Origin of the sequence: Mammaliicoccus sp. H-M34 (genome assembly GCF_022386495.1) — a bacterium.
In the GTDB taxonomy this organism is placed as follows: Bacteria; Bacillota; Bacilli; order Staphylococcales; family Staphylococcaceae; genus Mammaliicoccus; species Mammaliicoccus fleurettii.
The window spans coordinates 345257-430610 of record NZ_JAJNIK010000001.1 but is presented as its reverse complement, the minus strand read 5'-3'; the positions used below and the strand labels follow the sequence as shown (position 1 = coordinate 430610).

The following is an 85354-nucleotide window of genomic DNA, read 5'->3' as shown; positions in this document are numbered from 1 at the left end:
CGGGGTGGCGGAACTGGCAGACGCACAGGACTTAAAATCCTGCGGTAAGTGATTACCGTACCGGTTCGATTCCGGTCCTCGGCACCATTTTAATATGCGCCCGTAGCTCAATTGGATAGAGCGTTTGACTACGGATCAAGAGGCTAGGGGTTCGACTCCTCTCGGGCGCGTAATGACCATTTTTGGTTACGGGAAGTAGCTCAGCTTGGTAGAGCACTTGGTTTGGGACCAAGGGGTCGCAGGTTCGAATCCTGTCTTCCCGACTCTTTAAAAGTTACATATTAAATGGGGGCTTAGCTCAGATGGGAGAGCGCCTGCTTTGCACGCAGGAGGTCAGCGGTTCGATCCCGCTAGTCTCCACCATTTAAAATAATATTATTACGGCGGCGTAGCTCAGCTGGCTAGAGCGTACGGTTCATACCCGTGAGGTCGGGGGTTCGATCCCCTCTGCCGCCATTAAAATTTTGAATATGAAATACATATTTTAAATTTTGGACCTTTAGCTCAGTTGGTCAGAGCAAACGGCTCATAACCGTTGGGTCGCAGGTTCGAGTCCTGCAAGGTCCATACTTATATAGTGGAGGAATACCCAAGTTCGGCTGAAGGGATCGGTCTTGAAAACCGACAGGGGCTTAACGGCTCGCGGGGGTTCGAATCCCTCTTCCTCCGCCATTATATTTGTAAAATTAAATTATTATTATCGCGGGATGGAGCAGTTCGGTAGCTCGTCGGGCTCATAACCCGAAGGTCGGTGGTTCAAATCCACCTCCCGCAATTATTATTTTAGGTCCCGTGGTGTAGCGGTTAACATGCCTGCCTGTCACGCAGGAGATCGCGGGTTCGATTCCCGTCGGGACCGCCATTTTTAAAATTTTATGTATGGCTCAGTAGCTCAGTCGGTAGAGCAAAGGACTGAAAATCCTTGTGTCGGCGGTTCGATTCCGTCCTGAGCCATCTTTTAACATTATGCCGGCCTAGCTCAATTGGTAGAGCAACTGACTTGTAATCAGTAGGTTGGGGGTTCAAGTCCTCTGGCCGGCACCATCTATCGGAGGGGTAGCGAAGTGGCTAAACGCGGCGGACTGTAAATCCGCTCCTTCGGGTTCGGCAGTTCGAATCTGCCCCCCTCCACCATATTTCTTATAATTTAATAGGGGCATAGTTTAACGGTAGAATAGAGGTCTCCAAAACCTTTGATGTGGGTTCGATTCCTACTGCCCCTGCCATGGCGGTTGTGGCGAAGTGGTTAACGCATCGGATTGTGGTTCCGACACGCGTGGGTTCGATTCCCATCAGCCGCCCTTACTTTTATTAATGGGCTATAGCCAAGCGGTAAGGCAACGGACTTTGACTCCGTCACGCGCTGGTTCGAATCCAGCTAGCCCAGTAGTCTGGCGGCATAGCCAAGTGGTAAGGCAGAGGTCTGCAAAACCTCTATTCACCGGTTCAAATCCGGTTGCCGCCTCCATTAATATTTTGCGGGAGTATTTCAACTCTTAGAATACATTCCTTCCCGGAATGAGATATAGGTGTAAATCCTATCTTCCGCTCCATTATTTTTCAGTACTACTAATTATTAAAATGCGGGAGTATTTCAACTCTTAGAATACATTCCTTCCCGGAATGAGATATAGGTGTAAGTCCTATCTTCCGCTCCATTATTTCTTCCATTGGGAAGATTTTTTTGTAGGAAATATAATTATGCCGGTGTGGTGGAATTGGCAGACACGCGGGACTCAAAATCCCGTGTCCGTTGAGGACGTGTCGGTTCGAACCCGACCACCGGTACTTATAACAAAAAGGCTGAGACAATTAATTTGTCTCAGCCTTTTATAATTTCATCATTAGATTACTGTCTTCTTCTTTTACTAACCTGCAATTTAAAGTTTTATAATATAATCAATTTTTTGATCATTATACAACTTACTTCTTGTCATTACTTTTGGAATTCCGTATTTATCTTTCATATTAATTGCTTTTGTTAAATTATCATCTGCACACGCTACTATGTCAATATTTCTTGTGTGTTGAACTAATTCTACATATATTTCTGAAGTAATGTTACAACCATCAATGCCGACTTTTTGTTTATTCATTTAAATTACCCCCTAAGATATGTGATTAAATAAAGGATAATCTATGAAATGCATTTCATGTCAACAATTAATATTTTTTACAGAATTTCTTTTTATTAATTTAGTTTCAAAAAAGTGATGTGTTATATTATTATCGTATAATTGGTTAAAGAGACTTTTGCCTATATTGATAAGTGGTATTTCTATCGTTGTCAGATTAAGCATCTCTGATATTTTATGATTTTCAAAGCCAATAATAGATAAATGTTCTTTTGCATCATTGTTTATACTTAGTAATAGACCAGCAGCTGTGTTGTCACCTGAAACTATAATTGCTGATGGGGGAGTTGGTGATTTATTTAAATCTTTAGCAAGTATATAACCATCTTCTAGTAATACATAATTTTCATAGATCTTTTTATTATTGAAAGTTAGTGATTTTTCTTTGCAAAAATCTTTATAAGCTGCAATCCTTAATAAAGAACTTGTGCTATTCTTTCTATTAATAGCACATGAGATATTTCGATGTCCATGTTCGTACAAATGGTTTAATGCCGTGTAAAAGGCCTTATAGTGATCAATATAGGTTGTACGAAGCTTAGAATGTGTTATATCTTCAAAAATAGAGATAGGCCCGTATTGAACATACTGTTCGATTATATTTAATGAAATATTTCTTGAACATATAATTAAGGCGTCTAGTTGTTTTAGTTTAAGCATTTCTAAAGCGTCTATTTCTTGGTCGGTATCATAAGAAGTTTGGAAAAGTACAATTTTCTTGTTTAATTTAATTGCTTCTTCTGATATACCTTGTATTAGCTGAGAAAAATAAGGATGATTAGAAAAAGGAATAACAACACCTATTAAGTTTGTTTTACCTTTTTTTAAATGTATGGCATTAATGTTAGGTATATAATTTATTTCTTCAATAACTTGGAGTACTCTATTCCTTTTCTCTTCGTTTACATAAGGGTGGTTATTAATTACTCTTGATACAGTACTGGGAGAAACACCAGCTTTTCTTGCGACTTCTTTTAGATTTGTCATACGGATTCCTCCTCATTTATACTATGTATTATATAAATATTTTAGCATAATAACTTAAAAATTATCTTTAAATTATAAGGTAGGTGAAATTTATTAAACAACAATTTTTTGAACTAGAATGTTCTCATTTAAACGCAAATAATAGATTAGATCATAATATTATACTAGATTTACTTGATGATAATTTCAAAGAGATTGGAAAGTCGGGTAGAGTCATTTATAAAAATGATATTGAAAACAGCACTTTACATACTTTTGAATATCAAATTAGTGATTTTGTAACTGAAAAGATTCAAAAAGGCATTGTATTGGTTACATATAAATTATTCAATGAGACGGATAATGTATTAACGAATAGAAGTACTTTGTGGATCAGAAAAAATAATCAGTGGAAAATGCGATTTCATCAAGGTACAATTATTTAAAATTAAAAATGTGATTGTCTATTAAAATAATCTCATATATGATTAATACATATTTAAATATGGAGGAATTTTATGGATAGACATTTCACTGTAAAGGAATTTTTCTTTAACATATTAAATGGTATAGGCGTAGGTATCGTTATTGCGCTTATACCAAATGCAATATTAGGTGTTTTATTTAGTTACTTATCACAGTTTCACCCTGTACTTGAAATGTTTAACCAAGCTTTATTACTTATGCAATATGCTATGAGTTTTATTATAGGAATAATTGTAGCTAATCAATTTAAATTTCAAGCTACAGATGCCGTGATGATAGGGGCAGCTGGATTAATAGGTTCAGGTGCTGTGAAAGTCCAAAATGGCCAATTTATGTTTGTTAGTATTGGCGATGTGGTCAATTTAATAGTTGTATTAATCATTAGTTGTTATTTAATGATTAAATTAAAAGGTAAATTTGGTTCTTTAGATATGCTAATTATGCCAATATTTATTTCGGTAGTTAGTGGTTTTATTGGAATGCTTACTTTGCCATATGTAAGTAATGTAACAAAAGGCATTGGAAAATTAATAGAACAATTCTCGACTTTAAATCCATTGTTAATGTGTATTTTGATAGCAATTACATATGCTCTCCTTATGGTCACTCCAATTTCAGTGGTAGCAATTGCAACAGCTGTAGGATTAGAAGGTCTAAGTTCAGGTGCAGGTAATATGGGAATCGTTGCGGCATGTGTAACATTCTTAATGGGATCATGGAAAGTAAATGATAAAGGGATTAATATCGTACTTATTATTGGTGCTGCAAAAATGATGATACCTGTCTACTTTAAAAATCCAATAATAGCAATACCGTTGATCATTAATGGGTTAATGAGTGGTTTGCTAACGTATTTTGTAGGAATAAAAGGAACACCTATGTCTACAGGATTCGGTTATACAGGTTTTGTTGGTCCAGCTAATGCAATAAAATATATGGACGGCTCAATAATTGTAAATATAGTTCTTTTAATATTCGCGTACTTTGTTATACCATTTGTATTTGCTTATATTGTACATAGATTATGCTTGAAATTATTACCTAAATATAATCAGGAAATGTTTTTGTTTAAAGAAAATGCATAAGAATTGAATACTAAAAAGCGCCCTCAGTTAGAGGACGCTTTTTTATATTACATTTTATATATAAATTTAACTATAATTATTAGAATATTATGAAAATATATTGTTTGTTTTCATAAAGTGAGGTAGAATAAATCATTATTCATAAATTTGCATATTGATATCATATTGATAAATGTATTAAATCAGTGCTAGTTACTTTGAAAAGTGTTATAACAGCGGTTACAAAAATTTGATTTTAAAATGAGATTATATTTAGTAACGACTAAATGAATAACCATTCAAAAACTTTTATAAAAAGCATTGCATAAAATTACATAAATGTGTATAATAATGAATATTATTAATTCAGGAGGTTACAACTTTGAAAAGAAATTTATTTGTGAAAGTAGTACTTATAACAGTTTGTTTACTACTTACTATCCCATATTTAGTCCCCAAACAGTCACACGCCCAAGAAACTGACCAGTGGGATAAAGCTAAAGAACGTGGCGAGCTAAGAGTAGGTTTATCAGCAGACTATGCACCATATGAATTTGAACATACCAAAGATGGAAAGCGTGAGTATGCAGGTATAGATATTGAACTTGCTAAAAAAATTGCGAAAGACAATGGTATAAAGCTTAAAATAGTGAATATGCAATTTGATAGTTTATTAGGTGCTTTAAAAACTGGAAAAATAGATATGATTATTTCAGGTATGGCACCGACTCCTGAAAGAAAAAAAGAAGTTGATTTTTCAGATCACTATATGGAAGTTAAGCAAAGACTAATTATACAAAAGAAAGATAAAGATAAATTAAAAACTATTGAAGATTTCAAAGGGAAAATGATTGGAGTACAAAAGCAAACAACGCAAGAGGAATTAGCAAAAACTGAAATGCCAGACTCTCAAGTGAGCTCACTTGCAAGGGTACCTGAAGTTATTATGTCACTTAATTCAGGAAAAGTAGATGGAATGATTATTGAAGGTCCTGTAGCAGATGCATATTTAGAGAAAAATCCAAATTTAACTTATTCAGATGTTGATTTTTCTGATGCAGATAAAACAACTGCCATCGCTTTACCTAAAGATTCTCCTCAATTAATGGAGAGAGTCAATAAAAGTGTTAAAGAAGTTCGAGATAATAATTTGATAAAAGATTATCAAGATAAAGCCACAGAAGCAATGTTTGATGATGGATCATTTTTTAGCAAATATGGCTCATATTTCTTACATGGTGTTGGATATACAATTCTATTATCATTCTTAGGAGTTGTAGCTGGTGCACTTATTGGTGTTTTCTTTGCATTGATGAAATTAAGCAACAGTAAAATCTTAAAATCTATTGCATCAGTTTATATAGAATTTATAAGAGGAACGCCTTTATTAGTTCAAGTATTTTTAGTGTATTTTGGTACAACAGCAGTACTTGGTTTAGATTTATCTGCACTTATTTGCGGTATTATCGCGCTTATTATTAACTGTAGTGCTTACATAGCAGAAATTATTAGAGCAGGGATTAATGCAGTTGATAATGGTCAAATGGAAGCCGCAAGATCATTAGGTTTAAATAAATCACAAGCTATGAAAAAAGTTATTATGCCTCAAGCGATTAAAAATATACTACCAGCTTTAGGTAATGAATTCGTAACTGTAATTAAAGAATCATCTATTGTATCAGTAATAGGTGTTAGTGAATTAATGTTTAATGCACAAGTTGTGCAAGGTGCGTCGTTTGACCCATTCACACCATTGTTAGTAGCAGCAGTATTGTACTTCATTTTAACGTTTACGTTATCTAGAGTGATGTATGTTGCTGAAAGGAGGTTCAGTGTCAGTGATTAAAGTTAATGATTTACACAAAACATTTGGTAAAAATGAAGTGTTAAAAGGTATAAATTTAAATATAGAAAAAGGAGAAGTAGTTGCCATAATAGGTCCATCAGGTAGTGGTAAAAGTACGCTATTAAGATGTTTAAACTTATTAGAAGATCCTACTTCAGGTCAAATTATTTTTGAAAACAATGACCTAACGAATACTAAGGGAGCAAAGCTTGATCAATTAAGACAAAAAATGGGAATGGTGTTCCAAAGTTTTAATTTGTTCCCTCACAAAAAAGTTATAGATAATGTTACTTTAACGCCTTTGACTTTGAAAAAAGGAAATAAATCTGAATTAGAAAAACAAGCTCATCAGTTGCTTGAAAAAGTTGGATTAGAAGATAAATCGGATGTTTATCCTTCAAAACTTTCTGGAGGACAAAAGCAGCGTGTCGCTATTGCGAGGGCATTAGCTATGAATCCAGAAGTTATTTTATTCGACGAACCAACTTCAGCACTTGATCCTGAAGTAGTTGGGGAAGTGTTAAGTGTTATGAAAGATTTAGCTAAAGAAGGCATGACAATGGTTGTTGTTACACATGAAATGGGCTTTGCTAAAAATGTAAGTGATCATGTCATTTTTATGGATGAAGGAATTGTACAAGAAGAAGGTACGCCTGAACAAATTTTTGATAATCCGCAAAATAGTAGAACGAAACAATTTTTATCTAAAGTATTGTAATACTAAAAAATAAAAGAGGTGTTTTCGTGTTAGAAATAGGTATAGTCGGCGGAAGTGGATATGGTGCAGTTGAACTAATTAGATTACTCAAACAACATAAAGAAGTGAATATTAAATATGTTTTTTCACATTCTAAGTCTGGGGAAGACATTAAAGAAACATATCCACATTTGCAAGACAATATTAATGTACCATTTTCAAGTTTAGATGTTGATAAAGTAGATTGCGATTTAATATTTTTTGCTACGCCATCAAATGTGAGTAAACATTTTATTCCTAAATTAATTGAACGAGGAATAAAAGTTATTGATTTATCAGGAGATTTCAGACTAAAAGATCCAGCATTATATGAAAAATATTATGGTGAAAAACCAGCTGAACAAAGCATACTTGATAAAGCTAATTATAGCTTAGCTGAGTGGTCCGATATAAACAATGATTCAACTAAAATTATTGCTAATCCAGGATGTTTTCCAACAGCGATTTTACTTTCTCTACATCCACTATTAAAAAACAATTTAATTAATAAGGAATCAATAATTATAGATGCTAAAACAGGTATTTCTGGTGCAGGTAGAAGTTTAAGTCAGAATGTTCATTATGGAGAAGCGAATGAGAATTTCTCTGCTTACAAATTAGGAACACATAAACATACGCCAGAAATTGAGCAATATTTGTCAAAATTATCAGGATCTGATATTAAAGTAATGTTTACACCACATCTTGTTCCTATGACAAGAGGCATACTGGCTACAATTTATGTAGATTTAAATGAAGAAATATCAGAAGAAGCATTACATAAAATGTATATAAAAACCTATCAAAATAAACCGTTTGTCCGTATTAGGAAAATAGGTGAATTTCCAAAAACTAAGGAAGTATTAGGTAGTAATTTTTGCGATATAGGTATTTACGTTGACGAAGAACGAAATAAAGCTGTAATCGTAACTGTAATAGATAATTTAGTAAAAGGTGCAAGTGGTCAAGCAATTCAAAACATGAATATTTTATATGGATTTAATGAAGATGAAGGTTTGAATTTATTACCAGTATATCCTTAGAAATGGAGGAATTTGATGTTAGAAGAAACTGAACAATTAATTGACTTTGAAATGACAATTATAGAAGAAGGTGACGTTGCGACACCTAAGGGCTTTGTAGCAGGTGGAACACACGTGGGCCTTCGTAGAGAAAAGAAAGATTTTGGTTGGCTATTTTCATCAGTTCCAGCTAATTGTGCAGCAGTATATACACAAAATGCTTTCAAAGCTGCACCATTACAAGTTACAGAGGAGAGTATAAGTGTTAATAATAAACTTTCTGCAGTAATCATTAATTCTGCAATAGCAAATGCTTGTACAGGCAAACGAGGTATTGAAGATGCGAAACAAACTCAAAAATGGGCTGCATCAAAATTACAAATACCAGAACATGAAATTGCAGTTGCTTCAACAGGTTTAATAGGCGAATTTTTGCCAATGCAAAAAATAGAGTATGGCGTTAATAATATAGATATACAAAATGATTTTAATTCTGAATATTTTAATGAATCTATTTTAACAACAGATAAAGAAACAAAACACATAGCTGTACAAGTGACTATTGATAATGAAGTGATAACAATTGGTGGAACTTGTAAAGGATCAGGTATGATACATCCGAATATGGCTACTATGTTAGGATTTATGACTACAGACGCAAACGTAGAAGTTGAAGATTTAAATAGTTTATTGAAAGAATCTGTTGATGAAACTTTTAATATGATTACTGTTGATGGAGATACAAGTACTAACGATATGGTTATTCTTTTAGCAAATGGCCAAAGTAATAACCAACCTTTATGTAAGCAACATCCTGAATGGAATAAATTTGCTAAAGCAGTGCAACATGTAAGTCGATATTTAGCACAAAGTATTGCTAGGGATGGCGAAGGTGCAACGAAATTAATAAAAGTTAAAGTTACAGGTGCCGAAACAAAAGAACAAAACAATATTATTGCTAAAACAATCGTCGGTTCTAGTTTAGTCAAGACGGCTATTCATGGAGCAGATCCAAACTTTGGCAGAATCATTTCAGCAATTGGATATGCTGATATTACGATAAATCCAACTGATATAGATGTATGGCTCTGTGATCATTTATTGGTTAGCAAAGGAATGAATGTTTCATTTGATGAGTTAGATTTAAAAGCGAAAATGGAGCAGGAAACTATTGAAATCAATGCTAAGATTGGTGATTCATCCTTTACATCTACAGCATTTGGGTGCGACTTATCTTATGATTACGTGAAAATTAATGCATTATATAGAACCTAATTGGAGGTCTTTAAGTGAAGTATGCAGTAATTAAAATAGGCGGAAGTATATTAAATAATCTTAGCAAATCAATAATTGAAGATATTCTCACTTTAAAAAAGCAAAATTATGTACCAATAATCGTGCATGGTGGAGGTCCATTTATAAATATGCAACTTAGTAAAATAGGAGTTGAAAGTAAATTTGTAGATGGATTACGTGTAACTGATGAGGAAGTGTTGCTACAAACTTCTAGTACATTGATAGGTGAAGTGAATCCTCAAGTAGTATTTCAAATCAATCAATATGAACCATTAGCAATAGGTGTTAATGGAATAGATATGAATTTATTTGATATAGAACCACTTCATCCTAAATACGGTTTTGTTGCAGAATGTTCTTCAGTTAACAAAGCTGCTCTAGAACTTATTTGTTCAAATAGTATCCCGGTTGTAGCTCCTATAGGTATAGATAGTATCAGTGGACAACGATACAATATAAATGCTGATAGTTTAGCTTATAAAATTGCAAGTGAAATGGAAGGCGATTTATTTCTAATAAGTGATATTCCAGGTGTACTCATTAAAGATGAAGTTCAAGCTAACTTAAGTATTAAAGATATTAATAATTATATTGAAACGACTGAAATATATGGTGGAATGATACCTAAAGTTACCGGTGCAATTTCAGCTATAAAAGATGGTTGTAAAAGCGTAAAAATTATTTCTGGATCATCAGAACATGCTTTATTAAAGAGTTCGATATCAAATGAAATAGGTACTACGATTACTTCTTAAAGATATAACAATTCAACATGATTAGTCTGCCAACAAATTCACTATCTTTGTTGGCAGCTTTTTTGTTTATATTCAAGATTTAATTTGTTTTAAATAACTTTAAAATCTAAAACTTTCATATAAATATGTTAAAATATATAAGCATGTTTGATAGTGAGGTGAATCAATTTGAATTTAGATTTATTGAAACAAGAAGTAATAGATTACGCGCATTCTATTGGAATAGATAGCATTGGATTTACAACGGCAGATCCCTTTGATGAATTAAAACAGAAATTAGAAGATTATCACTCAAAAGGCTACGCGTCTGGTTTTGAAGAAAGTGATATTGAATTAAGAACAGTTCCAAAACTCACGTTACCATCTGCAAGATCAATAATTGCTATTGCAGTAGGTTATCCTAATAAATTAAAAGATGCACCTAAAAGTGTAAGAGGTGACAGACGAGGTTTATTTGCACGAGCTTCATGGGGTCAAGATTATCATACGATTATGAGAAATCGACTAGATAAACTCAGTTTATTCCTACAAGAGAAAGTACCAGATGTAGAAGTGAAATCGATGGTTGATACAGGTGTTCTATCTGATCGAGCTGTTGCTGAAAGAGCGGGCTTAGGATTTGCAGGAAAAAATGGCTTTATTATAAATGAAGATTTAGGGACATGGAGCTATTTAGGTGAGATGTTAGTGAGTATCCCATTTAAACCTGACGACCCGGTTATCGATAGTTGTGGTGATTGTAATATATGTGTAGATCGATGTCCTACTGGAGCATTAGTGGGTGATGGACAATTAAATAGTCAAAAATGTATCAGCTTTTTAACGCAAACTAAAGGGTATTTAAAAGATGAATATCGTTATAAAATTGGTAATAGATTATATGGTTGTGATACATGTCAGCAAGTATGTCCAAGAAATAGAGGGATTAACACAGAACAAGATGATATCGTCTTAGAACCTGAAGTCTTGAAGCCTAGATTAGTTCCATTATTAAAAATGTCTAACAAAGAATTTAAGAATACTTATGGACATTTAGCTGGTGCATGGCGTGGAAAGAAACCGATTCAAAGAAATGCAATTGTTGCACTTGCACATTTTAATGAAGAAAGTGCAATACCTGATTTGAAAGATGTTGCATTAACAGATCCTAGACCAATGATAAGAGGTACAGCATTTTGGGCAATTGGACAAATTCAAGGTGAAGAAGCAAGATCATTTATAATGTCGCACTATGAACGTGAAATTGAAGAAGTTCAAGAAGAAATGATAAAAGGATTAGAGATTAGGAGAAAATAAAATATGACAAATCATGTAGTTTTATATCAACCAGAAATACCAGCAAATACAGGGAATATTGCACGTAGTTGTGCAGCAACAGATACAACTTTACATTTAATAAGACCATTAGGTTTTAGTACTGATGATAAAATGTTAAGAAGAGCAGGATTAGATTACTGGAAATTCGTAAATATTGTTTATTATGATAGTGTTGAAGAATTTTTTGAGAAAACAGAAGGTGGTAACTATTATTTATTAACTAAATTTGGTACACAACCACACACTGAATTTGATTATAGTAGTTTAGATGAAGATCATTATTTTGTGTTTGGTAGAGAAACGACTGGTCTTCCAGACTGGATTAAAGAAAAATATAAAGATACGGCTTTAAGAATTCCAATGAATGAAAATGTAAGATCATTAAATTTATCTAACACTGCTGCAATTTTAATTTATGAAGCTTTAAGACAACAAAATTATCCTAATTTATCATAAAAAAAACTGAGGCCAAATGGTCTCAGTTATTAATTATTTGATTTTAAAGATTCAAGCTCTTTATTTAAATCTTCTTCTTTAAGACCATAGTCTTTAGAATCGCGACCAGCAGTTAACATCGCAGTAATAAATGCTACACCAACCATACAAATTAATAACGTGTTCATTTAATTAGCCCCCTCGTAATGTTATGTTATCTTTATTATAAACGAATTAGGGGAATATTTAAATACATTTTTAAGGAGACATACAAATGGATAATTATATTTTAAAAAATGCACAAGTTTATACTGAAAAAACAAAGATTGAAAATGGATATATCGAAGTGCGTGATGGCTTTATTTATGATATTCAAGAAGGTGACTATAAAGGTAATGCTCGTGTTGTAGATTTAAAAGGACAACATTTGATACCAGGTTTTATTGATATACATATACATGGTGGTTATGGTCAAGATGCTATGGATGCTACTCCAGAAACTTTAAACGTATTATCTGAAAAATTATTATCAGAAGGAACAACAAGCTTTTTAGCTACTACTATGACGCAGTCTACAGATGCAGTTAATGCTGCGTTGGAAAATGTTGCGAAGTATAAACCGCTAGATGAAAAGCGTGCAGAAATATTAGGTGTACATTTAGAAGGTCCATTTATCTCTGAACATAAAGTTGGTGCTCAGAATCCAGCATTTGTTGCAAGACCCACAGTGCAAAAATTTAATGAGTTCCAAGATAAATCAAACGGGAATATTAAAATAGTAACAATTGCTCCAGAAGTAGAAGGTGCAAAAGAAACGATAAAACATTTAAGCAATGACGTTATTTTTTCTGCGGGACACACAGTTACCGATTATAACGGGATTGAAGAAGCGGTAAATTATGGACTTAAACATGTAACACATTTATATAATGCACAAACAACTTTTACGCATAGAGAACCTGGAGTATTTGGAGCAGCACTGACTAATGAAAGACTAACAACTGAAGTTATTGTTGATGGTGTACATTCACATCCAGCAGCGGTTAAATTAGCTTATTTGGCAAAAGGGAATGAGAACTTCTGTATTATAACTGATGCAATGAGAGCAAAAGGAATGTCAGACGGAAAATACGATCTTGGTGGTCAAGATGTTTATGTGAAAAATAATGAGGCAAGACTAGAAAATGGTTCATTAGCAGGAAGCATACTTTTAATGAATAAGGGATTAAAGAACTTGATGGACTTTGCAAACGTGTCACTTGAAGAAGCATGGCGCACAACAAGTTTAAATCAAGCTATTCGTTTAAATGTAGATGATAGACTTGGTTCTATTAAAATTGGCAAGCAAGCAGACTTTGTTGTAGTTGATTCAGAATTAAATGTTTTAACTACTATTAAAAAAGGGTATATTATAAATAATGATTAAAGATTAATTTTTTGAAAATAGATAAGTTGAAATGAGGAGTGGACAAAATGGCTTTAAACTTTAAAGTATTTGAAACGAAAGATATCGCTGCACGTTACGCTGCAGACGTAGTTCGCAAACAATTTAATTCAGATAGTACTTCAGTAGTTGGCGTGCACTTAGATGCAGAGAATACAACATTTTTCGATGAATTATTAGATGATGTTAAGAAAAATCCAGTAAACTTTAGTCAAGTACACATTTTAGATTTTGATGGTAAAGAAGATTATTATACTGAACTAGGTGTACCAGCTAAGCAAGTTTTAAAAACAGATGTTGGTAGTGATGTAGAATCATTCATTAAAGAAAAAGTGAACACTGACAAAAAGAAAAATAAATTGATGTTAGATGTTGTGACTTTAACTGAAGATAGCAGAACTGGATTAGATTATAATCAAGCAATTCATCCAGCTAGAGAAGTTATTGTATTAGTTACAGGTAAAGAAAAAGCAAAAGCAGTTAGCAAGTTGTATGAAGAACCAGCTAACGGCTCAGTTGAATCAGCAAAATTAAAACAACATAGAATGGTAACAGTTATATTAGATAATGAAGCGGCACAAGGATTGCCAGAAGATGTTAGATCTTACTTCTCAATTCAATTTTCATAAGAAGGTGAATATATTGAATAAACAGCCAGAAGAAGAAAATGAAATGGTTCAAGACTTAGAAGATGTAAAAGAACTAGGTAAAGAAATGGAACAAATTTCAGAACAAAATGATGAAGCATATGAAGAAAAGAAAGAAGCACAAGATTCATAAAATGCATTATATTTTATAGGGAGTGGGATGACGAAATCTTTTTTTAATAGAATAGATTTCGGTTCCACTCCTTTTTTTATGATAATTTAAATTATCTGACAACTGAGAGTTTAAATCATTGGCTGTATAAGATATAATAAAGATGAATAATGAGTGATGACTACAAGGAATAAAGGGGAGTAATTACAATGAGTTACAGAATTGAACATGATACATTTGGTGAAATTAAAGTCCCAAGCGATAAGTATTGGAAAGCGCAAACACAAAGAAGTAAACAAAATTTCCCAGTAGGAAAAGAACAAATGCCTATTGAAGTTATATATGGATTTGCTCACTTGAAAAGAGCAGCAACAATTTCAAACCATGAACTTGGTAAATTATCAGATGATAAAAAAGATGCAATTGTTTATGCAACAGATGAGATTTTAAAAGGAAACCTAGACGATCAGTTTCCATTAGTTGTATGGCAAACTGGTAGTGGTACTCAAAGTAACATGAATGTTAATGAAGTTGTAAGTTATGTAGCTAACGAATACTTAAAAGAAAAAGGTTCAGATGATAGTGTTCATCCAAATGATCATGTAAATATGTCTCAAAGTTCAAATGATACATATCCAACTGCAATGCACGTTGCTTTATATCATGAAATTGAATCTAAATTATTACCAGCTTTAAGTACGTTAAGAAATACTTTTAAAGATAAAGAAGAATCATTTAAAGATATCATCAAAATTGGTAGAACTCATCTACAAGATGCGACACCATTAACATTAGGACAAGAAGTTAGTGGTTGGAGATATATGTTGGATAAATGTGAATCACTACTAAATGAATCTAAAGGTCAATTATTGAACTTAGCAATCGGTGGTACCGCTGTTGGTACTGGTATAAATGCACATCCTGAATTTGGTGATAAAGTTGCTAAACAAATTGGTAAACAATTAGGTTATCCATTTGTATCTTCTGAAAACAAGTTCCATGCTTTAACTGCACATGATGAAGTAGTTTATGTGCATGGTGCATTGAAAGCATTAGCAAGTGATTTAATGAAAATTGCAAATGATGTTAGATGGTTAGCTTCAGGTCCAAGAGCTGGTTTAGCTGAAATTTCTATTCCTGAAAATGAACCAGGATCATCAATTATGCCAGGTAAAGTAAACCCAACTCAATGTGAAATGTTAACAATGGTTTCAGTACAAGTCCTTGGAAATGATTCAGCAGTAGGTATTGCTGCCTCACAAGGTAACTTTGAATTAAACGTATTTAAGCCAGTTATTTTGTATAATACATTACAATCAATTTATTTATTAACTGATGGTATCGAAACATTTAACAATAATTGTGCTGTTGGTATTGAACCTATCGAAGAAAATATTGATAAATATTTAAATCAATCTTTAATGTTAGTTACTGCTTTAAATCCACATATTGGATATGAAAATGCAGCAGCTATTGCAAAAAATGCTCATAAAAATGGACTAACTTTAAAAGAATCAGCCATTCAATCTGGTCATTTAACAGAAGAACAATTCGATGAATGGATTAAACCTGAAGATATGATAAGCTCTAAAAAATAGTAGCATCTGTAAGACATAAATATTAAGAACACAAAAAGGTGCTATGGCACCTTTTTGTGTATAAATATATAGATTCCTGGAGGAAATTTATGAAAAGAATAGGATTAATAGATATAGGTTCTAATACAATAAGACTTGTTATTTTTGAATATTCAGTAGAAACAGGATTAAATGAACTACAAAATATTAAAACACCTGCTCGTTTAAGTCAATTTTTAGATGAAGATAAAAATATGAACGAAGAAGGCATTAACGTTTTAGTAGAAACTTTAAATAGTTTTAAAAAAGTAGCTAAAAAATTTCATGTTGAAGAACTTGTCCCTGCAGCAACTGCAGCAGTTAGACAATCAAAAAATGTAGATCAAATAATTGAAAGCGTAAAATCCAAAACTAATCTTGATATCGAAATTATTCCAGAACAAGATGAAGCTTTTTATGGATTTTATGCAGCAACACATACACTAAATATTGAAAACGGTATAACTGTAGATATTGGTGGTGGTTCAACAGAGGTTACTTATTTTGAAAATAAGAAATTAAAAGAAGCGATTAGTTTTCCTTTTGGTGTTGTAACGTTAGAAAAAATGTTTTTCGTGGATAAAGATCACAATGATAAAAATGCGATAAAAAAGTGTGAGAAATTCGTTAAAGAACAATTTGAATCTGAAAAATGGATAAAAGATAAAAAAGTTCCAATTATTGGAATTGGTGGTTCAGCACGAAATAATGCACGTATTCATCAGTCTTTAAATAACTATCCTATTGCGGGGGTACATGGTTATGATATGACTAAAAAAGATTTAGAAGAAGTGTTTGATGAATTAAAAAAATCAGATAAAAGTGATTTAAAAGATTTAGATGGATTAAGTAGAGATCGTACAGATATTATTATTCCAAGTTCTATTGTATTTAACACGCTTTATGATATAACAGATGCAACTCGTTTCACTTTTTCTAGAAAAGGGTTACGTGAAGGTTTAGTTATGACAAGGTTGAAAGAAGATTTCCCTAAATCGTTTAATAAAGATAATGTGACTACAGATGCTTTAAAATATTTAGCAAATGAGTATAATATAAATCCTTCTAACGGTAAACAGCGTATGAGATTAGCAGAAGATTTACTTAATAAAGTGATAGAAATAACTGATTTTGAAGTTTCTAATGAAGATAGGAAATTGTTGAAAGAAGCGGCATATTTATACTATTTAGGTGCATTTATTGATGCGGATTCTAGTTCTCAACATACTTATTATATTATCGCAAATTCAAGTATTAATGGGTTCTCACATAGAGATAGAGTGAAATTAGCGCTTCTGGCAAGTTTTAAAAATAAATCATTACTTAAGTTTTATGTAAAAGAAACATCATGGTTTAAAGATAATGAAATTGAGCTCATTCAAAAGCTAGGTGGAATAATAAAATTCGCTAATGCATTAAATGTTTCAAATACTGATTGCATAGAAACTTTGGAGTTAATTGACAAGAAAAATGAATTTGACTTAATAGTGGATTATGTAACAGACCCAATTGCAGAAGAATATCAGTCAGAAAGACAGAAAAAACATATAGAAAAGTTACTACCAAAAAAACTTAATATAATATTTACACAAGGTTAACAATTTTGCGTTTTAATGAAACAGTGTCAGTTTTTAATGATGAATGGAAATAAGTAAAGGGTGAGATAATTATGGAAACGCAAACGAACGGGTTTTATTTAGACAATCCAGAGTACTATAATAATCGAGAGTTAAGTTGGCTTGACTTTAATTATCGTGTTCTTGAGGAAGCGATTGATCCGAACAATCCATTGCTTGAACAACTAAAATTTTTAGCAATTCATAGTTCTAACTTAGATGAATTTTTCATGGTCAGAGTAGCAGGTTTAAAAGACCAAGTGAAAATGAATTTTAATGAACCAGAGAATAAAGCACAATTAACGCCAAAAGAACAACTTACCGGTATAGAAAAGAAAAATAGAGAAAACGTGGAGCTTCAATATAAGAGATTTAATGAATTAAAGGATTTATTAAAAACTTATAATATATTTATTACACAACCAGAAAGACTGCCAGAAGATTTAATTGATCAACTGCACAATCAATTCAATACTGAAATATTACCAACGCTCTCACCATTAGGAATTGATGCTTATAGACCATTTCCTAAATTAAATAATAAAATGCTCAATTTATTTGTTGATATAAAATTAAATGATGGTGAAATAAAGTCAGCAATAGTACCTGTACCAACATTATTAGATAGAATTATTAAGTTGGAATATGATGGTAAAAAGTATATTGTATTTTTAGAAGATGTCATTTCTTTATTTATTGAACAATTATTTAATGGATTTGAAGTAATTAACACGTATACTTTTAGAGTGACGAGAAATGCTGATTTAACAATCCATGAAGATGGTGCGGAAGATTTATTAATAGAAATTGAAAAGTTTTTAAAAGAAAGAAAAAGTGGTGCAGCAGTAAGACTTGAAATAGATAGTAGACATATTGATACAGAAGTAAAAAGTATGTTTTTAATGAATGAGCTAGAGTTAACTAATAAAGATATATACAGAGTTAATGGGCCATTAGATTTAACTGTATTATTCTCTCTTGTAGGACGATTAGAAGAATTATTCCCTGAATTATTGTACAAACCATATAGACCACAATTACCTTCCTCTTTAAACAAAAATAATGTTTATGATTTAGCTTTAGAAAAAGATGTATTTTTCCATCACCCATATGAATCATTTGAACCAATTGTAGAATTTATTAAAGAAGCATCAGAAGACCCAAATACACTCGCTATTAAACAAACACTTTATAGGGTGAGCAGTGATTCAACAATCATTCAAGCATTGAAAAACGCTGCCGAGAACGGGAAACAAGTCACAGTATTAGTTGAATTAAAAGCTAGATTTGACGAAGAAAACAATGTTCAATGGGCAAAAATGTTAGAAGATGCAGGGTGTAATGTTATATATGGCATGACTTTCCTTAAAACACATAGCAAAATAACACTCGTAATCAAAAAAGTGGACGGAAAAGTTATACCATTCGTACACTTAGGTACAGGAAATTATAATGACAAAACAGCAAAAATATATACAGATATGGGTATCATTACTACAAATCCTAAAATAGGTGAAGATGCCATTAATTTCTTTAACTATTTAAGCGGTTACTCTTTGAAACCCGATTATAATGAATTAATAGTGGCACCATTTGAAATTCGTGATTTCTTTGTTGATCATATTGAACAAGAAATAGAATTACACAATGAGCATGGCAATGGACTCATTATAGCTAAGATGAATTCTTTAACTGATAAAAAAGTAATTAAAAAATTATATGAAGCGTCTCAAAGCGGTGTGAAAATCAAACTTATAATTAGGGGTATTTGTTGCTTGAAACCAGGTATTAAAGGGGTAAGTGAAAATATCGAAGTTATAAGTATAGTAGGTAGATTTTTAGAACATTCTAGAATATATTATTTTCACCATAATAGTGAAGAAAAGATGTACCTTTCCTCTGCGGATATGATGACAAGAAATATGATAAAGCGTGTTGAAATATTATTCCCTATACTTGATCCTAAAGTAGTAAATAGATTAAAAGATATTTTAAACTTACAATTAAATGATGGATTAAAAGGACGTATTCAAAATTCCGATGGTAATTATCAATACAATGATGCTGGTAATAAACACATGAACTCTCAAGAAATGTTGATGGATGAAGCATTATTAGCAGCTAAAGAAATGAGACAATCTCATATAAATATTGGACAGCCTGTAAGAAGTAGAAGAAGGAGTTTCATAAATAAATTTAAAGAAAGATTAAAACGATAAAGCTCAAAATATAAAGCCCTCCCAATCCTTGATAACTGAAGGATTGGGAGGGCTGTTTTTATATTAATCGTCTAAAGTAACTGAGATGAATTCATCTTTAAATGGATGTTCGAATTCTATTTTATAACTGTGTAATTTTAATTGTCTAAGTTTACTATTGTTATATAAAGGGTCACCTACGACTGGGTGTCCTATTTCTGCTAAATGTACACGGATTTGGTGTGTTCTACCAGTATCTAATTTCAACTCTACTTCAGCTGTATGTTCATCTAACATATGACTTTCTATAATATGTGTAATTGCTCGCTGACCAGTTGGTGATACACGTCTTTTATTTGGATGGAATTTATCCTTACCTATTGGCATATCTATCGATTGTGGCTTAAGTGGTAACAAACTATCGACTTGAGCTTTATATGTTCGAGTGATTTTTCTATCTTCTAACATATGATCTAATATTTTTTTAGCAATCGGATGCTTTGCTACTAATAATAAGCCGACTGTTTCTTGGTCTAACCTATGAACAGGCTCAGTATAATCTGAATCTAATGTATAAATCACATGATTCATAAGTGTGTTTGCTTCCTTTAAATCGTTTGGATGCGTCTTTACGCCTTTAGGTTTAACAACAATTGCTAGATATTCATCCTCATATTTAACTTCAGCCAATCGATAACTCGATACATACTGACTCGTTTCATTAAGAGTAGGAATGTAAAGTTTATCTCCTTCACTTAATTTATCTCTTAATGTGCTTGCTTGTTCATTTATCGTAATCTCTTTTGACATTCTCAAAAGGTGTAGTTCTTTTTTAGGAAGGTGTAAAGATTTGAACATTTCTTCAATTGTTTGACCTTCATGTTTTGATGGTATTGTTATTTGCATAGTGTCCTCCAGGAATATTTCTCTTAAAATCGGGAAAAATTATATTATAACTAAAAATAAGTTATAATTAGTATAACAAGAAAATTAGATAAGGAGTATCATTCATGTCAAAATCAATCGATAATAATGAATTTAATGTAAGTATTAATACAAGACAAATGACTTTTGAAGATATAGACGAAGTTATTGAACTACAATCTAAATGTTTCCCAGGAATGGAACCGTGGGAAAGAGCACATTTAGAAAGTCATTTAAAAATGTTCCCAAGAGGACAAGTAGTTGTTGAATTTGAAGGTGAAATTATAGGTTCATGTTCATCTCTTATAATAAATTTTGATGAATATGATGATAGACATACATGGGATAGTATTACGAATAACGGCTATATAACAAACCATAATGATCATGGTCATAATCTATATGGAATAGAAGTTATGGTTCATCCTGAGTATAGAGGAATGAAAGTTGGCGCAAGATTATATGAAGCAAGACGCGAAATTGCTTATGAACTAAATTTGAAAAGTATTATAATTGGTGGAAGAATTCCAAACTATCATGAATATAGTGATGAACTAACACCAAGAGAATATGTACAAGGCGTAATTAAACATAGAATTAAAGATCCAGTCTTAACATTTCAATTGATGAATGATTTTACTTTAATGCGAATTAATCCTAATTATTTAAATGATGATGTCAAAAGTATGAAATATGCTACTTTAATGGAATGGAATAATCCTGATTATATCGCACGTAGTAACGTTCATTTTAAAACAAGTGAACCAGTTAGAATATGTACAGTTAACTATATGATGAGAAAAATTAATTCTTTTGAAGAATTTGCTAATCAAATAGAATATTTCATAGACGTTGCTTATGATGCAGACAGCGACTTTATTGTGTTCCCCGAGCTTTTAACTACTCAATTAATGAGTTTCGATGAGCAAAGTAATCCTGCTGAATCTATTAGAAAATTAACGACTTATACATCTCAATATATAGAGATGTTCAATCAATTTGCTATGAAATACAATATAAATATAATTGGTGGTTCCCATTTCGTAGAAGAAGGAGAAGACATATATAATATTTCTTACTTATTCCGTCGTGATGGTTCTATTGAAAAACAATATAAAATTCATGTAACACCAAATGAAAGAAAATGGTGGGGTGTGTCACCTGGTAATGGTGTAGAAGTTTTTGATACGGATTGTGGAAAAATCGCAATACAAATTTGTTATGATAGCGAATTCCCAGAAATGGCACGAATAGCTACAGAAAAAGGAGCAAAAATAATATTTACACCATTTTCAACTGAAGATAGACAAAGTTATTTACGTGTAAAATATTGTTGCATGGCTAGAGCTATTGAGAACCAAATTTATACCGTAACTTCAGGAACTTGTGGTAACTTACCACAAACTGAAAATATGGACATACAATATAGTGCTTCGGCAATATATTCACCGTCTGATTATGGTTTTGCACGTGATGGCATAGTAGGAGAAACAGGTGAAAATCTAGAAATGGTAGCTATAGGTGAAATAGACTTAGAAGTATTAAGAAGAGGCAGAGAAAACGGAACAGTAAGACATCTTAGAGATAGAAGACATGATGTATATAATGTAACGCACAATCAATAATACTAAAGGTGATGTATATGGAGAAACCAACACGTACAAGTCTCTTAAAAGAAATAGCAGAATTTCTAAATGAAGAGACAGAAATGTACAGCATGATGCATGGAGCTCTCAAAAAATTAGTGAGTGGTAGTAATTTTCATACTGGCTGGATATTTTTTATTGATGAAGAGGGTAAACACGAGTTAGTTGCTGAAGAAGCCTTACCACCAGCACTAACACACAATAAATGCCAATATATGACTGAGGGTACGTGTTGGTGTGTTACTGCATATCAAAATAAAAAGTTAACTAAAGCTTCAAATATTATTTCATGTTCGAGAATTGTGAAAGCTACTAAAGAGCATCACGACAAAACTGATGGTATAACGCATCATGCAACGGTTCCTCTTAGGTCAGGTAATGAACAATTCGGATTATTGAATATTGCTACTCCTAATATGAAACGATATTCTGAAGAAGATTTAGAATTACTAGAATCAGTAGCATTTCAAATTGGTTCAGCTATAAAACGTATTTTTCTAACTGATCAAGAAAAAGAAGCAGCACGTATTAACGAAAGAAACAGGCTTGCTAGAGATTTACATGATTCGGTTAATCAGATGTTGTTTTCTTTAAAAATAACGGCTCATGCGGCTAAAGGATTAAACGATCAACAAGCAGCAAAGGAAGCTTTCCAAACTATAGAAGATACGAGTCAAAGTGCTGTTAATGAGATGAGAGCACTTATATGGCAATTAAAACCGATAGGCTTAGAACAAGGATTGATTGCAGCAATTAAGCAATATAGCCAATTTATTCATGTAGAACCAGAATTTGAAGTAGAAGGTTTAATAGACTTACCTAATACGATGGAAGAAAATATTTACCGTATTATTCAAGAATCATTGAATAATATTAATAAACACTCTGGACAAAAACGTGCAAAAATTTATTTAGAACAAAATAAATATGAATTTAAATCGCGTATAATAGATGAAGGAAGAGGCTTCGAAAATAATAAATTAGAAAATAACCTCTCACATGGTCTCAAAAATATGAAACAAAGAGTTCAATTTATGAAAGGACACATAGATATAAACTCTGAATTGAATAAAGGAACGGAAATCATTATATCTATTCCACTATAAATGTTAGGGGTATCACACATGAGTAATAAAATAATCTTAGTAGATGATCATCATATAGTAAGACAAGGTTTAAGGTTTTTATTAGATACTGTTCCAAACTTTGATATTCTAGCAGACTTTTCAAGTGGTGCATTATTATTAGATTACTTAGAGAATAATGAAAGCCCTGAAATAGTTCTATTAGATTTAGTGATGCCTGAAATGAATGGTATTGAAATAACTGAAATAGTGAAAAAGAAGTATCCAAATATCAAGATATTAGTTCTAACAAGTTTTTATGATGAAGAACATGTTATATCTGCACTTGATAAAGGAGCAGATGGATATGAAATTAAAGATGTAGAGCCTGAAGCGCTTATACAAACAATTAGATCTGTACTAAATGGAGAGAAAAAAATTCATCCTAAAGTACAGTCGATTATAACTGAAAGTTCTCAAAAACCACATAGAGAAAATAAATTATCGAAGAGAGAACTTGAAGTATTAGCCGAAATGGTCAAAGGAAAAACAAATAAAGAAATTGCAGAAACACTTTTTGTATCTGAAAAAACAATAAAAACTCATGTGAGTCATATACTAAACAAACTGAAAGTATCAGATAGAACACAAGCAGCAGTATATGCAATGGAACATCAATTGATAAATTAATATTTTTAATTTTATACGAGTAAGTATTGAAAAATTCAATACTTACTCGTATTTTATTATTGAATTAAAAATGATTTAAAAAATAAATTTACAAATTGAAAGCGCTTAAAGTATAATAAGCTACAAGGGAGAAATGATTTTATATTATATAGGGGGTAATTTGTAGATGAAGGTAACAAAAAATTTAACTTTAAAAATCGTAATAGCCTTAATACTCGGTATTGTTGTCGGGTCAATTTTTAATATGTATGCAGGCAGTGGATTTGTTCAAAATACTAATCAATATGTATTTAATGTATTAGGTCAAATATTTCTTAATTTAATCTTTATGCTTGTAGTACCAGTAGTATTTGTATCAATTGTACTTGGAGTAGTTGGCGTAGGTGATCCAAAGTTATTAGGTGGTATTGGCCTTAAGACTTTAATATTTTTCTTAACTACAACTGCATTAGCAATTATAATAGCTATGGCATTAGCCTTAGTATTTAAACCAGGTGATGGACATTCAGATTTATTGAATAGTCAAGAAGTAAAAAAATATGGTGAAGAGCAAAAAGCTAAGACAGGTGATGCGGCTGCACCAGAAAATCAATCATTTGATCAAACATTGATTAATCTGTTCCCTAAAAATCCAATGCAATCAATGGTAGAACAAGATATGCTTCCAATTATTACGTTTGCTATTTTTATTGGTATAGGAATGATTGCACTCGGTACGAAAGTTGAAGGTGTAAGGAAACTGTTTGAGCAAACTAACGATATACTCATGTATATCGTAACAATGATCATGAATTACTTTGCACCAATAGGAACATTTGGACTTGTTGCAACAGCTTTCACTAACGCTGGATTCGGAGCAATTAAGCAACTCGGAATGTACTTCTTTGTAGTGTTATTAGCATTAGCGGTTCACTTCTTTATAGTATATGGTGGCGCTGTTAAAATTCTAGGTGGTAAGAACCCGTTATGGTTCTTTAAAAAATTCTTCCCAGCAATGACTGTAGGATTTAGTTCATCTAGTTCAAATGCAACTTTACCGATATCATTAGAATGTACGAAAGATATGGGTGTAAGAAAAGAAATTAGTTCGTTTGTACAGCCATTAGGCGCAACAATTAATATGGATGGTACAGCAATTATGCAAGGTGTAGCCACTATCTTTATTGCTCAAGTATCTGGCATAGACTTAACTGTTATGCAAATGATCACTGTTGTTCTTATCGCAGTAATTGCTTCTATTGGAACAGCAGGTGTACCAGGAGTAGGTTTAGTAATGTTAGCTATGATATTAACATCAATTGGAATAAACCCAGCAGCAATAGGTATGATCATAGGTATAGATAGACTACTTGATATGACAAGAACAGCTGTAAATATTACAGGTGATGCAGCATGTGCACTAATTTTATCTGAAAGAGAAAAATCAAAGTTAGCTAAAGAATTATAATTTAACGTATTAAAGGGGTAAATTGATATTAAATTCAATTTACCTCTTTTATTTTGTTCTAAAATGTATTATGATGATACTTGTGCTGAAAAAAATCGTGTATTTTTGCAACATATTAAATCAATTAATAATATATATTAAGAAGAAAGGTAGATATAGATGGATAAACAAACATTTACAACGATAATCCAAACAAAATTCAAAATGGTTCGTATTGAGGCAGGCTACACTCAGGATACTATGGCGAATACAGTTGGATTATCTAAAAAGACTTTAGTACAAATTGAAAAAGAGAGAGTTCTACCAAACTGGACAACATGTGTTTCTATATGTGCTTTATTTAGAGATTCAGATGTTTTAAACACAACATTTGGCTGTGATCCATTAGAAGTTATTCAAATTATATCTCGTCATCATTGTGCATACCCTAACCATGACAACACGAGTGATATTTATTGGGTAACACTTGATGCTAAATCAGGATATATTTTACAATCAAACAAAAAAACAGATTTGTATAGAGTATTAAATGAAGAACGTCAACCTATCTTCGGAACTGCTAAGAAACGTGAAGCAGAAACATATTTCTTACGTAAGACACAATCATTATTTGTATAATATTTGTTAAAAGCTACTTCTTAGATTATTCTAAAGAAGTAGCTTTTTTAGAAGGAGAATTCCAATGTCAACAATTTTAACAATTATAAGCATGATGGTAATTGGTGCGATAATAGGTGGATTCACAAATTTTATTGCAATTAAAATGTTATTCCATCCTTACCACGAAAAAAGACTGTTTGGTTATAAATTGCCATTCACTCCAGGTTTAATACCGAAAAGAAGAAACGAATTATCAGAAAAAGTTGGAGAAATGGTTACAAAGCATCTTCTCACTCCAGAAGTATTTAAAGAGAAACTTGTTAATCCTAGTACACAACATGTTCTAGAAGATACCATTAAAGTTCAATTTGATACATTGAAAAAGAAAAAGTATACTATACAACACTTTGTAGATAGAATTGATTATCCGCTAGAAGAAAAAATTAATAATACGCTTAACACTACAATTCAACAAAAAGTTGATAAATATTATGAAACTCATAAAAATGAACAACTTCAAAGTCTGATACCAATTGAAATATTTGAACAACTTAGTCAACAAGTTAATCGTGTGACACCAGAAATTTTAACTAAAATTGATGAATATTTATCTTCTGAAAAAGGGGAGCAAGATATTCATTCGATGGTAGAAGAATTTTTTGAGCAAAAAGGAAAAATGGTCGGTATGATACAAATGTTTATGACGACCGAAGAGATAGTGGATAGAGTAAAGAAAGAACTTAAAAATGTCATCAAACAAGAAAAAATTGAAAAGATGATTGATTTACAAGTCCAAAAACAATATGAGAAGTGGATGTCTAAACCTTTAGAAGATGTGCTAACAAGTGAAAGGAAAGACAAAGCTAAATTATTAATTGCTGAAGAGTTAACTCATTCTATTAATGTTAACCGCTATTTAAATACACCTCTTTACGAGTTAGTACCAAATTTATTCGTTTATATGGAAGGTGAAGGTACTGAGAGATTTATTGAGTATATGATTCGTAAAGTAGGAGACAATATTAGTTTGATACTAGAACGAATGAAATTAGCCGAATTAATAAAAGGTCAAATTGACAGATTTGAATTATCTTACTTAGAAAAATTAGTTATCGAAATTTCTAATAAAGAATTAAAATTAATCACTTTACTTGGTTTTGTATTAGGTGGAATTATTGGATTATTACAAGGAATAATCGCTATTTTTGTATAAGAAGTAGAAGTGTGATACAGTATTATTGGAATTGATATTCTAATACATTTATTTAATATAGGAGCGAATTTATTATGGCAGAAGTAAACATTTACGACAAAGCAAATGAACTAGAACAAACTTTACGTGAAAGTGAAGAATATAACAAAATTAAAGAACAATATGAAAAAGTTAATGCAAATCCTGAAACTAAAAAATTATTCGATGAATTCCGTGAAATTCAATTAGAATTACAAACAAAACAAATGCAAGGCGAAGAAATTTCAGAAGTAGATATCGCTAGAGCTCAAAAATCTGCTCAAGAAATTGAACAAAATGAAACAATCGCTGAATTAATGCAAGCTGAACAAGCTATGAGTCAATTAATTCAAGATTTAAACCGTGTAATCATGAGACCATTAGAAGATATCTATGGTAGCCTTGAAGAAAACCAAGAAGGTTAATATATTATCTTTCTTGTGAACCTTATTAGATACAATCTTGTATCTAATAAGGTTTTTTTATTGTCGTAAGTCTGCTTTCTTGTTCGTCCAATGTATCGTATAGTCTTGGAATATGGTAAAATTAAAGCATTAAAAGTCTTTATAAAATCTGATTATTCTATTGTTTGAGCTTGAATAAAATAATTAAGAATGAGCTAAAATTGAAAGAGGTTAGGTATATGATTAAATTTATACATTGCGCGGATTTACACCTTGATAGTCCATTTAAGTCTAGACATTATTTAAGCCCTTCTATTTTAAACGACGTAAAACAAAGTGCATATAATAGCTTTACAAAAATTGTAGATGAAGCTATTAAAGAACAAGTAGATTTTGTTGTTATTGCAGGAGATTTATTTGATCAAGATAATAGAACGCTTAGAGCAGAAGTGTTTTTGAGAGAGCAGTTTATTAGACTAGAGCAGGAACAAATATTTGTATATATTATACATGGTAACCATGATCCATTATCTGTAGGTGTTCATACTATGTGGCCAGAGAATGTGACGGTGTTTACTGATAAAGTATCTACATATCAACTGATCACTAGAAATGGTCAAGTTGTTTATTTACACGGATTTAGTTATCAAAAAGATCAAAGTTATGAAAATAAAGTTGATGAATATCCTGAATCAACCGGTAATAAAGGTATACATATTGGTGTATTACATGGTACTTATTCGCAAGCTTCAGGCGTAAAGAAAAGATATACTGAATTTAATATTGAAGACTTAAATAGCAAGTTATACCATTATTGGGCATTAGGCCATATACATGAAAGAGCAATGATTAGTGAACTTTCTCAAATACATTATTCAGGTAATATACAAGCTCGTCACTTTAAAGAAAAAGGTGAAAAAGGATATTTGCTTGTTGAAGGTGATGAATCTAAATTACAGGCTACTTTTAAACCAACCCAGTACATACGTTTTGAAAAAGCAATAATAGAAACTAAAGCTCAAGGTAAACATGCTTTATATGAAGCAATTCAAAAATTCAAAGATAGCGTACGCACTGAAGGTAAAGCATTTTACCAATTAGATGTTTATGTTAAACACGATGAAGTACTTAAACAAGATGAAATCAATCAAGTGATACAGCTCATTCAAGAATATGAAGAAAATCAAACAAACTTTATTTTTATAGAACAACTGAATGTCTTTTTTGAACAAGATTCTGAAGTTGCATTAGCAAATGAATTTAACGATGATATTTTACAAGATGAAACAATTCTTGAAAATGCATTAAGTGATTTATATATGAACCCTAAAGCAAATCGTTTCTTAGATCCATACAGTGATGTAGATAAAGAAGCATTAATTGAACGTGGGGAAGCTATTTTAAAAAGAAGAATGAGAGGTTAAAGCGATGAAAATTAAATCCTTAGAAATTTATGGCTATGGCCAACTCATGTCTAGAAAAATTAAATTTGATCAAAGTTTTATGCAAATATATGGTGAGAACGAAGCAGGTAAGTCCACTATTCAAGCATTTATACATTCAATACTATTTGGTTTTCCAACAAAAAAAGAGAATGAGCCAAGATTAGAACCAAGACTTGGTAATCAGTATGGTGGTAAATTAGAACTTGAATTCGATGGACAAAAAGTAGAAGTAGAAAGAGTTAAAGGCCGTGTAACAGGTGACGTCAAAGTGTATCTTGCAAACGGTAAAATAAAAGACGAAGAATGGCTCAAACAAAAGATTAATTTTATAAATAAAAAAACATACCAAGGAATATTCTCATTTAATGTATTAGGGTTGCAAGATATTCATAAAAATTTAACTGAAGATCAACTTCAAATGTATTTATTGCAAGCTGGTGCTTTAGGATCAACTGAATTTACGGGTATGAGTGATTTGATGCAAAGTGAAAAAGAAGCGCTTTACAAAAAGAACGGTAAGAATCCTGTATTAAATGTTCAGTTAGAACAATTAAACGATTTAGAAATTAAAATTAAAAACGAAGAAAAGAAACTATCTGAATATGAAAGACTACAAGATGAAAGAGATAAAATATCTAGAAGACTTAATCAGTTAAAAGATAATCTTGGAAATCTTACAAATAGATTAACAAGTAAAGAAAAGGAAATATCTTTACATAATGAAGTTGTAGAATGGAAGAAACTAGAGAGTAATTTAAATATTGAACCTTATGAATTCCCTGAACAAGGTATTGAAAGATATGAATCTGCAGTTCGTTCTAATGAAAGTATTAAGCGAGACTTAACCTTAAGAAATGAAAAGCTTGCACAAGTAGTACATACATTAGATAACGTAAAAGTCATGTCTGAAAGAGATGAAAAAGCCTTAAATAGTATTAGACAACGTGAATCGGATATTAAAGAAAAACAGCAAGAATTAAAACAACTAAATAAACAAATTGATGATTCTGAAAGAGATAACGAGTTGTTACGCCAAGATATCGGCTGGAATGATGAATATTTAGATGTTGATACATCTGAAGCTATGAAGACACATATTGCAGAAGTGAATCGAATTAAAGAAGAAAATGTAGCAGAACGTGAGCAAATTAAACGTTCTATGAACCAACTTGATATTGAAAGAGAAAGATATAATAACAATATCGATAGACTACATAACGATTTAGTGTCTGATGAGAACTATGAACAAAAGAAAGTTTATAATCAAAAAGCTTTAGAACTAGGTGAGAAGAAGTCACTTTATAAAAAAATGGAAGAAAGTTTCATTAAGCAAAAAGAAGAAAGTGAAAAAAGAAGTAAGCAATATCGACTATTTTCAGTAATAGGCGGTTTATTATTAATCGCAATCGCAATATATGCATTCATTGCTTCTCAAGTTTTATTTAGTGGCATTTTCGCAATTGTAGGGATAATATTAGTCGTTTTATCATTCTTTATTAAATCAAAAGATTTAGACCATGACCAAGCTTTTTCTAAAGAAATTGACGAATTAGAGGAAAAAGTTAAACATCTAAAACAATTTTATGATTTAGATTTTAACTTAGATGAACAAACGAAGATCAGACAAGAATTGGAAGGTTATTATCAGTCACAAGAAATTTTATCTTCAAAGCAGTCTGAATTGAAGAAAGAATTAGAAAAAGTTGAAGCAATTATTGATAATAAAGAAAGTGCATTACAAGAAACTAAAGCTAGTATTCATGTTTCAAATCAACTATCATCTCAGTTGTTAAACGACGCATTAACAACAATTAAGAAAATTAAACAAAATAGATTAGAGATTAATCGATTAACTAAATTAAGAGATGAAAAGAATTCGGATCTTGAAGCGTTCTATCGTGAAGCAGAAAGTATTGTTAGTCATGCACGATTACACTACCAAAAGATTTCATTATTCCACGATGTAAAACAAGCATTAGATGAACATCAAAAAGAATTTAATATTCAATCAAGAAATGTTGAGCAACAAGCACTATTAACTAATGAAATTAATGCATTAAAAGAAAGATTGGACGAAAATAACAACGTCATAAATTCACTATTTAGTTACATTAATGTAGTCGATGAAGAAGCGTATTATCGTCATTATAAAGCATATATTTCTTATAATGAAGACATGGAGAGATTTGATTATTTAACAGCGTTACTAAATAATCAAAATTATGATTATGATAAAAACACTCAACTTAGTTATATGACTAAAACAGATTTAGAAAATGAAAGAAATCAATTAGAACTTCAAGTAGACGAATACAATGATAATTATTTAAATGTACAAGCTGAACTTAGTGATTTAAATGCTAAAATTAATCACATGGAAACTGATGAAACATTATCTGCATTAAGACATGAATATCATTTGCTTAAAGATAAAGTTAATGAAACTGCTAATGATTGGGCAGCGTTAAGTTATTTACAAAACTTAGTAGAAGCGCATATTAAGCAAATCAAAGATAAAAGATTACCTTATGTCGTAAAAGATGCAACAGATATCTTAAATACATTAACTGAAGGCAGATATACTCAAGTTATCTATGAAGAACAAAATGTTCAAGTAAGACATCAAAATGGTCAAGTATTCCATCCAACAGAGTTAAGTCAGTCTACAAAAGAATTGTTATACATTGCGCTTAGATTTAGCCTTATAAAATCATTGCATAAATATTATCCATTCCCAATAATAGTTGATGATGCATTTGTTCACTTTGATAAACACCGTAAAGAAATTATGATTAAATATTTAATGAGTATGTCAGAAGATATTCAAATACTTTACTTTACATGTAATAAAGATCAGAATGTACCTCAAAAGCAAACAATAACTCTGACAAAAATAGAAGGAGCTAAGAGTAAATGAGAACAATAGAAACATTAAAGCCAGGAGATCCAGTTGACCACTATTTCTTAATACATCGTGCAAATCAAGGAGTAACAGCCCAAGGAAAGCCTTATATGACACTTTACTTGAAAGATAAGAGTGGTGATATTGAAGCTAAAGTATGGACTGTAACAGCTGAAGATATTAAACTACTTGTACCGGAGACAATTGTAAGAGTTAAAGGCGACGTTATAGATTATCGTGGTCGTAAACAAATGAAAATAAATCAGTTTAGAGTAGCAGCAGAAGAAGATGGTGTAAAATTAGAAAACTTTTTAGAAGCTGCGCCATTAACAATAGATGAAATGTCAGAAGAAATTATGACATTTTTATTAGATATTGAAAATGCTAAACTACAAAGAATAACTCGTATATTACTTAAAAAATATCAAAAAGAATATTTCACATTCCCAGCAGCAAGTTCACATCATCATGACTTCGTTTCAGGATTAAGTTATCATGTTGTAACAATGTTGAGACAAGCAAAAGCATTGTGTGATATATATCCAATACTAAATAGAAGTTTATTATATAGTGGTATTATTTTACATGATTTAGGAAAAGTAAAAGAACTATCAGGTCCAGTCGCTACTACTTATACAGTAGAAGGTAATTTATTAGGTCATATCTCAATAGTAAGTGATGAAATATCACAAGTAGCTAAAGAGCATAATATAGAAGGCGAAGAAGTATTATTACTAAGACATTTAGTGTTAAGTCATCACGGTAAATTAGAATATGGATCACCAAAATTGCCAATGGTTAAAGAAGCGGAGATATTGCACTTTATCGATAATATTGATGCTAGAATGATGATGTTTGAAAAACACCTTAAAAAAGTAGATAAAGGTCAATTTACAGAACGAATCTTTGCATTAGAAAATAGACAATTTTATAAACCAGAATCTTTGGATTAATAATATTAGAGGCTGGAGCATATTTCCTAGCTCAAAATAAATAAGCATATCACTTAACTGATTTTTTAAAGTTTATAGTGATATGCTTATTTTTTATATCTTACGATTTTGTACGTGCATGCTTGCCAAGGGGTATGGCTCGAGCCAGTAGTCTCTCACACATACGATTCCCTCAGGCGTCCGCACATACAAAATCACTACCAATAAACTAGTTTTATAAAAATCTTACGATTTTGTTCGTGCATGCTTGCCTAGGTATGGTTCGAGCCAGTAGTCTCTCACACATACGATTCCCTCAGGCGTCAGCACTTACAAAATCACTACTAATAACTATTTTTATAAAATCTCACGATTTTGTTTGCGCATGCTTGCCTAGGGGTATGGCTCGAGCCAGTAGTCTCTCACACATACTATTCCCTCAGGCGTCCGCACTACAAAATCGTTGGGAATATCTATTTTTATATAGAAAACAGGTGTTTCTAAGAGTTAGTTAAATGATTCTCATTAAAATACTAGGACATTTATGTCAAAGACAATTAATCTTAAGTGTCTATATTTACATAAGTGGAGAAAAGTGTAAGCAAGGGTATCTGTATTCACACAAGTAGAGAGAAGTGTAAGCAAGGGTATCTATATTCAGACAAATGGAGAGAAGTGTAAGTATGGATATCTGTATTCACACAAATGGAGAGAAGTGTAAGTAAGGATATCTGTATTCACACAAGTCAGTAGAAGTGTAAGTAAGTTTGCCTATGTTAACACAAGTCAGTAGAAGTGTAAGCAAGAGAACCTATATTTATACACAAAAAAACCTCATTTCAATAATGAGGTTTTTTGTGTACTATTAGCTAGCAGACTGTTGTTGTGCTGCTTGCATTTGTTGTTGCTGTAATGCTTTTTCGTTTAAAATGTTATCTTCTATAGATTTCTTAATTTCTTTATCTTTGTAATCTACTTTGTATTCATCTAATAATTTTTTGTATGCATTAATGATAATTTTAGGATCTTTTTGAATTTTCAATTGACGATATTGTTCTTTAAGGCTCTCTTTTTCTTTTTTACTTGCTTCGCCTTTATCGGCTTTTATAATATGATAACCGTATTGAGATTTAACAACGTCTGATATTTCACCGTCTTTAAGTTTAAATAATGCTTTTTCAAATGCTTCGTCCATTTGACCTTTCATTACGAAACCAAGTGAACCGTTTTTAGATTTAGTACCTTCGTCTTGTGTTTCTTTTTTAGCAATTTTTTCGAAGTCATCTGGGTTTTTCTTGATTTGAGCTAGTATGTCATCAGCTTTTTTCTTAGCTGCTTTATCACTCATACCATCTTGTGAATCTTTTGATTTAACTTTTATTAAGATATGAGAACCTTTTTTAGTGTTTTTATCTATTTCTTTATCAGAAACTTTTACTGCATCATTGATGAATTCTTCTTGATATTTAGAAGTTTTTTGAGAATCTTTAAAGTCTTCTAAAGTTGCTCCAGGTTTTTCTTGTTGAAGTGCTTCTTCAAATTTTTTCTTACCACCATATTGCTCGATTTGTTTATCAACTTGTTTATCCAATTTCTTAGTATCAACTTTGTCATCATATTTATCTTTTAAGACTTTGTTAAGTACAATTTGGAATGCATTTTGGGCTACTTCATTATTACCCATTTTGTCTAAAACATCTTGTGAAGTAACATTACCAGCTTTAGATTCTACTAAAGTGTCTCCAGAGTTGTCTGAACCGTTACCACAAGCGCCTAAAGTTAATACTGATGCCGAAAGTGTTATAGGTAACACCATTTTTTTAATTGATTTCATTAATAGAACTCCTTTTGTAAGAATACAATGATAAATATAGCATATTTGGTAATTTAATTACAAAAATTTATCTATAATTGTTGCGTATCCAGTGAACGTTTTGTTAACAATTCAATTCCGTTCTTTCTTTCTTCAATATAAGTTCCTCTTTTTGTAAATAAAATAATTTTCAAATATAGTAAGTCAATGATGGATATACCAATATTTATAGACATTATAAAGAGAATGTAATGACCGTATTGAGGAATAATATTTATTAACACAAGTGATAGGGTAGTTAACGTAATCAAAGGACATACAAGTGCAAAGCAAAATACAATTTTGTTAACTGGTTGATCCACTCTAATATTATATAGTGGTAATGCACGTTTCGCCTTAGTCGTTTTATTCATTTTAAATGACTTACGATAATAAATGAGTACAATCAAATGCAATAATTTATGGATTGGATAAATTAAGCAAAGGACGAATAAGAATAAAATAAACTTATCGTCCTTTAATGGTTGAGTTTGTATATAATTAAATATTTCGTAAGTGACTATAAATGTTAAAAATGATACTAAAGCACTAATTAATACAATTCTCTGTAGTCCGTACCGAGAATGTATATTGATTGATTTAGAACAAACAAACATAAGATATGTCACCTTCTAAGTTATGATTTATCTTGATATTATGCATCATCCTCAGAGCGTTCGTCAAGTAGATATTTTCTTAATTGTTCATGATTTTGTTCTATATGATTTATGAAGTCGCTACCATATATTTGACCAACAATATATTTTACATCAGTAAACTCTGGCATATTATACATAACTTTTTCATAATCAGTTGCAATTTCGTATAATCTATTCGTATCATTTGTATAACTTACATATGTTTTTCTTAAAACTTCAAGCCCTTTGTCGGTTAATTCTAAATATGTCGTACGTTTATCGTGTTGGCTTTTTGGCATAGTTAAATAACCACGTTTTTCTAAATTCTTAGCAAAGTTGAAAACCGTGGAAACGTGCATCACGCCATATTTACTCACTTCAGAAATGGTTGCTTCATCCAAACTTCTTATAATGATAAGAATGTGATGCTCATTAATATTTAAATCAAATGGTTTGATCCACTGTTGCCAATCTTTTTCAATAGTCTTCCATAAAGCTTTAGATAATTGCGAAACTTTATGAGTGAATAACATTTTTTCTATCATGTCCCGTTCGTTCGTCATAGTTAAATCCCCCTTTGATAGTATAATAAAAGCATGATACTGATGTATCATGCTTACATATAACACTTTAATAATATAATAATTTTAACACGTTTTCTATTTTTTTAGAAATGGAAGTTTAGTATTTTGGATTTCTTTTTGGATTTCATTTCCACGATTGCTTATATTTTCAATGTTTTTCTGAATTTGTTCGATATTAGGGTTAATATCAGCTTTAAATTCATTTATCATTGTTTTTACTTCTTCACTTAAAGATTGAATAGCAATTTGGCTTTCATCTTTTGTTTTTAATACATAATTTTTAATCTCAACTGCATTGTCTTTAATTTCATTTAATTGGATTTTAGATCCATCAGTAGTTGATTTTAAATCTGTCTTTAATGCATCACCTGAACGATCTGTATTTAATATTGCTGTTGTAAAACCAGTAACTAGTCCTACACCAACACCAATAGCTAATCTTGAAAATTTCATAATAATCCTCCTTGATTTCTCTTACTTAAATATATACCCTATAAGCTTAAATATATGCAATGAATTATAATTGCTGTTGAATACTTTTTGCTATTTCTGCTTTTTTATCATCATCTATTCGGTCTTCATTTGTATTCCAAATATAACCGAAACCATCTATATCTTCTTTGTACCTCGGGATTAAATGGAAGTGAATATGAAAAACAGATTGAGAAGCATATTCTCCATTATTTTGAATGATATTTAAACCGTCTGGATTGAAAGCTTTTTTAATAGCGTTAGCGACAATAGGTAGTGCTTCTGCTATATGTTTCATCGTTTCAGGATCGGTTTCGTAAATATTAGGTGATGCTTTTTTGGGTATGAGAAGTGTGTGACCTTTAGAAACTTGAGATATATCTAGGAAGGCATATACATAATCATTTTCATAAATTTTGTAAGAAGGAATTTCTCCGTCGATAATTTTGCTGAATACTGTTTCTGACATAATATCATCTCCTATGTAAATATTAACTTTATTATATCATGCAAGCAGTATCATCTTACAGTAAAGATATTATTTAATGAATGTATCAATAGGAACATGCTACAATATACTTTGGAGGTGTATTCACGTGACAATTAAAGTGAACAATTTAACAGGTGGATATGGTAAAAAAGCAGTTATCCATGATATCTCATTCGAATGTAAACCAAATGAAGTTGTCGGATTAATAGGATTAAATGGTGCTGGGAAAAGTACAACTATTAAACATATATTAGGTTTATTAACACCACAACAAGGTGAGATGTCCATAAATAATATAGATATAAAAGAAGATATAGAAGTATATAGAAGAAATCTTACATATATACCTGAAAGTCCTGTTTTATATGATGAATTAACATTAGAAGAACATATATATATGACGGCAATGGCTTACGGGATAGATAAGGAAACAGCGCTTGAAAAAGCTATGCCTTTATTAAAAAGATTAAGACTTGAGAATGAATTAAAAGTATTTCCAATACATTTTTCAAAAGGTATGAAACAAAAAGTAATGATCGTGTGTGCGTTTCTAGTAGAACCAAAACAATATATTATAGATGAACCATTTTTAGGGCTAGATCCACTCGGTATTCAAACGATGTTAGATTTAATAGTAGAAAGACGGAATCAAGGTTCTTCAGTCTTGATGTCGACACATATACTCGCAACTGCTGAAAGATACTGTAATCGTTTTATTATATTGCATCAAGGTAAACTGATTGCTATGGGAAATTTAGATGAGTTAAGAAAAGAAACGGGTCTAACAAACGCAACATTGGACGACATTTATATACATTTAACGCAAGGTGACAATTATGAATGATGCTAAAAGTTTATTTAACATTAGACAAAAAGAAGAAGTTTTAGAGAAACTTAAATATAATAAATTTATTTTTAATGGTCATTTTTTAATCTTTATAACAATAATGCTTGGAGCATTTGCGTTAGGCTATAGTAATTGGCTAAAAGATATTCCACAAAATATAAATTATCATTTAATTATTTCTATTATGTTGTCTGTTTGTTCAATTTTTCCATTACGTACTTTGTTCCGAGAAGCTGATAAGTTATATTTATTACCATTTGAAAAACATTTATCAGTATATATAAAAAAAGCGATAACTTATAGCTATTTAAACAGACTTTATTTGCCGGTTGTTATTCTTGTGATAGGATTGCCGTTATTTTATAAATTAATGGTTAATGATTTTTATTTATACATCACACTTATAATTTTGAGCTTTATATTTCCGTTGTTTGGATTAGTTATAAAATGGTTTTGGTTAAAATACGGACTAGAAATGTGGAGTGTTAACATCGTTCTATTCATAATATACGCAAGTGGATATTACACAACATTGAAAGTAGGGTTGATGTCTAGTATATTGACCATCGTAATGTTAATTGCGTTAGTAATATTAATGGAGATAATGAATAGAGATACATTTTATCAATGGGAGACATTGATATCCATCGAGCATAATCATAAAATGAATTATTACAAATTCGTAAATATGTTTACTGATGTGAAAGTGTTAAATGAAAGAACAGTCAGAAGAAGGTATTTAGATATATTCTTAAAAGTACCAGCTTCAAAAAAATTCAACCAAGATTATATGTATAAATTTTTGTTTATAAGAAGTTTTGCAAGAGGTAAAGACGCATTCTTTATCGTTTTGAGATTTTTAATTATCGGGTTATTACTTATTTGGTGGATAGATCAATCGGTGATTTCTGCAATACTCGGAGCATTAATAATGTACTTACTCATCTTACAACTCTCTCAATTCTATAAACAACAAGCTTATGGATTGTGGCCACAAGTTTGGCCAGTAAGTGAACATCAAGTAATAAAGGGATATCATCAATTCTTAAATAATATGATGATAATACTTGCTGTCATTTTATCAATTATATATATTGTTAAATTCCCTACAGCAATTTACTTTGTTATTTTATTCTTTATAGTAGGTTGGTTAACAATCGATTCATCTATTAAAAAGATTAAAAAACATCAGGAATTACTAAGAGACTAATAATTAGAGGCTGAGACAAATTAATTAATTGTCTCAGCCTCTTTGTTTGTTATTTATACTTCTTCTTCTTCATCTTCATCAGGTCTATACCAATATTTTGTATAATTAGCTGTTGAATATTGTTCTGCACCAGAGAATTTTCTTGTAGCGTCTCTAGAGAAATATTCTACATAAAATGATGATTTAGTAAAATCTTCATATAATTCATTTGAATCAAAACCAACTATAATCATGTAAGTATCGCCTTTTCTAGGCTTAAGCAATCTAAATGATTCAAAACCTTCAAAGTCATCAAACTGTCCATCAATATCTACGTAATGATTTTCAAATCGATGTTGCATTTCATCAGATACAGGAATGTAGCTAACTGCTAAAAATTCATGATTTATAAATTTTCCTTTTGATTCTAAGACTTGATATTCTCTTGGTTGTGCGAAAACTGTTTTACCAGTTGTTTCATGAATAAGCACCGTCGTATCTTGTCTAGTATAATGATGGATGTCTTCCTCTGGATATTTCTTTAAAATATTATGAAGAAAATGATACGTACCAGTTGTTATATAACATTTCATAATTACAAACCTCCTATATCTCTTTATTTTGATTATAAACATGTAAGCGCTAAAATCAACCTATACATCAAATCTTTTGTATAATTTATGACTTTTTGCACTCATAGATGTCTTTATAATAGAATATGTTAAAATAGATTGTAATGATTATAATGAGGTGAAAGAAATGAGTGTACCGTTTAACGATACAATTTTAAAAGCAGCAAAAGGTGAAAGTACAACTCATACTCCAGTTTGGTTTATGAGGCAAGCAGGTCGTTCACAACCTGAATATAGAAAAATTAAAGAAAAATATTCATTATTTGAAATTACGCATCAACCTGAACTTTGTGCTTATGTAACCAAGTTACCAGTAGATCAGTATAATACAGATGCTGCAATTTTATATAAAGATATTATGACACCTTTAACAGGAATCGGAGTAGATGTAGAAATTAAATCTGGAATTGGTCCAGTTATACATAATCCAATAAAAGATATCACTGATATTAATAAATTAAGTCAAATAAACCCTGAAGAAGATGTGAAGTATGTTTTAGATACCATCAAAATTTTAACTGAAGAACAACTTAATGTACCGTTAATAGGGTTTACAGGAGCGCCATTCACATTAGCGAGCTATATGATTGAAGGTGGACCATCTAAAAATTATAATAAAACTAAAGCGTTTATGTATAAACAACCAGAAGCTTGGTTTAAATTGATGGATACACTTGCTGATATGGCGATACGCTATACGCATGCTCAAATTGATGCTGGTTGTAAAATGATACAAGTATTTGATTCTTGGGTCGGCGCATTAAATGCTGAAGATTACCATTACTTTATTAGACCATCAATGAATAAAATATTTACAGCTATAAAAGAAAAAAATGTACCAGTAACAACATTTGGTGTTGGAGCTAGTCATTTAATTGAAGAATGGAATCAATTGCCAGTTGATGTTATAGGTTTAGATTGGCGATTACAAATTAAAGAAGCACGTGAAAAAGGTATCACTAAAACTTTACAAGGAAACTTGGATCCAGCATTATTGTTAGCTCCATGGGAAGTAATTGAACAACGATTAATTCAAATTTTGGATCAAGGTTTAGAAAATCATAATTATATATTTAACCTTGGACACGGTGTGTTCCCTGAAGTTCAACCAGATACTTTAAGAAGAGTAGCTCAATTCGTACATGACTATTCAGCAAAATATAAATCACAAATGTAGTTGATAAATAAACAGCATTAATTTTACTTAAAGGGAGTATAGAAAATGAATAAAAAAGTCGGTCTTTTAGTTATGGCATATGGTACACCATATAAAGAAAGTGATATAGTGCCATACTATACGCATATTAGACATGGTCATAAACCATCTGAAGAACAAATTGAAGATTTAAAAGGACGTTACAAAGCTATCGGTGGGATTTCTCCACTAGCTGGAACAACTGAAAAACAAGCTGAAAGTTTGTTAGGTGCATTAAATGACACTTATGAAAATGTTGAGTTTAAAATGTATATTGGTCTAAAACATATTCATCCATTTATTGAAGATGCAGTTGAACAAATGCATAATGATGGTATTGAAGAAGCGGTTACAATCGTTTTAGCACCACATTATTCTAATTTCTCAGTAGGTAGCTATAATAAGCGTGCCAAAGAAGAAGCGGATAAATACGGTATAAACTTGCATCATGTTGAACAATTTTATAATGAACCAGCATTTATTTCATACTGGACAACAATGATAAATGACACTTTACAAATGATTCCTGAAGAAAGTCATGATGAAACAGTTCTAATAGTATCAGCGCATAGTTTACCTGAGAAAATTAAAAAAGCTAATGATCCTTATCCAGAACAATTAGAAGAAACAGCTAAAATATTAGCTGAAAAATCAAATATCAAACATGTTTCTGTAGGGTGGCAATCAGAAGGACAAACTGGGGAACCTTGGTTAGGACCAGATGTTCAAGATTTAACTAGAGAGCTATACAATGAACATGGATATAAACATTTTATATATACTCCTGTAGGATTTGTATGTGAACATTTAGAAGTACTATATGATAATGACTATGAATGTAAAGTTGTTTGTGATGAATTAGGTGTGAATTATCATAGACCACCAATGCCAAACATTGATCCTAAATTTATCGAAGCAATGGTATCTGCAATAAAGAAAAAATTCTAATTCGAACAATCGAATAAGAAAGAAGTGTTAAGCATGACAAAACGTATTGCAATAATAGGGGCAGGTATAACAGGGTTATCTGCTGCCTATTATTTGAAAAAAGAACAACCAGATGTTGAAATCGACGTATATGAACAATCAGATAGAGTAGGCGGTAAAATTAAAACTTATCGTAAAAATGGATATACAATTGAATTAGGGCCTGAATCTTATTTAGGTAGAAAAACAATTATGACTGAATTAGCTGAAGAAATAGGTATAGCTGATGATCTAGTTACAAATAAAACAGGACAATCATATATTTATAGCCATAATAAACTTTATCCAATACCAGGCGGTTCAATTATGGGTATACCAACAGAAATTAAGCCATTCTTAAAAACGAAACTCATTTCGCCTGTAGCTAAATTAAGAGCCGGAATGGATTACTTTTTACCTGTAAAACCAATGAAGACTGATATATCTATTGGCCATTTCTTTAGACAACGTTTAGGAAATGAAGTGTTAGAAAATTTAATCGAACCTCTTATGGCCGGTATTTATGGAGCAAATATTGATAAATTAAGCTTAAAAACGACTTTTCCTCATTTTAAAGAGCAAGAAGAAGAAGAGGGTAGTTTAATTAAAGGTATGATTGCTCAAAAATCTAAAAATAATGCTAATAAAAAAGTGACTGTTAAACCTAAAGGTCAATTTAAACAATTTAAACACGGTCTAGAATCTTTCATGATTACTCTGCGAAATGATTTAGAAAGTAAAGGAGTAAACATTCATTTAAATTCACAAGTACAAAATTTAAATGAAGAAAATGCTAAACCAATTTTAACAATTAATGGTGAAAACCATGAATATGATGGTGTGATTGTTACAGTTCCACATCAACATTTTGTTAAATGGTTTGAAGATGATCTTAAGCTAGATTATTTCAATTATATGCCTTCAACGAGTGTTGCAACAGTAGTTATGGCGTTTGATAAAGAACAAGTAGTAAATGATAAAGATGGTACAGGTTTCGTTATTGCTAGAACGAGTGATACTGCAATTACTGCATGTACATGGACTAATAAAAAATGGCCACATACAACGCCTGAAGGTAAAGTATTATTAAGAGCTTACGTAGGTAAACCAGGTTCTAATATCATTCATCATAAAGATGAAGAACAACTGAAACAAGTTGCTTTAAATGATTTAAATAAAATAATGACTATTAAAGGTGAACCAGAATTTTCAATAGTAACGAAATTACCTTATAGTATGCCTCAATATGAAGTGGGGCACATTGATCGAATAAGAGATATACAGCACCATATAGAAAAGAACTATAATAATTTAATTATTACTGGAGCTTCTTTTGATGCAGTAGGACTTCCTGATTGTGTACAGATGGCTAAAGATGCAAGTGACAAAATGATAGAGTATTTGAAGTAAATAGTAGGAAGCAGGACAGAAATTCTAATTTAACATTAGAATTTCTGTTTTTTTTTGATGGAGAGGAGTGACTAGCAACATTGGGAGCCTGAACATTGCAAGACAGGTGTGACTAGCAACATTGGAGGACTGAACATTGCAAGACAGGTGTGACTAGCAATGTTGGAGGGCTGAACATTGCAAGACAGGTGTGACTAGCAATGTTGGGAGGCTGAACATTGCAAGACAGGTGTGACTAGCAACATTGGAGGACTGAACATTGCAAGACAGGTGTGACTAGTAATGTTGGAGGACTGAACATTGCAAGACAGAGTAAACAAGCAACATTGGAGGACTGAACATTGCAAGATAGGTGTGACTAGCAACATTGGAGGTCTGAACATTGCAAGACAGAGTAAACAAGCAACATTGGAGACCTGAACATTGCAAGACAGAGTAAACTAGCAACATATGATTGAATGGCTCTAATATTATTGTTGTATTCCTCTTTATATATTTTAAAATCTTCAATAATAGATGAGTATTTTTCCCTTTAGTGACAATTGTCACATAGATGTTAAAAGTTCAAATTTTTTATTAAGAAAAGTAAAGAAATAGCATTGACGTTATCTATATTTCTATATATAATTAAGAAGTTCTCAATTAGAGGCCCCTTGGTCAAGCGGTTAAGACACCGCCCTTTCACGGCGGTAACACGGGTTCGAGTCCCGTAGGGGTCACCATTTTTTATAAAAAACAATTAATATTTTCTTGACATAATATTAATAAATGTGTTATATTAAAAAGGTAGCCAAATTACTTAATATTAACGCGGGATGGAGCAGTTCGGTAGCTCGTCGGGCTCATAACCCGAAGGTCGGTGGTTCAAATCCGCCTCCCGCAATACTTTTTAAAGATGGTCCCGTGGTGTAGCGGTTAACATGCCTGCCTGTCACGCAGGAGATCGCGGGTTCGATTCCCGTCGGGACCGCCATTTTTATTTTGGCTCAGTAGCTCAGTCGGTAGAGCAAAGGACTGAAAATCCTTGTGTCGGCGGTTCGATTCCGTCCTGAGCCATACTTTTTAACAAGTATGGCGATTGTGGCGAAGTGGTTAACGCATCGGATTGTGGTTCCGACATTCGTGGGTTCGATTCCCATCAGTCGCCCCATTTAAATTTAATATTAAGCGGGTGTAGTTTAGTGGTAAAACCTCAGCCTTCCAAGCTGATGTTGTCGGTTCGATTCCGATCACCCGCTCCATTATTATTCCACAGTAGCTCAGTGGTAGAGCTATCGGCTGTTAACCGATCGGTCGTAGGTTCGAGTCCTACCTGTGGAGCCATATAGGCCCCTTGGTCAAGCGGTTAAGACACCGCCCTTTCACGGCGGTAACACGGGTTCGAGTCCCGTAGGGGTCATATAATCAGAGGTGAAATATCGCTTCTGATTTTTTTGTTTGTGGAGAGTTGTCCGAGCTGGCCGAAGGAGCACGCCTGGAAAGTGTGTAGGCGCCACAAGCGTCTCGAGGGTTCGAATCCCTCACTCTCCGTTTGTACCTTAATAATCAACTCATCCAAGACGTTGGTATTAAAGTGTTTTCTTGCACTAGGTAAGTAAACGTGAATGAGCAAGTGTCAAATAAGTGTTAAGGGATTAATCTCTTACACGTTGACCTTGCTCTTTTTTTATTGTCTTATTTTAAGCAATAAATTGTGGTAACAGTAGCTAATGTATAGCTTGTTAAATTGGTGATTTATTAATATTTTTCGCAAATACGTCAATAGGAGCAGGAATTATATCAATTAGCTTTGCTTTTGTTAAAAATAATCACGTTAGATATATTAGTCTAATTTGGTTTGTGGTTAATATTGGGAACATATTATTTCTAATACCATTAATAACTTTTTGTTATTTTTTGTAATTTAATAAGTAGGGAGATTCAAAGATAATTAGTATTTTTAAATAGTAAATTTTATCTAAAATAATTCATATAGTACAATTAACCTTATAATATTAATCACCTAAATAATAAGGTTTGTTAATAAAATTATATTAGAATTATAAACCTATATTTTATTATATGATTGTTCGAACTTATTGTTTCTTTTTTTAATTGTGTAGAACTAAAATATATGGTATTAATAAGATTAGAGTTAAAATAATACACTAAGATGATTCGTATATTTTATATACACTGGAGGAAGTAATGAAATTAGCGTGGTTAATTGATACAACAACTTATATTGATCAAAATATTGACGAGAAAGATTTATTTGTAGTTTCTTTATCAACAATTATAGAAGACAAACCATATAAAGATACAGAGTTTGAAAGTTCAAAATCATGTTTCGATATGTTAAAGGAAAATGGTAATGGAGCAAAAACGGCTCAACCTACACCTCAAGATTTTATTGAAACTTATCAGCAAATTGAAGATGAGGGATATACGCATGTTATTGCGATTCACCCTTCAAGTAGTTTGTCGGGTACTTATGCTTCATCACTTTCAAATTCAAAAAATTTTCCTATGGAGATTCATGTTGTCGATAGCGGTACAGGGAGTTTTCCTCAGAAAGAATTAGTTGAATATGGGAGAAAGCTATATAATGAGAATAAATCATTTGATGAGATAGTGAGTAAGTTAGAAAGTGTTAAAGAAACAAGTGAATTATATTTATTACCAAGAAACCTACAGCAATTGAAAAATAGTGGTAGAGTATCTAATGGCAAATATTTATTGAGTAGCTTACTTCACATTAAACTTTTATTGAAATTAGAGAATGGAACGATAGATTTAGAACTTAAATCTAGAGGAATGAAGAAAATAGAAGCTTATTTAATTACTCGTATGAAAGAGGCTATTGATAAGGGGATTACAAGTATTGGTGTACTACATGCTGGTAATGAAGAAGAGGCACATATTTGGAAAGAACGTATTTTAACATTGAATAGTAATATAAATGTATATGTTGAACCTTTAGTACCTGTTGCTTCTGTTCATACTGGTTATGGAACGATTGGTATTGGTTGGATTAATACAACAGAATGAAATCGTTTTAAAAACTGAGAATCTATTTCTCAGTTTTTTTATTTATATAAAATTTAGAAAAAACGCTTGTCATATGCTTATAAACGTACTAATATGGATAAATCTGATTAAAATAATAAGGTTAAAGGAGTTGTGTTTGATGAAGAAGTATCCTTTAGCGATATGGATATTAAGTCTTGGTGCGTTTGCAATAGGTATGACAGAGTTTGTGATCATGGGATTACTACCAAATATTGCAAGAGACTTGAATGTAACTGTGTCTGATGCTGGACAACTGATTACAGGTTATGCACTTAGTGTTGCCATTGGAGGACCGATTATAGTTCTCGCTACATATAAGTTACCAAGAAAAAATTTACTCGTTTTATTAATGGGAATCTTTATAGTAGGTAATGGAATAGGCGGAATAGCTCCAAACTATGAATTATTAATGTTAAGTAGAATAGTTGCAGCGCTAGCACATGGATCTTTCTTTGGTATAGGTTCTATTTTAGCAGCAAGCATGGTACCACCTCATAAAAGAGCTAGTGCTATGGCGCTAATGTTTATGGGCTTAACAATGAGTAATATTATAGGTGTACCATTCGGGACTTTTGTTGGTCAAATATTTGGTTGGAAAATGACCTTTATAATTATAAGTATATTAGGTCTACTAACATTAATAGGAATTATTAAATATGTACCGAACCAAAAAGATACACAACCTATTTCTATTAAAAATGAATTAAATGTATTAAAAGACGTTAAATTATGGTTAACTCTTGGTGTAACATTATTTGGTTTTAGTAGTGTATTTGCATATTTTACTTATATTTCTCAAATTTTAATTAATGTTTCACATATAGATGAGCGATGGATTTCATTTGTTCTTATAATATTTGGTGTAGGTGTCACTTTAGGTAATATAATTGGTGGTAAACTAGCAGATTGGAATTTAAATAGAGCACTAAACATTATTTTTATTGTTTTTCCTATTTATATTTTTATGATGTACTTTATTCAAAATTATAGCTTGTTAATGGTTGTTGGTATCTTTATATTTGGACTTATAGGATTTAGTATGAGTCCTTCTCTTCAATTTAAGAGTATGGTCATTTCAAAAGATGCGCCAATGTTAGCAAGTACAATGAATCAATCTGCATTTAATATTGGTAATGCACTAGGTGCTTTTATTGGTGGAATAGTAGTAAGCCAATTAGAAGTTAAAGATCTAGCATTAGTAGCGCCATTTTTAACTATCATTGGACTAGTGTTCTTAATGTTAGAACGTATCGTTACAAAAAGAAGAATGCAACAAAGTACTTCAGCATAACTAAGAAATAATAATATAAATCCCGACAAAATTTAGACTTTGTCGGGATTTTATATTATCCATAAAGCATTTTTTATGTTCTATTATGAATTTATCGTTATAATAAATAATGATATAAGGAGGTCCAAATATGAAACATTGGATTGAACAACGCGTAATTGAATCACCAAATAAAGTAGCAATCAAACAAGATGATATTGAAATAACATATCAACAACTATTCAATGAGTCAAAAGTATATGCGTCGTATTTAAAACAACTTAATTTAAATAGGGTGGCATTTTATATAAAGAATGATATCCATCATGTATCTTTGATTATTGGAGCTTGGCTAGCGAATGTTGAGATTGTGATGATTAACACTAAATTGACATCAAGAGAAATAGAACAACAATTAGATAGTGTAAATGTACAAACTGTATTGACTTATAAATCACTTGATATTAAACAAAAGAATATAAATATAAGTGACATACTTCATATAAATAAACATAATTTAGAATTTCAATTTAAAATGGATAATATTGCTACGATAATGTTTACGTCAGGGACAACTGGACCTGCTAAAGCTGTACCTCAAACTTTTTCTAATCATTATTATAGTGCTATTGGCTGTAAAGAAAGCCTTGGTTATGATTCATTAACGAAATGGCTATCAGTGCTACCTATTTATCATATATCTGGTTTAAGTGTGCTTATACGTAGTTTAATTGAAGGTTTCACAGTAGTATTAGAAGCTAAGTTTAATATTGACCGTGTTATGCATTTGATTAAGCATGAAGGTATTACACATATTTCACTCGTTCCTCAGACATTGCAATGGTTGATTAAAGACGAATTAACAGAACCTTATAATTTGGAGAAAATACTGTTAGGTGGAGCAAAATTATCAGAATCTATGATCAATAAATCACTTGAATACAATTTACCAATTTATAATTCATTTGGTATGACAGAAACATGTTCGCAGTTTGTAACGGCAAGTCCAGAAATGTTACGTGATGAACCAAGTACGGTTGGTAAAATACCTTCAAATGTGAAACTTAAAATTTTAAATAAGAATGCTGATGGACACGGTGAGGTAGCTGTTTCAGGTGGTAATGTTATGAATGGTTATTTAACGACTAATAGCAATACTACGACATTTATAGATGGATATTTCAAGACTGGTGATATTGGATCTGTAGATGAAAATGGATACGTATATATTTATGATAGAAGAAAAGATTTAATTATTAGTGGAGGAGAAAATATATATCCTTTTGAGATAGAACATATCATGTTAAATCATCCGCAGATTAATACATGTGTTGCGGTTCCTGTTGAAGATGAAAAGTGGGGACAAGTACCTGCTTTAGTATATGAAGGTGAAAGTAAAATAGATATTAATGAATTTAAGGTTTTGTTGAATGAATATTTAGCCAAATATAAACACCCAAAATATTTTTATAAAATGGATGAAATACCAAGAACTTCAACCGGTAAACTTTCAAGGCATAAAGTGAAAGAGTGGATAACCCATGAGTAAAAATACGATGAATTTTTATTTATTTAAAGCACCGTTCAGAGTATCTATCAAAACACCTTTAATTGAAATGGAAGAACGTGAAGTATTGATTGTTGAATGGGTTGATAGTAATGGACAGAAATACTATGGAGAGTGTAATGCTTTTAGCACGGATTGGTATCATTTTGAAACGATAGATTCTGTAAAAAAAGAATTAACTAATTGGTTTGAGAGACATGTTTATGATCAAATAGATAGTTATAAACTAAGCTGTCAATTAATAGATGAACTAAATGACTTTCCGAACGCTCGAAGTGTAATGTCTATGATTTTTTATCAGAAGTTCCATGATTTATATGAATTTGATGTAGCATATGGTGCTACTGTAAATCATGATATTGAAAAATACTTTAATCAATATGACGGTGAATTACCTTCAAGAATTAAAATAAAATGGCACAATGGAATTCGAAATGATATTGCATTTTTAGAAAAATATTATCCTCAAATTAAAAGAGCTATTGATGCAAATGGAGTATTAGAAGAAAGTAATATTTCTTTATTAAACACATTTAAAGATCAAGACTTTATTTATATAGAGCAGCCATTTAATCATTATGATTTATATATGGAAAATCGTAAATCATTAATGTTACCTATATTTATTGATGAGTCAGCTTTGAATTTAGAACAAATTATTAAATTTAATAAATCTGAACTTATAGATGGGGTTGTTATTAAACCTTCCCGAATGGGAGGGATAGATAAAACTCTAGAAATAATCGATTATTGTAAAAAGAATAAATTGAAATTTGTAATAGGTGGTATGTATGAATTTGGTTTAAGTAGTTATTTCACCGCATATTTAGCTCAGCATAGTGATTATCCAAGTGATGTGACACCAAGTGATTATTATTTCATGGATGATATCGTTAAGGATAGTGCTGAAATAAAGAACAATAAAATTAAATATTTACCACCAAAAGTAGATATAGTTAAACTTATAAAATAAAGAAGTGGGATCGTAATCTAATTTTATAAAAAAGATTACAATCCCACTATGGATGACTAGGGTTGAGACAATTAATGTGTATGGTCTTTTTTTGGTGGAACTGGATCATATCCTCCTGCATGGAAAGGATGACATTTTAATATTCTTTTCGTACCTAACCATGTTCCTTTTAATGCACCATATTCAGAAATTGCTTCTACAGCATAATTAGAGCATGTTGGTTCAAATCTGCATGTAGGTGGAGTTAATGGTGATATATAGTTTTGGTATAGACGGATTAACTTAATGAATAACTTTTTCATATCAATTCTCCTATTTATAATTATTTTCTGTTAAATTTTTGTATGGTTTAACTTTAGTATTATTAAATTTATAAAATTGTGTTGTTTGTTTCATATGAATATTTATTGTTTCGTTCTTTATTTTTCCTGTAGCGACAATATCAAAGGTTAATTTTTTAGGTAATGTTTTGTCTTCTTGGAAAGTTAAATTGAATTTACCTTTTTTAATTTTTAAATCATTAATATTACTTAATGATTCTTGATCGATTAAAGGAGATTGGCTATATCCTAATTGATATAAATATTTCATTACGCTGTCGGTACCTTCATATGAAAGGGTATTGTCTTTAATCGACACATCATCTTCAATCGGTTTTAGTAAACTTTGGTTAAATGTAGTTAAATCAAACCAGTCTTGACCAATTTTTTGATAATAATCAATTTCAGCATTTTGTGCATGATAATTTAAGTATTTAGTCTTTGGTGAAGATTTGATTTCATTTGAATCTATAAAGATACTTTTGTCACGTGTTTTGAATTCCTTAGTATTACTAGACTGTTCTACATTAAATGAGAGTTTATCGTGATGATTTGTACGACCATATGAATTTTGTTTTAACTTTGTCTTTCTATCTTGAAAATCTACAGTTGTTTCATTTTTAGATTTTATAGAATGGGTATCGACATCTTTAATGTTTTTTTGAAATGCTTCAATAGCTTCACTGCTATTTTTAAAATTATTTTGACCTTGTTGACTACAACTTGCTAGAATAAGAGTAATTGTTAATATCAAGGACGTTAAGGTTAATTTTTTCAATAGTTTCTACCTTCCTAATAAAATATATATACAGTTTATCACAATCGAAGAAAGAGGTCGTGTTTCATGCGCTATAAAGATCCATATGGATTGAACGTAGATTTAGAATATAAAGAAGCGAACGATATACAAAAAGCTAAACATGTACTTGGAATTCCTATATACAAGAATAATTATATTATGACTCATCATAAAATCAGAGGAATAGAATTTCCTGGTGGAAAAGTGGAACAAAATGAAACAAATAAAGAAGCAATAGTAAGAGAATTATATGAAGAAACAGGTGCAATCCCTAAAGAAGTAACGTTTATTGCTTCATATACAGTGCATGATGAGAAACCATTCGATAAAGACGTATATTTTATTAAAGTTGATTCGATGGAGGTAAAAAGTGAGTATTTTGAAACATATGGACCGATTATTGTTCAAAATATAGATGATGTACCTGAACAAAAAAAGAGTTTTTTATTAAAAGATAAAGCAATATTAAAGTGTGTTGAAAGGGTGTATAAACTTGGATTTCTTCAGTAGAAAAAGAATGCCTGTTTTCCTTTTAGATCACGTGACAGAAGAAGTGATTTATATTGTAGATCAACTTAAAGTTAGAGGATTGCTAATGACACCTCATAAAGACGTTGAAAGAATCGTTGTTTATTTACGAGGTGGTAAAGGACAAGTTGGTAGAGTAAGGCCAGCAAGAATGTCTCAATTTAAAAATAATAACACATTAGTATTCGCTCCTTATTATCGAGGAAGTAACGGAAGCGAAGGAAGAGATCATTTTTGTGGAGACGATTTAAATGATGTAATTGTTGGTATCAATATATTAAAAGAAAAATACCCGCAAATACCTGTTCATATTATAGGATTTTCTAGAGGCGGTATACAAGGCTTACTTACGTATCAAACAGTTAAAGCAACAAGTTATATAATTTGGGGTGGAGTAACTGATTTACTTATGATGTATGAAGAGAGAATTGATTTACGAGGAATGTTAAAAAGGATGGTTGGACATCCTAAAAAGCAATATGAAGAATATGAACGTAGAAATGCTTTGAAAAACATTAATCAAGATAGCCCGCCAATTTTAATTGTTCATGGTGATAAAGATAAACAAGTTAATATCAATATGGCGTACCATTTAGAAGCACATTTAAAAGAACATAATGTAGAATATAGCACGATTTATGAACAAGGAGAAGGGCATGTATTTAGACCTGAAAAAGAAAAACAGACACTCATTCAAATTCATAATTGGATGGATAAATGTGAAAACAAAAACCCTTAAAGTTGAACTGAAATTCAACTTTAAGGGTTTTTTATGCATGGGGTTAATTTTAACGATTAAAAGTAAATCCGCCTTCTGCTTGAATGTGTTCTGAAGCCTCTCCAAATTTACAGAAGTTTTCTTTGAAATCTGAAGCAAGTTGTTTAGCTTTTTCATCATATGCTTCTGCTGATACCCATGTATTACGTGGGTATAATATTTCTGATGGTACTCCTGAAACATGTTTAGGAATATTTAGACCAAAAATATCGTCTTTAACAAATTCAGAATTTTTGATTTCTCCACTAATTGCACGACGAATCATTGAGCGTGTATGTTTTAAGTCCATTCTAGCACCTACACCATACTCTCCACCAGTCCAGCCAGTGTTCACTAAGTAAACATCTACATCATGTTCGTCAATTAATTTACCAAGTAATTCTGCATATTCTGTCGCATGTAATGGTAAGAATGGAGAGCCGAAACAAGTTGAGAATACAGGTTGTGGACTCGTTACGCCTCTTTCTGTTCCTGCTAATTTAGATGTAAATCCACTTAAGAAGTGATACATCGCTTGTGATTTATCTAATTTTGAAATTGGAGGTAATACACCAAATGCATCTGCTGTTAAGAAGATGATTGTATTTGGATGACCTGCAATTGATGGTGTTACAATATTATCTATAAAATCGATAGGGTATGCTGCTCTAGTATTTTCTGTTAATGAAGTGTCGTTGTAATCAACTGATCCACAAGATTTAACACCTACATTTTCTAATACTGTACCATATCGAATTGCATCATAAATTTGTGGTTCTTTTTCTCGACTAAGGCTTACTGTTTTAGCGTAACAGCCTCCTTCGATATTGAAGACACCATTCTCATTCCAACCGTGTTCATCGTCTCCGATAAGTTTTCTATTTGGATCAGCAGATAAAGTTGTTTTACCTGTTCCAGATAGACCGAAGAATAAAGCGACATCTTTGTTATAACCAACATTAGCTGAGCAATGCATGCTCATAATGCCTTTTTTAGGTAACAAGTAGTTCATAACAGAGAATATACCTTTTTTCATTTCACCAGCATATTCAGTACCACCAATTAATATAACGCGATGTTTGAATGAAGTGATAATAAATGTTTCAGAGTTTGTGCCGTCCTTTTCTGGATTTGCTTTAAATCCAGGTGCACTGATAACAGTAAAGTTAGGATTAATATTTAGTGCATCTTCTTTAGTTTCAGGACGTATAAACATATTTTGAGCAAATAGATTATGCCAAGGTAACTCATTAATCACACGTAAATTTAAGCGTGATGATTCATCTGCACCAGCATATCCATTGAAGACATAAAGTTGTGATTTTTGGTTTAAATAGTCAATAACTTGATCATATAAATTTAAGAAGCTATTTTCTGAGATAGGTTGATTGATTGTTCCCCAATCAATATCTTGTTCTGTATCTGCTTCTTTTACAATAAATTTGTCTTTAGGTGAACGTCCGGTATATTTCCCTGTTTCCATTCTAATAGCACCAGATTCAGTTAATACCCCTTCACCAGATTCTAGAATATGACTATATAATTCAGTTCTAGAGAGTTGTTTGTGTGTAGTTTCCTTATTAAGAAGGTTAGAAAGTTCGATTGATTCTGTAATTGACTGTATTGCCATAAATGACGACCCCCATGTCTTATATTAGTGTTGTAAGCATTTTCATGGAATTAGTATAACACATTAAAATATATAGTCTATACTAATAGGTAAATTTATTTTAAAAATTTATGACAATTGAATTATATTTCGTTGCATTGACATAATCAGAAAACTCTAGTATTATCGTCTTTGACGGATTCTCTTATCCTGAGTGGTGGAGGGACATGGACCCAATGAAACCCAGCAACCTCTTTCTATTTGAAAGAAAGGTGCCAAACCGTTTGCAGACCAATATTGTCTGAACGATAAGAGCGAATGGACGAGTGTGCCTTCTCTCTATTTTTATTGAGAGAGGGCACTTTTTATTTGCGCAGAGAAAGAGACCGTACAACATTATTTAAAGGAGATTTTTTATGTTAAAGAATAGAAGACTCTTCACATCTGAATCAGTAACAGAAGGGCATCCAGATAAGATTGCGGATCAAATTTCTGACGCAATTTTGGACGAATTATTAAAAGGTGACCCTAAAGCTAGAGTCGCTTGCGAAACAACAGTAACAACAGGTATGGCTTTAATTGCAGGTGAAATTTCAACTTCAACATATGTTGATATACCTAAAGTAGTAAGACAAACTGTAAAAGATATAGGATATACGAGAGCAAAATATGGCTATGATTTTCAAACAATGGCGATTTTAACTGCAATTGATGAACAATCTCCAGATATAGCGCAAGGTGTAGATTGTGCGTTAGAAGATAGAGATGACTTAACTGATAGAGAAATTGAGTCTATTGGTGCAGGAGACCAAGGGCTTATGTTCGGATATGCAACAAATGAAACAGAAACTTATATGCCGTTACCAGGTTATTTAGCACATCAATTAGCTAAACGATTAACAGATGTTCGTAAAGAAGGCACTTTAGATTATTTACGTCCAGATGGTAAGACACAAGTAACAGTTGAATATGACGAGAATGATAAACCTGTAAGAGTTGATACAATTGTTATTTCTTCACAACATCATGAAAAAATTGAACTAGAAAAAATACAACAAGATATTAAAGATCATGTTATTTACCCAATCGTTCCTAAAGCGTTATTAGATGATGAAACTAAATTCTTTATTAATCCAACAGGTAGATTTGTAATTGGTGGACCACAAGGTGATGCAGGATTAACTGGGAGAAAAATCATCGTAGATACATACGGTGGTTATGCTAGACATGGTGGTGGATGTTTCAGTGGGAAAGATCCAACTAAAGTGGATAGATCAGGAGCTTATGCAGCGCGTTATGTAGCTAAAAATATTGTCGCTAGTGGACTTGCAGACAAATGTGAAGTTCAGTTAGCATATGCAATAGGTGTGGCTCAGCCAGTTTCAATATCAATAGAAACATTTGGAACTGGTAAAGTTGAAGAAACAACTTTAGTAGAAAAAATTAGAGAAGTATTTGACTTAAGACCTGCAGGCATTATACAAATGCTGAATTTAAGACAACCTATTTATAAAAAAACTGCAGCATATGGACATTTTGGAAGAACAGATGTTCAATTACCATGGGAAGAATTAGATAAAGTAGACTTATTAAAAGATTTACTTAAATAAACTAAAAAACACTGTATAAAAAATTACCTTTTTATGCAGTGCTTTTTTAATTTCTGCAAATATTGGACTTTGCTTATAGGTTTTGTACATGTTATTTAAAGTGTTTTTATTGGAAATTAAATTAATTTACTATTAAAGTGAGGAATAACTATTCAAATGTACGAAGTATTAAAAAATATAATGGGATAATTAATATATTTGATGATAAATACTGAATTAATTTGAATTTTTTACTATAATAGAAGTAATACTTATGAAAGGGAGCGATCTGCAATTATGAGTCAATTAGAACCGATTCATTATGGATTAATCGCAGCAGTTGTTATTGCGATATTATTTATTATATTATTCTTTGTTTCGTTAAAACAAAAGAAAAAATCTTTGACTAAGATTCAAGAATCTCATAAACAACAAAACGAGTCGCTAAAATCTGAACACAAAGAGAAGTTAGATCATGAAAGAGTAGAGAATAAAAAGGTTCTAACTAAACAAAAAGAATCACATCAACAAGAAATTTCACAAAAAGAAAGAGAAATTGACTCATTAAAGTTATTTTCCAAGAATGAAGGGGAATATATAACTGATAGACATTTATTAGAATTAAGAGATCAACTTGTAAATGAACGTAGAATTAGACCTGAAGATATGCATATAATGGCTAATATATTTTTACCTAAAGATCCTTTAGGCAAAGTAAGACAAATAGACCATTTAGTATTAACTAGAACAGGCATTTATGTTATTGACTCAAATTTAGTAAGTGGTCACATCTATCACGGTATTACAGAACAGCAGTTTAATGATTTTCCAGTATTAGGACAAGTTTTTGGAACTTTGGATTTAAATCCAAATAAAGAACAAACGTTATTACTAGAAAAACAATCAAATAATAAAACTGCAGCATTTCATTCATATACTGATGAAGTTAAAGAAGTTGATGGTACAACAGAAGAATTACAACGACAACTGGAACTTAAATATACACCAACACCAATCATATACTTCCATCCTAACGAAGTGAGTGAAGCTACTATAAGTAATTACTCACAAGATCCTAACATTAAAGTGTTAGTAGGAGAAAAACAACTACAACATTTCTTTAATAAATTTGTCTTCCATGGTAGATTCCAATATAGTGTGGAAGACCTTGAAAGAATTATGGATGAAATTGAAAAGTTTAATCCTTAGAAACAAAGCGCTGCATATTATGTAGCGCTATTTTTATATAAAAAAGGTGGAATATAAAATGGGAAATGAAAAATTTGATGTTAAGAATCCGGCAACTGGTGAAGTGATTGAAACGTTAAAAAATAATAGTGAAGATGAAATTAATGAAAAAATTAAACGTTCACATGAAGCATTCCAAGATTATAAGAAGAAACCTGCCCACGATAGAAGTGCTTTATTGTATAAATGGTATGAATTGATTTTAAAAAATATAGATGAAATTGCTTTAACTATGACTAAGGAAAGTGGAAAGCCTTTAAAAGAATCTAAAGGTGAGGTTAAATATGCAACTGATTATATTTTATGGTTTGCTGAAGAAGCAAAACGTACTTATGGTAGAACAATACCAGAACATGTAGATAATAAGAGATTAATTGTAACGAGAGCGCCTGTTGGAGTCGTCGCTAGTATAACTCCTTGGAATTTCCCAGCAGCAATGATGACTAGAAAGGCGGCTCCGGCATTAGCAGCAGGATGTACATTTATATGTAAACCTGCACAGGATACGCCACTTACAACTATGAAATTAGTTGATTTAGCTCATGAAGCTGGTTTTGAAAAAGATGTAATTCAATATGTAAATGGAACAGGTAAAGATATAGGAAAAATATTTACTAAGCATCCATTGATTTCAAAAATAACATACACTGGATCTACACCAGTTGGTAAGCAATTAATGGAACAATCAAGTTCTACACTTAAAAAAGTGACATTAGAACTAGGAGGTCACGCGCCACTTATAGTCCATGAAGATGCAGACATAGATAAAGCAGTTAAAGGAACAATTGCTTCAAAATTTAGAAATGCGGGTCAAACTTGTGTCTGTGCAAATAGAATTTATGTTCATGAATCCATTAAAGATTCATTTGAAGAGGCATTAAGATCAGAAGTAAGTAAATTAAAAGTAGGTAATGGTCAAGATGAATCTACAGATATTGGACCGGTTATTAATGCAGATGGATTTGAAAAAATAAAATCTCATATAGACGACGCAACAAGTAAAGGTGCACGAATCGTAACAGGAGGAGATAGCTATAGAGATGGTGGTTATTATATAACACCTACAGTACTTGCAGATGTAACTGACGATATGCAAATTATGGTTGAGGAAACATTTGGACCGGTAGCACCAATTACAACATATAAAGAAATTGATGAAGTTATTCAAAAAGCTAACGATACTCCATTTGGACTTGCAGCATATTTCTTTACAGAGAACTATAGTATTGGTATACAATTGTATGAGAACTTAGATTATGGTGTAATTGGATGGAATGATGGTGGCCCAAGTGCTGCTCATATACCATTCGGAGGCATGAAAGAAAGTGGATTTGGACGAGAAGGCGGTTCTGAAGGTATAGAACCTTACCTTGAGACTAAAGTCGTTTCAATATTAATCTAAGTATTTAAGGAAACCAGGAGGCAATATAATGACACAGAAATTAGTTGAGTTTTATAACGGTAATAGTATACCAGCGCTAGGATTAGGTACATTTAGAGTGGAAAATAATGATGAATGTCGAGAAGCTGTTAAACATGCAATAATTAGTGGCTATAAACATATTGATACTGCACAAACTTATCAAAACGAAGAAAAAGTAGGTCAAGGTATTAAAGAAGGTTTAGAGGAAGCTGGGTTAAACAGAGAAGATTTGTTTATCACAACTAAACTTTGGATGTCAGATTATGGTAGAGAAAATGTACAATCAGCATATGAAGCTTCATTAAAGAGATTAGGTTTAGATTATGTTGATTTATATTTAATCCATTGGCCAGGTCAAGATAAAGCTTTGATTTCTGAAACATGGAAAGCCATGGAAGATCTATATAATGATGGAAAAATAAAAAATATAGGTGTAAGTAATTTCCATGTCAATCATTTAGAAGAATTGTTGCAAGAAGCTTCTATAAAACCAGTGATTAATCAAATCGAATGTCACCCTTATTTAATTCAAAAAGATTTGAGAACATACTTAGAAGCTCAAAAAATTGTAGCACAATCATGGTCTCCATTAATGAATGGGCAAATATTAGAAGATGAAGTCGTTAAAGAAATAGCAAATGAATTAGGTAAAACACCTGCACAAGTCATTATAAGATGGAATATTGATGAGAATATTGTTGTTATACCAAAATCAGTGACACCATCTCGTATAGAAGAAAATTTAAATGTATTTGATTTTGAATTATCAGATAGCCAATTATCAAGATTAAATGCTTTAAATAAAGACGAAAGAATTGGTCCAGACCCAGAATCTTTCACAGGTAAATAAAATAGAGCTTAGTATATATTTGTCATAGAAATTTTATAAGAGCAGAAATTCAATTTTAATAATGAATTTCTGCTCTTATTTTTTATGAAAATCATATTGGGAACTCTTAGACTTTGTTGGTATTTTTTTATGCGCATGCTTACACTTCTTTCGACTTGTGTGAATATAGATACCCTTAGTTACACTTCTTTCCATTTATGTGACTATGGTACATCTTTGCATACACTTCTACTGACTTATGTAAATATAGACACTTAAGATTAATTGCCTTTGACATAAATGTCCTAGCATTTTAATGATATTCATTTAGCTAACTCTTAGAACTAACATTTTTCTATATAAATATGGTTATTACAACGATTTTGTAGTGCTGACGCCTGAGGGAATAGTATGAGTGAGAGACTACAGGCTCGAACCATACCCCTAGGCAAGCATGCACGAACAAAATCGTAAGATTGTATTTAAATATGATAGCCTAAATAACAAGAACCAATCGAAAGTATAATTGTTAATAATAAATAGATTATAAGCTTTTTATATGATTTTAATAAATATTGTTCATAAATTTCTAAAATATGTGTTGAAAAAGTAGTGAATCCTCCACAAAATCCTAACGCAATTATTGCATAACTAAATGAGCTTGAATTTAAATACTGAGCAACAAAACCTATCATTAAACTACCAAGAATGTTAACGACTAAAGTTGCTATAGGAAATGAATATGCAAAATATTTAGTAAGTGTAACATTAACAAACTGTCTACATACTGCGCCAATACCTGAACTTATCATAATGTATATAAGTGTCATGAATGTTTTGATCCTTTCTTATAACCTAGTGCTATAAAGATAAATCCAAGTAACATGCTAGTTATTAAATATAGACTGGCCAATAGAAAATGACCGTTTTCTAATAAAACGACAGTATCTAAACTGAGTGAAGAATATGTAGTGAAAGCGCCAATAAATCCAGTTGTTATCATTTTTTTGATATTTGGATGTGCTTTAAAATAATTTATAAAGTAAGTTGAACAAATACCCATTAGAAAAGCACCGATTACATTTATAAGTAGAGTTGAAAAGGGGAATGTAGTATTTGAAATGACCAATGATGCTAAATACCTTAAACCTCCACCAAAAGCACCGCCTATAAATATAGCTAAATAAATCATATAAACCTCCTCATTAAAAAAAGAGAAACATAATGTTTCTCTTAAATTATTCCAAAGAATTTAATTATAACGACAATGTGATAAATAATGACGATGAATAGAACAATTGGTAATAGTTTATTTAATTTAGAAATTGTTTTGTGTTCATCAGTTTGATACTTTATTGACTTATCAGTAGTAATAACTGCAATAAGTATCAAAATACCGTTTAAAATACTACTTATTAACACAAGTGAAACTAAGGACCCAAACATTGTTTCAATAAGTGGATTCTGCGCACTTAAAAATAAGCTTATAATTATGAGTACAACTGATATATAAAAATAGCGTTTAGCTTTATCCATGATGCCCTCCAAAAATTCCATATAATCGTCAATATTAACATACAAGTTATTTTATTGCATCTAATAATTGCATTACTTCTTGAAAATCATCCATCTTTTTACAGTGACTAGGGATAATGAAAAACGGTGGCTCCATCTCTTTTTTTAAATCTATTAACTTAGAGTGAGTTTCAATGAAAAGTTCACCGTTATATGCATTACGCAATAATCTTTTAGTTGGTAAAACATTTTTTTCAATATTTGAGCGACACCATGCAGCATCACTACACATGAAAATAATTAAATTTGAAAACTCTAGCATTAATCCGAACTGTCCTGGCATTGCACCAGGTAGATTGTAACTAACAATTGCATCTTGATTAAAGACTTTATTACCTTTTCCTAAAATAGGGTGTTCAGTCTGTTCAAAGTCTTCTATGAATTCAATGCGTTCTTTAAAATCATCAGGCATTACGTGAAAACTTAACTGAAGATTATTATTAGATACTTGCTGAGTAATGAAGTCATGGTAAGCTTCGTTTGAAGTAATGATAGTAGCATTTTTAAAAGCATTTAAATAGCCAATATGGTGACTAGCAAAGTTAGTGATTATGCAATAATCTATTTCATCAGGGTGCACATGATCCTTTAATAATTGACTAGGCAAGGTTTCGAATATTTTATAGTCTTGTCTATGAAAAAGCTTTAAAGTTTTTAAGTCTGTACTTGGTTTAACATGTTCAGAAAAGCCAGTGTTTATCAGTATTTTAAAATCATTTATCTCTAAATAATATGAGAAGATATAGTACCGTTCAACTAGACTTTTATTACTACTATTGATGACTGCTTCGTCACCTAAAAAGGATCCAGTTGTATATAGCTTGAAGTGTTTAATAGTTTCTAAGTTCTCAGCCATCAAAATACACCACCTAAGTAATTGGTTTTATATTACTTACAATTATTTTTAAATTTATATTTATGCTAATTATGACATAAAACGACTTAAAAAACATTTATAATAACTCGGAAAATATTATTTAAATCAAATAACTTAGTAAGCGATTGCAAAATATGGTACGATAAATTCACATAAGTTAGAAAGGAATGAATTTCATGAGTAATCTTAAAGTACAAGTATTTGCAGATGGTGCAGACATCGAGGAAATGAAGCAAGCGTATAAGAATAAAGAAGTAGACGGTTTTACTACTAATCCTAGTTTAATGAAAAAAGCTGGTGTAACAGATTATAAAACATTTGCTGAAGAAGTAGTTAAAGCAATTCCAGATGCTTCAATATCATTTGAAGTATTTGCAGATGATATAGAAACAATGGCTAAAGAAGCTGAAATATTAAAACAATATGGTGAAAATGTATTCGTTAAAATCCCAGTTGTAAATACTCAAGGTGAATCTATGATTCCACTAATTAAACAGCTTTCTGAAAATAACGTAAAAGTAAACATAACAGCTGTTTATACAATAGAGCAAGTAAAAGAAATAGTAGATGTAATCAAACCAGGTGTTGAAACGTACGTATCAGTATTTGCTGGTAGAATTGCAGACACAGGTGTAGATCCATTACCATTAATGAAAGAATCAGAAAAAGTTTGTCACAGTAAAGAAGGCGTTAAATTGCTATGGGCTAGTTGTAGAGAATTATTCAATGTAGTCCAAGCTGATGAAATCGGTGTAGATATCATCACTTGTCCAAAAGACGTAGTAGCAAAAGTACCAAACATTGGTAGAGATGTTAATGAATTATCAGTGGATACTGTAAAAGGATTCGCTAAAGATATTAAAGCAAGTGGATTAAGCATTCTTTAATCAAGGGGTTTAAAAGCAAGTCACTATTAGTGGCTTGCTTTTTGATTTTTAATTTTTTAAAATAGGTATACCTAAAACATAAATAAGCAAAATAATTTATATTATTTTACTATAACTAATTCATTACTTTGTATTAAATTTTGTTATATAATCAAACTTCAGTGAAAAAATGGAGTGTTGAATATGGCTAACAATTTAAGAATTGCACAAAGAGGGGCATATATAAGTTTAGTAACTTATATAATTTTATCAATTTTAAAATACTTTGTAGGTACAACTTATAATTCATCAGCATTAAGAGCGGATAGTTTAAATAATCTAACAGATATTTTTGTTTCAGTTGCAGTTATTATAGGTTTGAAAATTTCAATCAAGCCCGCAGATAAAAACCATCCTTATGGACATATGAAAACTGAAAACATAACAACGTTAATCGTATCATTCATCATCATGTTCGTAGGTATTGAAGTTATATCTACTAATATCCCTAAAATAATACAGGGAGATTATAGTGAGCCAAGTACATTAACAATCTGGGTAAGTATGTTGAGTGGTGTTATTATGTTTTGCGTATATCTATTTAACTCAAAATTATCTAAAAAAACAAAAAGTACTTCATTAAATTCTGCTGCTAAAGATAATTTATCAGATGCAATAGTCAGTATTGGAACAGGAATAGGGCTAATATTTACTCAATTTGGATATCCAATAGTCGATGTAATTTTAGCAGTTATACTAGGAGCCATTATTGTTTATACAGGTTTTACAATATTCAAAGAATCTATTTTTACGTTAAGCGATGGCTTTCATGAACAAGATTTAAATAATTATATAGAAGAAATTGAAGATATCCCAGGTGTAATTGGTATTCCATCCATAAAAGGAAGATATCATGGGAATAGTGTATTTTTAGATGTAACAATCGTTGTAGATAAAAATTTAACACTCGATGAAGCACATGATATATGTGATTTAGTCGAAAATCAATTGCGTGAGGCAGGTGTTTATTCTTCATATGTACATGCTGAACCAAATTTGTAAAATAATATATTTGTAATTTAATTTCATTTTAATATAAATAAGTATGATAGTATAAAAGTATTGGTATTGAAAATATCTAAAGGGGGATGTTATTCATGCAAATACTAGGTAAAGGCTTTGAAAATGATCATCATTATTTTCATGTGATAACAGATCAAAATCATTTAATTAAAGTACGTGTTCCAGATGATATGGACGATAATGATTTGAAAAATTTGTTAGAAGCGGTATGTAGTGATTATGATGAAAGTAATAACTAAAACTAATCATCATTTCATGATGATTTTTAAATCCATAAAATGAATGCCTACAAAGTTTGAGCTTTGTAGGCATTTTTTCTATATTTAATTTCTTATTTTTGAAAAATTTTCTTTTGCTTTTTCCAGATAAAGTATTCAACAATACCAACGACTATTAGTGACGCTCCAAATAAAGGCATTATGATTCCTAAAACTATTAAAAATGCTATTAGACCATATGGTATGCTGCCTTTCAATTGTGGTGGTGCACTGAATGAGCTGGCATTTTTTCGTTTCATCCATGTCAGGAATCCAAATATAATTCCTGCAATAAATGTTAGACATACTATTAAATTAATAATTTTATTAGCAGTACCAAATAAATGTCCTTCATGTAATGGTATACCAAAGCTAAACCATTTGCCGACGATTCCATAATCTTCGTAGTCTACTTGGCCTAAGCGTTTTCCAGAGTATTGATCGAAGTATGCTGTTGTTTCTTCTTTAGGTGCAACGTCTAAACCAGTCACGCCAGTATTACTGCTTTTAGAAACTGTAAATACACCTTTATCATCTGCTGGATACACGATTGAAAATGGTTTTTTTACTTTAGCATTTTCAGCTTGTGATATTATACTTTCAAGACTTTGCTGTCCTTCTGCTCCTATAACACTGCTAGTTGCTCCATGATGATCGGCATGTGGATCTTTTTTTGATGTTGGTTTTTCTTTACTTCTAGTTGCCCAAGGTAGTTCATTATCTTCTGATTCAGGTGGCGTAGCTTTTAACGCTGAATAACCTAATTTAGGATGTTCTTCAGCAAACTGATTTATCTGTTTCCCCATAAATGCTGACCATGGTAATCCTGTTAAGACGATGATAAAAATAGGAATAGCTATAATCAATCCTATTATGGCATGTATTCGTCTATTAAATAGAAATGAAGTTTTCTTTTTTGTTTTTTTCAATACGTTAGATTTAAAAGTTAAATACACGCCGGATATAATCATGAATATTGTCCAACATGCTGCTAACTCAACTAAGTAATTTACAAAACTTCCTCCAACCATAAGTGAACTATGTGTTTCTCTCAACACATTAGAATATGTAAATTTTGCATTTTGATTAGCAACTCTTTGGTTATGTTCATCTAAGAATATGTATCTTGATTCACCATCTTCATTTCCAATAGTTACTCTATTATTATATGGCTCGTCCATAATACTTATTTTTTGTATTTCATAGCCTTTGTATACATCTCTAATCTCATGTATAGCATCATCTAATGATTGATGTCCTTTAGTATGACTATCTGAAAAGAATTCATCTTGGTAAATATTATTTTCTACATTTGTATAAAATAGATAACCAATACCTGTAAGAGAGAGAGTTAATAATAATGGTGTAATAAAGAAAGCAGCGTAAAAATGTAATCTTCTTATAGGACTAAAAATTTTATGCATAATTTTAACCTCAATTTCAAATTAATAATGTAACAATTTAAAGGTATAATTTTTTATATTGAATTACAATAAGATATATAAGTTAATTATGAACCTTTGGTGAAAATAGGATAAATATGTAATAAATGACTTGAAAATGTAATATTAAAATACTCAAAAAATTCAGTATAAAATGTTAAAATTGATGAAACAGGATGAGGTGAGTGAGTATGTTAAGTAATTTAAAATTATACAACGATAAAAAAGATCGTAAACAAATAATTAATCAATTCTATAATGGTTTGAATCAAGAAAATTTCCATGAAGCTGTAACAAGTTTAGAAGAGAGGAAACATAAAGTTTTCCCACATGGTGCAGTATATTTTAAAAATGATTTATCCACAGAAAAACAAAACGAACTAAACTTAAGCAAATCAGATGGTTTGTTTATAATTGATAATGATGGAACTCAAGAGGCTGCAATAATTCCATTACAAGTCATAGTGCAATTTCTTGCTTCAAATAGAGAACAAATAGCGAAAGATAAAGCGCTTAGTCTAATCCAATTAGAAAATATTATCGATCGTTTAGAATTGACTCTTAAATCAGAAGAATTATAATTATTATAAAAGGCTGGACAATTTAATCGTCTCAGCCTCTTTATTTTTTAGAACGGAGTGAAGAATATGTACGAAGCAATTATATTTGATTTTGACGGTACAATTATAGATACAGAAATAAACTTATTTAACACTTTAAATAAACATATTATTAATAAAAATAACGAACCAATAAGTTTAGATGAATACAAAAGTTCTATAGGTTCTGTTTCTAAAGAATTAGATAATAAAATCCTAAATGCACTAGGTTCTGAGTTAGCTTTAGAAGAAATGTTTAAAGATCATTATGAAGGAACAAAATCACTACCTATGAAACCAGTTGTTAAAGACTTAATTGAATATGGACATAAAAACCATTTGAAAATGGGGATAGCAACAAGTAGTTATAAAGAACATATTATGCCAAACGTTTTAAGGTTAGAATTAGATGAATATATTGATGTTGTAAAAGGGCGTGAAGATGTTGCATTTGTAAAACCAAATCCAGAACTATATATTCAAGCAGCACATGATCTTCAAGTTAAACCAAATAAATGCTTAGCAATTGAAGATACAACAAATGGAGCACAAGCGGCTATAGATGCTGGTATGGATGTGATTGTCATTACACATGAAATAACAGAAGATTTGAATTTTGATGATTTAAAGATATTAAATAAAGATATAGAAGCAAAAGAAATTATAGACCTCTATTTATAGAGAGAATACTGTTGTCTAAATGCATGAGGTGTCATATTTCGATGTTTTTTAAATAATTTTGTAAAATGAGCTTGATCACAGAAACCATAATCAATTGCAATATGTGCAATTGATTTTTGTGGATTATTAAGCAGTTCTACTGAAGCATCAAATAATCTAACAGCCATAGAGTCTTTGTGATAGGAACAAGGAATCTTTTTAGGTATTAATTTTTGTTCTGTTAATTCCATAACTTCATTTATGCTTTTTGACAAAATATTTAATAACGTAATAATACTAAATGAAATTTGAGCGTTTAAAGTTGAGGCAGTAAATGGTGAGTGCTCAGCTAAAAAATTTAGATGTATATATGTTGTAGCTTCATTTTTAAAATGAGATAGTTTAGAATAATCTATTGATATTAAGCGAGGGTAAATATTATTTGTCAATGTTAAAATTAGAAAATAATTTAACGTGAGAATAATTACAGAACCAGATAAAGCATTGATATAACTATATTCATCAAAAGGTACGATACAATAAAAGCCTTTTTTTAATTGAGATATTTTGTTTAATGAGTGATAGAACACTTGAATTTCTCCATCTGTTACGTAAATTATTGATAAATGCTCATAATTATAAATATATATATCCTCATTATGAATTTGATTCACTTCAAATGTAAACATTATATATTTCCCTTCATAGTCTGATTTCTAAAAATTTAACAACGCTTACTTTATTTAATGTTATAATTATAATATTAATGACTTTTTAGAGGTGTACAATGAATAATGAACAATACAAATCCATTGTTTATAAAAAATTATGGTTTATAAATAAAAAAGAAAAAAATATAGCTAAAGAAAAGTTAAATGTTAATGGAGAAGAACGTTTACTTGAAAAGTATGGTAAACCTAGTAAGTTTGTAAATCATTTTGTAGAAGATGAAATAATAGAAAAAGCATCAGCACCAAGTAGTTTTTATAAAGTATTCACTTTAGGTGGATTGCTATTTGGCAACGTACTTATGGCAGGTATTCTCATTACTGCTGCATTGTTAGTGTTAGGGACATTTACTTTATACTTTACTAAACCAATAAGTACTGCACTGACTTTGCAATTACTATATCTTGTAATTGGTATCATTTTATTTTTCATTGGCTACAAAGGAATTAAATGGGTTAATGCTTATTTTACAAGGCGTTTACTTATAGCTAGAAGGTTTAAAGATTTAATGTAGATTAACTAGGGGGTGTCGTAGATGAGCTTGTTATATTTTGATGAATGGCGTGATACACGTGCTACGATTAGGTATATAGCACAAATAATGGGGAAATGTTGTTTAGCTGTAAAAGAACCTGAACCGTTATATAAACACGTGATGTTAACCGTTAATCAAGTAGGGTTATCTACAAGCGTATTAAAAAAAGATGGGCATGAGTTTGAAATCAATTTAGACTTATTGGATCAGCTATTAATCATTATAATAGATGGAAAAGAAGAATCTATTATTTTAGAATCTGGACAAACTATTAAAGAATATTACGATTTTGTATTTGATACACTTTCTGACAACGGAATAAATATTAAAATTAATACGAAACCATATAATATTCCTTATGAAAAAACATTGGATCAGGATGATAAAGAACGCGTATTTAATCCTAAAACAGCATATCATGCATTAAGACTCATGCAACAAGCTCAATATGACCATTATCAATTTTTACATTCAAGAAATATTAAAGATGTTAAAACAGGGTTGTTTTGGGATAAATTTGATATCACGTCTATATTTTATATAGAAGGTAATCAAGATTATACAGTTTCTTTATGCTATTATTTTGGAGATAAATATAGAGAGTCTCCTTATTATATTATAAAGGTTAATCCATTTAAGCAAGATAAAATTAACTTAAAACAAGTAGAGCCCTCTTATGCAGAATATAATGGTAAAGATGGTAGCTTCTTAATATATGAAGAAGATTTACAAAGCATCATAAGAAGAGATGAAGTGTTACTTACTTTCTTTAACAGTGCATATCAAGCATTGTTATCAGGTGTAAGCAGTAAACTAACACACAACGAACAATAAAAAGCAGCCAGATAATGAAATATTCATTATCTGGCTGTTTTTTTATATAAATTTATTGCTTGAAAATGTGGTGTTTTTGATATTGTATAAGCCTTAATGATTCTCCCATTTTCTTAGTTATGGTATGAAAATCATGCTTTATAATTTTTGAGGTGTCATTATTAAATAAGAGTCTTGTATAACATTTGTACGCTTCAATATTTGTAATATGTTTACTATTTATCATCATATAATTAATATGATTTTTAGCACTCGTTGGGAAAAGAACAAAATCTTGAGATGCATAAATCATAACAGGGATGAGTTTTGAAATTTTGAGGATATGTTTTGCATATTGTTCTCTTGATTTCATATTCGCACCCTCAATTTTTAATGCATCGTTTAAAAGTAAATGAATAGAAAGATTCGTATTTAAAATTGAATGATCTATATATTCGATTTGGTATTTATATTTAGGATTTTTTGAGTGTTGAATGACTGTCATATTTGGGTTGATATTCATCATTGTTAAGTCACCTCTATTAGTGATAATACTAATAATGCAAAGTTATTGATTGTATCGTGATGACATATCATTGTAACTAAAATAAAAAATGGCATTTCAACTTATTTCTAGCGTTCTTTCTATAATACTTGATTGTCGATTCACTTTTATTGAAATGAATTGCAATCTCTTGAGTTGAAAATCCTTGTAACGTTAGTTTAAACCACAATAGTTCCTCTGGTGATAAAATTTCAAGCATGCTATACATTTCACAATTATAATGTTCAACAAAACTTTGGTCTAACATCATATCATGAGAAGTAGGTATGAAACGGTTCATTTCTTTGCTGTTTTTTCTTATACAATCAATTAAATAGAACTTTAATTTAGTATAGATATATTTATCCATCGTATTTGTTTTTGATTTATCAAACGTTTTTAATAAATCCCATAGCTTTATGAGCAAGAGTTGGAAATAATCATCATAGCAATATTTTATATTGTAACGGTGTAGTAAATGATGAATCATTTTTTCGTATTTTAAGTAATAAGAGTTAAAGTTATAATCTTCCATGTTGTCCTTTGCAGTGGGCATGCACACAGATTTATTTCCGGATAAAAGTATTGTAAATTAAAATAAAATAGCTTTAAAATTTGTAATTAGTGAAATAATTAAAGTAAATTAGCAATAGTTGAAAAAGATATAATTAATATCATAAAAAATGCACATTAAAGTGAAGAATTCATTAAAAAATAGGTGAGAAATAAAGATTTAAAAGATTTACAATTACCTTATAAACGTGTATATTTGGATATATATGGACATATGTTTTATTGGGGGCAAAGATTAGGAGGCTCATCATATGGATTACGAACATCTAAATTTAGAACATTTTTTTGCACGAAATAATGAGTTGAATAATATAAGAGATAATGCTGACTTTGTTATGATTAATAACGTGAATAGATTTATGAATTATAGAAACGGCGAAGAAGAGGGAACAATTAATCTTAGTCATTACAACTATAAAAATAGATCAGCAGCAATGTCATTTATATTTATGGATTACACACCTTATAAATAAGCAAACATACTTTCATAGAATGTTTGCTTTTTTTTTTGAAATATAATAGTAATTAAAATGTAACATATTTATTTTTGAATATTATAGTCGAATCCTATAAAATATAGAGAGTAAACTTTTTTAAATTGTAAAAATTAGGTAATAGATTATGATTAAGTATAGGTTTACAAATTTTTGAGGTGAAACGATGAAAAATGCCAGGCTAGAAACAATTAAAAATGTAGTTGTATTATTATTAGTCTTATCAATTATTGTTGGCCTGTTTTATTATTTGATTTCAGATCATTTGAAGTTTTATGAAGTAGATAAACAAGAAGATAATGTAGAAGTACCATTAACTTTAAGTAAAGCAGTAAATAAACAATATAAAAATGATACTAAAATGCAAGTAGCAACAGAGTCAGGCAATTGGAAAAATGCTTCGAGAAGTGAAATTCATGAAGTTATGAATGTTGAAGAAATACTAAATGATAAAAAGCAAGTTTACCAATTCTTGAATTTATCTGAATATCAAGGTATTGAAGAAAAAAGAATTCATCATATGCTAAGAGAACAAGAAGTACTTGAAAAGTATACAACTGAATTTCTAAAAGCAGCTAAAAAAGAGCATGTGAACGAAGTGTATTTAATATCTCATGCTATTTTAGAAACTGGGAATCATCACAGTGAATTAGCGAATGGTGTATTACTTACAGATAAAGGTAAAGTCACGAAGTCTAAAGAAAAATCTGATGGCAAAAAATATTATAATTTTTATGGTGTAGGTGCATTAGATAATGATCCAATAGGTACTGGTGCAAGGTATGCTAAAAAACGAGATTGGGATACTCCGCAAAAAGCTATTTCAGGTGGAGCTAAGTTCATACATGACCATTATTTATCCAATCCAGACCAGAATACATTATATAGCATGAGATGGAATCCTAAAAAACCAGGTGTACATCAATATGCAACAGATATAAAATGGGCACAAAGTAATGCGCGTATCATATCAGATTTCTATGAAGAACTTAAGACAGAAGGAAAGTATTATATTGTATATAAATACAAAGATACAGACAAATCCTTGTCAGTAAAATCATTAGACGAAAAGCTAGATAAACAAGAAGAACAAAAAAATAAATAAAGCGTGCTTAGGAGATGAATCCTAACTCAAAATAAATAAGCATATCACTTAACTGATCGTTTCAGTTTTACAGTGATATGCTTATTTTTTATATTACGATTTTGTATGTGCATGCTTGCCTAGGGGTATGGCTCGAGCCTGTAGTCTCTCACACATACCATTCCCTCAGGCGTCAGCACTATACAAAATCGTTGGAAATATCTATTTAAATACAATCTTACGATTTTGTACGTGCATGCTTGCCTAGGGGTATGGTTCGAGCCTGTAGTCTCTCACACATACTATTCCCTCAGGCGTCAGCACGTACAAAATCGGTGGTAATATTCATTTTTATACGCATTTTTACTGAGATTATACTAAAAAGAGGAATAGTAAAAGCAGTTCTATGTAAAATTGCTGATAAGGGGTTCGTTAAAAGCAGATCTAGAGAAGTAAAAAAGACCAACAAAGTCTGAACTTTGTTGGTCTTTTTACTATATCAATTTAACTTATGAAGCTTGGTTTGAACTACTTGATGATGACGAGCTTGAAGAACCGCCTTGTAAATCTTCTATTTTCTTAGCGTCTTTAGCTTCATCTGGAATTTTAATTTCTTTAACTTCATTTATTTTGTCATAAGTGACGTTTGTTTCCATATTTGCTGTTTCGTCATCTTTAGTTAATTTTGCATCTAATTTATATGAATCAATTTCGTTATCTTTATTTACTTTCAATACTGCTTTACCAGATACTTTATCAACTTCAGATTCGAATTGTTTAAGTTGGTCTTTGTTACCTGAAGCATTTGCTAGCTTAGTAAAATCTTCTTTGTTTTTGATGTCATATGTAAGTTCATAGCCACCGTCAACTTTTTTAGCTTTAGAATCTTTGAAGGAATTTAATGTTTTAGCGTATTTTTCATAATTAAGTTGTTCTAATGAGCTATCTATATTCATGTCTTTTACTTGAGAAGATAGGTCTACCCATTGGTCATCAACTTTTGCAATCATTTTTTTACCTTGAACGTAAATTGTCATTTTTTGACCAGCTTGATCCATTGCTAATTTAGCTGTTTCTTTTTCATCAACATCCATGCCGACTTTAACAGTTTGACTTTCTTGGTCTTTAGCAGATACTTTAATTTCATTATCTGTGTGATAACTTTTTACGTCTTTAGCATTGCTTTGTAAGTCTTTAACTACTTGACTTGAACTTTTTTTCTCTTCTTTTTTCTCTGATTTAGTATCAGAATCTGAACTATCAGATCCATTACCACAAGCCGCTAATATTAATGATGAAGATAAAAATAAACTACCTAATACTCTGAATTTCATACTAATTCCTCCTTTATATTTTAAACAATATTAACATTAACCAAATATTAATAGCAAAGATTTATATAATTACTTTTGCTATTAATAAAATTTATTTAAGTTTTTTCTTAGGTGAAAGTATGAAAATAACAATTGTAGCAGTAATTACTTTAAATAAAAATTTCATTTTTTATCACTCCGAAAGTGTTTGAGGTTGTAGTCCTTTTTGCTTTCTCTTAGTTGGATCTAGTCTTTTCTCGATATAACCTAATAATAAATCACTTAGTACAGCTAATAAAGCAGTAGGTATTGCACCTGCAAGAATCAGTGAAGTACCATCAGTAGCATTAGTTCCTCTGATTATGATATCACCAAGTGTTGATGATCCAATAAACGAACCAATTGCTGTAACACCAATTGCGATAACGAATGCAATTCTAATTCCACCAATCATTACTGATAACGAGAGTGGCAGTTCAACCATTGTCAAAATTTGTTTAGAAGTCATTCCCATTCCTTTACCTGCATCTTTAATACCTGAATCTACATTTTTAATACCTGTATAAGTATTTTTAATAATTGGAAGTAGGGCATATAAGAAGACTGTCATAACAACAGTGTTAGCACCAAGTCCCATAACAAGCATTAAAATTGCTAGAAGTGCAAGTGCTGGCATTGTTTGAATGATGTTAGCTATGGAAATAATGAAACCTGACAATTTGGAATATCTAGCAATAAAAATTCCAATTGGTATACCTACTATAACCGCAAATAGCACACCATAAACAGAAATGAGTAAATGATCTAGAAATAGTTGAAATATATATCCGCCATTTGTTGCATAATAATCTACTAATTGTGACCATACATTTCCTTCAGCCATTATTACTCACCATCCTTTTTATCATCAAAATAATTGTTCTTTTCCAGAAACTCTTTTGCAACGACAGCAGGTTCTTTAAGATTGTTGTCTGCTTCGTAGTTTAATTTTTGCATTTGTTCTGTAGATATTTTTCCTTTTAATTTGTTCATTGCACGGTCAACATATGGTTTTTCTTTTATTAAAGATTTTGAAACCAAAGGACTTGCATCATAAGGTGGGAAAAATTCTAAATCATCTTCAAGTACAACTAAATCATAACTAGCTATACGTCCATCTGTTGTATAACCTAATACGACATCCATTTTACCTGTATTTAGCGCATCATACACTAAACCAATTTGCATAGGTCTTGTTTTTTTGAAGTCGAAACCGTATTTTTCTTTAAATGCTGGATAACCATCACCTGGTCGTTTCATCCAAGATGAGTCAACACCAGCTTCTAGTTTGTTTGCAACTTTTTTCATATCTGAAACTTTTTTTAGATTATACTTCTTTGCTGTTTCTTTTGTAACCATCATGGCATAAGTATTTTCAAACCCGTAAGAACCATACCATTTTTGGTTGTAATCATTATCAAATGCATCTCGTACTACTTTCAACGCTTTTTTTGGATCTGTAATAGGGTCTTTACCTAATGCGCCAGTTAAGTCAGTACCAGTATATCTTGCACTCGAAATATTAACATCACCATTATTCTGTGCGTTAAATGTAACTGTAGATGAACCTAAGTTATTAATGAGCTGAATATTTTTTTCGTCTACGTTATCTTTTTTTGCTTCATGTTCAATCATAAGTTTATCCATATGTCCCATTATTTGAGATTCACTTGTATTTTGCATACCAATTTTTACTGAGTTTTTATCACCTGAAGCTCCAAGAAAGGGTAGGGAACATCCAGATAAAATGATAGATAAAGCCATGATCGGCAATAACAATTTAAAATATCTATGCATGTTTCAATTTCCTCCTTATCTTGAAACTTTTAATCCTTTTGGTGTTACCCAATTTTCTACTTTGGATAATACAAAGTCCATAATAAGTGCGATTAATGTAACACTTATCGCACCGCCAATTATTAAATCTGGTTGGTACAAGTTTAAACCATTAAATATAAAGTCACCTAAACCACCGGCACCAATGAAACTAGCTAATGTTGCCCAACTTATTGCATAAACGCTAGATAATCGAACGCCACTCATTATGACAGATATTGCTAATGGTAATTCGACCATAAACATTTCCTGGAATCTAGTCATACCCATACTTGAACCTGCTGCTTTTACGTTTTTATCTACGTTTTTTATACCTATAAACGTATTATTTAAAATAGGTAATAAAATATAAATGAAAAGCGCAAGAATTGCAGGAAGTTTACCGACACCTAAGAAAGGTATCATTAAAGCTAGTACTGCTAATGAAGGGACTGTTTGAAGAACACTGGCTATAGACAATACTACTTTGGCAATTGTTTTTGTTCTTGTTAACAATATGCCTAGAGGTATAGCTACTATCATAGCTAATAATAGAGCAGATAATGAAATATAGAAGTGTTCTAGTGTTTTTTGGATAAGTTCATTCCCATTAACTTGTAAAAATTCAATCACTATTATTCACTCCTTATTTTATATCACTTTTTTGTGCATCTTCTTCAGATAATCCCCAAATTGAATCGTAAACGATATCAACTAAACTCGCTCTTGTGATAACACCTTTTATGTAATATTGATGGTCTACGACAGGGATTAATCTAACATTTCGTTTTAATATAGTACGTACTGAATCTTGAAGCATTGTACCAGTTTTCACAGTATAAATATCTCGATGCATAATATCAATAATATCTGCACCTTTACGATGTCCTTCGTTTATATCTTCTATATCTATATAACCAACAAGCTTTCCTTTATCATTAGTAACAAATAAAGTATCGACACGTCTATCTCTCATTAAAGTTACAGCTTCGTCGATTGTTTTTTCAGAAGTTATAGTAATAGGGCTCTTCATAGCGTCATCTACAACTCTTAAGTTAGGTCTGTCTTGTATTAATCTGTTTTGTCCGATAAATTCACGAACAAAGTCGTTAGCTGGATTTTTTAATATATTGTTCGGTGTATCAAATTGGATGATTTCACCTTGAGACATAATACAAATTCTATCAGCTAATTTAATTGCTTCATCCATATCATGTGTTACAAATATAATCGTTTTTCCTAGTTTTTGTTGTAATGTTTTAACTAGGTCTTGAAGTGTATCTCTTGTAATTGGGTCTAATGCTCCGAAAGGTTCATCCATTAAGATGATATCTTGATCAGCTGCTAAGGCTCTTACAACACCAATACGTTGTTGCTGTCCACCAGATAATTGAGATGGGTATAAATCTAAATAAGACTCAGGTAAGTCGACAAGTTCAATAAGTTCTTTAGCTTTTTTCTCTTTATCTTCCTTCGTCCATTTAAGTAATTTTGGAACTAAAACAATATTTTCACGTATTGTCATATGTGGCATTAATCCGATTTGTTGGATTACGTATCCAATATTCCTTCTCAAATTCACTGGATTCATCTTGCTTAAATCTTTTCCATTTAACATGATAGTTCCACTTGTAGGTTCTATCATACGGTTGATCATTCTTAATGCAGTAGTTTTCCCGCTACCACTAGTACCGATAAATGCTATAAATTCACCAGTTTCAATTTCCATATTGATACTGTCTACTGCTTTTTTACCGCCACGATAAACTTTAGTTAAGTTTTCTATAGATAACATAACACTTCTCCTTTATTAAAATTCAAAATATTAACATTCATAATTATAACATAAATGTTGCATATTTATAAAAGTTACTGATAGTATGAATTCTATGTTTATCTGAATTAGAAAAAAGGAATATTTAAATGAAAGCGACAAATTGAGAATCATATTATGATGAATTTATATAAAGAGAAAATATGGGGATAAAGTATAGATTTTAAAAGTATGCTAAATTTTTGCATACCATGCAAAATTAAAAACGGAGGCGTTTAATTTGAAAGTTGCAATTATAGGTATGGGTACAGCAGGCGTAAGTACACTTAATCAATTATCTAAGCATAAAAAATTCAAAAATATTACGGTAGATATTTTTGATAATGCTGAAGATATGGGAATGGGGAAACCATTTCAAAATGATAGTGATAGATTATTGATTAATTTACCAGCTAATCAAATGTCACTAGATCCACAAAACGAGAAAGATTTTAAAAAATGGTATAAGAAAAATGACGAATTTGATTATGGTAAAGCAAAATATTTACCAAGATTAGTATTTGGTCATTATATGAAATCCATTTTAAATAAATTGCTACAAAAACATGATAATATTTTTGTTCATAAGCATAAAGTTGATAGTTGTTATGTTGAAGAGATTAAAGATGAACGTGGACAATATAAAATAGATGTTTGCTATATTGAAGATGATGAAGCAGTCTGTCAAAAATATGATTATGTATTTTTAACAATTGGTATGCTACCTTATAAAGATCCTTATCAATTATCGGGATTATCAGGTTATATTGAATCACCTTATCCTACTACTCGAGCTTTACGTAATGTGAAACAAAATGATGATATAGCAATTATAGGTACTGGGCTAAGTTCTGTAGATGTTATTAGATATGTCATGGAAAATCATAAGCGTTTGCCATTAGTTGTAACATCAAGAAATGCGCAATTTCCTAGTGTGAGAGGGATAAGACATGAAATTGATTTGAAATATATAAATGATAAAGCAATTGAAAAATTCAAAAAATCACATAAAGGTGTAGTGCCTTTAAAAGATGTAGAAAAATTATTTGAAAAAGAATGTGAATATCAAAATATTAACCTACAGAAAATGTTATATCGATTCAAAAAAGATAATGTATATAACATGAAATATGACTTAAGGCATGAGGATGAAGTTGGGCATTTTCAATCTTTTATTGAAGAAGTTAAACATCATATGATTCCGCTTTGGAATGCTATGACTATCGATGATAAGAAAGCATTTTTAGATAAATATGGTCATCACTTTAAACGCAATGCTAATCCTATGCCACAATCGTCTGCAAAGCAGTTAATTGACTGGATTGAGAACGGTGATATTATTGTTAAAGAAGGATTGGAAAATGTTCGAAAATATTACGGTAAATTTAGAATAAAATATAAAAATGTAGAAAATGAAGACAGTTATCATTATGTAATTAATGCTACAGGACCTAAAAAACACTTATCTGAGTTGACTGAAGGTGAACATTTTATAAAAGGGCTAGAAAATAAACAAATCATAGCAGCTCATCCATTCGGAGGTATTCTTGTACTTCCATATACAAATGAAGTTATTAGTCCTAAGTTTGGAACAATGCCTAATTTAAAAGTAATTGGTCAATTAACAACTGGTGTGAATTTTGATGTAAATGGTGTTTCTTTATTAGTTGATCAATCCGTTCGAGCTGTAAAAGACTTGTATATTGAACTAGAAGAAAGAAAAAAAGCTAAAAAGGTTCAATCCAAAAAGAAATAAATCTATAAGAATATTAATTTGTAATTCTTAGTATTATAGTATAAAATGGCTACATCAGTGATTACTGATGCATATAATTTAATAATATATTCTTTCGGGGCAGGGTGAAATTCCCAACCGGCGGTATAAAGCCCGCGACCCATAAATGAGTTTTTGTTTATGGCTGATTCAGTGTGATTCTGAAGCCGACAGTTAGAGTCTGGATGGGAGAAAGAATAGACGACAGCGTATTTTATACGCTTATTTCGTTATATTAAAATGTTAATGTCTTTAATAATAAAGGCTTATTTCTTGATACATTTTTTACTCCCAACCACCGAAAATTCAATTTTCTGGTGGTTTTTTTAATTTTAGGAGGAACTTAAATGAATCAATATTTAGAATTTGCTCTTGATTTAGCAGACCGTTTACAAGGTCAGACTGGGACAAACCCTTCAGTTGGTGCTGTAATCGTTAAGAATAATAGAATTATCGGATTCGGTGCACATTTAAAAAAAGGTGAGTCTCATGCAGAAATTCAAGCTTTAAAGATGGCAGGTACTCAAGCAGAAGATGCTACTATTTACGTTTCGTTAGAACCATGTTCTCATTATGGACTAACACCGCCATGTTCTAAAGCCATTATAGATAGTGGCATTAAATCAGTTGTATATGCGGTAAAAGATCAATCTTTAAAAAACAGTGGACATGAAATGTTACAAGAAGCTGGAATTGATGTATCGCATGAGCCTTCTGAAAGAGCTCAAGCTTTATATAATAGTTTTTTTCAACAACAAAACACTAAACTACCATTTGTAACGTTAAAAATTTCTACAAGTATGGATGGGAAAGTTGCAACTGATGCCAAAGAAAGTAAATGGATTACATCTAAAGAAGTGAAACAAGATGTGTTGAACTTAAGAAGTCAACATGATGCCATTATTACGGGTGGTATGACAGTGCGTGAAGATGATCCATTGTTAACAACTAGAAGCGAAGAATTAAAAGACCCTAAACGAATTATTTTAACTCAACAATCTGATTTCAATGAAGAACTAAAGATTTTTAAGGATGAAAATAATCCTGTAATTGTTATGTCAGATTCTAACCATTTCAAAGTAAATGAAAATCAAAACATCGAATTAGTAAATAAAGAAGGATCAAATTTAAAAAATGTTCTATATCAACTTTATGAAGCAGGTTATGCTCAAATCATGGTAGAAGCAGGTCCGACTTTAGTAAGTAAATTTATAGAACAAGATTTAGTAGACCAATTAATTATTTATCAAGCCCCGAAAATGATTGGTGGTCAAGGAAAATATCAATATTATCAAACCAATGATGTTTATCCTTTATCCAATAGTAAGTTATTTAAAATTATATCAACAGAAATCATTGGTGGAGATCTTAAAATAATTTTAAGAAAGAAGTGACAAGATGTTCACAGGAATTATTGAAACAGTTGGTGTAATTAAGAATACAAGCACTCAAAGTGGAGTTAAGACTTTAACAATTGAGGCTCCTGAAATAACTGATGATTTATCTCTTGGTGATTCGGTAGCGATAAATGGTGTTTGTTTAACTGTTACTGAAAAGCAGACATCTATTTTTAAAGTAGAAGTTATTACAGGTACAATCAATGTCACATATTTAGAGCACTTAAAAACAAATGACAAAGTAAATCTTGAAAGAGCGATGTTAGCTAATGGAAGATTTGGTGGTCATTTCGTAAGTGGACATGTAGATGGAAAAGGTATTATAAAGCATATTTCTAAAAGAAAAGATGAATGGATAATTGAAATATCAACTGATGCGCAATTATTAAGTCAAATGATTGATAAAGGTTCAATTACGGTAGACGGTATAAGTTTAACAATTTTTAAATTGTATCAGCATAAGTTTGAAATTCATTTAATACCTGAGACTAGAGAGCGTACTATTTTTGTTAACAAGAAACAAGGTGATGAGGTACATATAGAAACGGACTTATTATTTAAATATGTTCAAAAAATTACTCATCAAAATAACTCGAATTTATCGCAAGAGAAGTTACTAAATCTAGGATTTTAGGAGGCATCATAATGTTTGATAAAGTAGAAGAAGCTATTGAAGAATTAAAACTTGGAAAACCCATTATAGTTGTAGATGATGAAGATAGAGAAAATGAGGGTGACCTTATTGCAATATCTGAATATTTAACACCAGAAACTATAAATTTTATGGCAACTCATGCTAGAGGTCTAATATGTGCACCAGTTAGCCGTGAAATAGCAGAACAGCTAGATTTAAATTTAATGACTGAAACTGGTGATAAGTTTAAGACAGCTTTTACTGTAAGTGTTGACCATGTGTCATCAACAACAGGCATTAGTGCTTTTGAAAGAACGGATACTATAAAAGGTCTAATAGAAGAGACTTCTCCGAGTGCTTTTGTAAAACCAGGACATGTATTTCCATTAATTGCTCAAGAAAATGGTGTTCTTGAAAGAGTAGGGCATACTGAAGCTTGTGTTGATTTAGCTAGACTGTCAGGTGCTAAACCTGCTGGTGCTATTTGTGAAATTATGAAAGACGATGGAACGATGGCTAAGAGAGAAGATTTATATCAGTTCAAACTTAAACATCAATTAAAAATGATCACGATAGATGAACTTGTTCAATATAGAAAAAGAAATGATCAAATTATAAAATTTGAATCAAAAATTCAATTACCAACATCATTTGGTGAATTTGATATGTATGGTTTTACTTCTAAATTAGATCAAAAAGAATACTTAGCTATTTGTTCGGGCAATATTGAAAATGGAATGAACGTTCGTATACATTCTGAATGTGTCACTGGTGATATTTTCCATAGTGCTAGATGTGATTGTGGAGAACAACTAGAATACTCTATGAAATATATACAAGAGCATGGTGGTATGATTTTATATCTTCCTCAAGAAGGTCGAGGCATAGGCTTAATCAATAAACTTAAAGCATATGAATTGATCGAAAAAGGATATGATACAATTTCTGCAAATAAAGCATTAGGCTTTGAAGCGGATTTAAGAGACTATACTGAAGCAAGTCAAATTCTGAAGTACTTTAATATAGAAGAAATACAACTCATAAGCAATAATCCAGATAAATTTAATCAATTAGAAGAGTTAGGTATTAGAATTACAAATAGAATACCAGTAGTTATACAACCAAATACAACGAATGAATCATATTTAAATACAAAAAAAGACCAAATGGGTCATTTATTATAAAAAGAATGGGGCAAATAAAAATGAACTTTGAAGGTAAAATGAATGGATCAGAATTAAAAGTAGCGATTGTAGTAAGTAGATTTAACGATTTTATTACAGGTCGTTTATTAGATGGAGCTAAAGATACTTTGGTTCGCCATAATGTAGAAGAAGATAATATTCATGTAGCTTATGTTCCAGGTGCATATGAAATTCCATTAGTTGCTAAAAAATTAGCTAAGTCAGGAAAATACGATGCAGTAGTAACATTAGGATGTGTCATTAGAGGCGCTACTACACATTATGATTATGTATGTAATGAAGTAGCTAAAGGTGTATCTAAAGTAAATGATGAAACAGAAGTGCCGGTAATTTTTGGTATAGTTACAACAGAAACAATTGAACAAGCAATAGAAAGAGCTGGTACTAAAGCAGGTAATAAAGGTGGAGATGCTGCATTAGCTGCTATTGAAATGGCCAATTTACTTAAAAATATTGAAAGCCAAATATAATAATTAGAGGCTGAGACAATTTAATTGTCTCAGCCTCGCTTTTTTATTTTTTCTTTAATAAGGAAATGGCACCTATTGTTAAAATAGAGATACCAGTTATGACACTTGCACCAAACGCAATCTTTCCTTTGTTCTTCTTATTAAAGATATCTAATAGCATTAAGTTAATATTTTGTGGTCTTTCGGCTAAACGTCTCATAAAGTATCCGAACCAGTCTTCCCCAAATGGAACGTACATACAGAAGTTATAGCCTTCGCTTGCTATTTGATATGCATAGTCTGTTCTGAAACCATATAACATTTGAAACTCATAAGCATTATTATCAATATTATTGTCTTTTACAAATTGTTTTACATGATTAATTATGTGATGATCGTGTGTTGCAATTGATGTAAAAGCTTTTGAAGTAAGCAATCTTTTCTCAATTAACTTAATATAGTTTTGATCGATTTCTTCTTTAGTTTGGTAAGCTATATGTGGACCTTCCTTATATGCACCTTTTACTAAACGTAATCTTACATCTGAGTATTTTTCCATAATATTCATTGCGTCGTATAAATAAGCTTGGATAACAGTACCAACATTTTTAAATTCACCTTTAAGTCTATCGACTATTTCAGTGATCCCGACTAAATCTTCATATTTTTCAGCATCGATGTTAACGAAAGTATTACCGTATTCATGAGCTTTTAATAAAATTTCTCTCGTATTTTGATATGCAAACTCTCTATCTATATTAATACCTAATTGTGTTAGTTTAATTGAAACATGAGCTTCGATGTTTGCATTATAATTTCTTCTTATAATTTCAACAATGTTTTGTTGCGCTTGTAATGCTTCTTGGCGAGATGTTACGAATTCCCCTAAATTATCTAACGTACATGATATTCCCTTCATGTTTAATCTTTCAACTGTATCGATTGTTGAATCAATATCAACGCCCGCTACTACCTTGTTTGCACCTAGTGCAGGACCCATTTTCTTAGCTGATTCATTCATGAACTGATTGTTAGATAACGCAATAAAAAAATCTTTTACGACAGGCATAGCAAGTCCTCCTTAATTAAATATATTACTTTCATACATTTTATCATGGAAACAATAAAATAGTTAAGCGTTTACATTTTGAATATAATGTAAAATTATACAATTAATGAACTCTAACACAAAAAAGAACGTCATTAAATGAAATTTCGGACTTTTAAGAAAATTTCCGTATAGTTGAAAAGATTGTTCGAATTTAAAATGTATTTTGAATGGAAATATGTATAAACAAAACTCAATAAAAGTGCATTCAAAAACGATATGTTTAGTAATTCATCAAGTTATAAATAGGGGATAAAAAAAGAACTCCTTTTATAGGAGTTTAGTGATTACTTATTTAACTCAGTATAAGAAGGTGAAATAGGCTCTGCAGCTATGCTCATTGCATGTGGGAGGAACGTAAATAATAGTATTGCTATCATTATTTTTTTAAAGAAATGCATTTTATCATGCTCCTTTAAATAGTGTCGTTGATTACATTTTCAATATAACATCTATATATGAAGTAATTACTAAGTGAGTGTAAATTTTTAAAGGATTTCAATGTTAATTTAATGTTAAGAAAAGCGGTGAATCTTTAAAATATCTTAATAAAAATGTAGGTATGAGCGTGATATAATTATATTATTAGAAATGACTATAAAGGAGTTATCGCTATGTTTAGGGATATGGCATTTTATATTTTCGGGAAACCATTAGACAGCTTCGTACAATTATTTATTTTTGAACCTATAGTTATAGGTATTATTGCAATATTGATTGCTATGATCACTAAAAAATCATGGACAGTATTTATCACAATCATTGCATTGAATATTATTGATAATTTCTTACTTGTTAATTATCAATTTGGTGGACAAGGATTTGGAACAATAATTTCACAAAACATTTTATTCTTCTTTGAAAAATTCTTCTCTATGTTCTATGAAATTTTAATTGCATATATTATCGTAAAATTACCAATTATGCATAGTAAATTTAAAATAGCTTAAAATAGAAAAAAGGATGGGGCAAATTAATTGTCCCATCCTTTTATTGTTCGGTGTTGATTATGAGGGTGTCGTAGATTAACTTCTGACTTAATCTACAACACATTTCTGCCCTAAGCTGTTTTCGTTTTATTCTTCTTTATATAGCTTAGCTTTATTTATATATGATTCGTTAATCCTTTTTAACTCATTGTAGTCTTCTTCTGTTAATTCTCGTACCACTTTAGCTGGTCGTCCGAACGCTAAAGTGTGGGGTGGTATTTTTTTACCTGGGGGTACGAGAGATCCAGCACCGATAAATGCGTATTCTCCAATTTCAGCGCCATCTAATATTGTGGAGTCCATTCCAATTAAAGCATTATTACGTATTATACTAGAATGTAAAGTAACTTTATGACCAACTGTTACATTATCTTCTAGTATGAGTGGTTGATCTGGGCTTTGATGTAAGCAGCATAAATCTTGTATATTGACACCTTTTCCTATAATCGTCGGTGCGACATCTCCTCTAATGACAGAATTGAACCATACTGAACTATTCTCACCAATTTTTATGTCGCCAATTAGTGTAGCATTTTCAGCTATATAACAACTTGGGTCTATAATTGGGGTTTTGCTATTAAAAGATTTAATCATTAAAGATTCTCCATTCTTTTGAAAAAATTTGTTATACTAAGTTTAACAAAAATGTAGCTATAAAGGTAAAAGGAGTAATATATTATGTGGAAATGGGAAACAGAAAAGGAAGCTAAAGGTATTGTTGTAATTGTACATAATATGCTTGAACATACAGGAAGATATGCATACGTAATTACTAAGCTACGTAGAGAAGGCTACCATGTTATTATGGGAGATCTAAGAGGGCAAGGCCAAACTTCGCGAGTACATAGAGGCCATGTTGATAATTTTGAAGAATATCATGAACAAGTTCTAGAATGGTTAACGATTGCAGAAGAATATCATTTACCTGTGTTTACACTTGGTGTAGGTTTAGGCGGACTGATTTTACTTAACTTGTTAGAAAAAGTAGATCTTAAAGTAGAAGGTGTACTGCTGATTTCACCGTTAGTTGCTTTCCAGCAAAATATATCTACTAGAAGAAACTTTTTAGCTTCCAGTTTCGGTACAGTCGCTAAAGATGCGAAATTTGATACAGGTATTAAAATAGAAAGTTTAACACGTAACAAAGAGGTTATTGATGATACAAATAAAGATGCTTTAATGTTAAATAAAGTAAGTTATCATTGGTATAAGACTATTCTAGAAACGATGAAAAGTACAATGGAGAACATTCATCACATTTCGCCAATTCCAACACTCATTATGTTAGGAACAGAAGATGAAATAGTTGATACAGATTCAATTAGAACTGTTGCTAAGACAATCAATACAAATGAACTTTATTTTAAAGCTTGGCATGGTTTATTTCATGAAGTGCATAATGAGCCAGAGCGTGAAAATGTAATGAAATATCTTGTTTCATTTATGAATAACCGCATACATTATGTTGGTTTAT

Annotated in this window: 84 protein-coding genes, 25 tRNA genes and 2 riboswitches (1 of these 111 only partly in view); of the genes, 81 read left to right on the top strand and 28 right to left on the bottom strand. The window is 30.9% G+C overall.

Annotated elements, in window-relative coordinates:
- The first annotated feature begins 96 nt into the window (after nt 1-96).
- From LQ608_RS02240 to LQ608_RS02165, 16 genes are all read left to right on the top strand, one after another.
- Nucleotides 97-170: transfer RNA gene (locus LQ608_RS02240), tRNA-Arg, on the top strand.
- Nucleotides 171-189: 19 nt separating this feature from the next.
- A tRNA-Pro gene (locus LQ608_RS02235) sits at nt 190-263 on the top strand.
- Between the two features lie 24 nt (nt 264-287).
- Nucleotides 288-363 (top strand) — tRNA-Ala (locus LQ608_RS02230).
- Between the two features lie 19 nt (nt 364-382).
- Nucleotides 383-456, top strand: a tRNA-Met gene (locus LQ608_RS02225).
- A gap of 37 nt (nt 457-493) precedes the next feature.
- Nucleotides 494-567 (top strand) — tRNA-Ile (locus tag LQ608_RS02220).
- 12 nt (nt 568-579) lie between these two features.
- Nucleotides 580-672 (top strand) — tRNA-Ser (locus LQ608_RS02215).
- Between the two features lie 29 nt (nt 673-701).
- A tRNA-Met gene (locus LQ608_RS02210) sits at nt 702-775 on the top strand.
- Nucleotides 776-786: 11 nt separating this feature from the next.
- Nucleotides 787-862: transfer RNA gene (locus LQ608_RS02205), tRNA-Asp, on the top strand.
- A gap of 19 nt (nt 863-881) precedes the next feature.
- A tRNA-Phe gene (locus tag LQ608_RS02200) sits at nt 882-954 on the top strand.
- Between the two features lie 14 nt (nt 955-968).
- Nucleotides 969-1044: transfer RNA gene (locus LQ608_RS02195), tRNA-Thr, on the top strand.
- Nucleotides 1045-1050: 6 nt separating this feature from the next.
- Nucleotides 1051-1134 (top strand) — tRNA-Tyr (locus tag LQ608_RS02190).
- A gap of 18 nt (nt 1135-1152) precedes the next feature.
- Nucleotides 1153-1226: transfer RNA gene (locus LQ608_RS02185), tRNA-Trp, on the top strand.
- 2 nt (nt 1227-1228) lie between these two features.
- Nucleotides 1229-1301: transfer RNA gene (locus LQ608_RS02180), tRNA-His, on the top strand.
- A gap of 14 nt (nt 1302-1315) precedes the next feature.
- Nucleotides 1316-1387 (top strand) — tRNA-Gln (locus tag LQ608_RS02175).
- Between the two features lie 6 nt (nt 1388-1393).
- A tRNA-Cys gene (locus LQ608_RS02170) sits at nt 1394-1468 on the top strand.
- A gap of 235 nt (nt 1469-1703) precedes the next feature.
- Nucleotides 1704-1788, top strand: a tRNA-Leu gene (locus LQ608_RS02165).
- A gap of 92 nt (nt 1789-1880) precedes the next feature.
- On the opposite strand, the gene LQ608_RS02160 is transcribed toward LQ608_RS02165, so the two are convergent.
- Nucleotides 1881-2096, bottom strand: coding sequence for a Gfo/Idh/MocA family oxidoreductase (locus LQ608_RS02160; RefSeq protein ID WP_078357646.1), 216 nt, complete (start codon nt 2094-2096; stop codon nt 1881-1883).
- Between the two features lie 60 nt (nt 2097-2156).
- A complete protein-coding gene (locus LQ608_RS02155) occupies nt 2157-3122 on the bottom strand; it encodes a LacI family DNA-binding transcriptional regulator (RefSeq protein WP_239749365.1) in 966 nt (321 codons plus the stop codon).
- 83 nt (nt 3123-3205) lie between these two features.
- Here LQ608_RS02155 and LQ608_RS02150 point away from each other — a divergent pair, with 83 nt between their 5' ends.
- From LQ608_RS02150 to trmL, 9 genes are all read left to right on the top strand, one after another.
- On the top strand, nt 3206-3547 hold the full coding sequence (locus LQ608_RS02150) for a nuclear transport factor 2 family protein (protein WP_239749364.1): 342 nt from the start codon (nt 3206-3208) through the stop codon (nt 3545-3547).
- Between the two features lie 72 nt (nt 3548-3619).
- Complete coding sequence (locus LQ608_RS02145; RefSeq protein ID WP_078357643.1) at nt 3620-4672, top strand: PTS sugar transporter subunit IIC; 1053 nt, start codon at nt 3620-3622, stop codon at nt 4670-4672.
- A gap of 361 nt (nt 4673-5033) precedes the next feature.
- Entirely contained in the window at nt 5034-6497 is a 1464-nt protein-coding gene (locus LQ608_RS02140) for an ABC transporter substrate-binding protein/permease (RefSeq protein ID WP_275582997.1), read from the top strand.
- A complete protein-coding gene (locus LQ608_RS02135) occupies nt 6490-7215 on the top strand; it encodes an amino acid ABC transporter ATP-binding protein (RefSeq protein ID WP_078357641.1) in 726 nt (241 codons plus the stop codon). Before LQ608_RS02140 ends, LQ608_RS02135 begins: the two co-directional genes overlap by 8 nt.
- Before the next feature lie 26 nt (nt 7216-7241).
- Complete coding sequence (gene argC, locus LQ608_RS02130; protein ID WP_239749363.1) at nt 7242-8276, top strand: N-acetyl-gamma-glutamyl-phosphate reductase; 1035 nt, start codon at nt 7242-7244, stop codon at nt 8274-8276.
- A gap of 15 nt (nt 8277-8291) precedes the next feature.
- Complete coding sequence (argJ, locus tag LQ608_RS02125) at nt 8292-9530, top strand: bifunctional glutamate N-acetyltransferase/amino-acid acetyltransferase ArgJ (protein WP_239749362.1); 1239 nt, start codon at nt 8292-8294, stop codon at nt 9528-9530.
- Between the two features lie 14 nt (nt 9531-9544).
- The gene (argB, locus tag LQ608_RS02120) at nt 9545-10306 is read left to right on the top strand and encodes an acetylglutamate kinase (RefSeq protein WP_239749360.1); all 762 of its coding nucleotides are present in this window, start codon (nt 9545-9547) and stop codon (nt 10304-10306) included.
- A 168-nt stretch (nt 10307-10474) separates the two neighbouring features.
- A complete protein-coding gene (gene queG / locus LQ608_RS02115; RefSeq protein WP_107509806.1) occupies nt 10475-11602 on the top strand; it encodes a tRNA epoxyqueuosine(34) reductase QueG in 1128 nt (375 codons plus the stop codon).
- A 3-nt stretch (nt 11603-11605) separates the two neighbouring features.
- Nucleotides 11606-12079: a tRNA (uridine(34)/cytosine(34)/5-carboxymethylaminomethyluridine(34)-2'-O)-methyltransferase TrmL gene (gene trmL / locus LQ608_RS02110; RefSeq protein WP_078357636.1), complete on the top strand. Its 474-nt coding sequence runs from the start codon at nt 11606-11608 to the stop codon at nt 12077-12079.
- A gap of 29 nt (nt 12080-12108) precedes the next feature.
- Here the strand turns inward: trmL and LQ608_RS02105 are convergent, their stop codons facing one another.
- A complete protein-coding gene (locus tag LQ608_RS02105) occupies nt 12109-12246 on the bottom strand; it encodes a hypothetical protein (protein WP_016913147.1) in 138 nt (45 codons plus the stop codon).
- A gap of 86 nt (nt 12247-12332) precedes the next feature.
- On the opposite strand from LQ608_RS02105, the gene nagA reads away from it, so the two are divergent.
- The 6 genes from nagA (at nt 12333) to LQ608_RS02075 (ending at nt 19712) form a co-directional block, all read left to right on the top strand.
- Nucleotides 12333-13484, top strand: a complete 1152-nt coding sequence (nagA, locus tag LQ608_RS02100) for an N-acetylglucosamine-6-phosphate deacetylase (protein WP_239749359.1) — start codon at nt 12333-12335, stop codon at nt 13482-13484.
- 47 nt (nt 13485-13531) lie between these two features.
- Complete coding sequence (locus tag LQ608_RS02095; protein WP_107509807.1) at nt 13532-14131, top strand: 6-phosphogluconolactonase; 600 nt, start codon at nt 13532-13534, stop codon at nt 14129-14131.
- A gap of 4 nt (nt 14132-14135) precedes the next feature.
- Nucleotides 14136-14282 carry an SAS053 family DNA gyrase inhibitor gene (locus tag LQ608_RS02090; RefSeq protein WP_239701513.1) on the top strand — a complete coding sequence of 49 codons (147 nt, stop codon included), beginning with the start codon at nt 14136-14138 and terminating at the stop codon, nt 14280-14282.
- A gap of 188 nt (nt 14283-14470) precedes the next feature.
- Complete coding sequence (gene fumC / locus LQ608_RS02085; protein ID WP_239749357.1) at nt 14471-15859, top strand: class II fumarate hydratase; 1389 nt, start codon at nt 14471-14473, stop codon at nt 15857-15859.
- A gap of 89 nt (nt 15860-15948) precedes the next feature.
- A complete protein-coding gene (ppx, locus tag LQ608_RS02080) occupies nt 15949-17475 on the top strand; it encodes an exopolyphosphatase (protein WP_239749356.1) in 1527 nt (508 codons plus the stop codon).
- A gap of 71 nt (nt 17476-17546) precedes the next feature.
- Nucleotides 17547-19712 carry an RNA degradosome polyphosphate kinase gene (locus LQ608_RS02075; protein ID WP_239749354.1) on the top strand — a complete coding sequence of 722 codons (2166 nt, stop codon included), beginning with the start codon at nt 17547-17549 and terminating at the stop codon, nt 19710-19712.
- A gap of 63 nt (nt 19713-19775) precedes the next feature.
- On the opposite strand, the gene LQ608_RS02070 is transcribed toward LQ608_RS02075, so the two are convergent.
- On the bottom strand, nt 19776-20597 hold the full coding sequence (locus LQ608_RS02070) for an RluA family pseudouridine synthase (protein ID WP_078357630.1): 822 nt from the start codon (nt 20595-20597) through the stop codon (nt 19776-19778).
- Nucleotides 20598-20701: 104 nt separating this feature from the next.
- Between LQ608_RS02070 and LQ608_RS02065 the strand changes: the two genes are divergently transcribed.
- The 10 genes from LQ608_RS02065 to yhaM all read left to right on the top strand — a co-directional run bounded on the left by LQ608_RS02065 (nt 20702) and on the right by yhaM (nt 32997).
- Complete coding sequence (locus tag LQ608_RS02065; protein ID WP_078357629.1) at nt 20702-22240, top strand: bifunctional GNAT family N-acetyltransferase/carbon-nitrogen hydrolase family protein; 1539 nt, start codon at nt 20702-20704, stop codon at nt 22238-22240.
- 17 nt (nt 22241-22257) lie between these two features.
- Complete coding sequence (locus tag LQ608_RS02060) at nt 22258-23367, top strand: GAF domain-containing sensor histidine kinase (RefSeq protein WP_239749353.1); 1110 nt, start codon at nt 22258-22260, stop codon at nt 23365-23367.
- 18 nt (nt 23368-23385) lie between these two features.
- Entirely contained in the window at nt 23386-24015 is a 630-nt protein-coding gene (locus LQ608_RS02055) for a LuxR C-terminal-related transcriptional regulator (RefSeq protein WP_239749352.1), read from the top strand.
- A gap of 166 nt (nt 24016-24181) precedes the next feature.
- Nucleotides 24182-25462, top strand: coding sequence for a dicarboxylate/amino acid:cation symporter (locus LQ608_RS02050; RefSeq protein ID WP_239749351.1), 1281 nt, complete (start codon nt 24182-24184; stop codon nt 25460-25462).
- 159 nt (nt 25463-25621) lie between these two features.
- Nucleotides 25622-26080, top strand: a complete 459-nt coding sequence (gene xdrA, locus LQ608_RS02045; protein WP_078357625.1) for an XRE family transcriptional regulator XdrA — start codon at nt 25622-25624, stop codon at nt 26078-26080.
- A 64-nt stretch (nt 26081-26144) separates the two neighbouring features.
- Nucleotides 26145-27275 (top strand): DUF445 domain-containing protein, encoded by a 1131-nt coding sequence (locus LQ608_RS02040; protein ID WP_239749350.1) that lies wholly within the window; start codon nt 26145-26147, stop codon nt 27273-27275.
- 74 nt (nt 27276-27349) lie between these two features.
- Nucleotides 27350-27718: a YlbF/YmcA family competence regulator gene (locus LQ608_RS02035; RefSeq protein WP_078357623.1), complete on the top strand. Its 369-nt coding sequence runs from the start codon at nt 27350-27352 to the stop codon at nt 27716-27718.
- Nucleotides 27719-27936: 218 nt separating this feature from the next.
- Nucleotides 27937-29121, top strand: coding sequence for a metallophosphoesterase family protein (locus LQ608_RS02030; RefSeq protein ID WP_239749349.1), 1185 nt, complete (start codon nt 27937-27939; stop codon nt 29119-29121).
- Between the two features lie 4 nt (nt 29122-29125).
- A complete protein-coding gene (locus LQ608_RS02025; protein WP_239749348.1) occupies nt 29126-32059 on the top strand; it encodes an ATP-binding protein in 2934 nt (977 codons plus the stop codon).
- Complete coding sequence (gene yhaM / locus LQ608_RS02020) at nt 32056-32997, top strand: 3'-5' exoribonuclease YhaM (RefSeq protein ID WP_239749347.1); 942 nt, start codon at nt 32056-32058, stop codon at nt 32995-32997. The genes LQ608_RS02025 and yhaM overlap by 4 nt, the downstream gene beginning before the upstream one ends.
- Nucleotides 32998-33841: 844 nt before the next feature.
- Here the strand turns inward: yhaM and LQ608_RS02015 are convergent.
- From LQ608_RS02015 to LQ608_RS01995, 5 genes are all read right to left on the bottom strand, one after another.
- Nucleotides 33842-34810, bottom strand: coding sequence for a peptidylprolyl isomerase (locus LQ608_RS02015; RefSeq protein ID WP_239749346.1), 969 nt, complete (start codon nt 34808-34810; stop codon nt 33842-33844).
- A gap of 71 nt (nt 34811-34881) precedes the next feature.
- The gene (locus LQ608_RS02010) at nt 34882-35445 is read right to left on the bottom strand and encodes a DUF3267 domain-containing protein (protein ID WP_239749345.1); all 564 of its coding nucleotides are present in this window, start codon (nt 35443-35445) and stop codon (nt 34882-34884) included.
- A 38-nt stretch (nt 35446-35483) separates the two neighbouring features.
- Nucleotides 35484-36029: an HTH-type transcriptional regulator Hpr gene (locus tag LQ608_RS02005; protein WP_078357617.1), complete on the bottom strand. Its 546-nt coding sequence runs from the start codon at nt 36027-36029 to the stop codon at nt 35484-35486.
- Between the two features lie 96 nt (nt 36030-36125).
- Nucleotides 36126-36503 carry a YtxH domain-containing protein gene (locus tag LQ608_RS02000; RefSeq protein ID WP_239749344.1) on the bottom strand — a complete coding sequence of 126 codons (378 nt, stop codon included), beginning with the start codon at nt 36501-36503 and terminating at the stop codon, nt 36126-36128.
- A gap of 64 nt (nt 36504-36567) precedes the next feature.
- A complete protein-coding gene (locus tag LQ608_RS01995; protein ID WP_239749342.1) occupies nt 36568-36990 on the bottom strand; it encodes an HIT family protein in 423 nt (140 codons plus the stop codon).
- Between the two features lie 127 nt (nt 36991-37117).
- Here LQ608_RS01995 and LQ608_RS01990 point away from each other — a divergent pair, with 127 nt between their 5' ends.
- Nucleotides 37118-37855: an ABC transporter ATP-binding protein gene (locus tag LQ608_RS01990; protein WP_345773095.1), complete on the top strand. Its 738-nt coding sequence runs from the start codon at nt 37118-37120 to the stop codon at nt 37853-37855.
- The gene (gene ecsB, locus LQ608_RS01985) at nt 37848-39068 is read left to right on the top strand and encodes an ABC transporter permease EcsB (protein WP_239749340.1); all 1221 of its coding nucleotides are present in this window, start codon (nt 37848-37850) and stop codon (nt 39066-39068) included. The genes LQ608_RS01990 and ecsB overlap by 8 nt, the downstream gene beginning before the upstream one ends.
- A 53-nt stretch (nt 39069-39121) precedes the next feature.
- On the opposite strand, the gene LQ608_RS01980 is transcribed toward ecsB, so the two are convergent.
- Nucleotides 39122-39640, bottom strand: coding sequence for an antibiotic biosynthesis monooxygenase family protein (locus LQ608_RS01980; protein WP_239749339.1), 519 nt, complete (start codon nt 39638-39640; stop codon nt 39122-39124).
- Between the two features lie 166 nt (nt 39641-39806).
- On the opposite strand from LQ608_RS01980, the gene hemE reads away from it, so the two are divergent.
- The 16 genes from hemE to menC all read left to right on the top strand — a co-directional run bounded on the left by hemE (nt 39807) and on the right by menC (nt 50111).
- Entirely contained in the window at nt 39807-40856 is a 1050-nt protein-coding gene (gene hemE, locus LQ608_RS01975) for a uroporphyrinogen decarboxylase (RefSeq protein WP_078357611.1), read from the top strand.
- Nucleotides 40857-40901: 45 nt separating this feature from the next.
- A complete protein-coding gene (gene hemH / locus LQ608_RS01970) occupies nt 40902-41822 on the top strand; it encodes a ferrochelatase (protein WP_239749338.1) in 921 nt (306 codons plus the stop codon).
- A 33-nt stretch (nt 41823-41855) separates the two neighbouring features.
- Complete coding sequence (gene hemY / locus LQ608_RS01965) at nt 41856-43250, top strand: protoporphyrinogen oxidase (protein WP_239749337.1); 1395 nt, start codon at nt 41856-41858, stop codon at nt 43248-43250.
- Between the two features lie 647 nt (nt 43251-43897).
- Nucleotides 43898-43972 (top strand) — tRNA-Glu (locus LQ608_RS01960).
- A gap of 87 nt (nt 43973-44059) precedes the next feature.
- Nucleotides 44060-44133, top strand: a tRNA-Met gene (locus tag LQ608_RS01955).
- Nucleotides 44134-44147: 14 nt separating this feature from the next.
- Nucleotides 44148-44223: transfer RNA gene (locus tag LQ608_RS01950), tRNA-Asp, on the top strand.
- Between the two features lie 10 nt (nt 44224-44233).
- A tRNA-Phe gene (locus tag LQ608_RS01945) sits at nt 44234-44306 on the top strand.
- 18 nt (nt 44307-44324) lie between these two features.
- Nucleotides 44325-44400 (top strand) — tRNA-His (locus LQ608_RS01940).
- Nucleotides 44401-44417: 17 nt separating this feature from the next.
- Nucleotides 44418-44491: transfer RNA gene (locus tag LQ608_RS01935), tRNA-Gly, on the top strand.
- 7 nt (nt 44492-44498) lie between these two features.
- Nucleotides 44499-44573: transfer RNA gene (locus tag LQ608_RS01930), tRNA-Asn, on the top strand.
- A gap of 4 nt (nt 44574-44577) precedes the next feature.
- A tRNA-Glu gene (locus LQ608_RS01925) sits at nt 44578-44649 on the top strand.
- 42 nt (nt 44650-44691) lie between these two features.
- A tRNA-Ser gene (locus tag LQ608_RS01920) sits at nt 44692-44780 on the top strand.
- 657 nt (nt 44781-45437) lie between these two features.
- Entirely contained in the window at nt 45438-46280 is an 843-nt protein-coding gene (locus tag LQ608_RS01915) for a DegV family protein (protein ID WP_239749336.1), read from the top strand.
- Nucleotides 46281-46419: 139 nt separating this feature from the next.
- On the top strand, nt 46420-47592 hold the full coding sequence (locus tag LQ608_RS01910) for an MFS transporter (RefSeq protein WP_239749335.1): 1173 nt from the start codon (nt 46420-46422) through the stop codon (nt 47590-47592).
- A 130-nt stretch (nt 47593-47722) separates the two neighbouring features.
- A complete protein-coding gene (menE, locus tag LQ608_RS01905; protein ID WP_239749334.1) occupies nt 47723-49120 on the top strand; it encodes an o-succinylbenzoate--CoA ligase in 1398 nt (465 codons plus the stop codon).
- Nucleotides 49113-50111, top strand: coding sequence for an o-succinylbenzoate synthase (menC, locus tag LQ608_RS01900; RefSeq protein WP_239749333.1), 999 nt, complete (start codon nt 49113-49115; stop codon nt 50109-50111). The genes menE and menC overlap by 8 nt, the downstream gene beginning before the upstream one ends.
- Before the next feature lie 71 nt (nt 50112-50182).
- Here the strand turns inward: menC and yidD are convergent, their stop codons facing one another.
- A complete protein-coding gene (yidD, locus tag LQ608_RS01895; protein WP_078357604.1) occupies nt 50183-50413 on the bottom strand; it encodes a membrane protein insertion efficiency factor YidD in 231 nt (76 codons plus the stop codon).
- 10 nt (nt 50414-50423) lie between these two features.
- On the bottom strand, nt 50424-51209 hold the full coding sequence (locus LQ608_RS01890; RefSeq protein WP_239749332.1) for a hypothetical protein: 786 nt from the start codon (nt 51207-51209) through the stop codon (nt 50424-50426).
- Between the two features lie 66 nt (nt 51210-51275).
- Here LQ608_RS01890 and ytkD point away from each other — a divergent pair, with 66 nt between their 5' ends.
- The gene (gene ytkD, locus LQ608_RS01885; protein WP_078357602.1) at nt 51276-51740 is read left to right on the top strand and encodes an RNA deprotection pyrophosphohydrolase; all 465 of its coding nucleotides are present in this window, start codon (nt 51276-51278) and stop codon (nt 51738-51740) included.
- On the top strand, nt 51724-52497 hold the full coding sequence (locus tag LQ608_RS01880) for an alpha/beta hydrolase family protein (RefSeq protein WP_239749331.1): 774 nt from the start codon (nt 51724-51726) through the stop codon (nt 52495-52497). The genes ytkD and LQ608_RS01880 overlap by 17 nt, the downstream gene beginning before the upstream one ends.
- A 49-nt stretch (nt 52498-52546) precedes the next feature.
- Here the strand turns inward: LQ608_RS01880 and pckA are convergent, their stop codons facing one another.
- Nucleotides 52547-54145, bottom strand: coding sequence for a phosphoenolpyruvate carboxykinase (ATP) (pckA, locus tag LQ608_RS01875; RefSeq protein ID WP_239749330.1), 1599 nt, complete (start codon nt 54143-54145; stop codon nt 52547-52549).
- 181 nt (nt 54146-54326) lie between these two features.
- Nucleotides 54327-54439: riboswitch (SAM riboswitch) on the top strand.
- A gap of 101 nt (nt 54440-54540) precedes the next feature.
- Between pckA and metK the strand changes: the two genes are divergently transcribed.
- The 4 genes from metK to LQ608_RS01855 all read left to right on the top strand — a co-directional run bounded on the left by metK (nt 54541) and on the right by LQ608_RS01855 (nt 59234).
- A complete protein-coding gene (metK, locus tag LQ608_RS01870; protein ID WP_239749329.1) occupies nt 54541-55734 on the top strand; it encodes a methionine adenosyltransferase in 1194 nt (397 codons plus the stop codon).
- A gap of 276 nt (nt 55735-56010) precedes the next feature.
- The gene (locus LQ608_RS01865; protein WP_078357599.1) at nt 56011-56922 is read left to right on the top strand and encodes a nuclease-related domain-containing protein; all 912 of its coding nucleotides are present in this window, start codon (nt 56011-56013) and stop codon (nt 56920-56922) included.
- Nucleotides 56923-56980: 58 nt separating this feature from the next.
- Nucleotides 56981-58363 carry an NAD-dependent succinate-semialdehyde dehydrogenase gene (locus LQ608_RS01860; RefSeq protein ID WP_239749328.1) on the top strand — a complete coding sequence of 461 codons (1383 nt, stop codon included), beginning with the start codon at nt 56981-56983 and terminating at the stop codon, nt 58361-58363.
- Nucleotides 58364-58391: 28 nt separating this feature from the next.
- The gene (locus tag LQ608_RS01855) at nt 58392-59234 is read left to right on the top strand and encodes an aldo/keto reductase (RefSeq protein WP_239749327.1); all 843 of its coding nucleotides are present in this window, start codon (nt 58392-58394) and stop codon (nt 59232-59234) included.
- Between the two features lie 461 nt (nt 59235-59695).
- Here LQ608_RS01855 and LQ608_RS01850 read toward each other — a convergent pair whose 3' ends face one another.
- The 4 genes from LQ608_RS01850 to LQ608_RS01835 are packed head-to-tail and all read right to left on the bottom strand — an operon-like array spanning nt 59696 to nt 61644.
- On the bottom strand, nt 59696-60043 hold the full coding sequence (locus LQ608_RS01850) for a fluoride efflux transporter FluC (RefSeq protein ID WP_239749325.1): 348 nt from the start codon (nt 60041-60043) through the stop codon (nt 59696-59698).
- Nucleotides 60040-60405: a fluoride efflux transporter CrcB gene (gene crcB, locus LQ608_RS01845; RefSeq protein WP_239749324.1), complete on the bottom strand. Its 366-nt coding sequence runs from the start codon at nt 60403-60405 to the stop codon at nt 60040-60042. The genes LQ608_RS01850 and crcB overlap by 4 nt, the downstream gene beginning before the upstream one ends.
- 41 nt (nt 60406-60446) lie before the next feature.
- Nucleotides 60447-60749 (bottom strand): hypothetical protein, encoded by a 303-nt coding sequence (locus tag LQ608_RS01840; protein WP_239749323.1) that lies wholly within the window; start codon nt 60747-60749, stop codon nt 60447-60449.
- A gap of 46 nt (nt 60750-60795) precedes the next feature.
- Nucleotides 60796-61644: an MBL fold metallo-hydrolase gene (locus LQ608_RS01835; RefSeq protein ID WP_239749322.1), complete on the bottom strand. Its 849-nt coding sequence runs from the start codon at nt 61642-61644 to the stop codon at nt 60796-60798.
- Nucleotides 61645-61841: 197 nt separating this feature from the next.
- Here LQ608_RS01835 and LQ608_RS01830 point away from each other — a divergent pair, with 197 nt between their 5' ends.
- The 3 genes from LQ608_RS01830 (at nt 61842) to LQ608_RS01820 (ending at nt 63853) form a co-directional block, all read left to right on the top strand.
- Complete coding sequence (locus LQ608_RS01830) at nt 61842-62552, top strand: transaldolase (RefSeq protein ID WP_239749321.1); 711 nt, start codon at nt 61842-61844, stop codon at nt 62550-62552.
- 177 nt (nt 62553-62729) lie between these two features.
- The gene (locus LQ608_RS01825) at nt 62730-63593 is read left to right on the top strand and encodes a cation diffusion facilitator family transporter (protein ID WP_345773094.1); all 864 of its coding nucleotides are present in this window, start codon (nt 62730-62732) and stop codon (nt 63591-63593) included.
- A gap of 95 nt (nt 63594-63688) precedes the next feature.
- On the top strand, nt 63689-63853 hold the full coding sequence (locus LQ608_RS01820; protein WP_170167665.1) for a hypothetical protein: 165 nt from the start codon (nt 63689-63691) through the stop codon (nt 63851-63853).
- Between the two features lie 92 nt (nt 63854-63945).
- Here the strand turns inward: LQ608_RS01820 and LQ608_RS01815 are convergent, their stop codons facing one another.
- The gene (locus LQ608_RS01815; protein ID WP_239749319.1) at nt 63946-65295 is read right to left on the bottom strand and encodes a PepSY-associated TM helix domain-containing protein; all 1350 of its coding nucleotides are present in this window, start codon (nt 65293-65295) and stop codon (nt 63946-63948) included.
- 209 nt (nt 65296-65504) lie between these two features.
- Between LQ608_RS01815 and LQ608_RS01810 the strand changes: the two genes are divergently transcribed.
- Nucleotides 65505-65894: a hypothetical protein gene (locus LQ608_RS01810; RefSeq protein ID WP_239749318.1), complete on the top strand. Its 390-nt coding sequence runs from the start codon at nt 65505-65507 to the stop codon at nt 65892-65894.
- Between the two features lie 66 nt (nt 65895-65960).
- Entirely contained in the window at nt 65961-66593 is a 633-nt protein-coding gene (locus LQ608_RS01805) for an HAD-IA family hydrolase (protein ID WP_239749316.1), read from the top strand.
- Here the strand turns inward: LQ608_RS01805 and LQ608_RS01800 are convergent.
- Nucleotides 66584-67261 (bottom strand): helix-turn-helix domain-containing protein, encoded by a 678-nt coding sequence (locus tag LQ608_RS01800; protein ID WP_239749315.1) that lies wholly within the window; start codon nt 67259-67261, stop codon nt 66584-66586. The two genes, LQ608_RS01805 and LQ608_RS01800, sit on opposite strands and share 10 nt — an antisense overlap.
- A gap of 98 nt (nt 67262-67359) precedes the next feature.
- On the opposite strand from LQ608_RS01800, the gene LQ608_RS01795 reads away from it, so the two are divergent.
- Together LQ608_RS01795 and LQ608_RS01790 are read left to right on the top strand one after the other, a co-directional pair.
- Nucleotides 67360-67815 carry a hypothetical protein gene (locus tag LQ608_RS01795; RefSeq protein WP_239749314.1) on the top strand — a complete coding sequence of 152 codons (456 nt, stop codon included), beginning with the start codon at nt 67360-67362 and terminating at the stop codon, nt 67813-67815.
- Nucleotides 67816-67836: 21 nt separating this feature from the next.
- Nucleotides 67837-68670, top strand: coding sequence for a DUF5996 family protein (locus LQ608_RS01790; protein WP_239749313.1), 834 nt, complete (start codon nt 67837-67839; stop codon nt 68668-68670).
- A gap of 52 nt (nt 68671-68722) precedes the next feature.
- On the opposite strand, the gene LQ608_RS01785 is transcribed toward LQ608_RS01790, so the two are convergent.
- Complete coding sequence (locus LQ608_RS01785; RefSeq protein ID WP_237687658.1) at nt 68723-69175, bottom strand: competence protein ComK; 453 nt, start codon at nt 69173-69175, stop codon at nt 68723-68725.
- Nucleotides 69176-69251: 76 nt separating this feature from the next.
- The gene (locus LQ608_RS01780) at nt 69252-69728 is read right to left on the bottom strand and encodes a sigma-70 family RNA polymerase sigma factor (protein ID WP_203153738.1); all 477 of its coding nucleotides are present in this window, start codon (nt 69726-69728) and stop codon (nt 69252-69254) included.
- A 289-nt stretch (nt 69729-70017) separates the two neighbouring features.
- On the opposite strand from LQ608_RS01780, the gene LQ608_RS01775 reads away from it, so the two are divergent.
- On the top strand, nt 70018-70239 hold the full coding sequence (locus tag LQ608_RS01775) for a hypothetical protein (protein WP_017000846.1): 222 nt from the start codon (nt 70018-70020) through the stop codon (nt 70237-70239).
- 187 nt (nt 70240-70426) lie between these two features.
- Nucleotides 70427-71365 carry a peptidoglycan release complex glucosaminidase SagB gene (gene sagB, locus LQ608_RS01770; protein ID WP_239749312.1) on the top strand — a complete coding sequence of 313 codons (939 nt, stop codon included), beginning with the start codon at nt 70427-70429 and terminating at the stop codon, nt 71363-71365.
- 488 nt (nt 71366-71853) lie between these two features.
- Here the strand turns inward: sagB and LQ608_RS01765 are convergent, their stop codons facing one another.
- The 5 genes from LQ608_RS01765 to LQ608_RS01745 all read right to left on the bottom strand — a co-directional run bounded on the left by LQ608_RS01765 (nt 71854) and on the right by LQ608_RS01745 (nt 76306).
- Complete coding sequence (locus LQ608_RS01765; protein WP_239749311.1) at nt 71854-72678, bottom strand: DUF6612 family protein; 825 nt, start codon at nt 72676-72678, stop codon at nt 71854-71856.
- Nucleotides 72679-72850: 172 nt separating this feature from the next.
- The gene (locus LQ608_RS01760; protein ID WP_239749310.1) at nt 72851-73540 is read right to left on the bottom strand and encodes an ABC transporter permease; all 690 of its coding nucleotides are present in this window, start codon (nt 73538-73540) and stop codon (nt 72851-72853) included.
- 2 nt (nt 73541-73542) lie between these two features.
- Nucleotides 73543-74493, bottom strand: coding sequence for an osmoprotectant ABC transporter substrate-binding protein (locus LQ608_RS01755; RefSeq protein WP_239749309.1), 951 nt, complete (start codon nt 74491-74493; stop codon nt 73543-73545).
- Between the two features lie 15 nt (nt 74494-74508).
- Complete coding sequence (locus tag LQ608_RS01750) at nt 74509-75144, bottom strand: ABC transporter permease (protein WP_239749308.1); 636 nt, start codon at nt 75142-75144, stop codon at nt 74509-74511.
- Between the two features lie 13 nt (nt 75145-75157).
- Nucleotides 75158-76306, bottom strand: coding sequence for a betaine/proline/choline family ABC transporter ATP-binding protein (locus LQ608_RS01745; RefSeq protein ID WP_239749307.1), 1149 nt, complete (start codon nt 76304-76306; stop codon nt 75158-75160).
- Nucleotides 76307-76565: 259 nt separating this feature from the next.
- On the opposite strand from LQ608_RS01745, the gene LQ608_RS01740 reads away from it, so the two are divergent.
- The 5 genes from LQ608_RS01740 (at nt 76566) to ribH (ending at nt 81804) form a co-directional block, all read left to right on the top strand.
- Nucleotides 76566-78080, top strand: a complete 1515-nt coding sequence (locus tag LQ608_RS01740) for an FAD/NAD(P)-binding protein (protein ID WP_239749306.1) — start codon at nt 76566-76568, stop codon at nt 78078-78080.
- Nucleotides 78081-78166: 86 nt separating this feature from the next.
- A riboswitch (FMN riboswitch) is annotated at nt 78167-78299 on the top strand.
- Between the two features lie 146 nt (nt 78300-78445).
- Nucleotides 78446-79492 carry a bifunctional diaminohydroxyphosphoribosylaminopyrimidine deaminase/5-amino-6-(5-phosphoribosylamino)uracil reductase RibD gene (gene ribD, locus LQ608_RS01735; protein ID WP_239749305.1) on the top strand — a complete coding sequence of 349 codons (1047 nt, stop codon included), beginning with the start codon at nt 78446-78448 and terminating at the stop codon, nt 79490-79492.
- Nucleotides 79493-79496: 4 nt separating this feature from the next.
- On the top strand, nt 79497-80129 hold the full coding sequence (locus tag LQ608_RS01730; RefSeq protein WP_203153728.1) for a riboflavin synthase: 633 nt from the start codon (nt 79497-79499) through the stop codon (nt 80127-80129).
- An 8-nt stretch (nt 80130-80137) separates the two neighbouring features.
- The gene (gene ribB / locus LQ608_RS01725) at nt 80138-81313 is read left to right on the top strand and encodes a 3,4-dihydroxy-2-butanone-4-phosphate synthase (protein WP_345773096.1); all 1176 of its coding nucleotides are present in this window, start codon (nt 80138-80140) and stop codon (nt 81311-81313) included.
- A gap of 20 nt (nt 81314-81333) precedes the next feature.
- Nucleotides 81334-81804 (top strand): 6,7-dimethyl-8-ribityllumazine synthase, encoded by a 471-nt coding sequence (ribH, locus tag LQ608_RS01720; protein ID WP_239749303.1) that lies wholly within the window; start codon nt 81334-81336, stop codon nt 81802-81804.
- Between the two features lie 43 nt (nt 81805-81847).
- Here the strand turns inward: ribH and LQ608_RS01715 are convergent, their stop codons facing one another.
- Nucleotides 81848-82852, bottom strand: coding sequence for a proline dehydrogenase family protein (locus LQ608_RS01715; protein ID WP_239749302.1), 1005 nt, complete (start codon nt 82850-82852; stop codon nt 81848-81850).
- A gap of 653 nt (nt 82853-83505) precedes the next feature.
- Here LQ608_RS01715 and LQ608_RS01710 point away from each other — a divergent pair.
- On the top strand, nt 83506-83841 hold the full coding sequence (locus tag LQ608_RS01710) for a hypothetical protein (protein ID WP_078357572.1): 336 nt from the start codon (nt 83506-83508) through the stop codon (nt 83839-83841).
- Nucleotides 83842-83967: 126 nt separating this feature from the next.
- Here the strand turns inward: LQ608_RS01710 and LQ608_RS01705 are convergent, their stop codons facing one another.
- Nucleotides 83968-84474, bottom strand: a complete 507-nt coding sequence (locus LQ608_RS01705; RefSeq protein ID WP_239749300.1) for a gamma carbonic anhydrase — start codon at nt 84472-84474, stop codon at nt 83968-83970.
- 84 nt (nt 84475-84558) lie between these two features.
- On the opposite strand from LQ608_RS01705, the gene LQ608_RS01700 reads away from it, so the two are divergent.
- Nucleotides 84559-85354, top strand: the 5' portion of a protein-coding gene (locus tag LQ608_RS01700; protein WP_239749299.1) for an alpha/beta fold hydrolase. It continues 20 nt past the right edge of the window; only the first 796 of its 816 coding nucleotides appear in the window; it begins with the start codon at nt 84559-84561; its stop codon lies off the right edge, out of view.

Bases quoted from the DNA above. Each gene is read 5' to 3' on its own strand.
- ribH (WP_239749303.1), top strand. From the start codon at position 81,334: ATGAACTTTGAAGGTAAAATGAATGGATCAGAATTAAAAGTAGCGATT.
- LQ608_RS02160 (WP_078357646.1), bottom strand. From the start codon at position 2,096: ATGAATAAACAAAAAGTCGGCATTGATGGTTGTAACATTACTTCAGAA.
- LQ608_RS01745 (WP_239749307.1), bottom strand. From the start codon at position 76,306: ATGTTATCTATAGAAAACTTAACTAAAGTTTATCGTGGCGGTAAAAAA.
- LQ608_RS01800 (WP_239749315.1), bottom strand. From the start codon at position 67,261: ATGTTTACATTTGAAGTGAATCAAATTCATAATGAGGATATATATATT.
- LQ608_RS01860 (WP_239749328.1), top strand. From the start codon at position 56,981: ATGGGAAATGAAAAATTTGATGTTAAGAATCCGGCAACTGGTGAAGTG.
- pckA (WP_239749330.1), bottom strand. From the start codon at position 54,145: ATGGCAATACAGTCAATTACAGAATCAATCGAACTTTCTAACCTTCTT.
- LQ608_RS01855 (WP_239749327.1), top strand. From the start codon at position 58,392: ATGACACAGAAATTAGTTGAGTTTTATAACGGTAATAGTATACCAGCG.
- LQ608_RS01910 (WP_239749335.1), top strand. From the start codon at position 46,420: ATGAAGAAGTATCCTTTAGCGATATGGATATTAAGTCTTGGTGCGTTT.
- LQ608_RS02040 (WP_239749350.1), top strand. From the start codon at position 26,145: ATGTCAACAATTTTAACAATTATAAGCATGATGGTAATTGGTGCGATA.
- yhaM (WP_239749347.1), top strand. From the start codon at position 32,056: ATGAGAACAATAGAAACATTAAAGCCAGGAGATCCAGTTGACCACTAT.
- LQ608_RS02030 (WP_239749349.1), top strand. From the start codon at position 27,937: ATGATTAAATTTATACATTGCGCGGATTTACACCTTGATAGTCCATTT.
- LQ608_RS02050 (WP_239749351.1), top strand. From the start codon at position 24,182: ATGAAGGTAACAAAAAATTTAACTTTAAAAATCGTAATAGCCTTAATA.
- LQ608_RS01810 (WP_239749318.1), top strand. From the start codon at position 65,505: ATGTTAAGTAATTTAAAATTATACAACGATAAAAAAGATCGTAAACAA.
- LQ608_RS01815 (WP_239749319.1), bottom strand. From the start codon at position 65,295: ATGCATAAAATTTTTAGTCCTATAAGAAGATTACATTTTTACGCTGCT.
- LQ608_RS02000 (WP_239749344.1), bottom strand. From the start codon at position 36,503: ATGAAATTTTCAAGATTAGCTATTGGTGTTGGTGTAGGACTAGTTACT.
- yidD (WP_078357604.1), bottom strand. From the start codon at position 50,413: ATGAAAAAGTTATTCATTAAGTTAATCCGTCTATACCAAAACTATATA.
- LQ608_RS01840 (WP_239749323.1), bottom strand. From the start codon at position 60,749: ATGGATAAAGCTAAACGCTATTTTTATATATCAGTTGTACTCATAATT.
- LQ608_RS01710 (WP_078357572.1), top strand. From the start codon at position 83,506: ATGTTTAGGGATATGGCATTTTATATTTTCGGGAAACCATTAGACAGC.
- LQ608_RS02145 (WP_078357643.1), top strand. From the start codon at position 3,620: ATGGATAGACATTTCACTGTAAAGGAATTTTTCTTTAACATATTAAAT.
- LQ608_RS01705 (WP_239749300.1), bottom strand. From the start codon at position 84,474: ATGATTAAATCTTTTAATAGCAAAACCCCAATTATAGACCCAAGTTGT.
- LQ608_RS02025 (WP_239749348.1), top strand. From the start codon at position 29,126: ATGAAAATTAAATCCTTAGAAATTTATGGCTATGGCCAACTCATGTCT.
- LQ608_RS01795 (WP_239749314.1), top strand. From the start codon at position 67,360: ATGAATAATGAACAATACAAATCCATTGTTTATAAAAAATTATGGTTT.
- LQ608_RS02015 (WP_239749346.1), bottom strand. From the start codon at position 34,810: ATGAAATCAATTAAAAAAATGGTGTTACCTATAACACTTTCGGCATCA.
- LQ608_RS01765 (WP_239749311.1), bottom strand. From the start codon at position 72,678: ATGAAATTCAGAGTATTAGGTAGTTTATTTTTATCTTCATCATTAATA.
- LQ608_RS01915 (WP_239749336.1), top strand. From the start codon at position 45,438: ATGAAATTAGCGTGGTTAATTGATACAACAACTTATATTGATCAAAAT.
- LQ608_RS02060 (WP_239749353.1), top strand. From the start codon at position 22,258: ATGGAGAAACCAACACGTACAAGTCTCTTAAAAGAAATAGCAGAATTT.
- LQ608_RS02155 (WP_239749365.1), bottom strand. From the start codon at position 3,122: ATGACAAATCTAAAAGAAGTCGCAAGAAAAGCTGGTGTTTCTCCCAGT.
- LQ608_RS01830 (WP_239749321.1), top strand. From the start codon at position 61,842: ATGAGTAATCTTAAAGTACAAGTATTTGCAGATGGTGCAGACATCGAG.
- LQ608_RS01790 (WP_239749313.1), top strand. From the start codon at position 67,837: ATGAGCTTGTTATATTTTGATGAATGGCGTGATACACGTGCTACGATT.
- menC (WP_239749333.1), top strand. From the start codon at position 49,113: ATGAGTAAAAATACGATGAATTTTTATTTATTTAAAGCACCGTTCAGA.
- ribD (WP_239749305.1), top strand. From the start codon at position 78,446: ATGAATCAATATTTAGAATTTGCTCTTGATTTAGCAGACCGTTTACAA.
- LQ608_RS02035 (WP_078357623.1), top strand. From the start codon at position 27,350: ATGGCAGAAGTAAACATTTACGACAAAGCAAATGAACTAGAACAAACT.
- LQ608_RS02005 (WP_078357617.1), bottom strand. From the start codon at position 36,029: ATGACGAACGAACGGGACATGATAGAAAAAATGTTATTCACTCATAAA.
- fumC (WP_239749357.1), top strand. From the start codon at position 14,471: ATGAGTTACAGAATTGAACATGATACATTTGGTGAAATTAAAGTCCCA.
- LQ608_RS01850 (WP_239749325.1), bottom strand. From the start codon at position 60,043: ATGACACTTATATACATTATGATAAGTTCAGGTATTGGCGCAGTATGT.
- ecsB (WP_239749340.1), top strand. From the start codon at position 37,848: ATGAATGATGCTAAAAGTTTATTTAACATTAGACAAAAAGAAGAAGTT.
- LQ608_RS01805 (WP_239749316.1), top strand. From the start codon at position 65,961: ATGTACGAAGCAATTATATTTGATTTTGACGGTACAATTATAGATACA.
- LQ608_RS01780 (WP_203153738.1), bottom strand. From the start codon at position 69,728: ATGGAAGATTATAACTTTAACTCTTATTACTTAAAATACGAAAAAATG.
- LQ608_RS01980 (WP_239749339.1), bottom strand. From the start codon at position 39,640: ATGAAATGTTATATAACAACTGGTACGTATCATTTTCTTCATAATATT.
- trmL (WP_078357636.1), top strand. From the start codon at position 11,606: ATGACAAATCATGTAGTTTTATATCAACCAGAAATACCAGCAAATACA.
- LQ608_RS01995 (WP_239749342.1), bottom strand. From the start codon at position 36,990: ATGTCAGAAACAGTATTCAGCAAAATTATCGACGGAGAAATTCCTTCT.
- LQ608_RS01865 (WP_078357599.1), top strand. From the start codon at position 56,011: ATGAGTCAATTAGAACCGATTCATTATGGATTAATCGCAGCAGTTGTT.
- sagB (WP_239749312.1), top strand. From the start codon at position 70,427: ATGAAAAATGCCAGGCTAGAAACAATTAAAAATGTAGTTGTATTATTA.
- xdrA (WP_078357625.1), top strand. From the start codon at position 25,622: ATGGATAAACAAACATTTACAACGATAATCCAAACAAAATTCAAAATG.
- hemE (WP_078357611.1), top strand. From the start codon at position 39,807: ATGAGTGTACCGTTTAACGATACAATTTTAAAAGCAGCAAAAGGTGAA.
- LQ608_RS01715 (WP_239749302.1), bottom strand. From the start codon at position 82,852: ATGCCTGTCGTAAAAGATTTTTTTATTGCGTTATCTAACAATCAGTTC.
- ppx (WP_239749356.1), top strand. From the start codon at position 15,949: ATGAAAAGAATAGGATTAATAGATATAGGTTCTAATACAATAAGACTT.
- LQ608_RS01785 (WP_237687658.1), bottom strand. From the start codon at position 69,175: ATGATGAATATCAACCCAAATATGACAGTCATTCAACACTCAAAAAAT.
- hemH (WP_239749338.1), top strand. From the start codon at position 40,902: ATGAATAAAAAAGTCGGTCTTTTAGTTATGGCATATGGTACACCATAT.
- LQ608_RS01755 (WP_239749309.1), bottom strand. From the start codon at position 74,493: ATGCATAGATATTTTAAATTGTTATTGCCGATCATGGCTTTATCTATC.
- LQ608_RS01820 (WP_170167665.1), top strand. From the start codon at position 63,689: ATGCAAATACTAGGTAAAGGCTTTGAAAATGATCATCATTATTTTCAT.
- metK (WP_239749329.1), top strand. From the start codon at position 54,541: ATGTTAAAGAATAGAAGACTCTTCACATCTGAATCAGTAACAGAAGGG.
- LQ608_RS02065 (WP_078357629.1), top strand. From the start codon at position 20,702: ATGTCAAAATCAATCGATAATAATGAATTTAATGTAAGTATTAATACA.
- menE (WP_239749334.1), top strand. From the start codon at position 47,723: ATGAAACATTGGATTGAACAACGCGTAATTGAATCACCAAATAAAGTA.
- nagA (WP_239749359.1), top strand. From the start codon at position 12,333: ATGGATAATTATATTTTAAAAAATGCACAAGTTTATACTGAAAAAACA.
- LQ608_RS02055 (WP_239749352.1), top strand. From the start codon at position 23,386: ATGAGTAATAAAATAATCTTAGTAGATGATCATCATATAGTAAGACAA.
- LQ608_RS01760 (WP_239749310.1), bottom strand. From the start codon at position 73,540: ATGGCTGAAGGAAATGTATGGTCACAATTAGTAGATTATTATGCAACA.
- crcB (WP_239749324.1), bottom strand. From the start codon at position 60,405: ATGATTTATTTAGCTATATTTATAGGCGGTGCTTTTGGTGGAGGTTTA.
- LQ608_RS01730 (WP_203153728.1), top strand. From the start codon at position 79,497: ATGTTCACAGGAATTATTGAAACAGTTGGTGTAATTAAGAATACAAGC.
- LQ608_RS02010 (WP_239749345.1), bottom strand. From the start codon at position 35,445: ATGTTTGTTTGTTCTAAATCAATCAATATACATTCTCGGTACGGACTA.
- LQ608_RS02075 (WP_239749354.1), top strand. From the start codon at position 17,547: ATGGAAACGCAAACGAACGGGTTTTATTTAGACAATCCAGAGTACTAT.
- LQ608_RS02105 (WP_016913147.1), bottom strand. From the start codon at position 12,246: ATGAACACGTTATTAATTTGTATGGTTGGTGTAGCATTTATTACTGCG.
- LQ608_RS01775 (WP_017000846.1), top strand. From the start codon at position 70,018: ATGGATTACGAACATCTAAATTTAGAACATTTTTTTGCACGAAATAAT.
- LQ608_RS01835 (WP_239749322.1), bottom strand. From the start codon at position 61,644: ATGGCTGAGAACTTAGAAACTATTAAACACTTCAAGCTATATACAACT.
- LQ608_RS02095 (WP_107509807.1), top strand. From the start codon at position 13,532: ATGGCTTTAAACTTTAAAGTATTTGAAACGAAAGATATCGCTGCACGT.
- ytkD (WP_078357602.1), top strand. From the start codon at position 51,276: ATGCGCTATAAAGATCCATATGGATTGAACGTAGATTTAGAATATAAA.
- hemY (WP_239749337.1), top strand. From the start codon at position 41,856: ATGACAAAACGTATTGCAATAATAGGGGCAGGTATAACAGGGTTATCT.
- argJ (WP_239749362.1), top strand. From the start codon at position 8,292: ATGTTAGAAGAAACTGAACAATTAATTGACTTTGAAATGACAATTATA.
- LQ608_RS02070 (WP_078357630.1), bottom strand. From the start codon at position 20,597: ATGCAAATAACAATACCATCAAAACATGAAGGTCAAACAATTGAAGAA.